92 protein-coding genes (1 of these 92 only partly in view) are annotated in these 85,778 nt (G+C 62.2%); 42 read left to right on the top strand and 50 right to left on the bottom strand.

The genetic code is table 11. From position 1 onward, the window contains the following. The coding region (locus QCE79_RS25065; protein ID WP_309848423.1) for an NAD(P)H-binding protein at window positions 1–227 on the bottom strand (227 nt) is incomplete at its 3' end. 122 nt (window positions 228–349) lie between these two features. Here QCE79_RS25065 and QCE79_RS25060 point away from each other — a divergent pair. After that, window positions 350–1,204, top strand: coding sequence for a LysR family transcriptional regulator (locus tag QCE79_RS25060; protein WP_309848420.1), 855 nt, complete (start codon window positions 350–352; stop codon window positions 1,202–1,204). Between the two features lie 228 nt (window positions 1,205–1,432). Continuing rightward, on the top strand, window positions 1,433–1,885 hold the full coding sequence (locus QCE79_RS25055) for a DUF3597 domain-containing protein (protein WP_250493707.1): 453 nt from the start codon (window positions 1,433–1,435) through the stop codon (window positions 1,883–1,885). Window positions 1,886–1,965: 80 nt separating this feature from the next. On the opposite strand, the gene QCE79_RS25050 is transcribed toward QCE79_RS25055, so the two are convergent. Continuing rightward, window positions 1,966–2,433, bottom strand: a complete 468-nt coding sequence (locus QCE79_RS25050; protein WP_250493708.1) for a hypothetical protein — start codon at window positions 2,431–2,433, stop codon at window positions 1,966–1,968. 440 nt (window positions 2,434–2,873) lie between these two features. Between QCE79_RS25050 and QCE79_RS25045 the strand changes: the two genes are divergently transcribed. Then, complete coding sequence (locus tag QCE79_RS25045) at window positions 2,874–3,758, top strand: manganese catalase family protein (RefSeq protein ID WP_244828755.1); 885 nt, start codon at window positions 2,874–2,876, stop codon at window positions 3,756–3,758. A gap of 114 nt (window positions 3,759–3,872) precedes the next feature. Then, the gene (locus tag QCE79_RS25040; RefSeq protein ID WP_250467503.1) at window positions 3,873–4,127 is read left to right on the top strand and encodes a DUF378 domain-containing protein; all 255 of its coding nucleotides are present in this window, start codon (window positions 3,873–3,875) and stop codon (window positions 4,125–4,127) included. Between the two features lie 60 nt (window positions 4,128–4,187). Here QCE79_RS25040 and QCE79_RS25035 read toward each other — a convergent pair whose 3' ends face one another. The 7 genes from QCE79_RS25035 to QCE79_RS25005 all read right to left on the bottom strand — a co-directional run bounded on the left by QCE79_RS25035 (window position 4,188) and on the right by QCE79_RS25005 (window position 11,078). Beyond that, window positions 4,188–5,072, bottom strand: coding sequence for an ABC transporter permease (locus QCE79_RS25035; RefSeq protein ID WP_250510376.1), 885 nt, complete (start codon window positions 5,070–5,072; stop codon window positions 4,188–4,190). After that, on the bottom strand, window positions 5,069–5,893 hold the full coding sequence (locus QCE79_RS25030; RefSeq protein WP_250493710.1) for an ABC transporter ATP-binding protein: 825 nt from the start codon (window positions 5,891–5,893) through the stop codon (window positions 5,069–5,071). The genes QCE79_RS25035 and QCE79_RS25030 overlap by 4 nt, the downstream gene beginning before the upstream one ends. A gap of 103 nt (window positions 5,894–5,996) precedes the next feature. After that, window positions 5,997–7,016 carry an ABC transporter substrate-binding protein gene (locus tag QCE79_RS25025; protein ID WP_309848418.1) on the bottom strand — a complete coding sequence of 340 codons (1,020 nt, stop codon included), beginning with the start codon at window positions 7,014–7,016 and terminating at the stop codon, window positions 5,997–5,999. A gap of 26 nt (window positions 7,017–7,042) precedes the next feature. Continuing rightward, window positions 7,043–7,900 (bottom strand): TauD/TfdA family dioxygenase, encoded by an 858-nt coding sequence (locus QCE79_RS25020; protein WP_309850549.1) that lies wholly within the window; start codon window positions 7,898–7,900, stop codon window positions 7,043–7,045. Between the two features lie 154 nt (window positions 7,901–8,054). After that, window positions 8,055–9,221 (bottom strand): DNA polymerase IV, encoded by a 1,167-nt coding sequence (gene dinB, locus QCE79_RS25015; RefSeq protein WP_250467507.1) that lies wholly within the window; start codon window positions 9,219–9,221, stop codon window positions 8,055–8,057. 174 nt (window positions 9,222–9,395) lie between these two features. Further along, window positions 9,396–10,571, bottom strand: a complete 1,176-nt coding sequence (locus QCE79_RS25010; protein WP_250467508.1) for an ATP-binding protein — start codon at window positions 10,569–10,571, stop codon at window positions 9,396–9,398. Between the two features lie 141 nt (window positions 10,572–10,712). Further along, entirely contained in the window at window positions 10,713–11,078 is a 366-nt protein-coding gene (locus QCE79_RS25005; protein WP_250467509.1) for a hypothetical protein, read from the bottom strand. A gap of 283 nt (window positions 11,079–11,361) precedes the next feature. Here QCE79_RS25005 and QCE79_RS25000 point away from each other — a divergent pair, with 283 nt between their 5' ends. Further along, the gene (locus QCE79_RS25000) at window positions 11,362–11,547 is read left to right on the top strand and encodes a transcriptional regulator (protein WP_244828762.1); all 186 of its coding nucleotides are present in this window, start codon (window positions 11,362–11,364) and stop codon (window positions 11,545–11,547) included. A 7-nt stretch (window positions 11,548–11,554) separates the two neighbouring features. On the opposite strand, the gene QCE79_RS24995 is transcribed toward QCE79_RS25000, so the two are convergent. Both QCE79_RS24995 and QCE79_RS24990 read right to left on the bottom strand, forming a co-directional pair. Further along, window positions 11,555–12,238: a response regulator transcription factor gene (locus tag QCE79_RS24995; protein WP_244828763.1), complete on the bottom strand. Its 684-nt coding sequence runs from the start codon at window positions 12,236–12,238 to the stop codon at window positions 11,555–11,557. Window positions 12,239–12,343: 105 nt separating this feature from the next. Further along, window positions 12,344–13,699 carry a HAMP domain-containing sensor histidine kinase gene (locus QCE79_RS24990; protein ID WP_250510381.1) on the bottom strand — a complete coding sequence of 452 codons (1,356 nt, stop codon included), beginning with the start codon at window positions 13,697–13,699 and terminating at the stop codon, window positions 12,344–12,346. Between the two features lie 446 nt (window positions 13,700–14,145). On the opposite strand from QCE79_RS24990, the gene QCE79_RS24985 reads away from it, so the two are divergent. After that, a complete protein-coding gene (locus QCE79_RS24985; protein WP_309848414.1) occupies window positions 14,146–15,630 on the top strand; it encodes an MDR family MFS transporter in 1,485 nt (494 codons plus the stop codon). On the opposite strand, the gene QCE79_RS24980 is transcribed toward QCE79_RS24985, so the two are convergent. Then, window positions 15,611–15,817 carry a hypothetical protein gene (locus QCE79_RS24980; protein ID WP_309848412.1) on the bottom strand — a complete coding sequence of 69 codons (207 nt, stop codon included), beginning with the start codon at window positions 15,815–15,817 and terminating at the stop codon, window positions 15,611–15,613. The two genes, QCE79_RS24985 and QCE79_RS24980, sit on opposite strands and share 20 nt — an antisense overlap. A 315-nt stretch (window positions 15,818–16,132) precedes the next feature. On the opposite strand from QCE79_RS24980, the gene QCE79_RS24975 reads away from it, so the two are divergent. Beyond that, complete coding sequence (locus tag QCE79_RS24975; protein WP_309848410.1) at window positions 16,133–18,067, top strand: PAS domain S-box protein; 1,935 nt, start codon at window positions 16,133–16,135, stop codon at window positions 18,065–18,067. Window positions 18,068–18,171: 104 nt separating this feature from the next. Here QCE79_RS24975 and QCE79_RS24970 read toward each other — a convergent pair whose 3' ends face one another. Beyond that, window positions 18,172–19,269, bottom strand: a complete 1,098-nt coding sequence (locus QCE79_RS24970; RefSeq protein WP_309848408.1) for an FUSC family protein — start codon at window positions 19,267–19,269, stop codon at window positions 18,172–18,174. 82 nt (window positions 19,270–19,351) lie between these two features. Next, window positions 19,352–20,275, bottom strand: coding sequence for a LysR family transcriptional regulator (locus tag QCE79_RS24965; RefSeq protein WP_244828769.1), 924 nt, complete (start codon window positions 20,273–20,275; stop codon window positions 19,352–19,354). A gap of 116 nt (window positions 20,276–20,391) precedes the next feature. Here QCE79_RS24965 and QCE79_RS24960 point away from each other — a divergent pair, with 116 nt between their 5' ends. Continuing rightward, a complete protein-coding gene (locus QCE79_RS24960; protein ID WP_309848406.1) occupies window positions 20,392–20,826 on the top strand; it encodes a VOC family protein in 435 nt (144 codons plus the stop codon). A 187-nt stretch (window positions 20,827–21,013) separates the two neighbouring features. On the opposite strand, the gene QCE79_RS24955 is transcribed toward QCE79_RS24960, so the two are convergent. The 9 genes from QCE79_RS24955 to phnG form a co-directional block, all read right to left on the bottom strand. Beyond that, window positions 21,014–21,283 carry a hypothetical protein gene (locus QCE79_RS24955; RefSeq protein ID WP_244828771.1) on the bottom strand — a complete coding sequence of 90 codons (270 nt, stop codon included), beginning with the start codon at window positions 21,281–21,283 and terminating at the stop codon, window positions 21,014–21,016. A 268-nt stretch (window positions 21,284–21,551) separates the two neighbouring features. Further along, window positions 21,552–22,916, bottom strand: a complete 1,365-nt coding sequence (locus QCE79_RS24950) for an MFS transporter (protein ID WP_244828773.1) — start codon at window positions 22,914–22,916, stop codon at window positions 21,552–21,554. Window positions 22,917–23,084: 168 nt separating this feature from the next. Further along, on the bottom strand, window positions 23,085–24,218 hold the full coding sequence (locus QCE79_RS24945) for an alpha-D-ribose 1-methylphosphonate 5-triphosphate diphosphatase (RefSeq protein ID WP_250467515.1): 1,134 nt from the start codon (window positions 24,216–24,218) through the stop codon (window positions 23,085–23,087). Then, window positions 24,212–24,985 (bottom strand): phosphonate C-P lyase system protein PhnL, encoded by a 774-nt coding sequence (gene phnL / locus QCE79_RS24940; protein WP_309848402.1) that lies wholly within the window; start codon window positions 24,983–24,985, stop codon window positions 24,212–24,214. The genes QCE79_RS24945 and phnL overlap by 7 nt, the downstream gene beginning before the upstream one ends. Window positions 24,986–24,995: 10 nt before the next feature. After that, complete coding sequence (gene phnK, locus QCE79_RS24935; protein WP_309848400.1) at window positions 24,996–25,766, bottom strand: phosphonate C-P lyase system protein PhnK; 771 nt, start codon at window positions 25,764–25,766, stop codon at window positions 24,996–24,998. Next, the gene (locus QCE79_RS24930) at window positions 25,763–26,653 is read right to left on the bottom strand and encodes an alpha-D-ribose 1-methylphosphonate 5-phosphate C-P-lyase PhnJ (RefSeq protein WP_309850547.1); all 891 of its coding nucleotides are present in this window, start codon (window positions 26,651–26,653) and stop codon (window positions 25,763–25,765) included. Before QCE79_RS24930 ends, phnK begins: the two co-directional genes overlap by 4 nt. Continuing rightward, entirely contained in the window at window positions 26,626–27,717 is a 1,092-nt protein-coding gene (locus QCE79_RS24925; RefSeq protein WP_309848399.1) for a carbon-phosphorus lyase complex subunit PhnI, read from the bottom strand. Before QCE79_RS24925 ends, QCE79_RS24930 begins: the two co-directional genes overlap by 28 nt. Beyond that, complete coding sequence (gene phnH, locus QCE79_RS24920; protein WP_250467517.1) at window positions 27,717–28,340, bottom strand: phosphonate C-P lyase system protein PhnH; 624 nt, start codon at window positions 28,338–28,340, stop codon at window positions 27,717–27,719. Before phnH ends, QCE79_RS24925 begins: the two co-directional genes overlap by 1 nt. Continuing rightward, a complete protein-coding gene (gene phnG / locus QCE79_RS24915) occupies window positions 28,337–28,816 on the bottom strand; it encodes a phosphonate C-P lyase system protein PhnG (protein ID WP_250510389.1) in 480 nt (159 codons plus the stop codon). The genes phnH and phnG overlap by 4 nt, the downstream gene beginning before the upstream one ends. Before the next feature lie 158 nt (window positions 28,817–28,974). On the opposite strand from phnG, the gene phnF reads away from it, so the two are divergent. From phnF to QCE79_RS24895, 4 genes are read left to right on the top strand one after another with little or no spacing between them, the layout of a single operon-like run. Further along, window positions 28,975–29,733, top strand: a complete 759-nt coding sequence (gene phnF, locus QCE79_RS24910) for a phosphonate metabolism transcriptional regulator PhnF (RefSeq protein ID WP_309848398.1) — start codon at window positions 28,975–28,977, stop codon at window positions 29,731–29,733. Next, complete coding sequence (locus QCE79_RS24905) at window positions 29,730–30,428, top strand: DUF1045 domain-containing protein (RefSeq protein ID WP_309848397.1); 699 nt, start codon at window positions 29,730–29,732, stop codon at window positions 30,426–30,428. The genes phnF and QCE79_RS24905 overlap by 4 nt, the downstream gene beginning before the upstream one ends. Further along, a complete protein-coding gene (gene phnN / locus QCE79_RS24900; protein WP_309848395.1) occupies window positions 30,425–30,991 on the top strand; it encodes a phosphonate metabolism protein/1,5-bisphosphokinase (PRPP-forming) PhnN in 567 nt (188 codons plus the stop codon). Before QCE79_RS24905 ends, phnN begins: the two co-directional genes overlap by 4 nt. Window positions 30,992–31,046: 55 nt before the next feature. Continuing rightward, window positions 31,047–31,874: a CHAD domain-containing protein gene (locus QCE79_RS24895; RefSeq protein ID WP_309848393.1), complete on the top strand. Its 828-nt coding sequence runs from the start codon at window positions 31,047–31,049 to the stop codon at window positions 31,872–31,874. Between the two features lie 6 nt (window positions 31,875–31,880). Here QCE79_RS24895 and phnE read toward each other — a convergent pair whose 3' ends face one another. From phnE to QCE79_RS24875, 4 genes are all read right to left on the bottom strand, one after another. Further along, entirely contained in the window at window positions 31,881–32,651 is a 771-nt protein-coding gene (gene phnE / locus QCE79_RS24890) for a phosphonate ABC transporter, permease protein PhnE (protein WP_250467704.1), read from the bottom strand. A gap of 59 nt (window positions 32,652–32,710) precedes the next feature. Continuing rightward, on the bottom strand, window positions 32,711–33,682 hold the full coding sequence (gene phnD / locus QCE79_RS24885) for a phosphonate ABC transporter substrate-binding protein (RefSeq protein ID WP_309848392.1): 972 nt from the start codon (window positions 33,680–33,682) through the stop codon (window positions 32,711–32,713). A gap of 29 nt (window positions 33,683–33,711) precedes the next feature. After that, window positions 33,712–34,539: a phosphonate ABC transporter ATP-binding protein gene (phnC, locus tag QCE79_RS24880; RefSeq protein ID WP_309848391.1), complete on the bottom strand. Its 828-nt coding sequence runs from the start codon at window positions 34,537–34,539 to the stop codon at window positions 33,712–33,714. Between the two features lie 117 nt (window positions 34,540–34,656). Beyond that, a complete protein-coding gene (locus QCE79_RS24875) occupies window positions 34,657–35,550 on the bottom strand; it encodes a LysR family transcriptional regulator (RefSeq protein WP_250467523.1) in 894 nt (297 codons plus the stop codon). Window positions 35,551–35,693: 143 nt separating this feature from the next. Between QCE79_RS24875 and QCE79_RS24870 the strand changes: the two genes are divergently transcribed. The 3 genes from QCE79_RS24870 (at window position 35,694) to QCE79_RS24860 (ending at window position 39,334) form a co-directional block, all read left to right on the top strand. Beyond that, entirely contained in the window at window positions 35,694–37,073 is a 1,380-nt protein-coding gene (locus QCE79_RS24870; RefSeq protein ID WP_309848390.1) for an SAF domain-containing protein, read from the top strand. 100 nt (window positions 37,074–37,173) lie between these two features. Continuing rightward, entirely contained in the window at window positions 37,174–38,478 is a 1,305-nt protein-coding gene (locus tag QCE79_RS24865; RefSeq protein WP_244828789.1) for an MFS transporter, read from the top strand. Window positions 38,479–38,581: 103 nt separating this feature from the next. Further along, the gene (locus QCE79_RS24860; protein ID WP_250467525.1) at window positions 38,582–39,334 is read left to right on the top strand and encodes a Pr6Pr family membrane protein; all 753 of its coding nucleotides are present in this window, start codon (window positions 38,582–38,584) and stop codon (window positions 39,332–39,334) included. On the opposite strand, the gene QCE79_RS24855 is transcribed toward QCE79_RS24860, so the two are convergent. The 11 genes from QCE79_RS24855 to QCE79_RS24805 all read right to left on the bottom strand — a co-directional run bounded on the left by QCE79_RS24855 (window position 39,331) and on the right by QCE79_RS24805 (window position 49,572). Next, on the bottom strand, window positions 39,331–40,536 hold the full coding sequence (locus tag QCE79_RS24855) for a YbfB/YjiJ family MFS transporter (RefSeq protein ID WP_309848388.1): 1,206 nt from the start codon (window positions 40,534–40,536) through the stop codon (window positions 39,331–39,333). The genes QCE79_RS24860 and QCE79_RS24855 overlap by 4 nt on opposite strands. A 37-nt stretch (window positions 40,537–40,573) precedes the next feature. Then, on the bottom strand, window positions 40,574–41,188 hold the full coding sequence (locus QCE79_RS24850; RefSeq protein ID WP_309848386.1) for a TetR/AcrR family transcriptional regulator: 615 nt from the start codon (window positions 41,186–41,188) through the stop codon (window positions 40,574–40,576). A 155-nt stretch (window positions 41,189–41,343) separates the two neighbouring features. Next, window positions 41,344–41,652, bottom strand: a complete 309-nt coding sequence (locus QCE79_RS24845) for an EthD family reductase (RefSeq protein WP_244828793.1) — start codon at window positions 41,650–41,652, stop codon at window positions 41,344–41,346. A 39-nt stretch (window positions 41,653–41,691) separates the two neighbouring features. Beyond that, window positions 41,692–42,609, bottom strand: coding sequence for an MBL fold metallo-hydrolase (locus tag QCE79_RS24840; RefSeq protein WP_309848384.1), 918 nt, complete (start codon window positions 42,607–42,609; stop codon window positions 41,692–41,694). A gap of 11 nt (window positions 42,610–42,620) precedes the next feature. After that, entirely contained in the window at window positions 42,621–43,484 is an 864-nt protein-coding gene (locus QCE79_RS24835) for a quinoprotein dehydrogenase-associated SoxYZ-like carrier (protein WP_250467528.1), read from the bottom strand. A gap of 34 nt (window positions 43,485–43,518) precedes the next feature. Continuing rightward, on the bottom strand, window positions 43,519–44,445 hold the full coding sequence (locus tag QCE79_RS24830) for a quinoprotein relay system zinc metallohydrolase 2 (RefSeq protein ID WP_309848382.1): 927 nt from the start codon (window positions 44,443–44,445) through the stop codon (window positions 43,519–43,521). After that, window positions 44,442–45,416 (bottom strand): LysR family transcriptional regulator, encoded by a 975-nt coding sequence (locus tag QCE79_RS24825; protein ID WP_244828797.1) that lies wholly within the window; start codon window positions 45,414–45,416, stop codon window positions 44,442–44,444. Before QCE79_RS24825 ends, QCE79_RS24830 begins: the two co-directional genes overlap by 4 nt. 66 nt (window positions 45,417–45,482) lie before the next feature. Beyond that, window positions 45,483–46,235 (bottom strand): hypothetical protein, encoded by a 753-nt coding sequence (locus tag QCE79_RS24820; RefSeq protein ID WP_404989413.1) that lies wholly within the window; start codon window positions 46,233–46,235, stop codon window positions 45,483–45,485. Beyond that, on the bottom strand, window positions 46,232–47,161 hold the full coding sequence (locus QCE79_RS24815; protein WP_250467531.1) for a substrate-binding domain-containing protein: 930 nt from the start codon (window positions 47,159–47,161) through the stop codon (window positions 46,232–46,234). The genes QCE79_RS24820 and QCE79_RS24815 overlap by 4 nt, the downstream gene beginning before the upstream one ends. Window positions 47,162–47,218: 57 nt before the next feature. Then, window positions 47,219–47,632 carry a c-type cytochrome gene (locus QCE79_RS24810; protein WP_244828799.1) on the bottom strand — a complete coding sequence of 138 codons (414 nt, stop codon included), beginning with the start codon at window positions 47,630–47,632 and terminating at the stop codon, window positions 47,219–47,221. Between the two features lie 122 nt (window positions 47,633–47,754). Further along, window positions 47,755–49,572, bottom strand: a complete 1,818-nt coding sequence (locus tag QCE79_RS24805; RefSeq protein WP_244828800.1) for a methanol/ethanol family PQQ-dependent dehydrogenase — start codon at window positions 49,570–49,572, stop codon at window positions 47,755–47,757. Between the two features lie 347 nt (window positions 49,573–49,919). On the opposite strand from QCE79_RS24805, the gene QCE79_RS24800 reads away from it, so the two are divergent. The 9 genes from QCE79_RS24800 to QCE79_RS24760 all read left to right on the top strand — a co-directional run bounded on the left by QCE79_RS24800 (window position 49,920) and on the right by QCE79_RS24760 (window position 57,510). Continuing rightward, a complete protein-coding gene (locus QCE79_RS24800) occupies window positions 49,920–50,294 on the top strand; it encodes a 4a-hydroxytetrahydrobiopterin dehydratase (protein ID WP_244828801.1) in 375 nt (124 codons plus the stop codon). Window positions 50,295–50,377: 83 nt separating this feature from the next. Next, the gene (locus QCE79_RS24795; RefSeq protein WP_309848381.1) at window positions 50,378–51,427 is read left to right on the top strand and encodes a beta-ribofuranosylaminobenzene 5'-phosphate synthase family protein; all 1,050 of its coding nucleotides are present in this window, start codon (window positions 50,378–50,380) and stop codon (window positions 51,425–51,427) included. Between the two features lie 42 nt (window positions 51,428–51,469). Further along, window positions 51,470–52,399 carry a methylenetetrahydromethanopterin dehydrogenase gene (locus QCE79_RS24790; RefSeq protein WP_309848379.1) on the top strand — a complete coding sequence of 310 codons (930 nt, stop codon included), beginning with the start codon at window positions 51,470–51,472 and terminating at the stop codon, window positions 52,397–52,399. Continuing rightward, window positions 52,396–53,568 (top strand): ATP-grasp domain-containing protein, encoded by a 1,173-nt coding sequence (locus QCE79_RS24785; protein WP_309848377.1) that lies wholly within the window; start codon window positions 52,396–52,398, stop codon window positions 53,566–53,568. Before QCE79_RS24790 ends, QCE79_RS24785 begins: the two co-directional genes overlap by 4 nt. Beyond that, entirely contained in the window at window positions 53,565–54,563 is a 999-nt protein-coding gene (gene mch, locus QCE79_RS24780) for a methenyltetrahydromethanopterin cyclohydrolase (protein ID WP_309848375.1), read from the top strand. The genes QCE79_RS24785 and mch overlap by 4 nt, the downstream gene beginning before the upstream one ends. A 2-nt stretch (window positions 54,564–54,565) precedes the next feature. Then, window positions 54,566–55,513, top strand: a complete 948-nt coding sequence (locus QCE79_RS24775) for a RimK family alpha-L-glutamate ligase (RefSeq protein WP_309850541.1) — start codon at window positions 54,566–54,568, stop codon at window positions 55,511–55,513. Then, window positions 55,506–56,342 carry a triphosphoribosyl-dephospho-CoA synthase gene (locus tag QCE79_RS24770; RefSeq protein WP_309848373.1) on the top strand — a complete coding sequence of 279 codons (837 nt, stop codon included), beginning with the start codon at window positions 55,506–55,508 and terminating at the stop codon, window positions 56,340–56,342. The genes QCE79_RS24775 and QCE79_RS24770 overlap by 8 nt, the downstream gene beginning before the upstream one ends. Before the next feature lie 168 nt (window positions 56,343–56,510). Further along, window positions 56,511–57,020 (top strand): formaldehyde-activating enzyme, encoded by a 510-nt coding sequence (gene fae / locus QCE79_RS24765; RefSeq protein ID WP_244828807.1) that lies wholly within the window; start codon window positions 56,511–56,513, stop codon window positions 57,018–57,020. Between the two features lie 88 nt (window positions 57,021–57,108). Then, complete coding sequence (locus QCE79_RS24760; RefSeq protein WP_244828808.1) at window positions 57,109–57,510, top strand: hypothetical protein; 402 nt, start codon at window positions 57,109–57,111, stop codon at window positions 57,508–57,510. 66 nt (window positions 57,511–57,576) lie between these two features. Here the strand turns inward: QCE79_RS24760 and QCE79_RS24755 are convergent, their stop codons facing one another. Then, the gene (locus tag QCE79_RS24755; protein ID WP_309848371.1) at window positions 57,577–58,062 is read right to left on the bottom strand and encodes a dihydroneopterin aldolase; all 486 of its coding nucleotides are present in this window, start codon (window positions 58,060–58,062) and stop codon (window positions 57,577–57,579) included. 323 nt (window positions 58,063–58,385) lie between these two features. Between QCE79_RS24755 and QCE79_RS24750 the strand changes: the two genes are divergently transcribed. Genes QCE79_RS24750 through QCE79_RS24740 form a run of 3 tightly spaced genes read left to right on the top strand, consistent with a single transcriptional unit; the run spans window position 58,386 to window position 62,475 of the window. After that, a complete protein-coding gene (locus QCE79_RS24750) occupies window positions 58,386–60,488 on the top strand; it encodes a sigma-54-dependent Fis family transcriptional regulator (protein ID WP_309848369.1) in 2,103 nt (700 codons plus the stop codon). Next, window positions 60,485–61,096 (top strand): flavoprotein, encoded by a 612-nt coding sequence (locus QCE79_RS24745; RefSeq protein ID WP_250493747.1) that lies wholly within the window; start codon window positions 60,485–60,487, stop codon window positions 61,094–61,096. The genes QCE79_RS24750 and QCE79_RS24745 overlap by 4 nt, the downstream gene beginning before the upstream one ends. Then, on the top strand, window positions 61,075–62,475 hold the full coding sequence (locus tag QCE79_RS24740; protein ID WP_309848366.1) for a DUF6513 domain-containing protein: 1,401 nt from the start codon (window positions 61,075–61,077) through the stop codon (window positions 62,473–62,475). The genes QCE79_RS24745 and QCE79_RS24740 overlap by 22 nt, the downstream gene beginning before the upstream one ends. Window position 62,476: 1 nt before the next feature. On the opposite strand, the gene QCE79_RS24735 is transcribed toward QCE79_RS24740, so the two are convergent. Continuing rightward, window positions 62,477–63,028, bottom strand: a complete 552-nt coding sequence (locus QCE79_RS24735; RefSeq protein ID WP_309848364.1) for a thioredoxin family protein — start codon at window positions 63,026–63,028, stop codon at window positions 62,477–62,479. 93 nt (window positions 63,029–63,121) lie between these two features. Here QCE79_RS24735 and QCE79_RS24730 point away from each other — a divergent pair, with 93 nt between their 5' ends. After that, entirely contained in the window at window positions 63,122–63,376 is a 255-nt protein-coding gene (locus tag QCE79_RS24730) for a type II toxin-antitoxin system Phd/YefM family antitoxin (RefSeq protein ID WP_250493750.1), read from the top strand. Beyond that, entirely contained in the window at window positions 63,376–63,753 is a 378-nt protein-coding gene (locus tag QCE79_RS24725; protein ID WP_250467541.1) for a type II toxin-antitoxin system VapC family toxin, read from the top strand. Before QCE79_RS24730 ends, QCE79_RS24725 begins: the two co-directional genes overlap by 1 nt. Window positions 63,754–63,812: 59 nt before the next feature. On the opposite strand, the gene fba is transcribed toward QCE79_RS24725, so the two are convergent. From fba to QCE79_RS24690, 7 genes are all read right to left on the bottom strand, one after another. Beyond that, window positions 63,813–64,850 carry a class II fructose-bisphosphate aldolase gene (fba, locus tag QCE79_RS24720; protein ID WP_309848363.1) on the bottom strand — a complete coding sequence of 346 codons (1,038 nt, stop codon included), beginning with the start codon at window positions 64,848–64,850 and terminating at the stop codon, window positions 63,813–63,815. 29 nt (window positions 64,851–64,879) lie between these two features. Then, on the bottom strand, window positions 64,880–66,931 hold the full coding sequence (gene tkt, locus QCE79_RS24715) for a transketolase (RefSeq protein ID WP_309848362.1): 2,052 nt from the start codon (window positions 66,929–66,931) through the stop codon (window positions 64,880–64,882). Window positions 66,932–66,966: 35 nt separating this feature from the next. Beyond that, complete coding sequence (locus tag QCE79_RS24710; RefSeq protein WP_244828818.1) at window positions 66,967–67,839, bottom strand: phosphoribulokinase; 873 nt, start codon at window positions 67,837–67,839, stop codon at window positions 66,967–66,969. Between the two features lie 99 nt (window positions 67,840–67,938). Further along, the gene (locus QCE79_RS24705; RefSeq protein ID WP_244828819.1) at window positions 67,939–69,033 is read right to left on the bottom strand and encodes a class 1 fructose-bisphosphatase; all 1,095 of its coding nucleotides are present in this window, start codon (window positions 69,031–69,033) and stop codon (window positions 67,939–67,941) included. A gap of 12 nt (window positions 69,034–69,045) precedes the next feature. Continuing rightward, a complete protein-coding gene (gene cbbX, locus QCE79_RS24700; protein ID WP_309848360.1) occupies window positions 69,046–69,981 on the bottom strand; it encodes a CbbX protein in 936 nt (311 codons plus the stop codon). A 17-nt stretch (window positions 69,982–69,998) separates the two neighbouring features. Further along, window positions 69,999–70,415, bottom strand: a complete 417-nt coding sequence (locus QCE79_RS24695) for a ribulose bisphosphate carboxylase small subunit (RefSeq protein WP_244828821.1) — start codon at window positions 70,413–70,415, stop codon at window positions 69,999–70,001. Between the two features lie 28 nt (window positions 70,416–70,443). Continuing rightward, on the bottom strand, window positions 70,444–71,934 hold the full coding sequence (locus QCE79_RS24690; protein ID WP_250467544.1) for a form I ribulose bisphosphate carboxylase large subunit: 1,491 nt from the start codon (window positions 71,932–71,934) through the stop codon (window positions 70,444–70,446). Between the two features lie 381 nt (window positions 71,935–72,315). On the opposite strand from QCE79_RS24690, the gene pqqA reads away from it, so the two are divergent. The 3 genes from pqqA to QCE79_RS24675 all read left to right on the top strand — a co-directional run bounded on the left by pqqA (window position 72,316) and on the right by QCE79_RS24675 (window position 73,806). Beyond that, window positions 72,316–72,390: a pyrroloquinoline quinone precursor peptide PqqA gene (pqqA, locus tag QCE79_RS24685; protein ID WP_008354335.1), complete on the top strand. Its 75-nt coding sequence runs from the start codon at window positions 72,316–72,318 to the stop codon at window positions 72,388–72,390. Window positions 72,391–72,486: 96 nt separating this feature from the next. After that, window positions 72,487–73,071 carry a DUF447 domain-containing protein gene (locus QCE79_RS24680; protein ID WP_244829730.1) on the top strand — a complete coding sequence of 195 codons (585 nt, stop codon included), beginning with the start codon at window positions 72,487–72,489 and terminating at the stop codon, window positions 73,069–73,071. A 33-nt stretch (window positions 73,072–73,104) separates the two neighbouring features. After that, the gene (locus tag QCE79_RS24675) at window positions 73,105–73,806 is read left to right on the top strand and encodes a (5-formylfuran-3-yl)methyl phosphate synthase (protein WP_250467545.1); all 702 of its coding nucleotides are present in this window, start codon (window positions 73,105–73,107) and stop codon (window positions 73,804–73,806) included. Between the two features lie 48 nt (window positions 73,807–73,854). On the opposite strand, the gene QCE79_RS24670 is transcribed toward QCE79_RS24675, so the two are convergent. From QCE79_RS24670 to QCE79_RS24660, 3 genes are all read right to left on the bottom strand, one after another. Further along, window positions 73,855–74,442 carry an aspartate kinase gene (locus QCE79_RS24670; protein ID WP_309848357.1) on the bottom strand — a complete coding sequence of 196 codons (588 nt, stop codon included), beginning with the start codon at window positions 74,440–74,442 and terminating at the stop codon, window positions 73,855–73,857. Window positions 74,443–74,532: 90 nt separating this feature from the next. Continuing rightward, entirely contained in the window at window positions 74,533–75,633 is a 1,101-nt protein-coding gene (locus QCE79_RS24665) for a hydantoinase/oxoprolinase family protein (protein WP_309848356.1), read from the bottom strand. Continuing rightward, window positions 75,633–76,664, bottom strand: a complete 1,032-nt coding sequence (locus QCE79_RS24660; RefSeq protein WP_309848355.1) for an ATP-grasp domain-containing protein — start codon at window positions 76,662–76,664, stop codon at window positions 75,633–75,635. The genes QCE79_RS24665 and QCE79_RS24660 overlap by 1 nt, the downstream gene beginning before the upstream one ends. 13 nt (window positions 76,665–76,677) lie before the next feature. Here QCE79_RS24660 and QCE79_RS24655 point away from each other — a divergent pair, with 13 nt between their 5' ends. The 10 genes from QCE79_RS24655 to pqqE form a co-directional block, all read left to right on the top strand. Further along, the gene (locus QCE79_RS24655; RefSeq protein ID WP_309848354.1) at window positions 76,678–77,406 is read left to right on the top strand and encodes a HisA/HisF-related TIM barrel protein; all 729 of its coding nucleotides are present in this window, start codon (window positions 76,678–76,680) and stop codon (window positions 77,404–77,406) included. Window positions 77,407–77,640: 234 nt separating this feature from the next. Continuing rightward, on the top strand, window positions 77,641–78,942 hold the full coding sequence (locus QCE79_RS24650) for a formylmethanofuran dehydrogenase (protein ID WP_309850538.1): 1,302 nt from the start codon (window positions 77,641–77,643) through the stop codon (window positions 78,940–78,942). Then, window positions 78,939–80,642, top strand: a complete 1,704-nt coding sequence (locus QCE79_RS24645) for a formylmethanofuran dehydrogenase subunit A (RefSeq protein WP_309848353.1) — start codon at window positions 78,939–78,941, stop codon at window positions 80,640–80,642. The genes QCE79_RS24650 and QCE79_RS24645 overlap by 4 nt, the downstream gene beginning before the upstream one ends. After that, window positions 80,643–81,593: a formylmethanofuran--tetrahydromethanopterin N-formyltransferase gene (fhcD, locus tag QCE79_RS24640; RefSeq protein WP_250527032.1), complete on the top strand. Its 951-nt coding sequence runs from the start codon at window positions 80,643–80,645 to the stop codon at window positions 81,591–81,593. Continuing rightward, window positions 81,590–82,408 (top strand): formylmethanofuran dehydrogenase subunit C, encoded by an 819-nt coding sequence (locus QCE79_RS24635; protein ID WP_309848351.1) that lies wholly within the window; start codon window positions 81,590–81,592, stop codon window positions 82,406–82,408. Before fhcD ends, QCE79_RS24635 begins: the two co-directional genes overlap by 4 nt. Before the next feature lie 69 nt (window positions 82,409–82,477). After that, window positions 82,478–83,047 (top strand): cytochrome b, encoded by a 570-nt coding sequence (locus QCE79_RS24630; RefSeq protein ID WP_250527034.1) that lies wholly within the window; start codon window positions 82,478–82,480, stop codon window positions 83,045–83,047. A gap of 25 nt (window positions 83,048–83,072) precedes the next feature. Beyond that, on the top strand, window positions 83,073–84,002 hold the full coding sequence (gene pqqB / locus QCE79_RS24625; protein WP_309848349.1) for a pyrroloquinoline quinone biosynthesis protein PqqB: 930 nt from the start codon (window positions 83,073–83,075) through the stop codon (window positions 84,000–84,002). 40 nt (window positions 84,003–84,042) lie between these two features. After that, complete coding sequence (pqqC, locus tag QCE79_RS24620; protein WP_309850536.1) at window positions 84,043–84,777, top strand: pyrroloquinoline-quinone synthase PqqC; 735 nt, start codon at window positions 84,043–84,045, stop codon at window positions 84,775–84,777. Continuing rightward, the gene (pqqD, locus tag QCE79_RS24615; protein WP_250467553.1) at window positions 84,774–85,082 is read left to right on the top strand and encodes a pyrroloquinoline quinone biosynthesis peptide chaperone PqqD; all 309 of its coding nucleotides are present in this window, start codon (window positions 84,774–84,776) and stop codon (window positions 85,080–85,082) included. The genes pqqC and pqqD overlap by 4 nt, the downstream gene beginning before the upstream one ends. Before the next feature lie 15 nt (window positions 85,083–85,097). Further along, window positions 85,098–85,778 carry the 5' portion of a pyrroloquinoline quinone biosynthesis protein PqqE gene (gene pqqE, locus QCE79_RS24610; RefSeq protein WP_250467554.1) on the top strand. The gene runs 519 nt beyond the window's last position, so only the first 681 of its 1,200 coding nucleotides appear in the window; the start codon lies at window positions 85,098–85,100; its stop codon lies beyond the right edge, outside the window.

Raw genomic sequence — 85,778 nt, 5'->3', positions numbered from 1 at the left:
GCAGCGTTCGGCGCGAGCAGGAACAGCGTGTCGATATCGGCGAGCGCCGCTGCAAACGAAGAGAGGCCGCTCAGATCGCCCTGCACCGGCTTGACGTGCGCTGGAAACTTCGCGTCCGCGGGCTTGCGCGTCAGCGCCCTCACCTCGACGCCGCCATCCAGCCGCGCGAGTTGTTCGATGACCTGCGTGCCGATCACGCCCGTGCTTCCTGTAACGAGAATAGTCATGTTGATTCTCCAGTTTTCGAGTTGATCGGGCCGTCAAAAGGCCCGGTGTTGATACGATAGGCGTTCCGCTTTCGAGTCGGAAGCCCTGAAAACAAGACGCCCCGTCTCACGGATGGAACGCCATGAACCTGATCGCTCTCGCCGATTTCAACGCCGTCGCCCAACATGGCGGTTTCGCGGCCGCCGCGCGCAAGCTCGACCGGCCAAAAGCCACGCTCTCGCGGCGTGTCGCCGAACTCGAACAGGAGCTCGGCGTGCGGCTGATCGAGCGTGGCTCGGGCACGCTGCGGCTCACGGAGGACGGTCAGGCGCTGCATCAGGGAACGCACGGACTGCTCGCGGATATCGCCGATCTCGGCGAATCGATCGCCTCGCGCGCGCCCGTGCCACGCGGCAAGCTGCGCGTAAGCGGGCCTGTCGTGTTCACACATGCGGTGGTAGCGCGTGTGGCTGCCCGGTTCGTGCTTGCTTATCCCGAAGTCGAACTGGAGCTCGTCGCCGAGGACCGTCTGGTCGATCCCGTGCAAGACGCTTATGACCTCGTGATACGCGTGAATCCGGCGGCCGACGTACTACTCATGGGCCGTCAGATTGAGACCGACCGGCGCGTGCTGGTTGCTGCGCCTTCGCTTATCGACAGCGATGAACTTCCCGCGTCGCTGCCTGCGATCACGCTTTCCACCGCAAACGACACGCCTTGGCAAATTCGTACCGCCAATGGCAAGTCACGCACCATCGAAGCACGGACGGTGCTGCGTATGTCGTCGCTCTTATTGATACGCGAAGCCGTGCTGGATGGTGCGGGCGCCGCGCTTCTGCCTGGGTTGCTCGTTGCGCCGGATGTGACTGCGGGCAGGCTGGTCGCGTTGGGGGAGGATGCGGGTCCGGCCGTCGCGATCTGGGCGCTATATAGCTCACGTCATTTGTTGAGTGCGAAGGTACGGGCTTTTCTGGATGTGCTCGGAAAGCCGGAGTGATGAACGTCGGCTGTTTGAGCGTCATGTCCGTCGCGTCGACAGCTGCGAGTGGGCGGGGCGATCGAGATTGGCATCGACAACAACCTTCGAGCCTATCTGTCCGATGATTCGCTCACCATGACGTACGAGTCTGTCAGAAGCAGGCTTGCTTTATGCGTCCTCGTCCGACGGCCGGTGAAGAAATAACAGGCTTCATCGCAAAACACCAATGAAACCAACGGAGGAACCATGAGCATTTTTTCAAGCATCCTGAACAAGATTTTCCCGCACGATCATCCGGCCGCGAGCGCATCCGGCGCCGCTACTCCGCCCGCTTCACCGGGCGCAGCGCCGGCGACACCGACGGCATCGGGCACGCCGACGAGCACGCCCGCAGGCACGGCAAGCGCCGAACCCGCGCGCCCGCCGGTCACGCCGATGCCCGAAGTGGATGTCGAAGCGATCCTCACGCAGAAACAGCAGCAAAGCGGTGCGACCCTGAACTGGCGCACTTCGATTGTCGACTTGCTTAAGTTGCTCGATCTCGACAGCAGCCTGGATGCGCGCAAGTCGCTTGCCGCCGAGTTGCACTACACCGGCAGCACCGACGATTCCGCGTCCATGAACATCTGGCTTCACAAGCAAGTCATGAAGAAGCTGGCGGAAAACGGAGGCAAGGTGCCGGCAGATTTGCAAGACTGACCATGCTGTAATCGTCGCGGCGTTGCCCTGGCGTCGCGACTCATTTGGTATGACGCATCACGGACCGCACCTCACATCCTTTAGCGCGATCGCCCCATGCGCGCCAACGCCACCATGGCAAACCCCGCACCCAGTGCCACGTAAGTCGATGCCAAGGCACGCTTGCTCAAACGCGCCTCGTATCCCGGCGTGAAGCGTTTAGGGACGACATGGTAATCCACGACATAAGCAGTGACTGACGTTGCAATCGCGGCAGCAACGACATCACGCGGACGCGCACGCGAAGTGCACAGCGTTTCGAATAGCACGCCCCAAAAAACCGCGCTGCCCAGATGGATGCCAGAACCGACGGCGGTAAATCGAACGCTGGGCGCCTCCTCCTTTGGCGCCTGTTCGGGCCAGATGCAATGCGCGACAGCGTTCATCGCCGAATAAGGACGATGCCCGGATTTCGACGCGCCCGCCGCTGCGACAAGCGCCGACGCCACACCCGCGCTTGCGCCGGAGAACATCGCGCGCGACAAGGTTTCGATTAATCTGGAATGCATACTTTCCCTTGAGCTTTGAGAGTCGTTAGCCAAGAGCAAAGGCTATTCCGCGTGCCGTAAGTTCCGGTTACAACCGGGTCGCGGCACACCGATTGCGAACGTCTAGATACTTCTCGAACGATCGGTGCTTCTCACTGAACGCTGAAGGAAAAAGCTGCATGACGGATCCAATGGCACGGCGGTTGCTGAACTACTCACAAGCCGAGGCCATGCCAGTCAACGCGGCTGCATGAACTTGGTTCCCCATTCAACGACTTAACTCGGCCCTGTCCCCGGCCGTTCAGCCAGCGCGAACCATGCGCTGAGGCTCGCAGCAAGATGACCGCAAGTGACGCAACAACGTCCTCTCGGTCGCCGCGAGATCAACAACTCATCTAAAACCGAATGCGTGCGCTCGTCCGCTGCAGGACGGCGCTCGCTGTTACAAAGGAGTGGCTGATATGTTCGTTCACAATAAGCGTCTGCAATACACCGTTCGCGTAGCTGCGCCGAATCCTGGTCTTGCCAATCTGCTGCTAGAGCAGTTCGGCGGGCCGCAAGGCGAACTGGCGGCGGCATGCCGTTACTTCACGCAAGCTGTATCGGAAGACGATCCGGGCCGCAAGGACCTGCTGTTCGATATCGCCACCGAAGAACTGAGTCATCTGGAAATCATCGGCTCGATCGTGGCCATGCTCAACAAGGGCGCAAAGGGCCAACTCGCCGAAGCCGTGCAGACCGAAGCCGAGCTGTATCGCTCGATGACCGGTCACGGTAACGACTCGCACACGACCGCTCTGCTCTATGGCGGCGGACCGGCGCTTACGAACTCGGCTGGTGTGCCTTGGACCGCGGCTTATATCGACACCATCGGCGAACCGACTGCCGACCTGCGCTCGAATATCGCGGCTGAAGCACGTGCGAAGATCGTCTATGAACGCCTTATCAACGTGACCGACGATCCGGGCATCAAGGAAGCGCTCGGCTTTTTGATGACGCGTGAAATCGCGCATCAGAAGTCCTTCGAAAAGGCGCTGCATTCCATTCAGCCGAATTTCCCGCAAGGCAAGCTGCCCGGTCAGCCGGAATTCACGAGCGTGTACTTCAATATGTCGAAGGGCGATGACGCACGCGGTTCGTGGAATGAAGGCGGCGACTGGAAGTTCGTCGAAGATCCGCAACCCGCAGTCGATGGCGGCGATGGCACGGCCACCGTCGGCGTATCGAAGGAAGAAGTGGATGCGTTGCAGGCAATGGCTACGCGTACCGCATCGGACCCATCGAGCGACCCGACCACCGGCGCCGATCTCGGCTCCGGCATGGCAACGGCCGCAACCTCGAACTAAGCTGCATTAAGTAGTAACCGCCGGTTCTGCGGCTAATGCGGTGCGGAACCGGAACGAAAAGAGCCGCTCGATTGCGGCTCTTTTTTCCCTCGCAATTCATTAGGATCACCAAAAATGTCTACTGTTTCATCGAAAGGAACCGTTCGCGTTCACCGTAGCCCGATCGATTGGGTCGCTGGCGCGCTTGTCATCATCGGTGCGTTGAATTGGGGGCTGGTTGGACTGCTGCAGCTCGATCTCGTGGCGGCGATCTTCGGCGTGGCCTCGCCGCTATCGCGGATCGTCTATGTGCTGGTTGGCATCGCCGGAATTTATATGCTGGTGCGCGCCTTCATGCCGGCACGCGAGCATGGATTGGCCAAGCTTTAAAGACAAATCGGCCCCGCTGGCTGCGCCATGCGGGGCCGACATTCAAATGCACGAATCCGATTAATTCTGCACGCCCCAGCGGCGCACGGTGACACGCTCGACAGTATCGAACACGAGATGCTCGACAGCAAGACCGATCACGATCACCGCTGCAAGTCCCGCGAAAACGCGATCCGTGTAAAGCTCGTTGCGATTCTGAAAGATGTACCAGCCAAGCCCGCCCTTTCCTGAACTCGCGCCGAAGACAAGCTCCGCTGCAATCAAGGTTCGCCACGCGAATGCCCAGCCCACTCGCAAGCCGGCAAGAATCGACGGCAACGCGGCAGGCACGAGAATCAGCACCACATGACGCAAGCCCGTCAGCCCGTAATTGCGGCCTGTCATGCGCAAGGTCGAAGGCACCGCCTGAAAACCCGAATAGGTGTTGAGCGCGAGCGGCCACAAGACCGAATGCACCAGCACGAACAACAAGCTGCCCGTGCCAAGGCCGAACCACAACAACGCCAGCGGTAACAGCGCGATGGACGGCAACGGATTGAACATTGCCGTGAGCATCGACAAGATATCCCGGCCAATGCGCGTCGAGACCGCAAGCGACGTCAAGACGAACGCGAGCGCCGCGCCGAGCAAATACCCGCGCAACAGCACCGACATGGAGATGGCGACCTTGTCGATGAGCTCGCCCGAGATGATCCCCTGCACGAACGCAACGGCCGTTGCGCTGAACGTCGGCAGTAACAGATCGTTATCGACGAAGCGCGCGGCGATTTCCCAAATGCCGATGAGCACCAGCGCAATCAGCGTCTTGCGCAGCCACGACGTGTCCGCGATCCGCCGCGCAAGCGGCAGTTTGACTTCGCTTTGATACTGAATGTCCGCGGGCGCGGCAGGCTCCACTTCATATTCCGGGCGTACCGGCGGTGCGGCGAGATGCGGCGTGCTCATTGCGCGGCCTCCTCTTCGAACAGCAAGCGATGAATGCGCGCGACGCTCTGCTGAAACTCCCCGCGACCCAGACTCTCCTGCGTATATTGATGGCTATTCAGTTCGGCGCGCACGCGTCCCGGATGCGGCGTCAGTAACAAGATGCGATTGCCGACGATCAACGCCTCTTCGATCGAATGCGTGACGAACATGAGTGTGAAGCGCTCATCGCTCCACAGACGCAACAACTCTTCCTGCATGCGGCGGCGCGTGAGTGCATCGAGTGCGGCGAAGGGCTCGTCCATCAGCAGAATGCGCGGCTGCATGGCAAGCGCGCGTGCAATCGCCACACGTTGCTTCATGCCGCCCGAGAGCGTATGAGGATAGGCATCCGCGAAACGCGCCAAACCTACCTTGTCGAGATAATGGAGCGCGCGTTCCCGCGCCTCGGCGCGACTGAGCTTGCGCGCAACACGCAGCGGAAACGCGACGTTTTGCAGCACCGTCTTCCACGGCGGCAACTGATCGAATTCCTGGAACACGACGATACGATCCGCGCCCGGCCCCTTCACGCGCTCACCGGCTATTTCGATACTGCCCGACACCGGTTCGATAAAGCCCGCGACGGCCTTCAGCAAGGTGGATTTGCCGCAGCCCGAAGGGCCGAGCAGCACGAAGCGGTCGGCGCCGTAGACGTCGAAGCTGACATCGTGCGTGGCCCGCACGAGCCTTTCGGGCGTGCGGTATTCGAGAGAAACGTTTCTGGCCGACAGCAGCTTGTCGCTCGTCCCGGCTTCGGGCTGGGGTTCGCGCGGATAAATGGCTTGGGGATTCGCCGCCATGATCTTATGCCTGAATGCAATCCTCAAGCATAGTCAGGGCGGCACGTTCGCCTAACCAATCTTTGCGAATATGGAAAGCAGTCAGCGCGATATCAACTCGATATCAACTGCCGCCGCGCGTCACGGGATCGTCGAAAAAGTAGTCTTGCCACGATTTGGGATCGTTCTTGATCGCGCCCACGCGATGCATGAACTGCGCAAGCGGAAAGGTGTTCTGCGGCTGGACCTTGAACTGCACAGCAGGGTCCTTGATGACCTTGAGGAGCAGATCACGGTCGAGCTTCGCGTTGTTCACGCGCAAATAGATGTCGGCCGCCTTCTCGGGATTAGCGGTGACGAAGCGCGCCGCATCGTTGAGGCCATCGACGAAAGCGCGATACGTCTTCGGGTTCTCATTGCGGAACTTCTCCGTTGCATAAAGCACGGTGGCCGAACTCGGCCCACCCAGCACGTCATACGAGTTGAGCACGATATGCGCTTTCGGATTGCCCGCGAGTTCCTGCTGCTGGAACGGCGGATTGCCAAAGTGCGCGTTGATTTCCGTGCCGCCCGCGATGATGGCCGCCGCCGCGTCCGGATGCGGCACCGCTTGCGTGAGCTTATCGAGGCGATCGTACTGCTTGTCGCCCCATTGCTTGGCCGACGCGAATTGCAGAATGCGCGACTGCACCGAGACGCCCACGGCCGGCACCGCTATTCGATCTTTATCGCTGAAATCGGCGATGGTCTTCACGCGCGGATCGTTCGATACGAGGTAATACGGCAGATTGCCAAGCGACGCCACGCCCTTCACGTTCTGCTTGCCGTGCGTGCGATCCCAGATCGTGAGCAACGGACCGACGCCTGCCGCCGCGATATCCACGGAGCCGGACAACAACGCGTCGTTGATGCTCGCGCCACCCGAGAGCTTGGCCCAATCGACCTTGATATCGACGCCTTGCTTCTTGCCTTCCTGCTCGATGAACTTCTGATCGCGCGCCACGTTGAGCAGCAGATAAACCACGCCGAATTGCTCGGCCACGCGCAACGTGCCTTCCGCCTGCGCGGTCGCCGAACAGGCCAACGAGACGACGAGCGCGGCGGCGAGCGCGCGCAACGAACGCTTCCCGAAACGAGAATGCATGTGAGAAAACCCCGTGAAATAAGCGCTCAGAACGGCGCGTCGCCTTCAATGGTCGTGCGATACAGCTTGCGGCGTTCGTCGTCGGGCGTGCCGGCGGCCAAGTGCATGACCGAGCGGTTGTCCCAGAACACCATGTCGTGATCGCGCCACTCGTGGCGGTAAAGAAACTCCGGCTTCACGCTATGCGCGAAGATTTCGTCGAGGAGCGCGCGGCTCTCGTCTTCCGGCATGTCGATGATGCGCGTGGTGAAGTGCTCGCTCACGAAAAGCGCGCGACGCCCGTTCTCCGGATGCGTCCGCACAATGGGATGCACCACCGGTTTGACCTGCGCGATTTGCTCGGGCGTCAGGTTCGGGCGCCACGGACTGCGTTTCTGCAACTCGGCGTATTTGGCAACATAGGTATGCTCCGCGCGGCGTCCTTCGACTGCGCGACGCAGATGCTCGGGCAACGTATCCCACGCGAGATGCTGATTCGAAAATAGCGTATCGCCGCCGACTTTCGGCAACTCCTGCGCATGCAGCAGTGAGCCGAGACTCGGCGTTTCCTTGTACGAGAGGTCCGAGTGCCAGAAGTGCCCGGCATCGCCGAGACCGATCGGCTTGCCGTTTTCGAGCACGTTGGAAACGATCAGCACTTCCGGATGCCCGGCGAGCGCGAACTGCTTGAGCACGTGAATTTGCAGCGGCCCGAAGCGCTTGCTGAACGTGACCTGCTGTTCCGGCGTGATGCGCTGGTCGCGAAACACGAGCACGTGATGATCGAGATGCGCGCGATGAATGCGCGCGAAATCGGCTTGCGAGAGCGGCTTGCTCAGATCGAGCCCGATGACCTCGGCGCCGAGCGGCGCGTCGAAGGCGCGAATTTGAATGGATTCGTCGATGGATCGATCGGCGGCTTGGGTCGAACTTTCGAGGGTCGGTGCGAGGATCGTCACGATGTTCTTGAACGGCGCAAAGACAGCCAATCTACTTCGTCGCAGCCGTGCCGCCAACGAACGATCCGCGATTTGCTTATTCCCTTTGGCGCTTAACGCCTCAGTCGAACGGCAGTTCCACTTGAATCGGTTCGATGAAGCCGCCGTCCTCTCCGCGCACGCTCAACGCGCTCACGCGCACGCCGAGCAACCGCAGCCGTCGATCCAGCGTAATGCGCTTCACGCATTCGGTAGCGGCGCGGCGAATCTCGACAGGGTCGTCGGTGGAAACGGGAATGGTCAGATCACGCGTGAGCGTGCGGAAGTCGTCGAAACGCAGCTTGATGCCGACCGTGCGGCCTACGTAACCTTTGCGCTGTAGGTCGTCGGCGACTTTCTTGCACAGCCCCGTGAACGCCTCGGAGAGCTTCGCGCGGTCGTTCTTCGGATGCAGATCGCGCTCGAACGTGGTCTCACGGCTCATCGACTTCGGCTGCGAACTCACGACCACGGGCCGATCGTCCTGTCCCTGCGCGATACGCGCGAGCCATGCGGCGTAAGTGCCGCCAAAATGCGTCTGCAGAAATCCCAGGTCGGCGGCGGCAATGTCACCCACCGTCTCGATACCGAGCGCCGCCAGCCTTTCGCTCGCCTTGGGCCCGATGCCATTCACCTTGCGCGCCGCGAGCGGCCAGATGCGTGTGGGGAGATCGTCCATCGTCAGGATGGTCAGGCCGTCGGGCTTGTCGAGCTCCGAGCCGATCTTCGCCAGCAGCTTGTTCGGCGCGATGCAGATCGAGCACGTAAGCCCGGTGGCTTCGTGCACCGCGTCCTTCATGCGCCGGCCGATGCTCGCGGAATCGCCCGTCATGTCCGTCACGTCGATATAAATCTCGTCGATGCCGCGATTCTCTATCTGCGACGTGAACGCCGCGACGGCTGTCTTGAAGAGCCGCGAGTAATGGCGATACGACTCGAAATCCGTGGGCAGAAGAATGGCGTCGGGCGCGAGTTGCGCGGCCTTCATCATGCCCATGGCCGAGAACACGCCGAACTTGCGCGCTTCGTAAGTGGAGGTGGTGACGACACCGCGCCCCGCGTAATCACGCAGTTTTCTGAAGCGGCGTGTGCCATCGGCCAGCGTCTCGGGAATGGCATTGCGTCCGCCGCCGACCACCACCGGCTGACCGCGCAGTTCGGGATAGCGCAGCAATTCGACGGAGGCGAAGAACGCATCCATGTCCAGATGCGCGATACGGCGAGGCGTGGGCGTGGCGGGCGTGTCCATTGCCTAGAACGGACGCGTGCCGACAAGGCCGGAAGACGACGACGTGCGAAGGGCGTGGCTAAACATGCGCGGGCGCGAAGAACGCGGAAAATGCGCATACTGTACATTCATACAGTGATTCGCGCTAGTCTGCCTTATGTCCCTAGCGGCGCTCGGCGCAAATCCGCAGCCCGGTCAGCCAAGAATGCTTAAATTGCGAATCAGGTAGTCATTGAACATCGGCACGGTGAACGCGATATCACCATGGGACGGACTGTAGATCATGCCTTTGTTAATGATCTGCGCGCGGCGAGGACCGAGACTCTGCGGGGTTTCGCCGAGCGCGTCCGCAACGTCGGACGAACGATAAGGGCCACTGCCTAATTTCGCCATGGCAATGACGTATTCGCGTTCCTTGGGCGTCAGGCGATCGAAGCGAACTTTGAAGAACCCTTCGTCCAGACGCTTGAGCGTTGTCGACTCGGCGCGCCTTGCGTCGCGTACGGTAATCGTGTCGCCGACGGCGAGATTCCAGGACTGATGGCCCCACTCCTGCAGAAAGTAGGGATAGCCTCTCGTCTTGAGGAAAATCTCTTTCAGAGCAGCATCGTCGATACCGGCGCCTTCGTCGTTCACTGGTTGACGGATCGCTGCCTTGGCATCGTCCTCAGGCAGAGCACCGACCTCCGGGTAGTGAAACAGCCGCTCCGCATACGATTTGGCTTGTCCCGACAGGGCCGCGACCTGTGGCAAGCCGGCGCCGAAAAACAGCACGGGCAAGCGCGCCTGGTTGATCTTGTGCAATGACACGATGAGAGCGGCTAAGTCTTTTTCGCTTAGGTACTGGACTTCATCGATCAGGAGCGTCCAGGCTTTACCGGCAGCTTTAGCGGCCTCGCCGATACGCACGAACAGTTCTGGAAGATCATTCTCGAGGTCGCCGCTGTCCGCGACTCCTACTTCGGGATCCACCGCGATCGAGACATCGCCATATTCCAACTTGAATGCGGAGGCAAACGACCTCAACGCTCGCAGCGCGTCGTAAGTCTTCGCCTTGGCATTCGCGGCGACGGACAGTTTTCGAAGCACTTGATGCATGCGTGGCAGCAGTTGCTCACCCAACGATTTGTTCTCGGGCGCCTCGATCATGGAAGTGACGTGGCCACGCTGATTAGCGAGCGCTTCGACTGCGTTGAGCAGCACGGTCTTGCCTACGCCGCGTAAGCCCAGGAACATTTGCGAACGGCTGGGCTTACAGAGCACCGCGCGTTCAATGGCGATACGTGCGTCCTCGATGATTGCTTCGCGCCCAGCGAGTTCGGGCGGCTGGCTACCGGCACCGGGCGCAAATGGGTTCCGAACCGGATCCATGACTATGACTCTATAACAATATATAGCGTAGTATATCTCGACTACCTTATACTTTCCTATAATTCGCTAGATAGAGCACGTGGCGCTAGCGGCCTGCGGTTGGCGGCGCGACCGCCCTCACGACTCGCGTACGTTAATCGTCTACTCCGGAACCCGCTTCTCCGCCAACGCCCGGCGGCAATCCTCCAGAATGGGCCGCACCACGCCCGAATTGAAGTTGAGGTCTTCGCTGTCCAAAATCTCTTCGACCGCTTCGCGCGCCCAGTCGGATTCGAGGATGGCGCAATGTCGCGCGGCAAGATCGCGTGCAATGGCAGAGAGTTTGGCGATAGCAAGCCAGTCGGCTTCGCGCTGATGCCGGTCGAGCCACTTGCGCGCGGCTTCGACATGAAATGACGGCGCGGGCCAGTCGCCGTTGAGATAGTACGCACCGAGGCTGCCGCACGTCAGCCAGCAAAGCAGTTCGACACGGTCGCGGGCACTGAGAGTACGAGGCACTTCGTTCATGGCGGCGTTCACGAGAGACGTTCGACGGAAAGGGCAAACGCGCTGCTGTACATCCATCCTTGTGTGAAACCTGTGTGAAAGAAGATACCACGCGATGGTGCGACGCGGCAGCCCATTCGCGTGCGTTGGCGTACATGTTTCGCAGGCTCAACTCTGTGCTGGCGACTGCATGTGCGAGCCATCATTCAACGCTAATTCGGGCGCCTTATTCTGGTTTCCATCGACGAGCCATACTAAATTCCGAGCGCAGGCCGTCGCCAACCGTCCGCCTAAGGAGCGCATCATGTTCGAACGTCTTTCCAGATTCTTTTCCGCCACCGACGACCATTCGCACGACGACTACTTTGCCTCGTCGGGCGATCACGCCGAACTCGAGCGCCGCATGCGTCAGGTCGAGGAAAGCGACCACGCGTACAGCATGACCTTCTGCGGATCGATCCCCCGTCGCCCCGACGACCCTTACGCGTGACACGCCCTCACTTCGCTTCGTCGCGTCCCGCCTGCCCCAGCATCACGGTCCAGCCGAGGCCGCGCACGTTGCGGATCACCGCTGCGCCGAACTTTTTGCGCACCGAATGGATGATCACGTCGACAGCGTTGCTTTCGACTTCCTTGCCCCAGCCGTAAAGCCGGTCTTCGAGTTGATCGCGCGAAAAGATGGTGCCGGGCCGCTCCATGAGTGCGTGCATCAGCGCGAACTCCTTCGCCGACAGCACGCCGGATGTCTCGCCGCACGTAAGCGTGCGCTGGTCGAGGTTGAGATTGATCGATTCGTCGCCGAGACGCGAGGTGGCATAACCCGCCTTTCTGCGCAGCACCGCGCGGATGCGGGCCAGCAGTTCGGGCGTGTCGAAGGGCTTGAGGAGGTAGTCGTCCGCGCCGAGGTCGAGCCCTTGCACGCGCGTGTCGAGGTCGTCGCGAGCCGTGAGGATCAGCACCGGCGTCGCGTTGCCCGCCGTGCGCGCACCACGCAACACTTCGAGGCCGGACATGCCGGGCAAGCCGAGATCGAGCAGTACTACCGTGTATTCAGCGGCGTCCATGGCCTCGCGGCCCGCCTGGCCGTCGCGCACCCAGTCCACGGCGTAATCGACGTCCTTGAGGGCGCGCATCAGGCTGGTGCCGATCTGTACGTCGTCTTCGATCAGTAGGATTCGCATGTTGAGTCCGCACACCGCATTGACGCGACCAAGCTGACGCGGTCATCACCCACGCGCAGCACGCGATCCCATTGTAATAGGCACAAAACAGCGCGGCCATTCCTTTTAAGCGGTGGCTGTCGCGGCGTTTGCCTCGGTAGCCACGCCGCTTTCCTCGACCGGAAAGCCAATCGAAGCGACGATGCCCGACCGCCCGTCATCGCGATTCCGAAGTGACACATCGCCACCGTAGCGCTGCGCGATCGCCTTCACGATAGACAAGCCGAGCCCGCTACCCTCGATATCAGGGTTAGCCCTGAAGAAGCGGTCGAATACGCGCGGCAATAGTGTTTCCGCAATGCCCGGCCCCGTATCGACGACATCGACCCATACCATGTCGCGCTCGCACCGCATACGCAAGTCGATGGTGCCGCCATCCGGCGTATAGCGCACCGCGTTCGAAACGAGATTCTTCACCGCCATGCCGATATCCGTTTCCACCGCGCGCACGTGGGCCTCGACCATCTCTTCGGCGCCGATATCGAGGCCGCGTTGCAGCGCAATCGGCAGGACATCGGCCACGGCGCTCGTTACGACCGTGGCGATATTCACCCGCGTGAGCGGCGTCGCGCCCATCGGGGCATCGGCGCGCGCCATGCGCAGAAGTTGCGTGATGAGGCTGCCCGCGCGTCCAATGCCGCGTCGCAACTCGCGAAAACGCTCCTGATTGCCCGGCGCGATGTGCGGCGCGAGATTATCGGCCTGCAATTGCAGGGCCGTGAGCGGCGTGCGCAGTTCATGCGCGGCATCGGCGATGAACTTGCGTTCCGACTCGATGGATTGCGCGAGGCGCTCGATCATCGTGTTGATCGAATGGATGAAGGGCGCGATTTCGGCGGGCACGCCGGAGGTGGGCAACGGTTCGAGATTGGCGGTATCGATGCCCTGCACTTTCGCGCCAAGGCGTTTGAGCCTGCGCAGCGAGCGGCTCACGACGAGCGCGACCGCGATCCACACGAGCGGCAACAGTACGACGATGGGCCAGAGCGTCTGCGTCGCGGCCTCCCGCGTGAGTTCGCGGCGCACGGCGTTGCGCTGCGCCACTTGAATGGTCATGGTCGGATCCTGACGCGTGAAGACGCGCCACGATTCGTCGTTGACTTGATAGCTGCCGAAGCCCGCGGTTGCATCGCGCGGAAAGCGCAGAGAAGGATCGGTCGTGCGAAACGGCGTGGCTTCGTCCGGCTTCCACACGACGACCACGACATCGCGATCGTCCTGCGTGCCGCGCGCGGGATTCTGCGGAATGCCTTCGGCGAAACCGTCGCGCATGCGGGTCGCCACTTGTTCGAGGCGCATGTCGAGCAGTGCGTCCATGCCGGTCCGGCAAAGATGATACGAGCTGATGCCCTGCAGCAAGCCTACCGCGCTGACGAGCAGCCCGAGCGCGACGACCAGTTGATTTCTCAGCGATTTGATCATGTGAAGACGCATCGAGATGAAAAGACGCGGACCGGCTGGCGTCTCGATTCTACTAGCGGCTTTCGGTGGCTTCGGACTTTTCGATCTTTCGGCGCAGGGTTCTGGCATCGACGTGCTAAAAAAGAAGCGCCGGTCCGGGTCGGAGCCGACGCTCAAAGCTGAGGAGAACGAGGATGTGAACCAACCTTCTGTCCACGAACCCAGCGTATACCCCGATAGTTAGAGAAAAATGAGGACGAAGAGTCGGGCGAAGCGAGCAGGCTTTTTCAGCAGGCGCTACCATTGCAGTCGACCGCTTCATAATCGAGTTCATAGGCGATGCCGCCCCGCCGCACAACGGCTGATGCAGCTTCGCCTTGGCCGTATCGCCTTCTTCGTGTAAGCCCGCCTGTTGCCGCGCGCCGTATCCGCCTCGCGTGGCGGCGCCATTCCTTTCATGGAAACGCATGCCACAAGCCAGACAAACCGTTCGTCCGCTCGTCATTGCCGCCGTGATGGCGTCGATGGCAATGGTCGCGATCGAGGCCACCATCGTCTCCACCGCGATGCCGCAAATCGCCACGCAACTCGGCGGTCTCGATCTCTATAGCTGGGTTTTCTCGTCGTTTCTGCTCACGCAGACCGCGCTCACCGTGGTGTTCGGCAAGCTCGCCGACCTTTATGGACGCAAGCCCGCGGTGCTCGTGGGCATCGCCATCTTCTTGATCGGCTCGGTGCTCGCGGGCTTTGCCTGGTCGATGCCCGCAATGATCGTGTTCCGTTTGCTGCAAGGCGTGGGCGCGGGCGCCATTTTGCCGGTGGTGCTGACTATCGTCGGCGACCTTTACCCGGCGCATGAACGCGGCAAGGTGCAGGGCTATTTGGCAAGCGTGTGGGCGGTATCGGCCGTGCTCGGACCCATGGTCGGCGGTCTGCTCATCCGGCAGTTCTCGTGGGCGTGGATCTTCTGGATCAACGTGCCGATCGGCTTTCTCGCCGCGCTGCTGTTCGTCATGTTCCTGCACGAAGAGAAACGCCACGGCCGCCCGTCGATCGACTTCGCTGGCGCGTTCTTTTTCACCGCCGCCGTCGCCGCGCTGATGATGGCTCTGACCGATGCCGGCCACGCCAGCAACACGCGGGTAGCCGTGGAAGTGGCGGTGCTGATTGCGAGCGCGTGCCTCTTCGTTTGGCAGGAACGCCGCGCCGCCGACCCGATGATCAACTTCGGCCTCTGGGCACATCGCCCGATTGCAGCGGGCAACGCGGCGACCCTGCTCGCCGGCATGGCGATGATGGGCCTTACCACTTTCCTGCCGATGTACGTGCAGGGCGTGATGCATCGCTCACCGGTCGAAGCCGGCTTCACGCTCACCATGATGATGGTCGGCTGGCCAAGCGGCGCCACGTTCACCTCGCGGACGTTCGCGCGCATCGGCCTGAGGCGGCTTTTGATCGGCGGCGCGTTCTTCATTCCGCTTGGCTCGCTGCCGTTCGTGTTCCTCAACCCGGACATGAGCCCGGTGTGGGCGGGAATCGGCTCGGCGGTCGTCGGCTTCGGCATGGGCGTGACGAGCGTCTCGTGCCTCATCCTGATTCAGGAGATCGTGAAGCCGCACGAACGCGGCAGCGCGACGGCATCCAATCTCTTTGCGCGCAATCTCGGCAACACGCTCGGCGCGGCGGTGTTCGGCGCGGTGCAGAACTACGGTCTAACGCATGTGACCGGCATGCCCGCCGTCCACGCGGATCAGTTGAAGCGTTTGTTGACGAGCGTGCCGGGCGACTTCGCAAGCAATAACGAGATCCGTCTTGCACTGCACCATGCGCTGCATCTGACTTTCACCGCGATGTTCTTCGTCGCGCTCGGCGCGGTCGCCTCCATGCTCTTCATGCCCGCCGTGAAGATCAGCCCACGGCGCGAAACCGTGCTCAGTCCTGTGCACGAGTGAGCGGACTGTCCTCCTTGTCCTTGGGCGATGTACCCGCGTTATCGCCGTTGTCCGCGGGTGCGTCGTCCGATGCGATCATCTGCACGGTGACGCATTGCCGCGAAGCCGTGCCGAATCCCCTGGCGAGCGCATAAGAAGCGGCAAGCGACGCCGCGATGAGAAAGATCATGCCGAGTTTGCGAGTCATGTGAGTGCTCCATGAAGGGTTATCGAAATCACTTCACGGGCTTTCTCTCACTGCCTGACGGTCGCGCGGCCTCCTGAAATGTGCCTGCAGTCTAAGCGCGCACGCCCGTGCTGAAATCCCCTCTAAAGCGCGGATAATATTGGGTGGACGAAATCCCGACAAGAAGCGGAAGCAGCACACGAAGGGTTAAACTGCTGGCGCGCACGCGGCGTTTTCATGTGTCGAAAACACCGCTGCATGACGAACGCGGATTTTTGAAAGCATCGCGGTCGTTGCGTTTGCAACTTCTCAACCTGAGCGCCGCCCATCAGAACCATGACTACCTTGCGCACTGCCAGGCCAGCGGAACCGGCGTCCGACAAGCCGAATGACTCGACTATCGAAGACGAGCGCTATCACACGCTTGTCGATGCCATCGAAGATTGCGCGATCTTCATGCTCGACCTCAATGGCTGCATCACGACCTGGAACACGGGCGCGCGCAAGATCAAGGGCTACGAGGCGCACGAGATCATCGGTCAGCATCTGTCGCGTTTCTATACGGCGGATTCCGTGGCGCGGGGCTGGCCCGAATACGAGCTGAAGGAGGCGTATGCCACTGGCCGTTTCGAGGACGAAGGCTGGCGTGTTCGCAAGGACGGCACGCGTTTCTGGGCCAATGTCGTCATCACGGCGGCGCGCGACACGCGTGGCGAGATCATCGGCTATGCCAAGTACACGCGCGATCTCACCGCGAAGCGCGCCGAGGAAACCAAGCTGCGGCTTTCCGAAGAACGCTTCCGCCTGCTCGTCGAAAGCGTGAGCGACTACGCCATTTGCATGTTGAGCCCGGAAGGCGAGATCGAAAGCTGGAACATGGGCGCGGTGCGTATCAAGGGATATCTGCCGGCGGAGATTCTCGGCAAGCACTTCTCCCTCTTCTATTCGCCCGAGGACATCGCCGCGAACGTGCCCGCATTGCAATTGCAGACCACCATTCGCATGGGGCGCATCGAGACCGAGGGCTGGCGCGTGCGCAAGGACGGGTCGCTGTTTTGGGCGAACGTGGTGATCACGGCGGTGTATGACGAGCACCGGACGCTGCGTGGCTTCTCCCAGGTCACGCGCGACATGAGCGAAAGAAAGCGACTGGAGCAACTCGAAGTATCGTCGCGACGCATCAGCGAGTTTCTCGCCACGCTCGCGCACGAATTGCGCAATCCGCTCGCGCCCGTGCGCAATGCCGTCGGCGTCATGCAGATGGAAGCGGATATCTCGCCGAGACTCGCTTCGTGCCGCGACATCATCGACAGACAGACTTCGCATCTCGGCCGACTGGTCGACGATCTGCTGGACATGGGCCGTATCACCACCGGCAAAATCGAACTGCGCATGGCGCGCGTGGGCGTGACCGAAATCGTCGAACGCAGCATCGAACTCGTGCGCCCTTTCACCGACGACCGCGCGCAGAGCATCACCACCGAATTGCCGCACGAGCCTATCTTCGTCTTGGGCGATGGCACGCGGCTCGTTCAGGTCGTGCAGAATCTGCTCAACAACGCATCGAAGTTTTCGCCGCACGGCAGCAGCATCCACATCTGCGTGGAGCGCGAGCGCAACGCCTTGCTGCTGAAAGTGTCCGACCGTGGCCGCGGCATTTCGCAGAAGGGTTTGACGGCTATCTTCGATCTCTTCGTACAGGAAGATCATTACCTGAACCCAGGCGAAGCCGGGCTTGGCATTGGTCTCACGTTGTGCCGTTCGATCGTCGAAATGCACGGCGGCACCATCTCCGCCGCGAGCGACGGCACCGGTCGCGGCAGCACGTTCACCGTGCGATTGCCCTACGCGCCCGCCGACGATGTGCCCATTGCCGGTTTGCTGGCAGCGCCGGCCGCATCGGGGACATTGCGTATCGTCGTGATCGATGACAACGTCGATTCCGCCGACAGCCTCGCCATGCTGCTGCAGATGAAGGGGCACGAGGTGCGCATTGCTTATCACGGCACGGAAGGTATCGACGTCATCCGGCATTTTCCGCCCGCGCTGATCCTGCTCGATCTGGCTTTGCCGGATATCGACGGCTTCGCGGTGCTGCGCTCGCTACGCTCGCAACGGCTCGTCGGACGCGCGATGATCGTCGCGATGACGGGCTTCGGTCAGGAAGGCGACAAGGAACGTTCGGCGCAGGCGGGCTTCGACGGGCATCTGGTGAAGCCCGTGGACCTGCAATTGCTCGACGAGGTGGTGGCGAAGGCGAGTAAGCGCTGACGGGTTCATGCTTTGCCGTGCTTGCCGCTTTGCGGTGCTTTACCGCTTTGCGTGCGAGGCCCGTGCCATGCCGCTTCGTCGCTGCGTTCTGCCACCGCGCGTGGTTAGCCGACCTCGCGCAACGGGAAGATCAACTTCGCCGCAATGAGCCCAAGAGCGCCGCCCAGCAACGTCTCCCACGCGCGCGCGGCGAGCAGCGGTATCGAGTGAATGCCGCTCGCGGCCATCGTCACGATGAGCGTAAAGGCGAAAGCGCCGCACGCAATGTCATAGCGCTCGGGCAGCGCCATGGCGTAGACGATCATCGCGAGGGCGGCCATCGCCCAGATGAAGAGCGGCGCGTGTTCCGCAAGCGGCAGGCAAATGAGGCCGACAGGCACGCCCACGAGCGTGCCGTAGATGCGCCGCCGCACGCGGTGTGCCGTGCCGACAGCCGAAGTCGCGACCACGTAGACGCAGGCCGTGATCGCCCACGCCGATTCCGCCATGCCGAACGCCGCGTTCAACAACGCCACCACGAGCGCGCCGCTCGCCGCCTGCAGACCCATGGCAAGCGCGGGAGAAACCTGCTGCCGCCAGTAAGCCGGCTCGGACGCGAGCGCGGGCAACACCACCGGATGCTCCGCCGGCCCGCTCAGCACACGCGGCACGATTGCCGCGATCATGCCGATGACGAGCGCGAGCGTAATCGCCCATGAATCGCCCGGTGTCAGGTTCATCGAGTAAGCGACCAGTTGACCGATGTAGAACTGTGAGCCGACGCCCGCGCCGAGCAGGCCGAAACGCTTGAGATAGCCCGCGAGGAACGCGCCCGTGACGAGCACGAACTCCGCGCCGCCGCGCCCCATTTCGTGCAGCCACGGCCCGAAGAGCGCAAAGCTGAGGGCGCCAAGCGCGGCCGCGATGCACAACACGGCGAGATCGCGGCTCGAATCGGCGCGCGCGCTGCGCGCTTCTGACACGCTTGCCCAAAGCGCGAAGGCGGCGGCCAGCATGCCAACGGAGACGCTGGCAGGCACGTCGCGCGTCACGTCGTGCAAGCCGCCGAGCGCGGCCGCGAGCCCATACGCGGTCACGAGCCGCAATCCCTTGATACGCCGATGCGTGCCCGGGTCCACGCGATCCAGCCAGGCAAGCCCCGCGCGCAAGAAGCCGAGCGGCGGTGCGGCGTCAGTGGTGTCAGTGTGTTGCTCGTCGCTCATGGACATCCGCCACGAAAGGACAAAGGAAAAGCGTGCGCGGACAACGAAGGAGACGACTCGAGGGCCGCGCCTGCAACGCATTCTAGGCGCTGTTTTTTACACGCGCGCGCTTGCGCGCCGGAAGCGGCGTTTCCGGCTTGCGACTGGCCGCATCGGCGATGCAATCCGCGAGTTGTGCCGCCGCGTCTTGCCGTCCCTTGCGCGAACGCTCGACCAGCCCGATCTCGCGATGGAACGTGTCGTCGCCCAGACCGAGCGCGACGACGCCGGCAGGCCACGGGCCGATGCCATCGGATACGGGCAAGAGCGCAACGCCCAAGCCGCGCGCGACCATTTGCGCGATGCCTTGCAACTCGTCCACTTCGATGGCGTCGCGCACCGCTATGCGTTGCTTGCGCAAGAACGTTTCCACTTGCCGTCCGCCGAACGAACGCCGGTCGTAGCGGATGAACGGCGCCGTCTCTATTACTTCGCGCCAGGCGGCGCGCTTCATGGCGGCGGGCGCAAGCAACACGAACGGTTCGGCGACGAGCGTGCGCCAGCGCAATTCGGAAGGTATCGCGAACGGCGGACGAATGATGACGGCCATGTCCGTTTCGCCTGCATCGACCTGTGCGAGCAGCGACAGCGACACGCCCGGCACGAGCCGGATGCGCCACGCGGGCAGCACGCGTCTGAACGCGCCGATGGCATCGGGCAACAGCGCCGCATGCGCCGATGCAATCGCGCCGACCGACAACGCGCCGCCACGCCCGTCGACGCCCTCGGGTTCGGCGAGGCGCGTATAGAGCGCCATGAGTTCATCCGCGAGTTCCAGCGTGCGGCGGCCCGCCTTGTTGAGTGTGGCGGAGCGTCCGGTGCGGTCGAACAAGGCGAAGCCCAAATGCGCTTCGAGACGCTGCATCTGCGCGCTCACCGCCGACTGCGTGAGCCCGATGTGCGCGCCCGCGCCGGCAAAGGTGCCGTGGCGCGCGACCGCAATGAAAGTAGTGAGTTCGCGCAGCATATTGATTCATCGATAAATTTGGGGCTGACTCCCGCAATATATCGTTTTTCAGCACTTTTATTTGTGAATAGAATCTGGGTCAAACGCTGTCGAACCCCACAAAAAGGAGTTGCACCATGAGCACGACTCAGGCCGCCATGCCGCCTTTCCATCTTGCTTTCCCCGTTCACAGCCTTGCGTCCGCGCGCGAGTTTTATGGTGATCTACTCGGTTGCCCCGAAGGCCGCAGTTCACCGGACTGGGTCGATTTCGACTTTTACGGACATCAGATCGTCGCGCATTTGGCGCCCGAGGAAGTGGGGCATCGCACGACGAGCGCTGTAGATGGCGATGCCGTGCCGGTGCGTCACTTCGGCGTCGTGCTGTCGATCCCGCAGTGGGAAGCGTTGGCCGAGAAGCTGCGTACGGCGAACACGCGTTTTATCATCGAACCGCATGTCCGTTTCAAGGGCGAAGTGGGCGAGCAGGCGACCATGTTTTTCCTCGACCCGTCGGGCAATGCGGTCGAGATCAAGGCGTTTGCCAATATGGCGTCGTTGTTTGCAAAGTAAGGTACGGCTTTGATTTGCGTGAGCTGAAGCGCGCAACATGATGGCCAGTTTTGCATTGTCATAGCGCGTTCATACGCGCGCTTCTCGATGGCGGATTCTTTTTCGAATTGAATCGCCATGTAAAACGGGACGCCCTTGAGCGTCCCGTTCATGTTTCCAGCGGCTGTTCCGCCGATTATTTCAGACCTCAGTTACCCGAGCCGCTCGCGCTGACCGGTGCGCCTGCGGTGCCGGGCGTGGCCGTGCCGCCAGGCGTGGTCGACGGACCGGGCTTCATCGACGACTGGCTGCTGTGCGTGGCCTTCGAATGAGTCTTGTGTGCGTGCGTCGTGGTCGTTTGGGCGTTGTCGCCTGCTTGCAGGCCCGTATTCGAGCTGGGAGGATTGTCCTGTGCGAATGCGGATGCGCAAACCAGGGCGAGTGCGCCAGCGGCGCATGAAATGGCGATACGCTTCATATCGAAAAACTCCTTTTTGCGGTTGCAAGATGCGATGTCGTGCGGCTTGTGGTGCCTCCTTGCTGCTGCGGTGTTGACACGCAGCGGCAGGTCGCATGTTCTTCATCAGCACACGACATGCCACGGTCTGACGATTGGCAAACAGGAGTGCGATGAGTGAAAGACTGGTGGCCATGGCCTCTCGGCAAAGCCCCACATCCAAAACAATTCGCCTGCGCGACCAACGTCCACGCAGGGCGATTCGACATCATCCAGACACAACCCATCCTCAATGCCCGACCGGCTCCGTAGCCTTCAAATCGCTCGGCAACGCGGCCTGCGGATGCGCGGCCTGCTTGATGAGCAACGCCACCGCCGAGATCAATCCCGCGACGCCGATCACCGCGAAGATGCCGCCGAAGCTGAAGTGCAATCGCGTCAGTTCAGCCACGAGAAACGATCCCGCGATACCGCCGAAGCGCCCGATGCCCAGCATCCACGCCACGCCGGTGCCGCGTCCCTGAGTCGGATAAAACGATGCCGCGAGCGCCGGCATCGACGATTGCGCCGTGTTCATCAACACGCCAGCAAGGAACACGATCAGCACGAGCAATCCCACGTTGCCCACCGCCTGCCCGATGAAGTACACGCTCACCGCGGTCAACGCATAGCACGCGGCAATGATGCGGTTCGGATTGAAGCGATCCATCAACACGCCGCACAAGACAGCGCCCACGCCGCCGAGCGGGAACAACGCGGAGATCAGCGTCGCGCGTTGCGGACTCAGGCCAGATTCCTTGAGGAGAATCGGCATCCAGTTGATCGATGCATAGAAGATCACGAGGCCCATGAAGTATGCGAGCCACAACATGATCGAACCGACGATATACGAGCGCGACAACACCACGCTCACGCCGCCCTGCCCCTGCACCGCGGGCGCCGTCTCCGTCATGAAGAACGATCCTGCGTTGGCCGCCGCCGATGAAATGCGTGCAAGCGTCGCGCGAATCTTCTCGGCCGGCTTGTTCTTCGCGACCATGTAGCGCACCGATTCCGGCAGGCTGATGAAGAGCAGCACGACGAGCACGAGCGGCGCCACGCCACCGAGCAGCAGCACGCTGCGCCAGCCGAAATGCGGAATCATCCATGCCGCGAGAAAGCCGCCGAATGCCGCGCCCAGCGGAAAGCCGCAGAACATCAGGTTGATGAGCGTCGCGCGGCGCTTGTCCGGGCAGAACTCGCTCATCATGGTGACGGCATTGGGCATGGCGGCGCCGAGGCCGAGGCCCGTAACAAAGCGCAACGCCGTGAGTTGCGTGAGGCTTGCCGAATACGCCGATGCAAAGCACGCCACGCCGAACAGCAGTACCGAGGACAACAGCATCAGCCGTCGTCCGAGCCGGTCCGACAACGGCCCGGAAAGCAGCGCGCCCGCCGCGAGCCCGAACAACGCAGCGCTCAGAACAGGCGCGAGCGCGGGCCGGCTGATCTGCCATTCGGATACGAGCGATGGCGCGATGAATCCGATGGCCGCCGTATCGAAACCATCCAGCAGCACGATGACGAAGCACATCACGAAGATCAGCCACTGGAAGGGCGAAAACGGGTGCTCGTTGATGAACGTCTGCACGTTCACAGCAGGACTTCGGCTCACTTCATTCCCTCGTCGATGATTGGCAATCGTCGTTCGACTAATGTTCGTCAGGCGAACAGCGATTCACATAGCGAACTAATTCATGCGCGAGAGTACTGAAGTCTGCATGCCTTCGCAACGCGGGCTTACCCGTGTATGTCGGTTGCCTTGCGCGGGGCTGTCGGCGTTTCAAGAAACGCGCTGCCCGTTGCGATAAGTCTCGCGCGGCACAGGCAGACCGTCCGCCAGCGCGACGCGCACGAAGTCGGCGCGCAAGCCCGTCACGATGGCCCCACGGTCGGCGAGTCCGGCCGCGTGCGCGGGTGCCCAAGAAACCGTGGCCACCGCGCGCGGCAAGGTCCATCCCGCCTTCTCGACGAGATCGAACACCGCGATGAGCAGGCTCGAAGGCACGTAATCGGACGAGAGGATGTCGAGCAACCCTTCGCGAGCGAGTTCGAGCGCCGACACGTTGCCCGAGTGCGAGCCGCCACGCACGACGTTCGGCGCGCCCATGATCGTGGCGATGCCATGTTCGCGCGCGGCACGGGCTGCATCGAGCGTGGTCGGGAATTCCGCGAGCGCAATGCCGTCGCGCGCGGCTTCTTCCACATGCTCGATGAGCGTGTCGTCGTGGCTTGCAAGCGAGATGCCCAAGCGCCGACAACGCGCGACGATGTCCGCACGATGCGCCGCCGCGTAACGCGCCTGATGCTCGGCCAGTTGCGCGAGCACGTCATTCGCGTGTTCGTCGCTCCACTTGCCGTGACGTTCCTGATACTTGCGCCACTTTTCATGGTCCTGCCACTGGCGCTGACCCGGCGTATGGTCCATCACCGATGCGAGCCTGAAGAGCGGATGCGCGCTCAGTGAATCGAATACCTCGACCACGTCCGTCGTGCCGACTTCGCAACGCAAGTGCAGGAAGTGATCGGCGCGCAAGAGTCCGCGTTCGACGAACTTGCCGATGGACTGCGCGCACCGCACTTGAAGTTCGCGGCCACGCACGCCGTCTTCGGGACGCGAGCCCACACCGAGCGCATCGAACACGGTCGTGATGCCGGCCGAAGCCACTTGCGCGTCATGCACGATGATCGCCGCTTCGTGATTCCACAGCACGCCGGGACGCGGCGCGAGATGCTTTTCGATGTTGTCCGTATGCAGTTCGACGAAGCCCGGCAGCAGATAGTCGCCGTCCCAGTTCAACGCATCGCGCGTCGCCGTATTTCCCGGCGATACATCCGCGATACAGCCCTCCTCGATGCGCACCGTGCCCGTGAATTCCTCGTTGCGCGTGACGATGCGCGCATTCGTAATCAGCATGTCTGCAATGCTCCGTCTTCGGATGAGTGGACCACTACCGGTGTTGCAAGGCGCACGATGCGGGTTGCCACGCGCTCACGCGTATCTTCGTCGTGAAAGATACCGACGATGGCCGCGCCCCGCTCGCGCGCTTCGACGATGAGATCGGCTACGACGTCCCGGTTCTGTGCATCGAGCGACGCCGTGGGCTCATCGAGCAATAAGACAGGATGCGCCGCGATCAGCCCGCGCGCAATGTTCACACGCTGTTGCTCGCCGCCGGAAAACGTCGCGGGCGCGAGCGACCATAAGCGTCGCGGTACGTTCAGCCTTGCGAGCAGGACGCTCGCGCGCTCACGTGCTTCGTCTTCATCGACACCGCGCGAGACCAGCGGTTCCGCGACGAGATCGAGCGAAGAGACACGCGGGATGGCGCGGAGAAACTGGCTCACGTAACCGAGCGTGCTTTTGCGCAAGCGGATGATGTCGTGCGGCTCGGCTTCGGTCAGCACGAGATGTCGCGAAGCGCGGCTGTCGTCGCGAATGGCGATACTGCCGCGCGTCGCGAGATAATTGCCGTACATGCAACGCAGAAACGTACTTTTGCCGGCGCCTGAAGCGCCCGCGAGCACCACGCATTCGCCGCGTTCCACATCGAGCGATACACCCGCGAGCGCCACGATGCGCACACCGCCCTGCTGATGCAGCGTGAAGGTCTTTTCTATGTCGCGTGCGCGCAGCATTAGCTCCGTGCGCGCGGCGAACGCTTCTTCGTCTGTCGTAGTCATCTGTTGCACCTCAAACCGGCAGCACGGACGCCACCAGCGTCTGCGTATAAGGATGTTGCGGATCATCCAATACCTGATCCGTGAGACCGCTCTCCACCACGCGCCCGTCCTTCATCACCATCAACCGATGCGCGAGCAAGCGTGCCACGCCGATATCGTGCGTGACGATTACAGCGGCGAGATGCAGCTGGTTCGTCAAGGTACGCAGCAAGTCGAGCAGACGCGCCTGCACGGATACGTCGAGACCGGCGGTAGGTTCGTCCATGAAGACGAGTCGCGGCCCGGTCACGAGATTGCGCGCGATCTGCAAGCGCTGCTGCATCCCGCCCGAAAAAGCCGAAGGCAATTCGTCGATGCGCATCGCATCGAGCTCGACACGGCCCATCCAGTCCGAAGCCGTCTCGCGCAAACGGCCATAGTGGCGCGCGCCGATGGCCATCAACGGCTCACCGATGTTCGCACCCGCCGACACGTTGCGCCGCAATCCATCGCGTGCATTCTGATGCACGAAGCCCCATTCCGTGCGCGACAAAAGTCGCTTGCGTGGCTCGCCGAGCGTGAGCAGATCCAGCGTTTCGCCTTCACGCGTGGTGTAGTCGAGCGCACCTTCGTCGATGCTGCTTCTGAGCGCAAGCGCGTTCAATAGAGTCGACTTGCCCGAACCCGACTCGCCCACGATGCACAGCACCTCGCCCGGATAGACCGCAAGGTCCACATCGACGCAACCGCCGCGTCCGTCGTAGCGTTTGGTGAGTCCGCGCGCATTCAAGAGCGTCTTCATTGCGCCGCCTCCTTTGCCTCTTGCTCGTCGCGGCGGCTGTGACAATAGTCGCTATCGGAGCATACGAACATGCGCGCGCCTTCGTCGTCGACGATCATTTCATCGAGAAAGCTCTCACGCGACCCGCACAGCGCGCACGCATGGTCCCACTTCTGCACGCTGAATGGATGATCTTCGAAATCCAAACTCTTCACCTTCGTATAAGGCGGAATGGCGTAGATGCGCCGCTCGCGTCCCGCGCCGAAGAGTTGCAGCGCCGCGTTCATGTGCATCTTCGGATTGTCGAACTTCGGAATAGGCGAAGGCGCCGCGAGGTAGCGATCGTTCACCAGCACTGGATAATCGTAGGTCGTCGCAATGCTGCCGTGCCGCACGATATCCTCGTAATATTTCACGTTGATGAGACCGTAGTCCGCGAGCGCATGCAGTTTCCTGCACTCCGTCACGCGCGGCTCCAGCCTGTAGAGCGGTTCGGGCATCGGCACCTGGTACACGAGAATCTGCGCTTCCGTGAGCGGCGTTTCAGGAATGCGGTGACGTGTTTGCACGATGGTGGCGTCCGCGGTGCGCGTGGTCGTTGCCACGCCCGCCGTGCGCGCGAAGAAGCGGCGAATGTTGACCGCGTTGGTGGTTTCGTCGGAGCCCTGATCGATCACCTTGAGCGTATCGTCCGCGCCGATGATCGCCGACGTCACCTGCAAACCGCCCGTGCCCCAACCATACGGCAGCGGCATTTCACGCGAGGCGAACGGCACCTGATGCCCCGGCACCGCAACGGCCTTGAGCAAGGCGCGACGAATCATGCGCTTGGTCTGCTCGTCCAGATAAGCGAAGTTCAAGCCTTCGGTCAGCGCGTTATTCAGGCCGTCTTCTCCTTGCCGTGCGATGCACGAAGTCGCCGCAGCAATTCCAGTTCCGACTGAAAGTCCACGTAATGCGGCAGTTTCAAGTGCTGCACGAAGCCCGATGCCTCGACGTTGTCGCTATGCGAGAGCACGAACTCGACATCCTGCGTGGGTGAGCCGATGGTCTCGCCCAACTCTTCCGCTCGCAAGGAACGATCGACGAGCGCCATGGCCATGGCCTTGCGCTCCGAATGCCCGAACGCGAGACCATAGCCTTGCGTGAACTTTGGCGGCACTTCGCCGCTGCCCGCGAACTGGTTGATCATCTGGCATTCGGAGATGTCGATATCGCCGATCTCCACCGCAAAACCGAGCTCATCGATATGCATTTCCACGGCCACTTCACCGTGACGAATCTCGCCTGCGAATGGATGGCTGTGCGCGTAGCCGCGCTGCGTGGCGTATCCCATTGCCAGCAGAAAGCCTTCGTCGCCGCGTGCAAGGTTTTGCAGACGCGTTGCACGATCAGCGGGAAACGCAAGCGGTTCGCGCGAGAGGTCGCCCGGCTCCGGTGAATCTTCCTGCGCGCGTTCCTGCTCGATTAGCCCTTCCTTGTTGAGCATCGACAACACGCGCGGCATATCGTTCGTGGCTTCGGCGTGGTCGCTGGAAGTCGTTGCATCGCTAATCACTTCCCCTTCGGCCAGCAAGCTGAAGTCGATCAGACGCTGGGTGTAATCGTAGGTGCCGCCCAGCATCTGCCCGCCCGGAATATCCTTGAACGCAGCGGAGATGCGCCGTTCCACGCACATCGCTGCCGTGTCCACGGGCAAGGTGTAGCCGAAGCGCGGCAACGTCGTGCGATACGCACGCAGCAGAAAAATCGCCTCGACCAGATCGCCTGCCGCCTGTTTGATGGCGAGCGCCGCGAGTTCTTCGTCGTAGACCGAGCCTTCGGTCATCACGCGCGCCACCGCGAGACGCAACTGCTCGCGAATCTGCGCGACGCGCAGCTCGGGCACCTGCAAGTCGCCGCGCCGATGCTTGGCGAGCACATCCCATGAACGTTCGATGGCTCTTTCGCCACCCTTCACCGCGACGTACATCAGTTCACCTCCACTTGCGTCGTGCGCGGCAAGCCGACGAGCGCGCCACCCGCCACGAAATAGCAATCCATGCCGCATGGAAACTGCGCGGTTAGCGCCGCGCGCTGTTGCCAGAAATCGCGCGTGAGTCCCGCAATGGCGACACTGCGCTTGTCTTCGATCCCCGGACCGCGCCACACGAGCGGCTCGCCTTCGGTCAACGAAGGCACGCGAATGAAAAGCGTCGCCGCATCTTCCGGCGTTTCCGGTTCGCCAGACGAGAAGGCATCGAGCGCGGGCAACGCGGCTGCATCGCCGAGATAGGCGAACGCGGCTTCGCTGTGATTCGGCGTGAGCGGCGCGCTTGCATGAAAGCGCAAGGCATCGCCGAATGCGGCGTTCCCGCCTTCGATGAATACAGGCGTCGAATAATCGGCGAGCGCGAGCAGCGACGCGAAAGCTGCAAGCGGCACGCGGTGTGCAAGCGCATCGCGCATGGCGTGATTGTTCGGCAACGCGGCATCAATCGCGACGATGCTGCCCGGACGCGACAACGCTTCCAGCAAAGCGCGAAAGACGCGTTGGGCATCGTGCACCGGGTCGTTGAAGCCGGGCACGAGAGCGGCCATGTCTATCTGCATCATTCCCCTCTCACCATCGTAAAGAATTCGACCTTGGTCGTAGCCGCTTCCGCTTCCTTGCGGCGCCGTTCGTCGGCGAGACGCGCGGCCAACGGTGCGATCACTTCCGTCTGCAAGCGCTGCGCATGCGCGGGCGTCTGCAGCAGCGCGTCGATCAGCGCTGCAAGCTTCGCGCGCTCCTTATCGCGGCCCATATGCACCGCGACACCGACCGGCGCGCTGCCGTCGTCCATATGCAAACGCAGCGTGGCGCGCGTGACGGTAGTCTCGCCGAGATTGAAGGCATCTCCCGAGCCGCCGATGCGCGCCCGCACCATTGCCAGGCCGATATCCGGCGCGCGCAACCAGTCGAAGCGCGGCACACTCATGCCTTCGAGCGCCGCCTGCAAACTCTCGCGCGGCGTGCGCGCCAGCACCGCCATCCATTCGCGGCGGTCGAACGAACGAGCCTCGTCGCGCGGCTCCTCTCTCTGACTCATGACTTTCCCTGATGATTTGTACGTTGCGGGCATCTTAAGCTACGCGGCTTTCGTCTGGTCGTCTAGACGTCTGGATAAGTGGGCTTTCATATTTCCATCACCATTTGCGCACTACAATGCCCAACAGCGATATTCAAACCGACGGGAATGACACCTACATGACATCGAACGAAAACGCGGCGCCGGGACACGCCGTCGAACGCGGCGCGGGGGTCGCGGTCTGGCGGCAGATCGAGCAAATACTCTCGGCGGAGATCGCCTCGAAGAGCTTCGGCGAGGAAGGCCGCCTGCCGAGCGAAGCGGAACTGGCGCGGCGCTTCGACGTGAATCGTCATACCGTGCGCCGCGCCATGCTGCGTCTCGCCGCAACGGGTCTCGTGAGCGTCGAACAGGGACGCGGCACGTTCGTGCAGCCTGGAGCGATCGACTATCAAATCGGCAGGCGCACGCGCTTCACGGAAAACATTCGCCGTCAGAAGCAGACGTCCACGGGCGTCGTGCTCGCTTCCGAACGCGTGAAGGCCGACCCTACCGTCGCGAAGGCGCTCGCTCTGCGTGCGGGCACGCTCGTCTATCAGCTCGAAACGCGTCATGACTCCGACGCCGTGCCGCTGACCTACGCACGCAACTGGTATCCCGCCGCGCGTTTTCCCGAGCTTCCCACGGTGATCGAAGCGACAGGCGGCATCACTGCGGCGCTCGCGGAGTTCGGCGTCAAGGACTATATGCGCAAGTGGAGCCGTATCGGCAGCGTGTTGCCTTCGTCGGATGTCGCCCGGCGCTTGCAGATCAACCGGCAGCAGCCGGTGCTGTGGGTCGAGAATGTGGACGTCGATGAACGCGGCGTGCCCGTCAAGTACGGCGTGACTCACTTCGCGGCAGACCGCGTGCAGTTGATGGTCGAGCACGATCTATGAGCGCTGCATGGAGTGACGAAGCGCGCATCGCACTGTATTACGCGCCGCCCGCCGCATCCGCATGGTGGCGTGCTGGTTGCGAATGGCTCGGGCGCGACGCGGAAAGCGGCCTCTCGATGGAAACGGCAGCGCACGACATCACACGCGCGCCGCGCCGCTATGGTTGGCATGCGACCATCGTGCCGCCGTTCCATTGCGCGAGCGGCGTGCAACCTGCCGATGTGCTTGCGGCCGCGCGTGCCTGGGCGTCGTCGGTCACGCGCTTCGAGATGCCGGTGCGCGTAGCGGAAATGGGCCGCTTCTTGGCGTTGCGCGCATCGGAGGAAAGCGACGACGAACGCTTGCGCGCGATGGCCGCAAGCGCGCTGCAAGCGCTCGCAGCAGTTCGCGCGATGCCATCGGCAGGGGACATCGAGCGGCGCATTGTCGATGGCATGAGCGAGCGGCAAATCGCACTCGTGCGTGAATGGGGCTATCCCTATGTCTTCGATGAATACCGCTTCCACATGACCCTCTGCGATTCGCTCGATGACACCCACGCGCGCGGTTCGGTCGTATCGGCATGGACGCGCAAGATCGACACGCTCGGCTCGCTGCCTGTGCATGGCGCGGCGCTTTTCGTGGAAAGCGCACCGGGCGCGCCGTTCACCTTGTGGCAGCGGCTGCCGTTCAACAACGTACGGGAAGGGGCATGAGCCAGAACGACACACTCGATAGCGCACGACTCATCTATGTCATGGGCCCGTCGGGCGCGGGCAAGGACTCGCTGCTCGGCTTTGCGCGCGAACGCGTCGGCGAACGCGTGATGTTCGCGCATCGGTACATCACGCGTGCGGTCGGCGACGGCGAGAACCACATTGCGTTGACGCATGAAGAATTCAAGGCGCGTCTTTCGTATGGACTTTTCTCGATGCATTGGGAAAGTCACGGCCTGTGCTATGGCATTGGCATCGAAGTGGATGCATGGCTCGAACGCGGCAGACCGGTGGTCGTGAACGGTTCGCGTCAACACGCGGATGCCGCCCTCGCCCGCTATCCGCATGCATGCTTCGTTTATATCGATGCCGCGCCCGCGGTACTGGCCGCGCGGCTAGCAAGGCGCGGACGTGAAGACGCGCGGCAGATCGAAGCGCGTCTTGCGCGCCGTCCTTCCCTCGAACTGCCCAGGCATGCGCGCGTGGTGAACATCGACAACTCCGGGCTTCTGGCCGACGCGGGCACGCAATTTCTCCGCGCCATAGACGAGACCGGCTCATAATCGCCGGAACGTTTCTTGCGAACGCCCACGACATTCCTTCGATAAAAGATTACCTATGAAATCCGGACGATCGAACGACACGTTGTCAGGCGTCACCGCCGAATCGCAGTTTCGCACTTATGCTTCACCGCTCGTTGAAGAAGCGCTGCAGCACGCGCATGAACTGGAACAGAGCGATGATGCCGAAACACTGCACAAGCTCAGGATAGCGCTACGGCGTCTGCGCAGTCTCTTTTGGGCGTATCGCCCAATCCTCGACGATGCCTTCGACGACAAGCAGCGCGCCCTCTTGCGTTATCTCGCGCAGGCAGCCGGCAGCACGCGCGATTGGGACATCCTGATCGAATTGATGAGCGAGCATGAAGACACGGATCTCGCGCAGGCATTGCGCGGCCATCGCGATGCAGCATTGAGGACCAGCAAAGCGACACTCAATAACGCGGATATCAAGGGCGTCTTGCGCGAAGCCGTGGCGGAAGCCAACCGCGAACTCAACACTGCAAAAAAGCGCGTGGCTATCGAGCAATTCGCTTCTGACAGAGTTCGAAACGCGCGAAGACAATTGAAGAAACGCATCAAGCGCGCGCGGCAAGTGAAGCGCCCGGAATATGCCGCGCTGCACGAAGTGCGCAAAGCGGGTAAGAAAGTGCGCTATCTGATCGAGTTCTTCATGCCCCTGCTTGCCGAGAAGGAACGCGGTGGATTAAAACAGCTGAAGCGTCTGCAAAAGCATCTGGGCGCATTGAACGATGTCGTTGCAAGCCGCGATCTCCTCGACAAGAGCGACGCCTTGCCCAATGCCGCCGCCGCGAAGCCAGCCTTGCGTACTTTGAAGAAGCAACAAAAGCGCCGCATGAAGCAGGCGCTCAAGTCGCTTCGATAACGCCTTCTAGATCACGCGCTCGCGCACCCATCCCGACGCCAGGTCGATCAGCGATACGATCACCACGACGATCAACATGACCGCTGCGGTCTGCGCGTAGTTGAACGAGCGGATGGCCTCGTAAAGCACTACGCCGATGCCACCCGCGCCAACCATGCCGACGACCATCGCCGAGCGCACGTTCGACTCGAATCGATACAGCGCGAACGAAATCCACAGCGGCAGCACTTGAGGCAACACGCCATACACGATCTCGTCGAGACTGCTCGCTCCCGTGGCGCGCACGCCCTCGGCGGGACGCGCATCCACCGCTTCGACCGCTTCCGCGAAGAGCTTCGCCAGCACGCCCGTGGTATGCACCCACAGCGCGAGCACGCCTGCAAACGGCCCCAGCCCGACCGCGACGATGAACAGCATGGCGAAGACCATCTCGTTGATCGCGCGGCACGCGTCCATGAGCCGCCGCACTGGTTGCGCGATCCACACCGGCGCGATGTTCTGCGCCGACAGCAAGCCGCACGGCACCGCGCAAATGAGCGCGAGCGCCGTGCCCCAGACCGCGACGGCGAGCGTCACGATCATCTCGTGCGCGTACGTGCGCCATTCCGTGAAGTCGGGCGGAAAGAAGTCGCGCGCGAACTGACTCATGTTGCCGGATGCGCCGAGCAGATCGAGCGGACGCATGTCCGCGCTTTGCCACGACGCGCCGAGTACGGCGATAAGCACGATCCAGCCGAGCATCGACACCCAGCTACGCTTGCCGCGCGGCGCTTGCATAGGCGCTTCCTCGGGCCTGCTCACGCCCGCGGCAAAGGTCGAGATATCGAGCGGCTTCATCACTTCGCCGCCGAGCCATCGAGCGCGGACAACTGCTGATCGAGCGATGCGATTTGCGCTTTCTTGTCGGCGTCATCCAGATGAGCGTTGTTCTGCACCTGTTCCTTCTTGTGAAAGAGCGCCATCTGACGAATGGGCACGAGCTGCGCATTGGACGATGCCGCGAAGCCCGAATAGCCGGAGATAGCCGTCATCACGGACTGTTCGCGCGGGTCCTTTTCGCCGTAGTGAACGAAGAAGTTCAGCAGCTTGTCCTTCGTTGTCTGCGGCAGATCGCGACGCCACACGAGCGGGTCTGACGCGATGAGCGGCGACTTCCACAGCACACGCACCTTCGGATATAGCTCGGGATGCTGCGTCTTGATGGTGTCGAGCATGTCGGTGTTGTTGGTCGCGACATCGATCTTGTCGTTGACGACCGCGAGCATGTTGGCTTCATGGCTCGAAGGCAACACGCTCTTGAACGATGTCTTCGCCGAAAGCCCGTTCTTCGCGAAGAGATAATACGAAGGCACCAGCGTGCCAGAAGTGGAGTTCGGATCGCCGAAGCCCAAATTGATATCGTGGCTGTTCTTCAGCACCTGATCGACGCTCTTCCACTTGCTGTTGGCGTTCGTGATAAGCACGGAATAGTAGCCCGCCTCGCCGCTCTTGTACTTGACCTTCGCAAAGACTTCGCCGTTGGAGCGGTCCACCGCTTCGATGGCGGACGCATTGCCGAAGAAGCCGATCTGCACCTTGTTGAAGCGCATTGCTTCGATAATGCCCGCATAGTCCGTGGCGAAATACGCCTTCACATCGAGACCGGTCTGTTTGTTCAGATCGTCGATGAGCGGTTGCCAGCGTTGCTTGAGCGCCGACGAAGAATCCGTCGAGATGATGCCGAAGCTGAGCGTATCGGCAAAGGCCACTGAGCTCATGAAGCATGACGCGAGTGCGGCGCCGGCCAGGAAGGTACGGGCTGATTTCATGGAGATGCGGTCCGTAGTTTGATTGCGATTCAGGATGTGGCGACAGAGGCAAAAGTCGCGGGGGGATGTTCACGCTCGTCGTGATCGGCCAGCAATTCGGCGGCGGCCGCGACGTACAGTTCGCGCAACAGCATGGGCGTGAGCTTCGCGGATGCGCCGTCGTAGACCACGCGGCCATCGCGCAAGGCAACCGTGCGCGTGCAGTACTTCATCGCTATGTCGATCTGATGCAGCGACACGATCACCGTGAGTTTGTGATCGCGATTTAGCGACTGCATGAGCTCCATCACGCGCCGCGCAGATTCGGGATCTAGCGAGGCAATTGGTTCATCCGCGAGCACGATGCGCGCACGCTGCACGAGTGCACGCGCGAGCGCCGCACGTTGCTGCTGTCCGCCCGACAGGTTGCTCGCGCGTTCGAGCGCATGTTCGCCAATACCCATCGCGGTAAGCGAGTCCATCGCCAGCGCGCGTTCGTCGCGCGGAAAACGCCCTGAGAGACGCCGCCATAGCGACACACGCGTAAGCGCGCCGATGAGCACGTTGGTGATTACCGAAAGACGTCCCACCAGATTGAACTGTTGAAACACGAAGGCGACATCGCGACGAATGGCGCGCACTTCACGCACGATCTTGCCGTTCTGCTGAATCGGCCTGCCGAGCAGCGTCACATGCGAGGGCGCCGCATCCGATGCGATAAAGCCCGCGATATGGCGCAAGAGCGTCGATTTGCCCGAGCCCGACGCACCGATGAGCGCGACCATTTCGCCCTCTTCCACGCGCAGATCGACGGCATCAAGCGCCTTGCGGCCATTGCGAAACGTCTTGGTGAGACGCTCGATACGAATTGCGTCCATGGCTTTCCTCGTCTGCCGCTGTAACGTTGGGCAAATTCTAGAAAGGCAACATGACGAGAAAGTGACGCTGATGAGACGTCTAGATGAATACATCACCTGGCGCGTGCGGCCGGGAGTTTATTCTTCGAGAAACCACGTGCCTTGGCACTCGGTGCGAATGAAATCCGCAAGCAGTTTGACGCGTGCGACATCGCGCGTTTCGGCAAGCGTCACGAGCCAGTAAGAACGACTCAGCGCAATTTGATCCGCAAAAAGCCGCACCAGGTTCGGTTCCCTGCGCGCCATGAAACACGGCAGCACGCCGAGACCCACGCCGCCCGCGACGGCGGCCGTCTGACTGATCACGTTGGAGATGCGAATGGTCGGCGTGAGCGTGCTCGATACCTGCGGCAGATAGTTCAGTTCAGCGGACCACATCTGATCCTCGACATAGCCGACCCACGGATGCGTGAGCAGATCGCGACGCGTGACGATTGCCGCATGTGTCGCGAGATATTCGCGCGCGGCATAGACGCCCAACGCATAGTCCGTGAGCTTGTGCGCATAGACGCGCCCTTGCGCCGGCCGCGTCATGCTGACAGCGAGATCGGCTTCGCGCTTCGAAAGACTGAACATGCGCGGATTCGCGATCAATTCGATCTCGAGTTGCGGATGCATGGCAGAGAGCTTGGAAATACGCGGCGCGAGAAAGTAAGTACCGAAGCCTTCCGGCGTGCCGATGCGTACGCTTCCCGTCAGACCAATGGACGCATCTTCGAGCCGATGCCGCATGTGCAATGCAAGGCTCTCCATGCCTTCCGCATCGCTTAGTACGCGTTCGCCTTCGGGGGTCAGCACAAACCCTAGGGAACTGCGGTCGAACAGTCGCACACCGAGTGCGGTTTCAAGCGCGGCCACACGCCGGCTCAGGGTCGAATGATCCACGCCCATTTGCTGCGCGGCCACGGTGAGCCTGCCCGCGCGCGAAATGGCGAGAAATGCCTGAATGTCGTCCCAGTCGAAACCACGCATGAGGATTTCTGCACAGAGCGATTGCCGATTTGCCCATTCTATTGCAAGAAACACGCTGCTATCTTTTCTTCAACTCTGCGAATGCGGAGCAGACGATGCGGCTCGATCGTCACGACACGAAAGCCTGAATGGAGACAAACAGCATGTCGCTCATTGCGAAACTCAAGGCGCGCGCGCAGGAAGGCAAGCCGGTCAAGGTCGGCCTGATCGGTGCGGGCAAATTCGGTTCGATGTATCTCTCGCAAGCGCCGCGCACGCCCGGCATTCATCTCACCGGCGTGGCCGATCTCTCGCCCGAGCGCGCGCGTGCCGCGCTCAAACGTGTGGGCTGGGAAGAGGCGCGTTATTCGGCGGCATCGTGGAACGAAGCCATCGGCAACGGCTCGACCTATATCACCGACGACGCCGATGCCATGATCGCAAGCGATCATGTCGATATCGTGATCGATGCAACGGGCAGCCCTGCCGCGGGCATTCATCACGCGCTGCTGTGCTGCAAGCATCGCAAGCACATCGTCATGGTGAACGTGGAAGCCGATGTGCTCGCAGGCCCGCTGCTCGCACGCCGCGCACGAGAGGCGGGCATCATCTATTCGATGGCTTCGGGCGATCAACCCGCGCTCATCGCGGAACTCGTGGACTGGGCACGCACCATCGGCTTCGATGTGATCTGCGCGGGCAAGGGCACGAAGTATCTGCCGATCTACCATCAGTCGACGCCCGATACCGTGTGGGGCCATTACGGCTTCACCGAGGAACAGGTCGGCTCCGGCGACTTCAACGCGCAGATGTTCAACTCGTTTCTCGACGGCACCAAGTCCGCGCTCGAGATGGCCGCTGTTTCCAACGGATGCGATCTGCGTCCGCCCGCCGACGGCCTCGCGTTCCCCGCATGCGGCGTGGACGATCTGCCAAGCGTGCTGCGTCCCGCATCGGAAGGCGGGATCCTGCCGCATCGCGGTAGCGTGGAAGTAGTGTCGTCGCTGGAACGCGATGGGCGCCCCGTGTTCCGCGATCTGCGCTGGGGCGTCTACGTCGTCATCGAAGCCCCCACGGACTACGTGCGCGACTGCTTCTCGCAGTACGGTCTCAAGACCGACAGCACGGGTCGCTTCGCCGCCATGTACAAGCCGTATCACCTGATCGGCCTGGAACTGGGCCAGTCGATCGCGAGCATCGCCGTGCGTGGCGAAGCAACCGGCGCGACAACTGGCTTTCATGGCGATGTCGCCGCCACCGCGAAGCGCGATCTGCGCGCGGGCGAGCGGCTCGACGGCGAAGGCGGCCACACCGTGTACGGCAAACTGATGCCCGCTGCGGACTCGTTGCTGCTAGGTGCGTTGCCTATCGGCCTTGCGCACAACATGGTGCTGCAACGCGCCGTGCCTGCGGGACAACCCGTGCGCTGGAGCGATGTGGCATTCGACGCAAGCAAGGAAGCCGTGCGGGTACGACGCGAGATGGAAGAATTCTTTCGCGCCGAGATGAAGCTTGAACTACCGGCGCAAAAGCTCGCGAGCTAGTTCATCGATGAAGACATTTTGATCCGCGGCACGCCCGGTCCATCTCATGGTCCGGGCGTTCGCCATCTCTAAACGCCCGGCAAAGGGCGACGGAGGAGACATGAGCCAAATCAGCGAAACTCTCGGCGTTACGCAAGCAGGCAGTGCGGACGTCTACCGCAAGATCACGTGGCGCATCATGCCGTTCATCGTGCTCTGCTATCTCTGCAACTATCTGGACCGCGTCAACGTGGGCTTCGCGAAGCTGCAGATGCTTTCCGATCTCGGCTTTTCGGATGCGGTGTATGGCCTCGGTGCCGGTATCTTCTTTATCGGCTACTTCATCTTCGAGGTGCCCAGCAATCTCATCCTGCATCGCGTGGGCGCGCGGCGCTGGATTGCGCGCATCATGATCACGTGGGCGATCGTTTCGGCGCTCACGCTCGTGGTCAAGACGCCGTTTCAGTTCTATCTCGTGCGCTTCTTTCTCGGCATCGCGGAAGCGGGTTTCTCACCGGGCATCATGCTGTATCTGACGTACTGGTTCCCGGCGAGAAAACGCGGCTTCGCCTATGGTGTGTACTACATCGCCATTCCGCTTGCCGGCATCGTGGGGGGTCCGTTGTCGGGCTGGATACTGACCGCGTTCAAGCATTCGGCCGTGATGTCGGCGTGGCAATGGCTGTTCCTCATCGAAGCAATTCCAGCGTTTATCGTGGGTTTCGCCGTGCTCTTCATGATGGTCGACAAGCCAAGCAAGGCACGCTGGCTCACCGACGACGAGAAGCGTCTCGTGACGCAAGCAGTCGAGCGCGAGGAAGGCGACAAGACCGCGCACCACGACGCCCGCGCGTTCCTTTCCGACCGCAACATCTGGAAGCTTGCCGGCGTGTACTTCTGCCAGATCATCGGCCTCTATGGCATCAGCTTCTGGCTGCCGTCGATCATCAAGGACACGGGGCTCAAGAACGTCGAAGTGATCGGCTGGCTCTCAGCGATTCCGTATATCGTCGCGATTCCCGCGATCATTCTCACGGGCATCAGCGCCGACAAGTTCCGCTCCCGGCGCATGCACTTCTCCATTGCGCTCGTGATCGGTGCAATAGGCTTTGCGGCAAGCGGATACGTGGGACAGCAACCCGTGCTTGCGGTCATTGCGTTGAGTGTGGCGGCCGCTGGAATCTTGTCCGCGCTGTCGCTGTTCTGGGGCATTCCGGCTGCGTTTCTTGCGGGAACCTCGGCGGCGGCGGGCATCGCGGGAATCAATTGCGTAGGCAATCTCGCGGGTTTCGTTTCGCCGTATATGGTCGGGTGGCTCAATGTCACGACGCATAACAACAGCATCGGACTTTATGCGGTTGCAGTGTTCATGGTGATCGGCGCATTCGCGGTGCGTTCGATTTCCGGGAAGCTAGCGGATCATTGAAATCGAGCGACGAACGAGCCGCCTGCCGTTTTCAACGAACATGGCAGGCGGCCGTGCTTTTTGCAACGCTGCAAGGGCCGACGCGCGTCGATAAAATGGGTGCATGACCGACTCGTCTTCACAATCCTCGAGCACGCCGTCGCGCGCACCCGAACACGACCTGCCGCTGCACACGCCCAGCACCGCATCGCTCGGCGTGGCGGCGGCCATCGCCATGATTGCGTGGCTCGCGCTCGCGGCGCAGACGGATATCACCATCGCGCGCATGGTCGGACGCGGCTTTACCGTGATCGACGGCATTGCGCGTACCACCAGTTATCTCACCAACCTCACGGTGTTCTTGACGGCGTTATGCTTCACCTGCGTGGCCATACGCGCGAACGCGCCCATTGCGCGCTTCTTTCGTCAACCGACGGTGGTAACGGCGGTGGTCGTGTATATCGTGTTCGTGGGCATTGCCTATAACGCGTTGTTGCGATGGCTATGGACGCCATCGGGGTATCGTGCGCTCGTCAATGAATCGCTGCATACGGTCGTGCCCGCGCTCGCCGCGCTTTACTGGGTGCTCTTCGTGCCGCGCTTTCATCTGTCATTGCGGCGCTGCGCCTTATGGCTCGTCTATCCGCTCTGCTATCTCTTCATTACGTTATGGCGCGGCAGTGCATCCGACTTCTATCCCTACTGGTTCATCAACGTGGCGGAACTCGGTTACGAGCGCGTGTTCTTCAACTCGGCCATGCTAGTCGCGAGCTTTCTGATTCTGATGAGCGTATTCATCGTCATCAATCACAGACGCCAGGACTTGCGCATTTCCGACCCCGACATGGAATCGGACGACACGGGCCCATCGCGTTAGTCACGATTCACGAACAGATCGGCGACGAATGCGGCAGTCAACGCCAGCGCGCCGCATGCGAAGATCAGCGCGTAGTTGTTATGCGTATGCGAGAAAAGAAATGAGTAGCCATAGCCGCCGACCGCCTGAAAGAGCGCGAACGCCGAAGTCGCGCGACTCCATGAGGCGCGCTGCTCCGCGTGATCGTGCGGCAGCAATTCATGCACGCGGCCCAGTGCAAGCGGCACGATACCGGGCGTGAAGAGCCCGAGAATCACGGTCGCAAGGCCGATCACATAGGCATGGCCCGACATCGCGAGCAGCGCGGCTGCAGCCGCCTGCACGATCAACGCGTAGCGGTACGCGCGGCCAAAGCCGATCCGGTCGCCCAAATTTCCGCAGATGAGCGGCCCGAAGATAGCCGCCACGCCATACAGCACCCAATAGCTCGCACCGACGCCGGCGCCGCGTCCGATCCCTCGCGCGATGTAGTCGACGAGCAGAATCATCGCGGGCACGAGACCCAGTGCGTTCGCCGCGTATTGCGCGTAAAGCAGGCGCAGACGCGTGCCGTCATGACGCGCGCCATGCGCCTCCTTGGTCACGGCAGGCACGGGAGGATTCGTCGATGGCCAGCCGAACCAAGCGACAGCCGTCAACACAAGCGAGAACACGCCGAGTCCGATCCACGTCGCCTGCAAGCCGTAATGCAGCAGCCGCGGAATGAGCGTGCCCGATGCCGCGATGCCGAAGCCCAGCCCGAAGAAGATCATGCCGCTTGCAAAGCCGCGCCGTGCGGGCGCGATATGCGGAAGGATCGTGGTTGCGACGAGCACCATGATCGCGCCGCCCGAAAGTCCCGAAAGAAAGCGCCAGCCGAAGAACCAGGCAATCGACAACGGAAACGCGCATGCGAAAAACGCGGCCGTGGCAATGGCCATCAAGAGGCGCAACGCGAGCCGGTTGCCGAGCGTCGATGCCATGGCCCTGCCGAACAACGCGCCCGCGAGATAGCCCGCGAAATTGGCTGCACCCAACGTCACGGCTTGCGACGACGTGAACCAATGCGCTTCGATAAGCGGTGGAATGAGCGGCGTATAAGCGAAGCGCGCGAGACCTATCGCGACGAGACTCGCGCAGAAGCCCGCGAGCATGGCGTAGATGGAACGCATGTCGAGTGAATCCGATTGACCGGCGCGTAAGGCCGACGCTTGATCCTGCATGATGTTGACTCCCGGAGCGAATGGCGTGACGTGTGTTTTACCGCGTGGCGAACTTCGCACGCATTGGCGGAAGTTTCAGCAGCATGAGCGTGGGAGCGACAGCCGCCACGAGCAGCTTCGGCTGAGGATCGATACGCGCCAGCACGCGCACGCCGAGAAGCACGGCGAGCAGACTCGTGGCGGCATCTGTTGCGGATATCATGCGTTCGATCTCGCCGCTTTTGAACGCGGCGGAAAGACAGCGCTCGAAGAAGCCGCGTAACAACTCGACTTCCTTCGCGATGAGTTCGTGAAACGCCTCGTCCTCGAGCGGCGCCGCGAGCGCGGCATTGACCAGCATGCAGCCGCGCCGGTGTTCATCCGATACCGAGCGCTCGACGATCTCGCGAAAGAAGCCCGCAACGGCGTGCGCAGGCGTGCAAGTGGCTTCGAGACGCTCGATACGCTCGCGCAACGTATGTTCGAGATAGTGATCGAGCGCGCGCAAAAAGAGCGCGCGCTTGTCGCCGAACGCGTTGTAAAGGCTCGGTTGCGTGAGACCCGTCAGTTGCACGAGGTCACGTGTGGACGTGCCCTCATAGCCGTGCGTCCAGAATGCTTCGGCTATGGTGTTCAGCACATCGTCTTCGTCGAAATTGCGCGGTCGCGCCATGATGCAGGCTCCATTCCATGGTTGCGTCACGTTTTATATCGGACGCCACAGAACGAATTATATATCGATGGATACAAAACCTGCTTGAACCGTCGTCCAACAAAAAAAGCCGGCGAAGCGTCGGCTTTTTCGTATGCGGAAAAACAACCGTGCTGTCAGGCGTCTTTCGTGTCGAACATCAGCAGCTCGACGCCCGCCTGCGCGAAGTTCGCCAAGTCGCCGGCGGTCTTCTGGCCTTCAGGCGACCCGAGCGCGGACTCGATCGCTTCGAGCGATTCGAATTCGAGCAGCGCGACGAGGTAATACGGCGACTCGCCTTGCGCGGTAGCAACCGGCCCCGTGCTGATCTGGTAACTCTTTAGCCCCGGCAACGTCTTCGCCAGCGGCGCGTGCGTGGAGGCGTAGTAGTCGTCGAATGCCTTCGTATCGGACGGATTCTTGTAAAGCGCAACGAGCTGGGCCATCGTCTTGTCTCCTGAGTGTTTGTCTTGAACAACAATGCGTTACTGCTTCTCCAACTGTAGATAGATACGTTGCACGTTCTGCGGCTGCGCTATGCCATAGAGCTTGTAGCCGTGAAAGGCGGGCAAGTCGACGGTATGCATGGCCTCGGTCAGTCCCATGCCGCTCCGATATGCGCGTCTGACCGCGCTGTCGAGTTCGCGCAGATAAAGGCCTGTCTGCATGATGTCGTCGTTGCTCAACGGCGGTCCGAACGCCGGAACGATCGTCTTCGATTCGAGTCCGCGCAGATTCTCCAGCGCCGCGAGCCAGCCATGAATATCCTCGTTGCGCAGTTCGGGGATGCGCCCGTTCGAGATCAGACTACCCGCGAACAACACGCCGCTTTGCGTATCGAGCACGGCCAGATCGCCTGGCGTGCTTGCCGGTCCGAAGTGCAGCAATTGCAGCTTGCGATCGCCATTCACGACTTCCGTGGTGCCTTCCACCGTTCGGTCGGGAACCGTGACGCGCGAGCCTGCCATCTCGTCTTCACCGAGGGTTTTGCGCAGGTTCGCGAGACAGATTGGGCAACGTTCCCGGATCAACTGAGCCGTGCGGTAATGCGCGAGAATCGGCACACCCTGATCCCGGAACGCCGCCGCGCCAAAAACGAACTCCGGTCCTTGATGCGTGATGATCACGAGCGTGACGGGTAGCGGCGTGACTTTGCGAATGGCTTCGATCATCGCGCGTCCGTAGCGGTACGAAGCTCCCGTATCGATTACCGTCACGCCGCGCGGTCCCACGATAAAGCCGTTGTTCGCGACCATGCCGTGATTCGCGGGCGCGACAGCATCGCCGTCACCGATAAACGCATACACGCCCGGCGCCACTGCGACGGGCGCGGGCATGCCGCTCATCGCCGCATGAACGACGGCGCAAAATGCGAGGAACAACGCACCGATGAGCGCACGCAAGCCGCGCCCCATCATTTCATGGCCGAGGTTTGCGTGCCCGATTGCGTCGTGATCGCAACCTCGCCGTCGAACCGCTTGTTCTTCGTGTCTTCAATAGCGACCTTCAATTCACCGTTTTCCGTCGGCAGAAAATAGAAGCGGAAGTTGGGGTTCTCGCTGATCGAGAAATTCACATTGGCGGTCATCACGGGCTTGCCGCCATAAGTCACCGCAACCTTGCGCACGAAGTACGCGGTCGCATAGTTGCGCGTGACCTGATCCATCGCCATGCCGGTGCGATTAGGGTGGCGCACCATCAATTGCGCGAGTTCGGGCTTGCCCGCAATAGGGGCGCCTTCCGCCTGCAAACGTACCTGACCCGCCGCGCGTTCGGCCGCGTCTTCGTCCTTGCCCGCAGGCGCGGAGCAACCACCCGATGCCTTGATGAAACGCACCGCGCTATACAGATGTCCGTCGTTCGTTTCGGCGATGGCACGCATGAACGTGTAATCCTCTACCCGCACCCGTGTCTCGATGCTGGCAAGTCCGGAGTCTGGCGTGAACTCGAAAGAACCGGCGTAGGGCTCGGGATTTTCGTCGATGAAGAGATAAATCTTCTTGATGTAATGCGTGCTCGTCTGCGGAAACTGCGCGCTGATCGCAATGGGTACGACGGCGGCATCGGCGGCGCGTTTGGGTGCATCGAACTTGATGACGGCATCGCCTTTCGTGTCGATCGGCCGCCCCTTGAACGCGCCTTCCTTGAAGTCGAGCCAGCGCGCCACCTTGTCTGGATCGTCGTCGGGTTGCGCCGCATGCGAAGCGTAAGGCGCAAACATGGTGAGCGCCGCGACAAACCCTAAGCCTGCGCGTGCGCCAAGCCTGATCGTCTTCATGGTGTCCTCCTTTGCTGCAACGCGGCGTGCGCCGCTACTGCTCCCACTCCAGTTCAGCATAGACAGCGGTGACGTTGCGCGCGTGATAGGCATCGTAGAGCCGCCACTTGTCGCGCTCGCCGAGACCGATGGTATCCACGGCCTGCTGAATCGTTTCGCCGCGCTTGATGGCCGCACGCACATCGCGCGCCAGATTCGCGAGGTACTGTTGCTCGTCGTCGAGCGACCGCGGATACGGCGCGTCCAGGTCGCCATGACCGGGTACGACATGCCGCGGATTCATCTGCTTAATGCGGGCGATATTGTCAAGCCAACCGGTCACGCTGCCATCCACCACGGGAATGCAATGCACGAAAAGCAGGTCGCCTAGCCACAGCGTGCCGCTCTTCTCATCGTATACCGTCATGTCGTTGTTGGTGTGCGCTGTTTTCCAAGTTTGCAGCGTGAGCGTGCGCCCGCCGAGATCGAGCGTGGACGTGCCGTCTATCGTCATCGTCGGTGCAATGATTTCGCTGCCGCTCGCTTCATCGCCCAGTTCGCGTTTCAGCGCACGCAGGTAGTTCTCCGCGCGCAATGCCTCCGCCTGCGCAAGCTTGGCGCTGCCCACGTATTGCGGATGGTCGTCCTTGAAAGCCGCATTCCCGAAGATATGATCCGGGTGCATGTGCGTATTGATCACGTAGCAGACGGGCAAGGGCGTCACCCTGCGCACCGCCGCGCGCAATGCGCGCCCTTCCGCGAGCGTGCCGCCGGTATCGACCACAGCGACACAGCGCTCGCCGACGATGAAGCCGACGTTCGCAATATCGCCGCCGTTCGCAGGCGTGGCAAGCTCGTCGTGTCCGCGATGCACGTAGTTCCCCGGCGCGAGTTCCTTCACCGTAAACGAGGCCTCTGCAAACGCATGTGCCGATGCCGCGCACAGCACCAGGAACGCGGCGAAGCGTAAAGCAGCGCTCATCGGACCTTGTCCGCATCGGCGAGACGTTTTGTTCGGCGCAGGCCGAACTGTTCGTACTCGCGCTCGAGGAAAGGCTCGGCGTGTTCGAGAAGAAAGCGCCGAAACGCAAGGCACGTCGGCGAGAGTTGCTTCGAGCGCGAATGCACGAGTTGCCATGTACGTTCGACGGGCGTGCCATTCACGTCGAGCACGGCGATCTCACCCGTGCGCAATTCGAGCCCCAAGGTATGCAACGAAATGAGGCTCACTCCCATGCCCGCCATCACGGCCTGCTTAATGGTCTCGTTGCTGCCGAGCGTGACGCTGCGCGATGGCGTGAAGAGGTTTTGCCTAAACACGTGCTCGGCGACGGCACGTGTGCCGGAACCAGGTTCGCGCAAGAGGAAAGTATCGTTGGCAAGCTCCTGCAGATCGAAGCGTCGCGCAGTTTTCAGCGGATGCGAAAGCGGCGCGATGATCACATGCGGATGGTAAGCGAGCGGCTCTGCAGTCGTGCCAAGTTCGGGCGGCGGGCGGCCCATGATGGCAAGGTCGGTCGCGTTGTCCTGCAGGAGCCTCAACAAGGTCTCGCGATTACCGACCGAAAAACGCACATCGACCTTGGGAAACTGCTGCGAATACAGCGCGAGCAACTTGGGCGCGAAGTAAGTCGCGGAACTCACGATACTCACCGCAATCGATCCACTGTCGGCTTGCGTAAGCGACATCATCGCGTCTTCGGCGTCCTTGATCTCACCGAGAATTCTGCTTGCATGATGCGAGAGGCGTTCGCCCGCTTCCGTCAGCGAAAGACGCCGCGCCACGCGTTCGAAGAGCGGCAAGCCGACCGCCTCTTCCAGTTGCCTGATCTGCATGGATACCGCGGGCTGCGTCAGATGCAGTTCCTCCGCCGCACGTGCGAAGCTCGGACAGCGCGTCGCTATCACGAAGATCTGCAACTGGCGCAAGGTGAGAGAGCGGATAAAGTTCACAGCGGCGTATCCGTGAGGCGTTCCTGAACGATTTAGCGGCTTGCCTCGGCGCTCGTGCAATCCACCTCAACGACTGGCCCGTGGCGCGTTGCCGACCTTTCCTCCCGGCGTGGCCATGTTCTTGAGCGCGCCCGAATAAGCGACCGTTTCCTTCTGCAGCGGATGCGCGAAGTCGTTCCCCGCGCCCGGCACTTCGGTGCGAATCAAGACGACATGTCCGGGAACATCATCCGCAACGACGAAGGTGTAGCGCTTGTTCGTGTATTGCTGCAGACGTTCTGCATTGGGATCGTTGAGGAAGGGCTGAATGACGATCTGCTTCGCTTTCACGTTCCTGGCCAGCCCGAGCGCCTCGCCGGAAACAGGCGTAATTGCCGGGTTTGCCGCAAGCGCCAGTCTCACGCGCTGCTGAAAGTAGCGACGCTGCCCGCCCGTCAACTCCTGCATCTCCGTGATGTCATGCTCCAGAAAATAGATGATCACCGGATTGCACGGCAGCCCCCCTGGCACGTCCACATTGCCGGTGCGATCGGACACGCGCGCATCGTTCTTCGTGTTGCCCTTGCTCACCACGAGCACGCGGACCGTGTCCTTGACCTTCGCCGGCGGCCCGGAAAAATCCACCGCATAGTCGAGCTCGGTTTGCTGATCCACGCCATCCAGATGCGGCTCCATGAACAGCAAGCGTTCGGCTGGCGCAATCTCGGTGGCAGGCGCGGAAGCAGGCGGTGTATCCGTCGCGAACGAGGCCGGCGGCATCAGAGAGATGAAGCCGCCAAGCGCGCAGGCGAGGGCAATACCTCGAATGTCGAACCTCATTGCGTGGAGGCCGGCTGCAGCGGCTGCAGCGGCAGCAACGGAACCTGATAGCTCGTCAGTATCTGATCGATCTTCGGCTGGTTCGACGCAATCCAGTTATCCACCTTGTCGCGCCATGCTTTTTCGCCGTAACGCACGCCCATCGAAATTTCATAATCGAAGCGAATGCCGGGTTGCGGTGCGAACGGCACGAGGCGCGCCTTGTTATCCGAGAGCTTCACGAAATAGCCTGCAATCGGGCCCCAGACGAAAGCGGCATCGACATTGCCTTGCGACAGATCATGCTCGATCATCTCGCCGGGAAAGGCATCGGGATCACCGCTTTGCCCCTGATACGACACCGCCTGTTCGATCAGATTGTGTTGCAACAGCCAGTCAGTCGCGGGACTCTTCACGAAGATGCCGAGCTTCATCTTCTTCAACTGATCCGGCGGCAGATTCATGAGATCGGCCGGCGACTTGATGCTTGCGTACTCCGGCCGGTTCGGGAACACCATGGCGTAGGTCGAGTGCAGATAAGGGCGCGTGGTCGCGGTGAGTTCATAACCTTTGGGCACACCGATAATCAGATCGCACTTGAACTGATCCGTGCTCGGTGCCTTGTCGCGCAGCGTATTGCGCACGAATCCCATGCGTTGCGGATAAAACGTGTATTCGAGCTTGTAGCCGAAGTCGCTTGCCATCTGGCTTGCGATCTTGTTCTCGAAGCCTTCGCCCTTCTGATTCGACAAAGGCATGTTGTTCGGATCCGCGCACACGCGCAGCACGCCGTCCGCGCCGTCGTTGTTAGGCAAGTTCGGCGGCGGTGTACCCGCGCCCTGCGCGAAGACCGTTTGCGCCGTGAACGCGAGCAACGCCGCGCATACCGTGTTCGATACGGCCGGGAATCGGAACGAAGCGGCGCGGCTTCCATTACGATCTGACATCGATACCTCCGGGTTCAAATGCAACTTCATGCAACATCGGACAAGCAACGAACGCAATCACTTCGCATCGAGCGCTTGTAAATCGCCCGGATTGATCTTGCCGTCTGAGCGTCCCTTCAGATACGCAAAGAGATTCTCCCAGTTTTTCTGCATCATCTGGCTCGCGCTGAAATCGGGCATACCCTTATCCACGCGTCCGCCAAACACGGTGCGATGAAACTCGTTCTTGTCCAGCGTCTTGAAAGCATCGACGAGCGACGGGCCGACGAGACCCTCCTGCTTCGCCCCGTGACAACGTTCGCACGCGAGCGCGCGCCAGGTACGCCATCCTTGCAGCGTATCGGCATCGACCTTGTTGCCATCGACGACCTTGTACGCCACGGGCTTCATTTGTCCCGGACTCGTCTGGGCAAACGAAGCGCTGGACGCCGCGAGCGCAATCGACAGCAGCAAGAGTGATCGGCCTTTCATTCGCTTGTCTCCTTGAATATCTCGTATGTGGGGTATTCACGCGCGGCGGACTCCCTGACCGCCGCGCGTCATTACGCTTCGAATCGAACTAGTTGCAGGCTAGCGAAACGGCTGATACGTAATCAGCCCGCGCTGCCCGGAATGGCAAACACGAAGAGCGTGCCGCCGAGTGCCGTGTACTTTGCAAGCTCACGATAGCCGCCCACCGCGCCCAGGCCTTCCGCCGACTTTTCGAGTCCCGCTGCCATGCCGATGCCGGCCCAGCCGCCGATGCCCGAATACACGCCGATGAACTGCTTGCCTTGGTACTGATAGGTGAACACGTTGCCGATGATCCCGGACGGCGTCTTGAACTTCCACAGTTCCTTGCCGTCCTTGATACGCACGGCCTTGATGTAGCCTTCGAGCGTGCCGTAGAACGCCACGCCGCCTGCGGTTGCGAGCGCGCCGGACCACACCGAGAACTTCTCCGTCTTGGACCATGCGATCTTGCCCTTCGACGCATCCCACGCGATGAAGTTACCCATCGCGCCGTTCTCGTTCGGACCGGGGAACATCGAGAGCGTGGCGCCGACGAACGGCTGACCCGACACGTAGTCGACTTGGAACGGCTCGTAGTCCATGCAGACGTGGTTCGTCGGCACGAGGAACAGGCTCGAATTCGGATCGAATGCAGCGGGTTGCTGGTCTTTCGAGCCCAACGCCGCCGGGCAGATGCCCTTGACGTTGTGATCGGGACCGGCTGCCTGCGTGGAGTAGCTGGCGTTACGAATCGGCAGGCCGCTCTTCAGATCGACGCTATTGGCCCAGTTCACCGCCGGGTCGTACTTCTGCGCCACGAGCAGTTCGCCGCTTTCTCGATTGAGCGTATAGCCGAAACCGTTACGGTCGAAGTGAACGATCGCCGGCGTCTTCTTGCCGTTGATGTTCAGGTCCGACAGGATCATTTCGTTGACGCCGTCATAGTCCCACTCGTCGTGAGGCGTCATCTGATAGACCCACTTCGCCTTGCCGGTATTCAGGTCGCGCGCGAAGATCGACATCGACCATTTGTTGTCGCCGGGTCGTTGCGTCGGGTTCCACGTGCCGGGGTTGCCTGTACCGTAGTAGACAAGGTTGAGCTTCGGGTCCCATGCATACCAGCCCCATGTGGTCCCGCCGCCATACTTCCACTGATCGCCCTGCCAGCTCTTGAGCGACGAGTCCGCACCGATGGGCGCCATCTTGCCGTCGGTCCAGGTCATCGTTTGCTGCGGGTCCATCAGCATCTCATTGTCGGGCCCGGTGCTGTAGGCCTTCCAGACTTCCTTGCCGTCCTTGATGTTGTAGGCAATGAGCCGGCCGCGAACACCGAACTCGCCGCCGGAGATGCCCGTCAACACCTTGTCGCCGAAGACGTGCGGCGCGTTGGTGTTGGTTTCGCCTTTCTTCGCATCGCCGTTTTGCGCGGTCCATACGACGTCGCCGGTCTTGGCGTCGAGCGCGACGAGCTTCGTGTCGGCTTGCTGCAGGAAGATCTTGCCGTCGCCATATGCGAGACCACGGTTGACCGTATCGCAGCACATCACCGAGATGACCTGATTGTCTTGCTTCGGCTGGTATTGCCAGATGAACGTCTGGTCCTTCAGACTGATGGCGATAACCTTGTTGGGAAACGGCGAATGGATATACATCGTGTCGCCGATGACGAGCGGCGAGCCTTCATGGCCTCGCAGCACACCGGTGGACATGGTCCAGGCAACCTGTAGCTTGCCGACGTTGTTCTCGTTGATTTGCTTGAGCGTGCTATAGCGGTGATTAGAATAATCGCCCGCTTGCGCCGCCCAGTTCGAAGGATTCTTGATTGCGGTGTCGAGTTGCGAATCAGCCTGCGCCACGTACGAATTGAGGCCTGCCGTTGCGACCACCGCCAGTCCAAGAACCAGGGTGCGTAAGTTCATGTCTCCTCCAGAATGATGATGCCTCCGACCCGGGAATGACCACGCTACCGTTTGCATCGTGCGCGCCTTCTGAATGCAGGTAACGAGATTCGCTTGTGCCCCGGTACATTGCCGGGATCTTGCGTGACCGGGCTTTTGCATATTCCATGCCGGTTTGCGAACGCTTGTTTTGTGGCGTGCGAATGGCGGCGTGCGACACATACTGTGTCAAATACGCGAAAGGCTTCATGTGATGGAACAGCAACGCTTGCTCAGGTGTCACATGACGCGTCGCAGCATTGCGCAGCGCCGCTTCACGATCAACGCACGCGGCGCATACTCGGTGTTTTCCATAAGGAGGCAACGTCATGGCTCAAGCAGAGAAGGTCTACTCGGATGAAGAGGTGCGGGAACGGCTTACGGGTCCGCTCGCGCATTGGTATCTCGAGGACGGATGGCTCAGGCGCAAGTTCAAGACCGAGAGCTGGAAGGGCACGCTCATGGTCGTCAATACGGTCGGGCATCTTGCCGAAGCGGCCTGGCATCATCCCGACCTGACCGTCTCTTATGCGTTCGTCGTGGTCAAGCTCAAGACGCATTCGGCCAAGGGCATTACCGACAAGGACTTCGCGCTCGCCACGCGTATCGAAGACGTGGTGCAGTGGCAGCCAGGCAAGGAAGACGGTCCGCTCGACGGCACGCCATCCGACGATCAACGCTTCCGCTATATCAAGTACGACTAGCCCAGCCACGCGGCGCGTGCAGTCTTGGTATAACTTTTGCCTAACAGGGAAGCCCGAAACCCCCTGAAGGAACACGAGCCGCGATGCCAACCTCACCCCGACGCTTATCGCCTTCACCGGCGATCACGGTCGAAGCACCCGCGCGCCTGCATCTCGGCTTCCTCGATCCGAACGGCTCCTCAGGCCGCGCCTTCGGCAGCCTCGGGCTCGCGATAGAAGGACACGGCACGCGTCTCACCGCGTGCATCGCTCATGGCACGCGGCAGCAGACGGCGCATATAGAAGGCCATGTCACGGAAGCGCAGAAAGAGCGTATCGCTCATTACCTTCAGCAATTGCAGGCGGCGTTCAATGAACCGCGTGCCGTCGATATAGACGTACACGAAGCACCGCGCGCGCATACGGGCCTCGGCTCTGGCACGCAGCTCGCCCTCACGCTCGGCACCGCCTTCGCACGAGCAACCGGTCACAACGGCATAGACACTGCGGACATCGCGCGCATACTCAAACGGGGCGCGCGCTCCGGCATCGGCATTCATGGCTTCGATCACGGCGGCCTCATTCTCGACGGCGGCCGCGACGTGCGCCACGCATCCGCGAATACGTTGCCGCCGCTGATCTCGCGCCAGGCCTTCCCCGATGACTGGCGCGTGCTTCTTATCGACGACACCTCGCGCGAAGGTCTGCACGGCGACGAAGAAAGGCGCGGACTCGCCGCACTCGATCCCTTCCCTGAAACACTCGCCGCGCATCTCAGTCATCTCGCGCTGATGCGTATCCTGCCCGCCGCCGCCGAAAGCGACTTCGATACCTTCGCCGACGCCATCAGCGACTTGCAGCAGACCATCGGCGAATACTTCGCGCCCGTGCAAGGCGGCGTGTTCGCAAGCCCCGCCGTGGCGCGCGCGCTCGAAGCCGTCGCCGCCGAGCAGAAGGCCGGCATCGGGCAGACGTCATGGGGACCGGTCGGCTTCGCGTTCGTCGCAAGCGCGCAGGACGCCGAACGCGCACTCGCGACCGCGCAACGCGTGACGCCTCGCGCACCCCTCACCTTTTCCATCGCTACCGGCCGCAATCGCGGCGCGACATGGCGTGCCGCCAACCGCCGAGAGCAAGGCGCGGATGCTGCCTGAACCTGCGTTCATCAATTCCAAATCGACCACGAGTCCATCGACATGTCCGAAGCTTTCGAAAGACCTTATGTGCTCCACATGTTCACGAGCACGCCGCAGATGAGTCCGTTCGATGTCAACATGGCGGCCGATGCCGGCTATCAGATCGTCGTGCCTTACTGCAATGTCGATGAAGATATCGTCGTGCAACTCACGCAGGATGCGATCTTTTCACGCGGACCGAAGGGCGTATCGCGCACGGGCATCTTCATAGGCGGACGCGATGTCATGCTCGCCGCCGACATGCTCGAAAAGGCGCGTCAGGCGATGGTCCCGCCCTTCGAGGTCTCTGTCTTCACCGACCCATCGGGCGCCTACACCACGGCCGCCGCGCTCGTCGCGCTCGCGGAAAAACATCTGAAGGCCGTGCATGGCGTCGATCTCGGCGGCAAGCGCGTCTTGATACTCGGCGGCACGGGCGCGGTGGGACGCGTCGCGGCCGCGATGGCCGCATCGCTCGGCGCGGATGTCGTCGTCGCGAGCCATTCGAGCCAGTCACGCGCGACCCAGGTGAGCGACGAGATCAACCGGCGCTTCGACATTGCCACTTGCGGTGTTGCGACCGGCACGCCCGAGCAATTGCATCGCGAACTGGCGCGTGCGGAAGTCGTCTTCGCCACCGCAGTTGCAGGCGTGCAGGTGATGAGTGCCGCCGATCTCGCGCATGCCAAGAACCTGCTGATCGCGGCGGACGTCAACGCGGTGCCGCCCGAAGGCATCGCGGGCGTCAACGTGATGGACAACGGCAAGCCGCTCGCGGGCGCGGCACGCGCGGACGCCATCGGCATCGGCGCGCTCGCCATTGGCAATGTGAAGTATCAGGCGGAGCATCGGCTCTTCTTGCGCATGCGTACCGGCGGCAAGCCCGTGTATCTCGGCTATCCCGAAGCATTCGACGAAGCGCGCGCGGTCGTCGCGGGGCTCGGCTCATGATCCATTCCGTTGCAGCGCGTGCGCCACGCGTCGCCGTGGCGGGGCTTTCAGCCCGGCTGCTCGCGCAATCCGCCGCGCGTGCCGGGCTCAACGTCGTGGCGCTCGATATCTTCGGCGACCGCGACACGCGCGAGAACTCGGGCATGTGGTTCGATATCGGAGGGGATGGCTTGTCGATAGACCGCACCCGTCTTTTCGATGCGCTCGAATGCGCCGCGCGTCTGCCGCGCATGCTGGGGCTCATCGTGACGAGCGGGCTCGAACCGCTCGCGAGTGAACTGAGCCGCATGCCGCATATGCCGCGCTTCATCGGCAATGGCGTGGAAGCCGCCGCGGTGCGCGACCCGCGCCGCTTCTTCGCGCTGCTCGACGACGCGCAGATCGCGCATCCGGCAGTGCGCTTCGGCAGGCCCGCCGATGCGCGCGGCTGGCTCATGAAGCGTTCGGACGGCTGCGGCGGCACGCATATCGAATGGGCGGAACACGCTGACAACGCTCCCGCCGATGCCTATTTTCAGCGTCTCGCGCAAGGCCGTTCGATGTCCGCGCTCTTCGTCGCGGCGCGTCGCGAAGCGGCGATCATTGGCTTCGCGGAACAGTTGAGTATCGAAACGGGGCGTCTGCCTTTCGTGCACGCGGGTTCGCTCGGGCCGATCGCATTGCCGCCAGGGATAACCGAGCGCATCGTTGCCGCCATCGAAACCATCGTGTGGAAGACCGGCTTGACGGGCCTCAACAGCATTGACTTTCTGCTCGATGACGACACGTTTCAAGTCCTCGAAGTGAACACACGCCCCTCCTCGACGATGGCGCTCTACGAAGCCGCATGGCCCGATGAATGGCCGCGCGGATTGATCGGCGCGCATCTCGACGCATGCCTGCACGGCGCGTTGCCGCGTTCGACGCTTGCATCGTCGCGAACGCCGGCGTCGATAGCGGGCCAGCGCGTGGTCTTTGCGCCCGCGTCGTTCACCGTGTCGCGCCTCTTCAGCGATGCGTGTTTCGAAGACCCCGCGTGTCACGACGTGCCGCTCACCGGCGCGCGCATCGAAGCGGGCATGCCGGTCTGCACGGTCACCGCGGCCGCGCCCACGCTCGACGCCTTGCGCAATGCACTGACAAATGAAAGCGCGCGGCTTCTGCAACGCATCGACTCATACTGCCCATGACTTCATCGAATCAACTCAGCGTCAACGCATCGAGCGCGAGGCTCGTGGATCGCCTGATCGACGACGCCGCGCGCTTGCGGGTGGAAGTCACGCGCACGCCGGCTGGCACCGTTATCGTCGATGCTGGCGTGAACGCCGCAGGCAGCGCCGAAGCGGGCCTCTTGATCGCGCGTATCTGCATGGGCGGGCTCGGGCGTGTCGAGTTGCGCAGCGCTTTCGATGCCGCGCCTTCCTGGCCGAGCTATATCGAAGTGCAGACCTCGAACCCCGTGCTCGCGTGTCTCGGCAGTCAGTACGCGGGCTGGAGTCTTTCGGCGACGAAGGAACAAACGGGCGGCAAGAAATTCTTCTCGCTCGGCTCGGGGCCAGCGCGCGCGCTTGCAGGCAAGGAGCCGCTCTTCGACGAACTCGCGTATCGCGACCATCACGAACGCGGCGCGCTCGTCATGGAAGTGGACCGCTTGCCACCGCAGATCGTCATCGACAAAGTACTCGCGGATTGCGGGCTCGCGGCGGACAAGCTCGTCATCGCGGTCACGCCGACGCAGTCTGTGGCGGGCACGGTGCAAGTCGTTGCACGCGTGGTGGAAGTGGCGCTCCATAAGACGCATGTGCTGGGCGTGGACCTGAGCGAGATCGTGGAAGGCAGCGGCACCGCGCCCTTGCCGCCGCCCTCGCCCGACGCCATTCAGGCGATGGGCCGCACCAACGACGCCATTCTCTACGGAGGCCGCGTGCATCTCACCGTCAGGAGCGATGCCGTGGCGAAGCGCCTTGCCGCCGAGTTGCCTTCGGCGAATGCGCGCGATTACGGGCGTCCCTTCGCGGAAATCTTCACGTCGTTCAACTACGACTTTTATCAGATCGATGGCGCGCTCTTCGCGCCCGCCGAAGCGTGGGTATCAAGCCTAGAAAGCGGCGCGACCTATCGCGGCGGCAAGCTCGATCAGGCGCTGCTCGATGCGCAATGGCGCGGCAAGAAGGACGCGGCATGACGATGGTATCGCGCGTCGCCATCATGACCGACGAAACCGGCTGGCACACGGGCCGGCTGAAGAAGGCGTTCCGCGCGCGCGGCGTGGAGGCGCGTTGCGTCGATCTCGCGGATTGCCGTATCGACACCACCTGGCCACCGTTCGGCCTCGCGATTCCCGGCTTCGGCCACGCCCTGCCCGATGCGGTATTCGTGCGCGGCATCGCGGGCGGAACCTTCGAGCAGGTCACGTTGCGGCTCGGCATTCTGCATGCGCTGCGCGAATGCGGCGTGCCGGTCTATAACGACGCCCGCGCGATCGAGCGCAGCGTGGATAAGTCGATGACGAGCTTTCTGCTCAACCGCTACGGCGTGCCGACCCCGGCCACATGGGCCGGCGAATCCACGGCGCATGCGCAACGCGTGTTGATGCGCGAGGCGGCTGCGGGCAGGCAGGTCGTCATCAAGCCGCTGTTCGGCTCGCAAGGCAAGGGCTTGAAGCGGCTCGGCGCGCGCTCGCGCGGGCAGGCGTGCGCGCCGTTGCCATCGCTCAAGCCTTTTAGTCAGGTCGCATATCTTCAGCGTTATGTCGATAGCGGCGAGCCCGGTTTCGACTGGCGCGTGTTCGTGATCGGCACGCGGGCCGTGGCCGCGATGAAGCGCGTGGGCGGCGAGAACTGGATTCATAACTTCGCGCGCGGTGCACGCTGCGAGCCCGCCGAACTCACGCCCGCGCTCGCGGAAACGGCGGTGGGCGCAACCGCTGCGCTCGGCCTGGATTACGCGGGCGTCGATCTCATCGCGCCGGAAGGCGGCCGGCCGCTCGTGCTCGAAGTGAACGGCGTGGCGGCGTGGCGCGGGCTGCAATCGGTGACATCGCTCGATATCGCCGCGCTGCTCGTCGACGATCTGCTCGACCACAAGCTCGCGGCTTCGAAAGGAAACCTCGCACGGGCGAGCGGCGATGCCTGAGCTTCATCACATCAAAGCGGCTTTTCTGCGCGCATGCCGGCTCGATGTGGAAACGCGCAAACCGGGCAACGTGAGCACGGCGAGCGCCGGACACGGAATGATCGCGAGCCAGTTCGTCGAAAGCGCTCAAGCGGCTGCAATCGGCTTGTTCGAGCCGAATGCAAGCGTCGGCACGCGCATTCTCGAAGCGGTGCGCCGCAGTTTCGACGTTGCAGGCTGCAATACGAACCTCGGCATCGTGCTCTTGTGCGCGCCGCTGTGCGTGGCTTTCGAAGAAACCGCTCCACGCGATATCGCCGCTTGGCGCACTGCAACGCAAAGGGTGCTGCATGCGCTCGACCTGGAAGACGCGCGCCTCGCTTACCGCGCGATTGCGCTGGCCAATCCGGGCGGCCTCGGCGACGCGCCGGAACAAACCGTCCACGCCGCGCCAGCTATCGACCTGCGCGCGGCGATGACGCTTGCCGCCGACCGCGACAGCATCGCGCGGCAATACGCCAATGGCTTCGCCGATATCTTCGATACCGTCCGACTGATCGATGCATCGACGGCACAGGAAGCCATGCTCGACGCATTCCTCATCTTCCTGCGTTCATGGCCCGATTCGCACATAGTGCGCAAGCTCGGCGCGGCGATGGCGCAAAGTGTCACGCGCGATGCAGCTTTACATCACGACCGATGGCGCGCCGAAGGAAGTTTTCACGACTGCCCCGCATTCGACTCGTGGGACGCCGAACTGAAGGCGCGCGGCATCAACCCCGGCACGAGCGCGGACCTCGCGGTTGCAACCTTGTTCGTGGCGCTCGCGATGGGCGCGTTTGCCGATTGATTTGCACGAAGCGCGCCGGGTGCGGACAAAAATTGGCACGGAACATGTTAGGAACTTCGCGTTTATGCAGTCCGCTTTGCGCGGTGCGAACGCCTTGAGACGGGTTTGAGGATCGTGCTTCGGGAGCGAGTCAGACGTCCCTAGAAACAAATCCATTGGAGGAAGAGCATGGCCAAGATCAACCGCGTTCTGGTAGGAGAGTCGCTCGTCGGCGATGGCAACGAAGTCGCTCACATCGACTTGATCATCGGACCGCGAGGTTCCGCTGCCGAGACCGCGTTCTGCAACGCGCTGACCAACAACAAGGACGGCTTCACATCGCTACTCGCCGTGGTCGCACCGAATTTGCTGACCAAGCCGAACACCATTCTCTTCAACAAGGTCACGATCAAGGGCGCGAAGCAAGCCGTGCAGATGTTCGGCCCGGCGCAGCATGCGGTGGCGCTCGCGGTCGCCGACAGCGTGGAGGACGGCACCATTCCCGCCGACGAAGCCGACGACCTTTTCATCTGCGTCGGGGTTTTCATCCACTGGGAAGCGGATGACGACAAGAAGATTCAGGAGTACAACTACAAGGCAACCAAGGAAGCTCTCCAGCGTGCGGTGGCGGGCGAGCCCAAGGCTTCGGAAGTCGTTTCGAAGAAGGGATCGGCGGCGCATCCGTTCGCAGCGAACTGATCGTCTGTCGTGGCCGGCGCGGGGCTTGCATCCGCGCCGGCTGCTTTCGAATCAAACATGAATCACGGATGAATACGAGGCTTATCGCATGACCCCACGTTGCTGCGCGTTGACGGTGCTCACTTGCCTCTCGCTCGCTTCGCCGCTTTCGTTCGGCGCGACGGCTGCGGCCAAGGACGGCGCTTCCGCTTCGCGACATGATTATCCGACCGAGGGACGCGTCGAATACGTGCTCGGCTGCATGGACGACAACGGCCACGACTTCGCCAACGTCTACAAGTGCTCCTGCGCCATCGACAAGATCTCCCAGAGCCTCACCTACGACGATTTCGTCGAGCAGATGACGTTCTCCAAGTACGCCTCGCTCGGTGGCGAAGGCGGCGGCGAGTTTCGCGTGGATCGCGCCAAGGCACAGACGAAGAAGTACCGCGAGCTTCAGAAGGACGCATTCAAGGCTTGCGGAATCGTGCAGAAGGCGGCGGCTCGATAAGCCGGTTCAGCCGTTTCATGCAGATGCTGCCGGTGTCGTCAATGACGCACCGGCAAGATTCGACGCTCATTCCGGCATATAGCCGCGTCCGATCCACGCGAGACTCACGCCGCCACGCGGCGATGCCGTCGCCGTGCTCCGCCGCCTTTCGATGACGACGCCCACCGCTTCGACATCCTCGAACTTGGCCGGCTTTTCGAGCGATACCTTCACCCAATGCGCGCCGAAGTCCGCGATCACGCGCTGCGCGATCTGTTCGGCGAGCGCTTCGAGCAACTGCACATGGTGCGCTGCCAGGAGCCCGAGAATCGCCTCCCGCACCGCAGCATAATTGACGGTATCTTCGATACGATCCGTGACGCACGCGCGCAGCGAGGGCACGCCGATCGCGAGATTCATGCGCACCGGCTGCGGGTCGTGCAGCTCGCTCTTGTCGATGCCGATCACCGTCTGGCCCGTGAGTCCCTCGATATAGACGATATCCATGTGAGCCCCACGGGATGCATCGGCGTCCGCCTGACTGGCGTCGCGAATCGGTTCGAATTTGCCCATATCGTCGTCTCCGGAACGGCATCGAAAAATCCGTAAGCTCCAAGCAAGAAGCGGGCAAGAACGCTTAAACCAATGCGACTACTTATTGAACCAATGCGTCAGAGCATGTAAAGTTTTTGAGAACCGTGCTGGCCGACTGAGGGTGATCGGGCACTACGGCCACGAGGCGCGCGCATGCGGTTATCGGCAAATACAAGTACCAATAGAGTAGCGAGACCCGCAGCGCCAGCGGAAAACACAACAGATTCGACTTTCGACGGCTGTGCCGTACGCGTAAACACGTACGAGCGCAGCCGGAACGGACGTCACGGAGACACGGCCCCATGTCGTTGCTAGCAGACGTAGATACGCATGTCAGGGAAGTGCTGAATATCGTGAACAATCCGCTGGCGTCACGCCGCACCAGCGCTTCGGTCGCGCAATCGTGGACGCGCTGCCTGACGGAGTTCAGGCTCGACCCCGGCCATTTCGTCATGCCACCCGTGCTCACGCAGCGCGAACTCACCGAGCGCCGCGAGGCCGCGAGCGATCTCATCGCGTGCTCGAAGCTGGAGATGACGACGCTTTATCAGCAACTGGCCGATCCCGAACTCGCTGTCGTACTCGTCGATGCGGACGGCGTGATCGTTCATCAGGTGTCCTCGGTGCCGTTCGGCGAGGCCGTCGCCGCCGATGGCCTGCGCGTGGGCGCCGTGTGGAGCGAGCGCGAAGCGGGCACCAACGGCATGGGTACGTGCCTGATCGAACGCGACTGCATTGCCGTGTGCCAGCACGAGCATTTCTATCCGCGCTATACGTCGCTCACGTGTTCGGCCGCGCCGATCTTCGACGATCGCGGCACGGTGGTCGGCGTGCTCGATGTCACGAGCCGCTCGAAGCTCTTGCAACAGCATTCGCTGGTGCTCGTCGGCATGTCGCGGCAGATGATCGAAAATCGTTTGATCGATGCGCGCTACCGTCACGCGAACATGATTCATTTTCATAGCCGGCCGGAATTCGTCGGCACGCTGCACGCGGGCAAGCTCGCTGTCAGCGACGACGGCGTGGTGCTCGCCGCGAGCCGCAGCGCGCTCTTTCAGCTCGATCTGCGTTCGCCCGCGGAGTTGTACGGCAAGCGCATCGAGGAAGCGTTCAACGCATCGCTCGAAGACATGATCGCGCGCAGCATTCGCGGCTCGTTTCATCCGGTGACCGTGTATAGCGCGAAGGCCAACACGCGCTTTTTCCTGACCGCGCAGACGCCGCGCGAAGGCATGCGCGACACGAGCCGCATTCTCCTGAACGATCCCGTCACGCGCGATTCTTCCGCGCCGGGATCGCGCGTAAGAGCGCCCAAACGCGATGCCCAGGACGTCCGCGACGTTCGTGATGGCGCGAGCACCGGCGCGGGCCGCCTCGACAAACTCTCGCATCTGGAATTCGGCGATCCGCGCATGGCTTCGCAGATTCAGCTTGCGGCGCGCGTGATCCAGCGCAAGATCCCGATCATCTTGCGCGGCCAGACCGGCACCGGCAAGGAAGTGTTCGCCAATGCGCTGCACAGCATCAGCCCGAACGGGTCGGGTGCGTTCGTCGCGGTGAACTGTGCATCGTTGCCGGAGAATCTCATCGAGAGCGAGTTGTTCGGGTATCGCGCGGGCGCTTTCACCGGCGCGCAGCGCGAAGGCCGGCGCGGCAAGATCGTGCAGGCCAATGGCGGCACGCTGTTTCTGGATGAAATCGGCGACATGCCGCTCGCTCTGCAAGCGCGTCTCTTACGCGTACTGGAAGAGCACGAGGTGACGCCGCTCGGTGCTGAAACCACCGTGAAGGTGGACTTTCAGCTCATCAGCGCGAGCCATAGAAACCTGATCGAACTCGTGCAGACCGGCCTCTTTCGCGAGGACTTGTACTATCGGCTGAACGGGATCGAGATCAATCTGCCGCCGTTGCGCGAACGGGCCGATGCGCTCGCGCTCATCTGCCATATCCTCGAAACGGAAACGTCCGAGCCGCCTTCATTGAGCGTCGAAGCGCGGCAGGCGCTGCTGAGTTATGCGTGGCCCGGCAACATCCGGCAGTTGCGGCATGTGCTGCAAATGGCGATTGCGTTGTGCGACGGTCCCGAGATTCGCTGCGCGCATCTGCCGCCGGAAATCGTCAACGGTGTGTCGGCGCAGACCGCGACGCAAAGCGCGCCGCGCACGCCGAATGTCGCCGCTACGTTCGCGCATCTCACCGAAGACGCCGATACGTCCACGCTCAACGCCATTCAGTTGCGTGAGCGCGAGACCGTGCTGCAATTGCTCGACGAACATCGCTGGAACGTGAGCAACGTGGCGAAGGTGCTCGGCATCAGCCGCAACACGTTGTACCGGAAGATGCATCGTCTGCATATCAGGTTGTCGCACGACTCGCCCAACGCAACGGATCAAGCCGACGCATGACGGAACGGTCCAGCGAACCCACGCCCGCGCGCCGGCTCGACGAATTCAAAGCCGACGCGCGCTTTGCGTGGTGCGTCACGGGCTCCGGCCATATGCTCGAGGAATCCATCGAGCTTGCGCTGCGCTTGCCGGGCGTCGACATGTTCTTGTCGTCCGCGGGCGAGGAAGTGCTGCCGCTCTACGGCTGGACCCTCGCGAAACTGCGCGAACGCTTTCGCGTGTTTCGCGATAACAGCGCGAGCAGCGTGCCCGTCGGCATGCTATATCAGGGCGACTATCACACCGTCGTGATCGCGCCCGCAACGAGCAACACCGTCGCCAAGTGCGCGTTCGGCATCTCCGATACGCTCCCGACCAATCTCTTCGCGCAGGCCGGTAAGCAGTGTGTGCCGGGCATCGTGTATGCATGCGATACGGAACCGAGCGTCATCACGCATGCGCCGCGTCAATGGGTCGAACTGCGGCCGCGCGCCATCGAATTCGACAACGTCGAACGGCTTGCGCGCTTCGAACTCACGACGGTCGCGCGCACGCTCGACGACTTGCGCCACGCTCTCGATCAACGGCTATCCGAACTGAAGCTCGCATGGAACACATCGTCTTCCTGACCGGGCGGCTCGCCGAACGCAGTCTTCAACAAGTGCTGGAAGGCATCGCACCGACTTCGAATCAGGACTCGCCATTTTCGTGGGAAGTGCGCGAAATCGGCTTGCAGGTCGCGGGGCTGATGACGGCCGACATGATCCGCCGGCGCGTGGTGCCGCCGCTCACCGAAGGCACGCACCGCGTGATCGTGCCCGGCCGATGCCGTGGCGACCTCGACATGCTCTCCGCGCATTTCGGCGTGAAGGTCGAGCGCGGTCCCGAAGAAGTCAAGGACTTGCCGCAGTTCTTCGGCCGCGAGGCGCGAAAGGTGGATCTCTCGCGTTACGAGACGGAAATTTTCGCGGAGATCGTCGATGCGCCGCGTCTCGATCTCGATGGCATCGCGGCACGCGCGCTTGACTATCAGGCTCAGGGCGCGAATGTAATCGATATCGGTTGCCTGCCCGCTACGCCGTTTCCGCATCTGGAAGATGCGGTGACGATGCTCAAGGAACGCGGTTTTCGCGTAAGTGTCGATTCCATGCTTACCGATGAACTCGTGCGCGGCGGACACGCGGGCGCCGATTACGTGATGAGCCTGAATGTGGATACGTTGTGGGTCGCCGACGAAGTGGCATCGACGCCGATACTCGTGCCGCGCGAACCGCTCGACGTGACATCGCTCGATGCGGCCATCGACATCATGCAGCAACGCGGTCGTCCGTTTCTCGCCGATCCGATTCTCGATCCGATCCCGTTCGGGCTCGCGGCATCCATTGCGCGCTATGTAGGCCTGCGAGAACGCTACGCCGATGTGCCGATCATGATGGGCGTCGGCAACGTGACCGAGTTGACCGAGGCGGACACGAGCGGCATCAACGCCGTGCTGTTCGGCATGGCGGCGGAGTTGCGCGTCGCGGCCGTGCTGACCACTTCCGTGAGTCTGCATGCCCGCCGCGCCGTGCGTGAAGCCGATGTCGCGCGGCGCGTGATGCATGCGGCGCGTGAGACACAGACCTTGCCGAAGGGCATATCGAGCGACTTGTCGGCGCTGCATTCGAAGCGGCCGTTTCCTTATAACGCCGAGGAGATCGGCGCGCTCGCGGCGGCGGTGCGCGACCCCAACTTTCGCGTGCAGGTTTCCGCCGATGGCATTCACGTCTACAACCGCGACGGGCATCGCCTTGCAATCGATCCGTTCGCGCTTTATCCCGATCTCAAACTCGAAGCCGATGGCGGACACGCGTTCTACATGGGCGTGCAACTCGCGCGGGCCGAGATCGCGTGGCAACTCGGCAAGCGCTTCGATCAGGATCAGCCGCTCGATTGGGGATGCGAGGTGGATCGGCCCGAAGAGGACTTGAGCGCGTGGCATGCGCCCGGGCCCACCAGAAAACGCTGAGTCACGACGCTTTCCATTTGATCGAGCAGCCGAGCGCGGGGAGTTGCAGAGCCTGTGTGGTGCCATGGACCGCGATGTCGCGCATGGCTTCGTAGAGATCGCGGCGCGCATCGGGCAACGGTTCCTTGCGCGATGCATCGATTCTGCCGCGATAGCGCAGCTTCAGCTCATGGTCGAAACCGAAGCATTCCGGCGTGCAGACGGCGCCGTATGCATGCGCGACTTGCTGCGTTTCATCGAAGAGATACGGGAACGGCAGGCGTTGATTTTCGGCGAGGCGCACCATGGCGTCGAAATCGTCGTCGGTGTAGACGCTTGCATCGTTCGAGTTGATGCCGACGACGTTCACGCCTGTTTCACGTAGCTGGATGGCGTCGCGGATGAGGCCTGGCAACGCAGCTTTCACATACGGGCAGTGATTGCACATGAACACGATGACGAGGCCGCGCTCGCCCTTGAGACTGTCGAGCGTGCGGGTCGTGCCGTCGGTGGCGATGAGCGCGAAAGTCGCGGCATCCGCGCCCGGTTCGCCCGGCGGAGATTCGGTCGGCATGAGGTTGCTCCCAATTGGCTGTTCGGCATATCGACGAGGCGTTTCAAACCGTCTAGCATGTTGAAACGCTAACTTAGTTATCCGGAGCACAACATGATGCACACTGTCAGCATTGAATATGCTAAAGCTAACTTTTCGCAACTTATTGAGCTGGCGCTAAAGGGGGAAAGGGTTGAAATACAAGACGACTCGGGCCCGTCCTTTACGCTCAGCTGCATTCGTCGAGTCAAGGGCAGGAGGATTGGCATCGCGAAGGGACTCATCTCGCAAGAAGAGGTCGATGCGATAACCGAAGCGTTGCTTGCGCCGCTGCCCGACGACATACTCGCCGCGTTCGAGGGCCGGTAATGCGACTGTTGCTCGATACGCACATCTATGTCTGGTCCGTGACCGAAGACCGACGGCTTCCAAAGAAGGCACGCAGTCTGATCGAAGATGCAACTGAAATCTACGTCAGTTCCGCAAGCATCTGGGAACTGGCTATCAAAGCCGCTCGCGGCAAGCTTGAACCGCGTGTGCAGCAAATCCTCAACGGAGTGGATGACCTTGCTTATGCCGAACTTACCGTGAGTCATATGCATGCGCTTGCAGTACGTGACCTACCGCTTTTTCACTACGATCCCTTTGATCGTCTGCTGGTCGCGCAAGCTGCGAGCGAGCTTCTGCGATTGATTACCTCCGATCGACTTCTCTCGCCGTACCACGACTGCGTCACCGTCGTTTGATCGGTCTCTGCTTTGGTTGAGAGCCAAAGCAGAGACTATTCACGCAACTGACCAGTCCCTCAGTGATACCGCCTCGCCATAGCCTCCAACGCCATCGGCTTGATCCTCGCCGCTTGCCCCGCGCACCCGAACGCCTCGAACCGTTCGATACATAAGTCCCTCGCCGCCGCCGTCGCCGCCTTCAAAGCGTGACGCGGATCGAACTCCGAGCGCGCCGATGCCATCGCGCGACGCATCGCGCCCGTCATCGCAAGGCGAATGTCCGTGTCGATATTGACCTTGCGCACGCCATTCGCAATCCCGCGCCGTATCTCCTCGACCGGCACGCCGAACGTCGAACCAATCTCGCCGCCGTGCTCGCGTATCACCGTCAGCCACTCCTGCGGCACCGAAGACGAGCCATGCATCACGAGATGCGTATCCGGAATGCGCGCGTGTATCTCGGCGATGCGGTCTATCGCGAGAATATCGCCCGTCGGCTGACGGCTGAACTTGTAAGCGCCGTGCGACGTGCCAATGGCAATCGCCAGCGCATCGATGCCCGTCGCTTCGACGAAGGCGCGCGCTTCATCGGGATCGGTGAGCAAGCGGTCGTGACTGAGCGCGCCCTTTACGCCCACGCCGTCCTCTTCGCCCGCAAGGCCGGTTTCGAGCGAACCCAGGCAGCCCAGTTCCCCTTCCACCGATACGCCGACCGAATGCGCCGCATCCACCACGCGCCGGCTGACCTCGACGTTGTAGTCGTAGTCCGCAGGCGTCTTCTGGTCCGGCATGAGCGAGCCGTCCATCATCACGGACGTGAAGCCGGAACGGATCGCCTGCTGACACACCGAAGGGCTCGCGCCGTGATCCTGGTGCAGCACCACCGGAAGCTCCGGATGCGCCTCGATGGCCGCCAGCACCAGATGCCGCAGATACGTCTCGCCCGCATACTTGCGCGCGCCCGCCGACGCCTGCAGGATCACCGGGCTTTGCGTCGCCTCGGCGGCCTGCATGATCGCGTGCACCTGCTCCATGTTGTTGACGTTGAACGCAGGCACGCCGTAATCGTGCTCGGCCGCGTGGTCGAGCAATTGTCTCAATGCGATAAAAGCCATCGTCATGTCTCCGTTGGCGGGAATAGAAATCAGGCAGCGACGCGCTTCGCTTCATCGACTAGCGCTTCCGTCGTCACACCGAAATGCGCGAACAGTTCGCTCGCAGGTGCGGACTCGCCGAACCGGTCGATGCCGATCACACCGCCCTGCAAACCGACGTACTGCCGCCAGAATCCGGTCACGCCCGCTTCTATTGCCACGCGCGGCACGCCCTCGGGCAGCACGCGCTCGCGCCACACCTGACACTGCCGGTCGAACACGGTGGTGGACGGCATCGACACCACACGCGCCAAGATGCCTTGCGCCTTCAGCGGCTCGACCGCCGCGAGCGCCAGCGACACCTCCGAACCGGTCGCCATCAACACGACGCGGCGCGCATCGCGTTCGCTCGTCGGTGGCCAGTCAACGAGCACATAACCGCCGCGCTCTATACCATCGATCTGCGCTTCATCGCGCGGCACGAAAGGCAGGTTCTGCCGCGACAGCAAGAGACACGAAGGCCGGTCGCGCTCGACCGCGCTGATCCACGCTTGCGCCGTCTCGACCGTATCGCACGGGCGCCAGACATCGAGACCGGGAATCATGCGCAACGTGGCGGCGTGCTCGATAGGCTGATGCGTCGGGCCGTCCTCGCCAAGGCCGATCGAATCGTGCGTAAAGACGAACACCGCGCGCGTCTTCATCAACGCGGCCATGCGCAAGGCGTTACGCGAGTAGTCGGAGAACGTGAGGAACGTGCCGCCAAACGGCAGATAGCCTTTATGCAACGCCACGCCGTTCAGCACCGCGCTCATGCCGAATTCGCGCACGCCGAAATGGATATAGTTGCCCGCAATGCCATCTTCACCGTTCGATACGACGTCTTTCGCGTCCTTCCATCGCGTGAGATTGGAGCCCGTCAGATCCGCCGATCCGCCGAGCAGTTCAGGCAGCGCGCGCGCGAGTCCTTCGATGGCCATCTGCGATGCCTTGCGTGTCGCGACCGTCTGACCGGCGCGGTCGGCATCGCGCACGAGTGCATGCGCCGAATCGCGCCAATTCGCGGGCAACGCGCCGCGCGCACGGCGTTCGAACTCCGCCGCTTCATCCGGATACACGCGGCGATACGCCTGCAGACGCGCGTTCCAATTCTCTTGCGCCGCCGCGCCCGCTTCGCGCGCATTCCAGCGTTCGCGTATCGAAGCGGGAATTTCGAATGGCGCATGCGGCCAGTCGAGCGCGCGCCGCGTCGCTTCGACTTCTTGCGTGCCGAGCGGCGCCCCGTGGACATCGTGCGTGCCGGACATCGCCGGGGAGCCCTTGCCGATCACGGTCTTGCAACAGATGAGCGTCGGCTTCGTCGATACGCGCGCCTGCTGCAGCGCATGCGAGACCGCATCGGCGTCGTGGCCATCGACTGCGCGCAGCACATTCCATCCGTAAGCGGCGAAGCGTTGCGGGGTGTCGTCGGTGAACCAGCCCAGCACGTGACCGTCGATGGAGATGCCGTTGTCGTCGTACAGCACGACGAGCTTGTTCAGACCCAACGTGCCCGCAAGCGATGCCGCTTCGTGCGAAATGCCTTCCATGAGACAGCCATCGCCCGCGAAAACATACGTGCGATGATCGACGATCTCATGCCCCGGCCGATTGAACTCGCGCGCAAGCAAAGCCTCGGCGAGCGCCATGCCGACCGCATTCGCGAGTCCTTGCCCGAGTGGTCCCGTCGTGGTTTCGACACCGGGCGTCACGCCCACCTCCGGATGTCCCGGCGTCTTGCTGCCCATCTGCCGGAAGCGTTTCAGTTCTTCTATCGGCAAGTCGTAGCCGGTGAGATGCAGGAGCGCATAAAGCAGCATGGAACCATGACCGTTCGATAAAACGAAGCGGTCGCGATCCGGCCAGTCGGGGTCCGCGGGATTGTGCTTCAGATGACGGCCCCACAGCGCGACGGCAATCTCCGCCATGCCCATCGGCATGCCGGGATGCCCCGAATTCGCTTGCTGGACCGCATCGACCGCGAGCATGCGCAGCGCGTTGGCCATCTGTCGAATGTCGGGTGTGTGACGCGCTTTGGGCAAAGCTTCAGCGACGGCGCTCATGAGAGGCCTCCTTCGATGCAATGGTGGGAAATCTTTTAAGCGCGCGCGCGTCGGTCGCGCAGCTGCAAAATCATCGGCGTGAAGATGAGTTGCATAGCGAGTCCCATCTTGCCTCCCGGCACGACGATCACGTTGGGCCGCGACATGAAAGAGTCGTGCAGCATGGTCAGCAGATAAGGGAAGTCGATGCCCTTGGGCCGCGCGAAGCGAATCACGACGAAGCTTTCGTCGGCCTGCGGAATCTCGCGTGCCGTGAACGGATTCGATGTATCCACGGTCGGCACGCGCTGGAAGTTCACGTGCGTATGCGAAAACTGCGGACAAATGTAGTTCACGTAATCGGGCATGCGGCGCAGGATCGTGTCGACCACGGCTTCGTGCGAATAGCCACGCAGGTTCTGATCGCGATGCAGCTTCTGAATCCATTCGAGATTGATGATGGGCACCACGCCCACGAGAAGATCGGCGTGACGCGCGACATCCACCTTGTCGGTCACCACGCCGCCATGCAGCCCTTCGTAGAACATCAGATCGGTATCCGCCGTGACGTCTTCCCAGGGCGTGAAGGTGCCCGCGTCCTGTTTGAAACGCGCGGCTTCGGCGTCGTCGTGGATGTAGCGGCGAAACTTGCCGCCGCCCGTTTCACCATAGGTCGCGAACAACTGCTGCAGTTCTTCGAGCAGGTTGGCTTCGGGTCCGAAATGACTGAAGTTCTGCAGACCGTCGCGCTCGCTTTGCTTCAAGGCTTCGCGCATGCCGAGGCGATCGTAACGATGAAACGCATCGCCCTCGACGATCTGCGCGTTGATGCGCTCGCGTCTGAAGATATGCGTGAAGCTCTTCATGACGGTGGTCGTGCCGGCGCCGCTCGAACCGGTCACGGCGACGATCGGATGTTTGGTTGACATGCGCTTGCCTCCCTGTTGACCGAAGCGCACATCGAAGCGCCTGCTCCGGTCTTATGTATAGCCGAGCCATCCATGTGTTCTGTGCGCTTGCAACCGTTTTTAAGCGGGCGTCTCCGGCAGGAACAGCGAGCGCTCGTTGAAAAGTGGTGACGAAAACGGCTTGTCTTCGCCCCGGTCGTGCTCGCCGTGGTAGCGATGAATGCGCGCGACTTCATTGCGCGATCCCAGAATGACCGGCACGCGTTGATGCAGCGCGCGCGGCGTGAGATCGAGAATGCGCTCGCGACCCGTGGTCGATAGTCCACCCGCCTGTTCGATCAGAAAACTCATCGGGTTCGCTTCATAGAGCAGACGCAACCGGCCTTCCATTGCAGGCGTCTTGAAGTCGCGCGGATACATGAACACGCCGCCGCGCATGAGAATGCGATGCACCTCCGCGACCATCGACGCAATCCAGCGCATGTTGAAGTCCTGGCCGCGACAGCCCGTTCTGCCGTCCTTGCATTCCTGCACGTAACGGCGCACCGGCGGCTCCCAGAAGCGTTCGTTCGATGCGTTGATCGCGAACTCGCATGAATCCTCGGGAATGCGGATCTCGGAATGCGTGAGCACGAAGTTGCCGACGTCGCGCTCGAGCGTAAAGCCGTGCGTGCCATTGCCGACGGAGATCACGAGCATGGTCGCCGGACCGTAGATCGCGTAGCCTGCCGCAACTTGCTCGCGGCCGGGTTGCAGGAACGCGGCTTCATCGGTGATGACGTTGTCGGCGCTGTTCTTTCTCAACACGGAGAAGATGGAACCGACCACGCCATTGATATCGATGTTCGACGAGCCATCGAGCGGATCGAAGGCCAGCAGATATTCGCCGCGCGGATACGTTTCGGGAATTGCATAGACACCGTCCATTTCCTCCGACACCATACCCGCGAGCAGACCGTCCCATTCGCAATGCTGCAGGAAGATGTCGTTGGTCACGAGGTCGAGCTTCTTCTGCTCTTCGCCATGCAGGTTGATGCTCGACGCCGATCCGTGCTGCCCGCCGAGCGCCCCGCGCGTGAGCGCTGCCGCGATCGTCTTGATGGATGCAGCGACGTCGATCAGCAAGGCCGAGAGCCCGCTTGCGGCATCGGGGCCAGGCTTGCGGTCGAGCGTGTCGATCAGAAACTTCGATAAGGTCGTGCGTCCGTCCTGCATCGCGCTCTCCTTCTAGGGTTGAGATTCGGCAAACACGCGGCTCGCGCGGATATCGCTCGCGTCGAGCTGCATCAATGCGTGAGCGTCGGCGGGACCGCTGCCGCGTTCGGCCGCGGCAAACAAGCGATTCGCCTGACGCAGACGCGCGCGGTCGAGCGCATTGCGTACCGAACGCGCGTTGGCGAAATTCGGCAACGCGATCCGGCGCGAAAGATAGTCTTCGAAGGCGCGGCGCGCGTCGCCGTCGAAGCGGTAATGCATCGACGAAAGCATGTGCTCGGCGATCTGCAACAGCTCGTCGGGCGCATAGTCGGGAAACGCAATGTGATGCGCAATGCGCGAACGAAAGCCGGGATTGCTTTGAAAGAACGTCTCCATGCGTCCTTCGTAACCCGCGAGAATCACGACGAGATCGTCGCGCTGGTTCTCCATGGTCTGCAGCAGAATCTCGATCGCTTCCTGCCCGTAATCGCGCTCGTTCTCCGGGCGATAAAGGTAATACGCTTCATCGATGAACAGCACGCCACCCATCGCGCGCTTGAGCACTTCACGCGTCTTCGGCGCGGTATGTCCTATGTATTGACCGACCAGATCGTCGCGCGTCACCGAAACCAGGTGATTGCGGCGGATATAACCGAGTCTGTGCAAGACCTGCGCCATGCGCATGGCAACGGTCGTCTTCCCCGTGCCGGGGTTACCCGAGAAGCACATATGCAGCGTGGGCGCACCGGACGCGATGCCTAACGTTTCGCGCGCACGCTCCACCAGCAGATGCGCCGCGATCTCGCGGATGCGCGTCTTCACGGGCGCGAGGCCAATGAGGTCGCGATCCAGCTCCGCCAGCACTTCGCCGATGCGCGATTCGCGATACAGCGCCATGAGGTCGGCGCCGGGCCGCGGCTGCGCTTCTAGGCTCAACCGTTCTTCGAGCGTGGCTTCTGCGCTCATGGTGACTGCCTCCTCGCTCAATAGCGATCGCCCGCGGGTCTGTCGGTGGCATACGTGCGGATCGAGTAGCGCTGCACGCGGCCATGCACGTCCTGACGTTCGAGCCGGAAGCCCTTCTCGTCGGATGGCCGGTTGACGATGAACGAAAGCCGCATGGTCTCGAAGCCGCGCACCGAATCGAACGCATTGACCTTGATGTACTGCTGCGGATACGTCTTCCTGCAGGCGTTGACTTCCATCATCACGCCTGCTGCATCGTGCAGGTCGAACATGGGCAGGCCCCACATCTCCCAGTACGTATTGCGCGGATGCGGGTCGTCGGTGTACTCCACCGAACAAGCCCAGCCCTGATCGAGCGCGTAGTTGATCTGCGAGGAGATTTCTTCATCGGTCAGCGGAGGAAGAAACGAGAACGTTCCCTGAGTCAGTTTCATGGTCTGATTCCCTTGAAGATGAGATGCGTCAGGCAGGCGTCGCCGACACCGCGTAGTCGGGCGTATCGGTGGATGCATAGTTGAAGGTCACGTCGCGCCACGTATCGAGCGCGGCCTTGAGCGGCGTGCACCAGCGCGCGGCGGCTTCGAGAATGTCCATGCCCTCGTTGACGATGTCGCGCCCTTCATTGCGCGCCTTGACCATTACTTCGAGCGCCACGCGATTCGCCACGGCGCCCGCCTGTATGCCTTGCGGATGCCCGATGGTCCCGCCGCCGAACTGCAGAATGGCGTCGTCGCCGAAGAGGTCGAGCAGCTGATGCATCTGTCCCGCATGAATGCCGCCCGACGCCACCGGCATGACCTTGCGCAAACCGGCCCACGGTTGATCGAAGAAGATGCCGCGCGACAAGTCCACTTCGTTACGCGACTCGCGCAGCACGTTGTAATAGCCCTGCACGGAGAGCGGATCGCCTTCGAGCTTGCCGACCGCCGTGCCCGCATGCGCATGATCGACGCCCGCCATGCGCAACCATTTCGCGATCACGCGAAACGAGATGCCGTGATTGCGTTGCCGCGTAAAAGTGCCATGCCCCGCGCGATGCAGATGCAAAATCATGTCGTTTCTGCGCGCCCATTTCGACATCGACTGAATGGCGGTCCAGCCGATCACGAGATCGATCATCACGATGCACGAGCCGAGTTCCTTGGCGAACTCCGCGCGTTCGTACATGTCTTCCATCGTGCCCGCGGTGACATTGAGATAGTGGCCCTTCACTTCGCCGGTCTCGGCTTGTGCGCGCGCCACGGCTTCCATTGCGAAGAGGTAGCGGTCGCGCCAGTGCATGAAGGCTTGCGAGTTGATGTTCTCGTCGTCTTTCAGAAAGTCCAGGCCGCCCTTCAGACCTTCATAGACCACGCGTCCATAGTTCTTGCCCGAGAGGCCGAGCTTGGGCTTGACGGTCGCGCCAAGCAACGGGCGTCCGTATTTGTCGAGCCGTTCACGCTCGACGACGATGCCCGTCGGCGGCCCTTGAAACGTCTTCAGATACGCAACCGGAATGCGCATGTCTTCGAGCCGCAGCGCCTTCAAAGGCTTGAAGCCAAAGACGTTGCCGATGATCGATGCCGTGAGATTCGCCACGGACCCCTCCTCGAACAGATCGAGGTCGTAAGCGATATACGCGAAGTATTGCGGATCGTCGGCGCGTGCATTGGGCACGGGTTCCACGCGATACGCCTTTGCGCGGTACATGTCGCAAGCGGTGAGACGGTCGGTCCAGACCACCGTCCACGTCGCCGTCGACGATTCGCCCGCAACGGCTGCCGCGGCTTCTTCAGGATCGACACCCGCTTGCGGTGTGATGCGAAAGAGCGCGATGACATCCGTATCCTTCGGCACGTAATCGGGCTGCCAGTAACCCATCTCGCGATACTTCATGACGCCGGCCGCATAACGCGAGCGCGGATCGGACGGATTGCGCGCTGCCTCTACAGCAGCCTTGTTGAAGTCGTTCATTCCGTTTCCTCGACAGTGGAGATGAGAGGACGTTCGCTCGATGGCGCCCGCCGCGCTGTTGTGTTCGCCTGCTGTGAATGCAGAGTAGGCTCGCGGCTTTCAGAAAGGAATTCACGATTAACTTGCACGAGGCTAAGCAATCCCTTATCTACTGTCCCGTTCGCGAAGCCTCGCCACGCCGATGGAACACTTTGCTGCGTTTTTGTCACAGTGCCGGCTTGCAATGCCTTTTGCCGCCCGGCCGTGCTATTTGCGGGCGTCACGGCACGCATGGCATGACGCTTGCGTGAACCATTCGCGCCGGCGTCTCCCGGCTGTGTGACGAATGCATCCGTCAAACGTGCAAGCGAGGCAACCACCGTCATTATTGGAGGATCGACTATGCAATGGACCACGCCCAGCTTCACCGATATGCGTTTTGGTTTTGAAATCACGATGTATATCGCCACCCGCTAAAGGCGGATGAACCCGCACGGCGCTGCATCGCTCGAAGTTCAAAGAACGATGCGGCTCGCCCGTGCGGTTATGAACAACCGAACGACGCGCGCCGCCATGATCTACGAGACCATCGTCACGACAGCGAATAGCGATGGCCGGCCGCACATCGCGCCCATGGGCGTGCGTTTCGAAGACGGCCTCGCGATCCTTGCGCCTTTCAGGCCGTCCACCACACTCGACAATGTCATCGCCACACGCAGCGCCGTCATCAACTTCACGACGGACGTGCGCGTGTTTGCTGGTTGTGTCACCGGCATCGCGCGCGACTGGCCCACGGTTCCGGCCAATGCGGTGCCGAGCGTGCGGCTTGCCGACACGCTTGCGCATACCGAACTGCGACTCGCCGATATGAGCGAGGACGAGACGCGTCCCGTGCTGCGCATGGAATGCGTCTATCGCGAAACGCATGCGCCGTTCGCGGGTTTCAATCGCGCTCAAGCGGCAGTCGTCGAAGGCGCGGTGCTCGTGAGCCGGCTTTTCATGTTGCCGCCGGAGAAGGTGGATAGCGAGATCGCTTATCTGCGCATTGCCATCGACAAGACCGCGGGCGATGCGGAACGCACGGCATGGAACTGGCTCTTGCAGGCTATCGATGAATATCGCGCCAGGGCGCTCAGCACGTCGGCCCTTGGTTCCTGATTACTCTCTGAAGCACCCCCTTGGAGTCTGACCATGACCGCATTGCTCGCGAGCGTCCGCTCGGCCGATGAAGCATTCGATGCCGCGCAGGCAGGCGCGGAACTGATCGATTTGAAGGAACCGGGCGCGGGCGCGCTGGGCGGTGTGAATGTCGATGAAATCGCGCGCATCGTTGGCGCGTTGCGCGCGCGTTACGCGGTGCGGCCGATTAGCGCCACTATCGGCGACTTGCCCAACGACGCACTCGATGAGATCACCACGCGTGTGCTCGACGTCGCCGCGGCGGGCGTCGATTACGTGAAGGTCGGCGTGAACGCCGGGCCTGGTGCGGTCGAATGTTTGCGTCATCTGGCGGGCTTGCCAGCGGCCGTGGTGCCCGTGCTGCTCTCCGACGAAGGCGTGGACCGTTCGCTTGCGGCGCTTGCCGTGCAACTCGGCTTCGTGGGTATCGTCTTCGATACCGCTCACAAGGACGGACGCACGCTGTTCGATTGTGTCGATGTCACCGTGCTCGCGGAGTGCATGGCCATCATGCGCAGACGCGGCGGCATGACCGCGCTCGCGGGTTCGCTCGGATGGAACGATCTCGAACGCATCCGTTCGTTGAGGCCCGATATCGCGGGCTTTCGCGGCGCGTTATGCGATGAGAACACCGGACGCGCGGGACGGCTCGATCCGCTGCGCGTGACGCGATGGGTCAATGCGCTGCACGGCGAACGCGCGCTCACGCTTTGACGCATGCATTCCCGGCGCCTGGAATAAAAGCGCCGGACATTCGAGGCATCAGACAGCGAGATTCAAGAGCCTGTCGCGCATGACGTTCACATCGCCCTTGCTGAAAATCTCCACGACGTAGTTGGCATCGCGCACATAGGCCGGAAAGCGCTTGTCCACGATGCCCTCGTTTGCGAGCGTCTCCAAGGGCGCGTTCGCATCGACATCGCATGACTTCACGATCATCAGCCGCTCCGCATTGAGTCTCGCGGAAAGCCATGCGGCGAGACTGTCGGAAGTCGTGTCCCAGTTGGTCATCGAGTCGGGCGTGGAGCGCATGAGATCGGTTGGCACCCACACCGCCACGCGGCCATCGCGCAATGCGCGCCGGATGCGTTCCTCGTTCGACGCCAGCACGAGTTCGGGCGCCACGCCTTGCATGAGAATGGCGTACTGCGCCATGGCGAGCAGACACATGTTGTGCGCCGCCAGGTCATCAAAATGCCATTCGCTTTGATACTGCCGCACGGCATCGGCAAAATCGCCGCCGCCCGGAACGATCACGACCCGCCCGCCACCCACTTCCCATAGCTGCGTCAGCCACTCGCGCAGCGCAGGGTCGTGACTCAGGCTACCCCCGATCTTCACCACCCACATGGCCGTTATCCTCGTTCGAGATTGACCGCTTTCATGCTGCCGCCGGGCCACGCACCCGGTTCGTCGCCGCTCTTCTTTGTCGCCTGTCCATCACGTCGATGCCATGACGCTGCCCGCCGTCGCACGCTCCGTCGCCGATGCCGCGAGCAAGCCCACGGCCACGCTCGGCGCGCACGTCGAAACCCATTCGGCACGCTCGGTGTCGTTGTCATCCACACCAGCCAGCCGCGCAAAATCGATATAACCGCGCGCCTCCTGACGCGCCAGTGCCGTGGCGAGAAAGCGCCCACAGCCCGCTCCGACGATCGGTGCACGAGCCAGCGCTTCATGCTGCGCACTCACGCGCGCAAGGTTCGTTTCGAGCGTGCGCAACTGTTCGTGGCGCCACGCGTGCGCGAAGCGGCGCCATTCGGCATCGCTCGCGTCGGCTGCATCGCGGCCGATCATCCGCGCAATGCGCGTGCGGCTCGCGGCCTCGGTCTTCGGACCGTTGTCGGCGCTTGCATGCTGATCGTGTTGCGGCCACAGTTCGCCGGTCAGGCGATACACATCGGCGGAAGTCGCGAACCATTCGTTCATCACGCCGGTGGTCTCGCCACGAAATGCGATACGTTGCGCAACGCCGCACAAGGGCGTGCGCACGACACCCTGATAAACGAGCTCGCCGCTCACGAGCCGCTCGGCGTCGTTCGAGCCGCGCGCAACCACGCGTCCCGCCACGATGGGAATGATGTCCGTGGTCGTGCTGCCGATATCGACGAGCACCGCATTCGGCACGCACGACGCGACCCATTGCGCGGTCGCAAGCCAGTTCGCCGATGCCACCTTGCGCCAGCCATCCGCGCAGGCAGAGCGCGCAAGCCAGCCTGCTTCGCCCGCGTAGAACAGCGTGCGCGGGCCGAGCCGCTGCGCAAGGGTGCGCGTGAGCGTGCGCACGCCCTCGGCGCGGTCGCTGAAGAGATCGACCATTTCGCCTGTCATCGTGACCGCGTGACGCGCCGAAGCATGCGCGGCATCGGGCCAGCGTTCGAACACGTGATCGATGGCGCGTTCGAGATGCGTCATGCCCTGCCACAATGGACACGCCCATTGCGCGACATCGGCGAGTCCGTTCTCGCGGGTCGCCATCGACACCTTGACGTGCGCGCCACCCACGTCCCAGCCGAAAACCGGCGCTTGCCGATGCGTCATCAGGACGCTCCCTGACAGACGCGCAACGGACCCGAATCGCGTTCATCCGCAAAGCCCGCGACGTGATGCGCCGCGAGCAGTTCCGCCGCGAGATTGCGCGAGAGCGCGTGGCTCAAACCTGCGTAAGCAACCGTCAAACGCGGGTTGACTTCGATGACCACGGGCCCGCGCGCCGGGTTCCAGACAACGTCGATGCCCGCGAAGCCACGCAGCCCCGGAAACGCTTCCGCCACACGTAGCGCGAGCCGTTCGAGCGCGCGCCCTTGCGGCCCATGCCGATCGATACGGTTTACATCGACGCCATCGAACTGGACGATGTGCTTACCGGCCGCATGCGAAAGCCCGATGTTCTGGCGGTTGATCGAAACCACGCGCGCGCCTTCGTCGTCGCAAATCAGCGAGACGCTGAGCGGTTCACCGTCGACCCACGCCTGAAGCACGGGATTGCGGCCTGCTTCCGCGCGCGCTTGGTATTCGGCGCGGGCGGCGTCGAGTTCGCCGTAGACGTAGGTATCGAGGCCGCCTGCGCCGTCATCTGGCTTGACGACCCAGCGGCATGCGTCGTCAGGCGATGCATCGTCGGGATCGAGTGCGGGCGTGACCGCGATGCCGCGCGCCGCGAGACAAGCGGCCGTCGCGCTCTTGCTTGATGCCGCGCGAATCGTTTCCTTCGCGCAGCCAAGCCAGCGCGCGGCGCCCACGGCATCGAAAAGACGCAGCAGCAAACCATCGCATTCGGGCGCGATGATGCACGCGTAGTCGTTGGCGCGCGCCATGCGGGCGACGAAGCGCGTGACGGATTCGCCCGGCTCGGCCTTGCAGTGCGCGTAGGCGGCATCGAAATGCTCGAAGCGCGAACTCGCGATGGTCACGTCGATGCCCGGCAACGCGCGCAGATCGGCTGCGATGGCGTCGCGCATCACGCGGCCCTCGACGATCAGCGCACTCAGGTCCGCAAGACTGCCCGCGCCCGCGACATCGGGATCGATGCCGCCGCCAGTGAGATACTCGAACACAAAGATCTTGGTCAAAGGAAAGCCATCCATGCAGGTGATACCCGTTCTCGATCTGCTCGACGGCCACGCGGTGCGCGCGGTGCGCGGCGAACGCTCAGGCTATCGGCCCATCCGGTCCTCGTTGTGCACGACGAGCGCACCCGTCGATGTCGCCACCGCGCTGATCCACGCGACCGGCTCACGCACGCTCTACATCGCGGACCTCGGCGCGATCCTCGAGCGCGGCGATCACGCGCCTGTGCTAGCCGCCATTTGCGATGCTTTGGGCGACGGCGTTTCCATCTGGCTCGATGCAGGCTATACCGGCTTCATGCCGATGCAGGCCTTGTTCGAGCGCATCGCTTCATTCAGGCGCTCGTCCTCCCGTTCTCGTGTCGTCCCTGTGTTCGGCACCGAAAGCCTGCTCGATCCGAACGCCCTCGAAGAAGCCCTTGCCGCAAACCATGACCCGATCCTCTCGCTCGACTATCACGCAGGCCGCGCGCTCGGGTCGACGCCTTCGGGCAGCGACTGGTGGCCGTCGCGCGTCATCGTCATGACGCTCGATCAGGTCGGCGCGCTCGCGGGACCGGACTTGACCACGTTCGCCGCAGTAAAGGCGCTCGCGGGTTCGCGCGAACTCATTGGCGCGGGCGGCATTCGTCATCGTGATGATCTCGTGGTTGCCGAGCACAGCGGCGCCGCGGGCTGGCTCGTTGCTTCGGCGCTTCATGATGCGGCCTTGCTAGCCGGCCAGCACCGTTCGTCGGAAGGTTGACTCAATATCCATGCCAAGCGCGGCACGCGCCGTTATGTCTCATCAAACACGACGCCAGAGCTTTGTAAGCGTGCGGGATGCCACTGTTGCAACCGGGCGCGCATGGGTGACAGTGTGTTTCATTGCGGAACAATGCCGTTGCAGATGTGGGTAATGCAGTATCGGCAGCGCGACCTGTCGACCACGCAGGAGCACCGCGTGAAATCGGCATGGACCTTGCTCTTTTGCAGCCCCATGCACGCATCTCCCACAACATCGAACGCGGCTTCGCAGTCGTCGCCCGAGGACAGAGGGCAACGGAACTGGACCTGCCCGTTCTGCCCATTGCTATGCGACGACATCTCGCTGAAGCTCACCGGCGATCAACAACTCGCGGCGACAAACACCGATTGCCCTCGGCTTGCCTCGTCCCTTGCAGCGCTCGACGCGCCCGGCGTGCCCTGCCCGCCGACGGTAGACGGGCAAGCCACCGATCTCGCGTCGGCGCTCCAGCGTGCCGCGCAAATCCTGTCCGTGGCGAAACGGCCGCTGTTTGGCGGACTGGCAACCGACGTAGCCGGCGCACGCGCGCTCTATGAACTCGCCGCCCAGAGCGGCGCGATACTCGATCACCTGCACGGCGATACCCTCGCCGCCGCGAACCTCGCGTTGCAGGACCGTGGCGCGTTCTTCACGACGCTCTCGGAAGTGCGTTCGCGTGCCGACCTCATCGTGGTTGTCGCGTGCGAACCGGCGCGGCGCTATCCGCGTTTCTACGAGCGCATTGCGGCCAAAGATCGCGGCGTGGATATCGTGTTCGTCGGGTGCGGCGTCGATCCCGCAGCGGGCGCGCGTGTAGAAGCGCGACTGGAAAACGCCGAACCGTTCGACATGCTCGCCACATGGTCCGCACTGGTGGAAGGCCGAAAGCCCGCGGCGCTGAACGACGACACGGGCGCCGCCAGCGAACTCGCCGCGCTTACCGAACGCATTCTGGCCGCGAAATACACGGCCATCATCCATGAGCCGGCGGCGCTGCCGGGCCCGCACGCGGCGTTGGCCATCGAAGCGTTGAGCCGTATCGTCAAGGCGCTCAACAAGACGACGCGTGCCGGCGCGCTTGCCCTTGGCGGCGACGATGGCGCGCTCACGGTGAATCAGGCCATCACATGGCTCTCGGGTTTTCCGCTGCGCACGCGCGTGGCCTACGGCTTGCCGCTCGATCACGATTCATGGCGCTATCGCACCGAGACGCTTGCGAGCCGCGGCGAGATCGATGCGCTGTTATGGGTGTCGAGCTTCGCGCCCGAAGCGCTGCCTGCATCGCTTGACGATGATGTGCCTGCCATCGTCCTTGGCCATCGTGCGACGGTTGTCGGCACGCGTCGCGCGCCTACCGTGTTCATCCCCGTGGCCACGCCGGGCATCGACAGTGGCGGGCACTTGTTTCGCGTGGACGGTTCCGTGGTCGCGCCGCTTGTTGCCGCGCGCGATGCCGCTTATCCCACCGTTGCGGCCATCGTACGCGAACTGACGCAAGCCGGGAGGCCGTCATGAGCCTCACGCGTCTGCGCGGCGGCGTGGTCTTCGACCCCGTCAACAAAGTCGATGGGCACAAGCGCGACATCTATATCCGCGATGGCCGCATCGTCGCGGATGCAGCGGGCGAATCCATCGCGCCCGAACGCGACTTCGACGCGAGCGGCATGGTGGTGATGGCGGGCGGCATCGATCTGCATTCGCATATCGGCGGCGGCAAGACGAATCTGTCGCGGCTGCTGTTGCCCGAGGATCATCGCAACGATCCGCTCGCAACGCGACGCAACGACGACGAAGGCCGTTATCTGCGCCTGCCTTCATGCGGCACATGCACGCCCGGCACGCTCGCCACCGGCTACCGTTATGCGGAAATGGGCTACACGGCCGCGTTCGAACCCGCGATGATCGCCTCCAACGCGCGCCACGCGCATCTGGAAATGGGCGATACACCGATCATCGATCACGGCGCCTACGTGATGATGGGCAACGACGAACTGTTCCTGCAGATGCTCGCCGCGCGGGAAGAGTTCGAACGTCTGCGCGATTACGTGGGCTGGACCGTCAACGCAAGCAAGGCGCTCGGCGTGAAGGTGGTGAATCCGGGCGGCATCTCGGCATTCAAGTTCAATCAGCGCTCGCTCGATGTCGATGAAAAGCACGTGCATTACGGCATCACGCCACGCGAAGTGCTGCGTACGCTCACGCGCGCGCTGACCGAGTTGCGGGTGCCGCATCCCTTGCATGTGCATGCGAGCAATCTCGGCGTGCCGGGCAATCTCGAATCGACCATCAAGACGATGGATGCCGCCGAAGGCCTGCCAATCCATCTCACGCATATCCAGTTTCATAGCTACGGCACGGAAGGTCCGCGCAAGTTTTCATCGGGCGCTCGCGCGATTGCCGAAGCGGTCAACGCACGGTCCAACGTGACCATCGACGTCGGGCAGATCATGTTCGGCCAGACCGTCACCGCTTCCGGCGACACGATGATGCAGTTCAAGAACGCGCCGCTCGCGCATCCGCGCAAGTGGGTGCTGGGCGATATCGAATGCGATGCGGGTTGCGGCGTCGTGCCGTTTCGTTATCGCGAAGAGAGCTTCGTGAATGCGCTGCAATGGATCATCGGCCTCGAAATCTTCTTGCTCGTCGACGATCCGTGGCAAGTGTCGATGACCACCGATCATCCGAATGGCGCGCCTTTTACGAGCTATCCGCATCTGATTCGCTTGTTGATGGACAAGTCGTTTCGCGACGAACAACTCGCCAAGCTTCACGCCGATGCCAAAACCGCAAGCGCGCTTGGAAACATCGAGCGCGAGTTCTCGCTCTACGATATCGCGATCATCACGCGCGCCGGCCCCGCGCGTCTGCTCGGGCTCACGGACCGCGGACATCTCGGCGAAGGCGCGGCGGCGGATATCGCGGTGTATCGCGAAGACGCGGACCGCGAACGCATGTTCACGTCACCCGCCTTCGTGTTCAAGGACGGCGAACTGATCGCGCGTGACGGCACATTGCTCGCCACGCCCACGGGCGGCATTCATTACGTGCAGCCCGAATACGACCGCGCTATCGAAAAGCGCGTGCGCGAATTCGCCGAAGCGAATCTCGCGAGCAAGTTCGAGAAGCTAGCCATCGGCGACGACGAAATCTGCGCGTGCTGCAATGGCGGACGGCTCTTGCCGGTCGCGTGCTTCGACGCAAGCGGGGGTCGATGAATGACCGCGCTTCGCATCAACGACACACAGATAGACGACACCTTCGCCGAAGCCTTTCCGATGAAGGCGACGCGTCTTGTCATCACCGCGCACACGCCGACGTGGGCGCGCCACGCGGCGAATTCGTTGACCGGCTTTGCGACCTCCGTGATCGATTGCGGCTGCGAGGCGGGCATCGAACGTGACATGAACGGCGATGAAACGCCCGACGGCAGGCCCGGCGTCGCGGTGTTGATGTTCGCGATATCGTCGAAGGAACTCGCCAAGCAGATTGCACGGCGCGTCGGTCAGTGCGTGCTCACCTGTCCTACGACGGCGGTTTATGGCGGCATCGATCCCGCGACGAGCCGCGCGCCGCTCTCCGACAACGCACCACTCGGCGCAGGCTTGCGCTTTTTCGGCGACGGCTATCAGATCTCGAAGATGCTCGACGGCACGCGTTACTGGCGCGTGCCCGTCATGGATGGCGAATTCGTTTGCGAGGAATTCACGGCGACGGTGAAGGCTGTCGGCGGCGGCAATCTGCTGTTGCTCGCGCGCGACCTGAATAGCGCGCTTGCCGCGGCCGAGGCAGCGGTCGCGGCGATGCATCGCTTGCCCAACATCATCACGCCGTTTCCGGGCGGCGTGGTGCGTTCGGGTTCGAAGATCGGCTCGAAGTACGCGGGCGCGTCGGCATCGACCAACGATGCGTTTTGCCCGACGCTCGTCGGCTTGTCGAGGAAGAGCGAGTTGACGAGCGACGTGGCTTGCGTGCTGGAGATAGTCATCGACGGATTGACCGATGCGGACGTGGGCGCCGCGATGACGGCGGGCATGGCAGCCGCAACATCGATCGGCCGCGCGGGCGGCGTGCTGCGCATTTCAGCAGGCAACTATGGCGGCAAGCTCGGACCGTATCACTTCAAGCTGCATGAATTGGCGGCGGGCATCGACGGGAGCCGCGCATGAACGCCATTACATTGCGCGTAAAAGGTGCACCGGGCTTTCGCGTGGATGCATCGACATTAATACCGTCGGCGCTTGCTTCCTTATCCACCGATGAATTGACGCATCTGGAATTGCAGGGCGCGGGTGAACGTTGCGCGCTTGGCGAACTGTTCGACATCGCTAGAGCCGATGCAGATACGCCGTCCCTGCTCGTCGAAGGCGATGCGCGCTGGCTCGATCGCATCGGCGCGAAGCTCGCCGAAGGCACGATCGAAGTGCATGGCGATGCCGGCGATCACGCGGGCATGGGCATGACAGGCGGTGCGTTGCACGTTCATGGCAACGCGGGCGCATTCACTGCATGCGAGATGCAAGGCGGTCGCCTCGAAGTGCGCGGCAATACGGGCGATTTTGCGGCAGGCGCTTTAGCCGGCGACATGGACGGCATGAGCGGCGGCACGCTCGTGATTCACGGCAACGCGGGCGCGCGTCTTGCAGACCGTATGCGACGAGGCACGGTGCTCGTCGCCGGCAATGCAGGCGACTTCGCGGCGTCGCGCATGGTAGCGGGTAGCGTATGCATTGCAGGCAAGACCGGCGCGCATGCAGCCTACGGCATGCGGCGCGGCACGCTCGTGCTATTTCACGAGCCGCGCGTTGCGCCGACGTTCACCGAAGGCGGTCACGGCTTCGATGTCTTCTGGGCGCTCTTCACGCGCATGCTGGCCCGCGAGGTGGCGCCTTTTGCGACACTCGACTCGCGCGCGTTGCCTCGACGCTACGCGGGCGATCTCGCTGTCGACGGACGCGGGGAATTGCTGATCGCCAAGCGTTGAGCAGACGATAAGAATGGACCCGGTGGACCTGTTACCAAGAGACCGAACCCCTTCCAACGGAGAGACGACATGAGCGCAGCGAAAACGCCCGCTGCCATACGCCCCGGCGTGGAGGCGTCGGACGAGCATTTCGCCCGTCCGCTGATCGCGCTGCACTGGCTGATCGCCATCGCCATCATCGCGATGCTGTGCATCGGCTTCTATATGGTCGGCCTGCCGCGCGGGCTGGCCTTCAAGTCGTCGCTCATCAACTTCCACAAGTCGCTGGGCCTGACCGTTTTCCTGCTGGTGCTGCTTCGAATCGTAGTGCGACTGGTCTACGGCCGGCCGCCTCTACCGCCGATGCAGACGTGGCAACGCGCCGCCGCGAGCATCACGCAGGCTCTTTTATACGTTGGCATGGTGGCAATGCCGCTCACCGGATACCTCGGTTCGTCGTTCAACAAGTTCGGCACGCGCTTCTGGGGTGTGCTTCTGCCACAATGGGGCTGGGACGACAAGGCGTTACGCGGCCTGTTCTTCGGCATCCACGGCTATCTGGCGTGGATCATGGCCGCGCTGGTCGTGTTGCATTTTCTTGGTGCGTTGAAGCATCAGTTGATCGACCGCGATGGTCTCTTGAGAAGGATGTGGCCATGACGGCACTAGTTTTGAGCGAGGCGTTATGAAGATCCGCGTGCTGGGTTCATCGGCGGGTGGCGGATTTCCGCAATGGAACTGTAATTGCCGCAATTGCGATGGCGTGCGGCGCGGGACCATTGCTGCCCGGGCACGCACGCAGTCGTCGATTGCGGTCAGCGACAACGGCGAAGACTGGCTGCTCGTGAACGCATCGCCGGATATTCTCGCGCAGATTGCGGCGAATCCTGAACTGCAGCCCGCGCGGCGCGTGCGTGACACCGGAATCGCCGCGGTGATCACCATGGACGCGCAGATCGATCACGTCACCGGACTCTTGATGTTGCGCGAGCGCGGCGCACCGCTGCCGCTCTATACGACCGACGCGGTGTGGCAAGACCTGTCCACCGGCTTTCCCATTACGTCGATTCTTTCGCATTACTGCGGCGTGGAGCAGCGGCGTATCGCGCTCGATGGCACTTCGCTCACGGTGCCCGAGCTGCCGCGTATTGCCGTCGATGCGCTGCCGCTGTCGAGCAAGGCGCCGCCTTATTCGCCGCATCGCGAGGCGCCCGAGCGTGGCGACAACATCGGCCTCATGTTCACGAATACGGCCACGGGCAAGCGTGCTTTCTATGCGCCGGGTTTAGGGACACTCGAACCGCATGTGCTCGATGCCATGCGCGAAGCCGACCTGTTGCTCGTCGATGGCACCGTCTGGACCGACGACGAGATGATCCGCCTCGGCCTCACGAAGAAAACCGGCGCGGACATGGGCCACCTCGCGCAAAGCGGCGCGGGCGGCATGATCGAGGTGCTGGATTCGATCGACCGCGCAAACACGCGCAAGGTGCGCAAAGTGCTCATTCACATCAACAACACCAATCCGATCCTCATCGAGGATGGACCCGAGCGGCGCATACTGTCCGAGCACGGCATAGAAGTCGCGCATGACGGCATGACGTTCGAGCTTTGAATTCCGGAGAAACTGGATGTCCGATTTTCCCGCCACGCCGATGCTCAATCCCACGACCGGCCCGATCTTCACCGCGTTGAAGAAAGCCGGCCCCGCCTGGACGCGCGAACAGTTCGAAGAGCAACTGCGCGCGAAAGGCACGGCGTATCACATCCACCATCCCTTCAACGTGAAAATGAATAGCGGCGGCTGTTCGCCGGAACAGATTCGCGGCTGGGTGGCGAACCGCTTCTACTATCAGATCAACATCCCGCTGAAAGATGCGGCCCTCATGGCGAATTGTCCCGATCGCGAGACGCGCCGCCGCTGGGTGCTGCGCATTCTGGATCACGACGGTTACGAAGATCAGCCTGGCGGCATCGAGGCGTGGGCGCGTCTGGGCGATGCCGTCGGCCTCTCGCGCGACGATCTCTGGGCGCTCAAGTTCGTGACGCCGGGTGTGCGCTTCGCCGTCGATGCCTACGTGAATTTCGCGCGTCGTGCGCCGTGGCAAGAGTCGGTGTGTTCGTCGCTCACGGAGATGTTCGCGCCGCAGATTCACAAGGACCGGCTTGCGACGTGGCCCGAGCACTACAAGTGGATCGAGCCGGACGGGCTTGCGTATTTTCGTTCACGCGTGTCGCTTGCGCAGCGCGATGTCGAACACGGGCTCGAAGTCACGCTCGCGCAATTCAACACGCGCGAGCAGCAACAACGCGCGCTCGACATCCTGCAGTTCAAGCTCGACATCCTCTGGACCATGCTCGATTCGATCGAAAAGGCCTTCCCGCAATGAGCGACGCCAATCCTCCTCAACGAATCACGGAAGCGGTCGAAGCGCCGGACGACGCGTTGCGCCCGCAACTCAAGCGCCTGTTTCGTCTGCAATGGGAACCGGCGCAGGACGCGCATGTGCTGCTTTATCCGGAAGGCATGGTGAAGCTCAATCAGAGCGCGGCGCAGATTCTTTTGCGCTGCGACGGCACGCGCGATATCCCGAAGCTCGTCGCCGATCTCGAAGAAGCGTTCGGCGCGAGCAATCTCGGTGACGACGTGCGGGCTTTCATTGCCGGAGCGCGTGCGCGCGGCTGGCTTGCGTAAGTGCTGGAGTGAAGCATGACTGACTTGTCCGAACCGATTGCCAAGCCGGACCCCGAAGCAGCGGTCATTCCGCCGCCGTTGTGGTTGCTTGCGGAACTGACGTATCGATGCCCGTTGCATTGCGTCTTCTGCTACAACCCGGTGAACTACGCGGATCACACGCGCGAACTCAACACCGATCAATGGCTCGACGTGTTGCGTCAGGCGCGTGCGTTGGGCGCGGCGCAACTGGGCTTTTCCGGCGGCGAGCCGCTCTTACGCGACGACCTCGAAACACTGGTCGGCGAAGCGCGCAAGCTCGGCTTTTATACGAACCTCATCACGTCGGGCATCGGTCTCACCGACAAGCGTCTTACCGCACTCAAGGACGCGGGGCTCGATCACATTCAACTCTCGTTTCAGGACTCGTCGCAGGAACTCAACGACTTCCTTTCCAGCACGAAGACGTTCGATCTCAAGAAGCGCGTGGCCGGCATGATCAAGGCGCACGACTTTCCGATGGTGCTCAATTGCGTGCTGCATCGCTATAACCTGCCGCATATCGGACGCATTATCGACATGGCGCTCGACATGGGCGCGGAGTATCTCGAACTCGCGAACACGCAGTATTACGGCTGGGCGCACGCGAACCGCGCGCAGCTCATGCCGACGGCCGAGCAACTGCAGGAAGCTGAAGCGGTGGTCGAGCGTTATCGC

The organism is Caballeronia sp. LZ003 (genome assembly GCF_031451465.1).
Classification (GTDB): domain Bacteria; phylum Pseudomonadota; class Gammaproteobacteria; order Burkholderiales; family Burkholderiaceae; genus Caballeronia.
The sequence above is the reverse complement of the archived record's forward strand: the minus strand, read 5'-3'. Positions and strand labels throughout refer to the sequence as shown.

Excerpts from the sequence above, each read along its gene's own strand:
- QCE79_RS25060 (WP_309848420.1), top strand. The coding sequence starts at position 350 with ATGAACCTGATCGCTCTCGCCGATTTCAACGCCGTCGCCCAACATGGC.
- QCE79_RS25055 (WP_250493707.1), top strand. The coding sequence starts at position 1,433 with ATGAGCATTTTTTCAAGCATCCTGAACAAGATTTTCCCGCACGATCAT.
- QCE79_RS25050 (WP_250493708.1), bottom strand. The coding sequence starts at position 2,433 with ATGCATTCCAGATTAATCGAAACCTTGTCGCGCGCGATGTTCTCCGGC.
- QCE79_RS25045 (WP_244828755.1), top strand. The coding sequence starts at position 2,874 with ATGTTCGTTCACAATAAGCGTCTGCAATACACCGTTCGCGTAGCTGCG.
- QCE79_RS25040 (WP_250467503.1), top strand. The coding sequence starts at position 3,873 with ATGTCTACTGTTTCATCGAAAGGAACCGTTCGCGTTCACCGTAGCCCG.
- QCE79_RS25035 (WP_250510376.1), bottom strand. The coding sequence starts at position 5,072 with ATGAGCACGCCGCATCTCGCCGCACCGCCGGTACGCCCGGAATATGAA.
- QCE79_RS25030 (WP_250493710.1), bottom strand. The coding sequence starts at position 5,893 with ATGGCGGCGAATCCCCAAGCCATTTATCCGCGCGAACCCCAGCCCGAA.
- QCE79_RS25025 (WP_309848418.1), bottom strand. The coding sequence starts at position 7,016 with ATGCATTCTCGTTTCGGGAAGCGTTCGTTGCGCGCGCTCGCCGCCGCG.
- dinB (WP_250467507.1), bottom strand. The coding sequence starts at position 9,221 with ATGGACACGCCCGCCACGCCCACGCCTCGCCGTATCGCGCATCTGGAC.
- QCE79_RS25010 (WP_250467508.1), bottom strand. The coding sequence starts at position 10,571 with ATGGATCCGGTTCGGAACCCATTTGCGCCCGGTGCCGGTAGCCAGCCG.
- QCE79_RS25005 (WP_250467509.1), bottom strand. The coding sequence starts at position 11,078 with ATGAACGAAGTGCCTCGTACTCTCAGTGCCCGCGACCGTGTCGAACTG.
- QCE79_RS25000 (WP_244828762.1), top strand. The coding sequence starts at position 11,362 with ATGTTCGAACGTCTTTCCAGATTCTTTTCCGCCACCGACGACCATTCG.
- QCE79_RS24995 (WP_244828763.1), bottom strand. The coding sequence starts at position 12,238 with ATGCGAATCCTACTGATCGAAGACGACGTACAGATCGGCACCAGCCTG.
- QCE79_RS24990 (WP_250510381.1), bottom strand. The coding sequence starts at position 13,699 with ATGATCAAATCGCTGAGAAATCAACTGGTCGTCGCGCTCGGGCTGCTC.
- QCE79_RS24985 (WP_309848414.1), top strand. The coding sequence starts at position 14,146 with ATGCCACAAGCCAGACAAACCGTTCGTCCGCTCGTCATTGCCGCCGTG.
- QCE79_RS24980 (WP_309848412.1), bottom strand. The coding sequence starts at position 15,817 with ATGACTCGCAAACTCGGCATGATCTTTCTCATCGCGGCGTCGCTTGCC.
- QCE79_RS24975 (WP_309848410.1), top strand. The coding sequence starts at position 16,133 with ATGACTACCTTGCGCACTGCCAGGCCAGCGGAACCGGCGTCCGACAAG.
- QCE79_RS24970 (WP_309848408.1), bottom strand. The coding sequence starts at position 19,269 with ATGAGCGACGAGCAACACACTGACACCACTGACGCCGCACCGCCGCTC.
- QCE79_RS24965 (WP_244828769.1), bottom strand. The coding sequence starts at position 20,275 with ATGCTGCGCGAACTCACTACTTTCATTGCGGTCGCGCGCCACGGCACC.
- QCE79_RS24960 (WP_309848406.1), top strand. The coding sequence starts at position 20,392 with ATGAGCACGACTCAGGCCGCCATGCCGCCTTTCCATCTTGCTTTCCCC.
- QCE79_RS24955 (WP_244828771.1), bottom strand. The coding sequence starts at position 21,283 with ATGAAGCGTATCGCCATTTCATGCGCCGCTGGCGCACTCGCCCTGGTT.
- QCE79_RS24945 (WP_250467515.1), bottom strand. The coding sequence starts at position 24,218 with ATGCTGATTACGAATGCGCGCATCGTCACGCGCAACGAGGAATTCACG.
- phnL (WP_309848402.1), bottom strand. The coding sequence starts at position 24,985 with ATGACTACGACAGACGAAGAAGCGTTCGCCGCGCGCACGGAGCTAATG.
- phnK (WP_309848400.1), bottom strand. The coding sequence starts at position 25,766 with ATGAAGACGCTCTTGAATGCGCGCGGACTCACCAAACGCTACGACGGA.
- QCE79_RS24925 (WP_309848399.1), bottom strand. The coding sequence starts at position 27,717 with ATGTACGTCGCGGTGAAGGGTGGCGAAAGAGCCATCGAACGTTCATGG.
- phnH (WP_250467517.1), bottom strand. The coding sequence starts at position 28,340 with ATGATGCAGATAGACATGGCCGCTCTCGTGCCCGGCTTCAACGACCCG.
- phnG (WP_250510389.1), bottom strand. The coding sequence starts at position 28,816 with ATGAGTCAGAGAGAGGAGCCGCGCGACGAGGCTCGTTCGTTCGACCGC.
- phnF (WP_309848398.1), top strand. The coding sequence starts at position 28,975 with ATGACATCGAACGAAAACGCGGCGCCGGGACACGCCGTCGAACGCGGC.
- QCE79_RS24905 (WP_309848397.1), top strand. The coding sequence starts at position 29,730 with ATGAGCGCTGCATGGAGTGACGAAGCGCGCATCGCACTGTATTACGCG.
- phnN (WP_309848395.1), top strand. The coding sequence starts at position 30,425 with ATGAGCCAGAACGACACACTCGATAGCGCACGACTCATCTATGTCATG.
- QCE79_RS24895 (WP_309848393.1), top strand. The coding sequence starts at position 31,047 with ATGAAATCCGGACGATCGAACGACACGTTGTCAGGCGTCACCGCCGAA.
- phnE (WP_250467704.1), bottom strand. The coding sequence starts at position 32,651 with ATGCAAGCGCCGCGCGGCAAGCGTAGCTGGGTGTCGATGCTCGGCTGG.
- phnD (WP_309848392.1), bottom strand. The coding sequence starts at position 33,682 with ATGAAATCAGCCCGTACCTTCCTGGCCGGCGCCGCACTCGCGTCATGC.
- phnC (WP_309848391.1), bottom strand. The coding sequence starts at position 34,539 with ATGGACGCAATTCGTATCGAGCGTCTCACCAAGACGTTTCGCAATGGC.
- QCE79_RS24875 (WP_250467523.1), bottom strand. The coding sequence starts at position 35,550 with ATGCGTGGTTTCGACTGGGACGACATTCAGGCATTTCTCGCCATTTCG.
- QCE79_RS24870 (WP_309848390.1), top strand. The coding sequence starts at position 35,694 with ATGTCGCTCATTGCGAAACTCAAGGCGCGCGCGCAGGAAGGCAAGCCG.
- QCE79_RS24865 (WP_244828789.1), top strand. The coding sequence starts at position 37,174 with ATGAGCCAAATCAGCGAAACTCTCGGCGTTACGCAAGCAGGCAGTGCG.
- QCE79_RS24860 (WP_250467525.1), top strand. The coding sequence starts at position 38,582 with ATGACCGACTCGTCTTCACAATCCTCGAGCACGCCGTCGCGCGCACCC.
- QCE79_RS24855 (WP_309848388.1), bottom strand. The coding sequence starts at position 40,536 with ATGCAGGATCAAGCGTCGGCCTTACGCGCCGGTCAATCGGATTCACTC.
- QCE79_RS24850 (WP_309848386.1), bottom strand. The coding sequence starts at position 41,188 with ATGGCGCGACCGCGCAATTTCGACGAAGACGATGTGCTGAACACCATA.
- QCE79_RS24845 (WP_244828793.1), bottom strand. The coding sequence starts at position 41,652 with ATGGCCCAGCTCGTTGCGCTTTACAAGAATCCGTCCGATACGAAGGCA.
- QCE79_RS24835 (WP_250467528.1), bottom strand. The coding sequence starts at position 43,484 with ATGAAGACGATCAGGCTTGGCGCACGCGCAGGCTTAGGGTTTGTCGCG.
- QCE79_RS24830 (WP_309848382.1), bottom strand. The coding sequence starts at position 44,445 with ATGAGCGCTGCTTTACGCTTCGCCGCGTTCCTGGTGCTGTGCGCGGCA.
- QCE79_RS24820 (WP_404989413.1), bottom strand. The coding sequence starts at position 46,235 with ATGAGGTTCGACATTCGAGGTATTGCCCTCGCCTGCGCGCTTGGCGGC.
- QCE79_RS24815 (WP_250467531.1), bottom strand. The coding sequence starts at position 47,161 with ATGTCAGATCGTAATGGAAGCCGCGCCGCTTCGTTCCGATTCCCGGCC.
- QCE79_RS24810 (WP_244828799.1), bottom strand. The coding sequence starts at position 47,632 with ATGAAAGGCCGATCACTCTTGCTGCTGTCGATTGCGCTCGCGGCGTCC.
- QCE79_RS24805 (WP_244828800.1), bottom strand. The coding sequence starts at position 49,572 with ATGAACTTACGCACCCTGGTTCTTGGACTGGCGGTGGTCGCAACGGCA.
- QCE79_RS24800 (WP_244828801.1), top strand. The coding sequence starts at position 49,920 with ATGGCTCAAGCAGAGAAGGTCTACTCGGATGAAGAGGTGCGGGAACGG.
- QCE79_RS24795 (WP_309848381.1), top strand. The coding sequence starts at position 50,378 with ATGCCAACCTCACCCCGACGCTTATCGCCTTCACCGGCGATCACGGTC.
- QCE79_RS24790 (WP_309848379.1), top strand. The coding sequence starts at position 51,470 with ATGTCCGAAGCTTTCGAAAGACCTTATGTGCTCCACATGTTCACGAGC.
- QCE79_RS24785 (WP_309848377.1), top strand. The coding sequence starts at position 52,396 with ATGATCCATTCCGTTGCAGCGCGTGCGCCACGCGTCGCCGTGGCGGGG.
- mch (WP_309848375.1), top strand. The coding sequence starts at position 53,565 with ATGACTTCATCGAATCAACTCAGCGTCAACGCATCGAGCGCGAGGCTC.
- QCE79_RS24775 (WP_309850541.1), top strand. The coding sequence starts at position 54,566 with ATGGTATCGCGCGTCGCCATCATGACCGACGAAACCGGCTGGCACACG.
- QCE79_RS24770 (WP_309848373.1), top strand. The coding sequence starts at position 55,506 with ATGCCTGAGCTTCATCACATCAAAGCGGCTTTTCTGCGCGCATGCCGG.
- fae (WP_244828807.1), top strand. The coding sequence starts at position 56,511 with ATGGCCAAGATCAACCGCGTTCTGGTAGGAGAGTCGCTCGTCGGCGAT.
- QCE79_RS24760 (WP_244828808.1), top strand. The coding sequence starts at position 57,109 with ATGACCCCACGTTGCTGCGCGTTGACGGTGCTCACTTGCCTCTCGCTC.
- QCE79_RS24755 (WP_309848371.1), bottom strand. The coding sequence starts at position 58,062 with ATGGGCAAATTCGAACCGATTCGCGACGCCAGTCAGGCGGACGCCGAT.
- QCE79_RS24750 (WP_309848369.1), top strand. The coding sequence starts at position 58,386 with ATGTCGTTGCTAGCAGACGTAGATACGCATGTCAGGGAAGTGCTGAAT.
- QCE79_RS24745 (WP_250493747.1), top strand. The coding sequence starts at position 60,485 with ATGACGGAACGGTCCAGCGAACCCACGCCCGCGCGCCGGCTCGACGAA.
- QCE79_RS24740 (WP_309848366.1), top strand. The coding sequence starts at position 61,075 with ATGGAACACATCGTCTTCCTGACCGGGCGGCTCGCCGAACGCAGTCTT.
- QCE79_RS24735 (WP_309848364.1), bottom strand. The coding sequence starts at position 63,028 with ATGCCGACCGAATCTCCGCCGGGCGAACCGGGCGCGGATGCCGCGACT.
- QCE79_RS24730 (WP_250493750.1), top strand. The coding sequence starts at position 63,122 with ATGATGCACACTGTCAGCATTGAATATGCTAAAGCTAACTTTTCGCAA.
- QCE79_RS24725 (WP_250467541.1), top strand. The coding sequence starts at position 63,376 with ATGCGACTGTTGCTCGATACGCACATCTATGTCTGGTCCGTGACCGAA.
- fba (WP_309848363.1), bottom strand. The coding sequence starts at position 64,850 with ATGGCTTTTATCGCATTGAGACAATTGCTCGACCACGCGGCCGAGCAC.
- tkt (WP_309848362.1), bottom strand. The coding sequence starts at position 66,931 with ATGAGCGCCGTCGCTGAAGCTTTGCCCAAAGCGCGTCACACACCCGAC.
- QCE79_RS24710 (WP_244828818.1), bottom strand. The coding sequence starts at position 67,839 with ATGTCAACCAAACATCCGATCGTCGCCGTGACCGGTTCGAGCGGCGCC.
- QCE79_RS24705 (WP_244828819.1), bottom strand. The coding sequence starts at position 69,033 with ATGCAGGACGGACGCACGACCTTATCGAAGTTTCTGATCGACACGCTC.
- cbbX (WP_309848360.1), bottom strand. The coding sequence starts at position 69,981 with ATGAGCGCAGAAGCCACGCTCGAAGAACGGTTGAGCCTAGAAGCGCAG.
- QCE79_RS24695 (WP_244828821.1), bottom strand. The coding sequence starts at position 70,415 with ATGAAACTGACTCAGGGAACGTTCTCGTTTCTTCCTCCGCTGACCGAT.
- QCE79_RS24690 (WP_250467544.1), bottom strand. The coding sequence starts at position 71,934 with ATGAACGACTTCAACAAGGCTGCTGTAGAGGCAGCGCGCAATCCGTCC.
- QCE79_RS24680 (WP_244829730.1), top strand. The coding sequence starts at position 72,487 with ATGATCTACGAGACCATCGTCACGACAGCGAATAGCGATGGCCGGCCG.
- QCE79_RS24675 (WP_250467545.1), top strand. The coding sequence starts at position 73,105 with ATGACCGCATTGCTCGCGAGCGTCCGCTCGGCCGATGAAGCATTCGAT.
- QCE79_RS24670 (WP_309848357.1), bottom strand. The coding sequence starts at position 74,442 with ATGTGGGTGGTGAAGATCGGGGGTAGCCTGAGTCACGACCCTGCGCTG.
- QCE79_RS24665 (WP_309848356.1), bottom strand. The coding sequence starts at position 75,633 with ATGACGCATCGGCAAGCGCCGGTTTTCGGCTGGGACGTGGGTGGCGCG.
- QCE79_RS24655 (WP_309848354.1), top strand. The coding sequence starts at position 76,678 with ATGCAGGTGATACCCGTTCTCGATCTGCTCGACGGCCACGCGGTGCGC.
- QCE79_RS24650 (WP_309850538.1), top strand. The coding sequence starts at position 77,641 with ATGCACGCATCTCCCACAACATCGAACGCGGCTTCGCAGTCGTCGCCC.
- QCE79_RS24645 (WP_309848353.1), top strand. The coding sequence starts at position 78,939 with ATGAGCCTCACGCGTCTGCGCGGCGGCGTGGTCTTCGACCCCGTCAAC.
- fhcD (WP_250527032.1), top strand. The coding sequence starts at position 80,643 with ATGACCGCGCTTCGCATCAACGACACACAGATAGACGACACCTTCGCC.
- QCE79_RS24635 (WP_309848351.1), top strand. The coding sequence starts at position 81,590 with ATGAACGCCATTACATTGCGCGTAAAAGGTGCACCGGGCTTTCGCGTG.
- QCE79_RS24630 (WP_250527034.1), top strand. The coding sequence starts at position 82,478 with ATGAGCGCAGCGAAAACGCCCGCTGCCATACGCCCCGGCGTGGAGGCG.
- pqqB (WP_309848349.1), top strand. The coding sequence starts at position 83,073 with ATGAAGATCCGCGTGCTGGGTTCATCGGCGGGTGGCGGATTTCCGCAA.
- pqqC (WP_309850536.1), top strand. The coding sequence starts at position 84,043 with ATGCTCAATCCCACGACCGGCCCGATCTTCACCGCGTTGAAGAAAGCC.
- pqqD (WP_250467553.1), top strand. The coding sequence starts at position 84,774 with ATGAGCGACGCCAATCCTCCTCAACGAATCACGGAAGCGGTCGAAGCG.